We start from the raw sequence: 115,343 nt of genomic DNA, 5'->3' as shown, positions 1-115,343 counted from the left end.
ACAAACCAACATTGTGGCCGCTTCAGGTTCTTCTTCGGCAGGTTGTTTCTGTAGGGCAGTCCGATTTATTTAATTTGAATGACTCTGACCGCCCTTTGCCTCCTGCGATTTCTATCCAAATGGCAACAGTCATTTTGACAGCCCTACCAATTGTGGTTCTATATCCTTTTCTACAAAGATATTTCGTTAAAGGAGTTACCCTTGGCGCGGTGAAAGGATAAAAAATACAATTGCTGCAATCTAAATGGAAGGATAGAAAAGAATATGGACACTGTTCAACCGGAACTTGGTTTGGTTCGAAATGAGCCAAATCGATATGAAAATGCGATGCGGGATATGAATATGAAAATATACAGAAACTGCCTGCTTTACAATGGAGACATTCCCTTTGCGGTTGGTTCCATGGACGGTAAGTACACCCTTTCAGGAAAAGGACAGTGGACAGACGGTTTCTGGCCAGGGTTACAATTGCTGGCATACGCCGGGCTGCAGGATGATCTGCTGTTAGGTGAGTATGAGCGGTATATGCCGTTTCTTATAGAGCGGGTTAATAATGATCCGACAGTCAATAAAGAACGGGGTTATTTGAATCTGGATCATGATGTAGGTTTTATATTTCATCTCACTGCAGTCTATCACTATGCACTAACCGGATCGCTATCTTCAAGGGAAATAGGGCTAAAGGCAGCAGAATCGCTGCTGGGCCGTTTTCAGGAAAAGGGCAGCTACATTCGCGCATGGAATGACTGGGATACAGACACGCCGGAATTCCGGGAAGAGAAGAAGGGGAAGGTCATTATTGACAGCCTTATGAATGTGCCTCTCCTATTCTGGGCTGCCAAGGAAACCGGAGAGTCTCGCTACAAGCATGCTGCGGAGGCTCATATTCGTCAATTGGCATGTAACATCGTTAGAGATGATGGCAGCACCTATCACTCTTATAATTTCAATCCCGATACAGGTATTCCGATTGGCGGGCGTAGTGTGCAAGGTTATTCTCATGCCTCTACTTGGTCCAGGGGGCAAGCGTGGGCAATTTATGGTTTTGCGCTAGCATACCGGTATACGGGCAATGAGGAATTCCTTCAAGCTTCTCAGCGCTGTCTGAATTATTGGAAACATTCGATTCTTCCTGTAGGAGATGCTCCTTGGGATTTTGCAGCACCACGGAATAAATGGCTTCCAGTAGATACTTCCGCTATGACCATTGCAAGTTGCGGCATTCTGGAATTGTATCTGCACGCTCAGGACGATTGGGAGTTGCGAGTGTTGGCGGAACGTATGATTTCCCATTTGCTCCAGACCCATCGCGCCCCGGCCTTTCCCGTGGGTAATGCTTTCCTCTTGCATGGATGCGTGGGGCCTGCTTATAGGGAAGGGAGCATGGATGAGAAAGATCGGAACTATTTCTACTCCAACCAAAGTCTGATATATGGGGATTATTTTCTCTACGAGTCGATCATGAGACTGCAGAGCTGCAATACCCTTCTGCCCTGGGATTTTTAACAATACGGTTACGGAGGTTTGTCATGAACGTGAGTCTTACTGCTATGTTCGAATCTTATATGAAGCGGATAACCTCGGATTTAGAAGCGAGAGAGGTACAATTTCTATGTCAGGACTGGAAGTTTTGTCCGAAAGATATCTCCGATGCTCACCGTGAGGATTTTGATGATTCCTCCTGGCGCACACTGGATATTCCACATGATTTTTCTGTTGAGGGCGAATTTTCTGAAGACCATGAGGCTAATGGCTTTGTACAAAGTGGTGTGCTCTGGTACCGGAAGAACTTGACATTACCCTCTGGAAACAATCATGAAAAGTACTATTTGCTTTTTGACGGTGTTGCCATGCATAGTCAGGTGTGGGTGAATGGACACTATCTAGGGCAACACCCTTACGGATTTACCCCTTTCTGGTATGACATCACTCCTTATGTCCATCAAGAGGAAAGAGCGGTGAATAGGATAGCTGTCAGAGCAGACAGTTCCTTGCAGCCATATTCCCGATTTTATACAGGGGCAGGCTTGTATCGTCAAGTTTGTTTGATTTCCATGAATTCTCTACATATTGAGCAATGGGGGATCAGGACCGATACGGTTAAAATCGATACCGATCTGGCAGAGCTTCAGGTTCACACGAAAGTCCGCGTTGAGCGATATCAGGATACCGTCTGGAACGCCTTCAACTGGCAAGGAACGGGAATGAAAGATAATTGTGAAGTGAAAAAAAGAGCTTTACTGGTTACCTCCCTTATAGATAACAAGGGGAATGTGGTAGCGGAGGCAAGGGATTCGGCTATTCTCCCCCAATTCAGCAGGCATGAGTTCACACAGAAGCTGCGGGTGATCAGCCCCTTACTCTGGAGTCCGGCACATCCGGAACTGTACAGGCTTCAATCCAAACTCTTGGCGGATGGTGAACTCGTGGATGACTGCATTACCCCGTTGGGCATTAGGACGCTCTCTTTTCACCAGGATAGAGGATTTGAGATTAACGGTGATTCCTTGAAGTTGAAGGGTGTCTGTTTGCATCAGGATGTGGGAATATACGGAGGAGCGGTGCCGCCCAAAGCCTGGGTTAAGAGATTGAAGCTACTGAAGGGAGCCGGAGTCAATGCGATTCGTACTGCGCATCATCCGTTTCCCGCTGAGTTTTATCATGCCTGTGATTTCTTGGGTCTTATGGTAATGGATGAAGMGTTCGACGAGTGGCAAGCTGGTTGGACACGGGGGTACAGCGATCAGCCATATGGCAAAAATGTTTATGGGTATTATCTGGATTTTCAGCAATGGCATGATACCGATCTGCGTGCTATGATTCGCAGTGGCCGAAATCATCCAAGTATCATCATGTGGAGTGTAGGGAATGAGATTCCGGAATTGTATTTTAAGGAAGGCGTTGAAATTCTGAAAAAGCTGGTAGGGATCTGCAAAGAAGAAGATATGACCCGACCTATTACGGTTTGCGCAGAGGGCAGCCATATGCTTCCTATCTATGAGGGGATCATGGATCAAGTGGATGTGGCTGGGTTCAATTATGTATCTAACCGGGAAGGAAGTGCCTACTATRCAAACCTGCATCGGTCACACCCCGATTGGATTCTTCTAGGCTCGGAGACAGGCTTTGAGCCCCATCATTGGCAAGCTATCTGCGATCAGGATTATGCAATCGGTCAGTTTCTGTGGGCTGGGTATGACTATATGGGAGAGGGCGTTGATCGATTCGGAGAGGATGCCCATCTCGGGGATACCTTCGATATCTCGCAGTTGGCCAGCTCCCATAAATGTGCAGAGCGGATATTACGCCACGGCTATGCATATGGCATGGTGGACAGCGCTGACACTCCCAATGGGGAATATTTCTACAGAGCCAGTATCTGGTCCGATGCCCCGGTCCTTCATTTGGCTGTAAAAGCGAAAGAAGCAGAGAAATTTAAACATTACCGCTATCTAAAAGCGGATTTGCACTGGAATTTCCAAGATAACGCAGCCATCAAGACGGCTTATTGCTTTACGAATTGTGAGCAGGTGGAGTTGTTTCTCAACGGCAATTCCCTTGGTGTGCGGAAAACCGAACCAAACAATCCCTTTGCCATGGAGTGGGAGCTTGAATATGCCCCTGGAATCCTGCAGGCAGTGGGTTATATAGGAGGCAAGCCTGTCAGCACAAGTGAACTTGTTACCTCAGGCCAAGCTTCGCAGATCCAGTTGTACTGCCAAGATGGCCTTCTTCAGGGAGGAGAACGTGAGGATACAGTCATCGAAATTTCTATCGTGGATGAGAAAGGGGTTCTTGTGCCGGATGCATCCAATCTGGTAACTGTCGGTGTGACAGGCCATGGAAATCTGCTTGGGGTTATCTCCGGGGACTTGACCAGCAATACCAGCTATAGAGCAAGCAGTTGCAAAGCATTTAAAGGCAGGTGCGTGGCTGTTATTCGTGCCGGGATAACACAGGGACCCATAGAGGTTGTGGTGGAAGGGAAAGGTCTGACATCATCAACCATTGTTTTGACAAGCTGTTGATAAGCGTAAATAAATAATCTACATGGAGGATCAAATGTTAACTGAACGTTATGCCAGAAATTTGAATGACTTGCTGCTGCCAGTAGATCGGATGATTCCGCTTGATCGCGTTGCAAGAGCCTTGCCTCAAGCTTTGAAGCAGTACGCGCAAAATCGCGCTGAGAGTTACTTGAATTATGAATGGCCGTGTTTGCCGGCTACATTGTTTATGGAGTTTTCTAGGAGTGGTGATCGGAAACTATACGAATCCCGATATTTTGCCCGCCGACGGGCACTCCAGACTCTGGCTCTGGGGGAGTGGCTAGAGGGAAAAGGGACATTCATGAATGATCTGGTAAACGGCATTTGGGCCATTTGCGAGGAAACAACCTGGGTGCTTCCTGCTCATCTGTATATGACCAGAAGTAAGATGGAACCTATAACTGATATCGATGAACCAGTCATTGATCTATTTGCAAGTGAAACAGGAGCGCTGCTGGCCTGGATTCTGTATATATTGGAACGTCCCCTGGCTAAGGTAAGTCCGCTGTTGGTAAGCCGCATGCACCGAGAATTGAAGCAGCGTATCATCACCCCTTACCTTACGCGTAGCGATTTCTGGTGGATGCTGGAGGTAAATCCCTTCGGCATCAACAACTGGGCACCTTGGTGTACCTCTAATTGTCTGTCGGTTATTCTACTACATGAATCTGACCAGAATAAGCGTTTAACTTGTGTGACCAAAGCAATGCGAACATTGGACTTGTTCCTGGCACACTACCCGAAGGACGGCGGTTGCGATGAGGGCAGTTCGTACTGGTACCGCGCCGGTGGCTCTTTGTTTGAATGTCTGGAACATTTATACGTGGCAAGTGGAGGAAGGATCGATATATTCGATGAGTCTTTGATTCGTGAGATAGGCCGCTTTATGTCCAAGGTGTACATAGCTGACGACTACTTCGTAAACTTTGCTGATGGAGCTGCTCGCAATCTTGGTATTCCCGTATGCCTGTATCGATATGGGGAACGAACTGGAAACAGCAGCTTGTCTGCGATTGGAAGGCATCTCCACAAGCTGGGTCGTCTTCAGGGCAAGTTGCTGCAAGCGGATTCTTTATACCGAGAGCTAACGGAGATCGCCTGTTATGACGGGATTCAGACAGAGGTTGGGGAAGATCAGATATTTCTTTCGGATGCCTGGCTGCCGGACCTTCAGGTCATGACCGCCAGAGAGTTTAGTGGAACGGCTGAAGGCTTCTATATCGCAGCCAAGGGCGGGCACAATGCAGAAAACCATAACCATAACGATATAGGTCAATTCATCGTCTATCTGGATGGCAAACCAGTTCTAGTGGACCCGGGAGTGGGGACGTATACGGCCCAAACCTTCTCCGAAGGGAGGTATGAGATCTGGACCATGCAATCCTCCTATCACAACCTGCCCGCTATAAACGGGTATCAGCAACTCGCAGGCCGTAAATATTCGGCAAAAGCCTGCAAGTATGAGACAAAACTAGATCAGGCCATGATGTCGGTAGATCTGTCTGGGGCATATCCGGATGAAGCGGACATAGCAAAATGGCTGCGTACAATAACGCTTCATCGCTTGCCAGAATCTAAAGTAACCATTGCAGAGGAAGTTGCTCTGCGGGAGGAATACGGAGATGTATGTATGCATCTGATCACTCCTTGTCTGCCCCGGATCGATGAGAATAATGAGATATGGCTTTTTATTGAGAACAAGGAAGTGGTATGTATTTCTATCTCGGGTCCTCAAGTGAAATGCAAGGTAGATATCATCGAATTGACGGATGAAAAGCTCCAAAAGGTTTGGGGAGATCGCTTGTACCGTTTAGTGCTAGAATCTGCTAACAAGGTGAAGACAGCCTCATGGGAACTGACTCTCAAACGGAGTACATGGCCTACGACGATCACAGTAACTCCATCGCTAATGGGATAGATGGTTCCAAATGATGATCTAACGAGGGCACAGCTTACAACTAACTGATTAAATAACACATGTGGAAATAAGGGTTTTTAAACAGATCGTGTGACCCAATGAATTGAATAATAAAAAAATGACCAAAGACAAGAATAAGTCTTGGTCATTTTTTTATTTGTGATTACAATAGTAAACGAAAATAACGAACTTTAATTTCCAACTTTTAAGCGTGTTGGCAGAGGAGAGTTCCCATACTAACGAACTTAATAAGAGTAAAACATTTTTTGGAACCTTGTAATTACTGGGTTTTGGGTAACGAACTTTATTTTACTGGACCAGTCGCTTGACACTGATTTTCTCACATGCTATAAGAGAGTAAATGCCAGAAGTGATGAGGTGTCCCATGCGTAAAGTATCGACTGAACAACAATTTCAAGAACAAATTTCGCAATCCGGTGCGACCATCGCCATTTTCAAAACGACTTGGTGTAAGGATTGCCACTATATTGACCCTTTTATGCCAGCAGTGGAGCAAGCTTATGAAGGCCGTCTCACTTTCATTGAACTGGATCGCGATGAATTCCCGGATTTGTGTGAACAATTGAACATCTTAGGCATCCCGAGTTTCATTGCTTTCCGCAACGGTCAAGAGGTCGTTCGGTTCGTTAGCAAGCTGCGTAAAACCCGTGAGGAAATCGAGCAATTCCTTGATCGTGCAATTGAAGTTTCGAATGCTTTAGCTCCTTAGAAGGAGTAAGGCATAGAGGATAGCAGGAATAGCAACACCGTCGTCGGTTTAATCCGAAGGCGGTTTTTTTTACGTTGATCCCCGACCGACGCCTATTTAGTCCGAAATGACCGAACTAATCTCACTGTCCGCATCATTAAATCCTAATTAGTCCGAAATCGCCGAACTAAATCGCCCCAAACTACCTTCAAGCAAGAAAAATAGGTAAATAGTTCGGCAGAATCGGACTAACGGTCTACCGATGAATGCGATCATCGTTTTAGTTGGGAGAAATCGGACTAACGGCAGTCTTTTTCCATTTCTAATCCCACTTCGGAATAAATGCTTCCATACTACACACACTATAATGTTTTTTCCAAGTGTTGGGCGCATCTCGGTGATAAGCCAACAAACCGATTCCTTGTGGTTTCGGAGCTTTGTAACAATTGCGAATGGAAATGCCTTCATATTACAGATATAATTGAAAGCGGAACTACAGTATTCGACATGATCCTCAGTAGATATGACATAAAGTAGGTGCAATCATGCAAAAATGGATCCAAAGATTAGCTAATTTATCAGCCATCGGCATGTTTCTAATTCTTGCTATGGGAGCCTTAGTAACCAAAGCTGACGCAGGTCGGGGCTGTGGAGACGAGTGGCCGTTGTGTCATGGAAAATTCATTCCAGCACATACCATTTCTTCGTTTATCGAGTACAGCCATCGCTTAGTTGTAGGTATTGTGACCATGATACTTGTTGCAACGTTTTACTTAGTTTTCCGATATGTGAAGCGTAGAGATGCAAAATTCTTTATTACAGCAACAGTGGTCATGACCCTAGTTCAAGCAGCAATGGGCGCGTTGGCCGTTGTTTGGCCGCAATCTTCCCTTGTCCTAGCACTTCATTTCGGATTATCCTTGCTCGCCTTTGCTTTCTCCCTGCTGCTTGCACTCGTGTTTACTCCGTGGGGACAATTTGTACGCACAACGCAGATTCATACTAGCTTTAAAGTGATCGTTTGGTTTACCACGATTTATAGCTACGTCGTTGTTTATTTAGGAGCATTCGTGCGTCATACCGTTTCTTCTGGTGGCTGCTCGGGCTGGCCGTTATGTAATGGCGAAGTGATTCCAGAACTTAGCGGTGCGACAGGAATTGTATTTACACATCGGATTGCTGCTTTGCTGCTTTTTGTTTGTATTTTATTTCTTTACCTGCAAGCGCGACGCTATTATCAAAAGACTGATAAACTTTGGTTCGGGAGCAAATGGGCACTTATACTCGTTTCGCTTCAAGTGATTAGCGGCGCAGTCGTAACCTGGTCCTTAGGGAATGAAGTCGCCTATTTATTCACAGGTATGATTCATGCCATTATTGTGGCTTGTATGTTTGGATTCTTATGTTATTTGTGTGTACTCACGCTATATGATCGCAAAGCCTAGCAGCACCATGCGGCATAGGCACAACAAGGCCTTCTAACGGAAGGCCATTTCCTTTTTCATCTCCAAAGAATGAGTAAACATTACATAGACAAAGGTGGAAGTTCCCATGGTACCAACCAATCTTCGAGCGTTTCTAGAGATTCTACGACGCGAAAATGAATTAATCGAAATCTCGGCTCCCGTGGATCCGAATCTCGAGCTTGCAGAAATCCATCGTCGCGTCATCGACGAGCAAGGGCCAGCTTTACTGTTCACGAATGTAAAAGGCAGCGCATTCCCTGTCGTGACGAACCTCTTCGGCACAACAAGAAGAGTGGATCTGGCTTTCGGTCCGAAGCCGGAGCAATTCATGAAAGCGGTTATCAACGCGACGAACTCGTTGATGCCCCCTACGCCCAAAGCGCTGTGGGGTGAAAGAGGTCTTATCCTTGACCTCATGAAAGTCGGGACGAAGAAGATCCAGCCGAATCAAGCGCCGATTCTCGGCGGCTTGAAGAAGGACAACCCGATGGCAGGACTGCCTGTCCTGACGAGTTGGCAAGAAGACGGCGGCCCGTTCGTCACGCTGCCGCTGGTGTACACCGAGCATCCAGACGGCGGTCATCATAACCTGGGCATGTATCGCATGCAGGTGTATGATGACTTCACCACCGGGATGCACTGGCAAATCCACAAAGGCGGCGGCTTCCACTACCACGAAGCCGAGAAGCGCAATCAAGCGCTGCCCGTCACCGTGTTCCTGGGCGGACCGCCCGCGCTCATCGCTTCGGCGATTGCGCCGGTGCCCGAGCACCTGCCCGAGCTGATGCTCGCTTCGCTCATCCTCGGGCAGAAGCTGCCCATGGTGGAGAATCCCCATGGGGGGCACCGCCTCGTAGCCGAGGCGGAGTTCGCGATATGCGGCTCCGTTCCGCCGCATCTCAGACGCCCCGAAGGACCGTTCGGCGACCACTTCGGGTATTACTCACTCACCCATGATTTCCCCGTTTTCAACGTGAATCATGTGTGGCACCGCAAAGACGCGATCTATCCGGCGACGATCGTCGGCAAGCCCCGCCAAGAGGATTACTTCCTTGGCGAATTCTTGCAAAGATTGCTGGAGCCCGCGTTCCCGATGGCGATGCCAGGGGTGAAAGACCTGTGGACGTATGCCGAGACCGGGTTCCACCCGCTCGCAGCCGCTGTCGTCCGCGAAAGCTACAGCCGTGAGGCGCTCGGCACGGCGTTCCGGATCCTCGGTGAGGGTCAGCTATCCCTCACGAAGTTCTTGATCGTGACGGATCGTCCGACGACCTTAGCGAACTTCTCACAACTGTTAGAAACTGTATTAGAACGTTTCGATCCGGCGCGGGATCTGTTTATATTTAATAAAACATCGCATGATACCTTGGATTATACCGGTGGTCAGCTCAACCACGGCTCGAAGGCCGTCCTGCTCGGCACAGGTGACCCTGTACGCGAGCTGCCAAGGGCATACACAGAGGGCGAACTGCCTGAGATTCATGATATCGCTGTTTATTGCGGCGGCTGTCTGCTCGTTTCTGGCGCTTCCTATGCTGCGGAGCCAGAACTGCCACAGCGTCTGCTTGCGAATGCAGCGGACCGATTGAAGCAATGGCCTATGGTCATCCTCGTGGATGATGCCAGTGACATCGCGAATGACCAAACGAAATTCTTGTGGACGGTGTTCACACGGTTTAACCCTGCAAGTGATATGTACGCGCAATCCAGTGTGAACCGACATCATATTGCATATGAAGTTCCGATTGTTATTGACGCGCGGATGAAACCGGGCTATCCAGATGAACTGTTCCCACGGGAAGATATAGTAGAACTCGTTGACCGTAGATGGAAGGAATATTTCGCGTGATGAGCTCGGGACGATTAAAGGCGATCTATCCACATTTGGGATTTGTATTGGTCTATTTGCTTTGGGGGATCAATTTGGCTTCTCTCAAAATCGGCGGAAGAGAATGGGACAGTCTCGTCTTTAATGGACTGCGCTTCGCAAGTATGATTCCGATCCTGTGGGTCTATACTTACTTCTATTATCGTTCTCGGTCACTTCGTTTCCAAATTGCGGGTCGTGATCTTCTGCTTATTTGTGGGTTAGGGATACTTAATGCCGTAGGGATGGAAGCACTGCTGCAATATGCTTTACAGTTTTCCAACGCTGCGAATGGTGCCGTACTTGGGCGAGGTTTTATGCCAGTAATTACAGTGCTTATTGCCGTCATGGCTAGGCAAGTGAAGATTACATGGCGAATTCTCATCGGAATTCCCTTGGCGCTCGGCAGTGTGATCCTCATTGTCTCGGGGGGAGCCGAAGGCTTTCACTTGGGCAGTGAAACATTTCGCGGTGATATTCTATTGCTAATGCGCAGTTTTATGGGAGCCATTTATCTCATTGGGATGAACCGTTTAGTTGTGAAGTATCCGCTTCCGATTTTAATTTCACTTGAAATGACCGCTGGAGCCTTGTCTTTATTACCGTTCGTGCTAATGCGTGCAGATGGTGCTTACTTCGCCGCGATCTCACAGACAGGTTGGATTAGCTTAATCTATACCTCATTGCTGGCAACAGCGGTAGGTTTCTCCTTACACAATTGGAGTTTAGCCAAACTGGGGCCTTTCAAAGCATCGGCCTATGGGTATTTACTTCCGGTTACAGCTGCACTTGGCGGTTTCTTTTTTCTAGGAGAATCGATCTCGTTAAGTCAGTATCTTGGTGGCGTAGGTGTGTTAGCCGCGATGTTTTTCGTGCAGCGTGATCGTACATCCRGCGTCAAACGGGCACCTGTACCTGCACCAACGACCACGACGTTAACGAAGTAACTGGGCTATGCGAGATCGCTTATTATTTGGATAAAAAGGAGGTGATCTTATGCTTCGTGTGTTATTTAATGAGCCGGAACGTATCGACAGCGGACTCCTGCTGGAAGCTTTCGATGCGGTGAGAGCCTATATGAAACAGATCGAAACGGAACAGAGTCACCTCTCCACGGTGCATTCGATCTTTCATCGGCAAGCGATATGGAGCAAGGGTTTTATTGATGCCTTAGATGAGCTCGAACAGAGCAAATATTGCTGTGAGCGATATGGTGAGCGGATTGTTAAAGGCTATTTGGAAGAAATGACTCCGCAAGAAACAGATGATTATCAACGCTTTGTGTATTTCTACAAAAATGCGTTCATCCGTCTTTTTTCTGTTTTTGATAAACTAGGAACCTTTATGAATGACCTCTTCGCCCTGAAGACCGAAACCGTGAAATCGCGATTTTCGTACTTTACGGTACTCCGCCATATGCATGAGAAGCATCTTCATGGCTCGTTAGAACTGCAGCTTTATACCCTCAAAATGACGTATAAAGTGCCGTTAGAACGACTCCGCAATCTACGTAATATGGAAATGCATTATATTAATGCTGAGATGTTAGACGATCTTATGCAGAAAGAGCCGCTGCTCGGTGAACGCGTTCATATTGAGGATGTGAAGCTGAATTTATCCGATTTGCAGCAGGGATTTGACATGGTATGCCGAACCTTAACAATAGCATTTACTTATATCACGGCATATGTGACAAAGGGGTAGGGGACCATGCCATTAAGAGGTCGAACAGTGCTTGTGACAGGCAGTGCCAAGGGTCTGGGCAAAATGACGGCATTGACCTTAGCCAAGAAGGGCTGCCAGGTTGCTGTGAATTATGTAACAAGTGAGAAGGAAGCTGCAGAACTCGTACATCAATTGAAGGATATGGGCGTTCGCAGCATCGCGGTGCAGGGAGATGTAGCCAAGCGCGAGGACATCTTTCGCATGGTTGAAGAAACGGCCTCACAGTTGGGGCCGATAGATATACTTGTCAATAACGCAGGGCCTTTTGTTCGTGAACGGCGTTTTTTCGCTGATTACAGCATGGACGAAATAGACTATTTAATGCGAGGGAATCTGATCGGCGTAATGGAGTTGGATCATCTTGTGCTGCCTATGATGAGAGAGCGCAGATGGGGGCGTATTATCCATTTCGGCTTTGGGAAAGCGGCTGAAGCGAGAGGTTGGACGCACAGAGCTGCTTATGCGGCTGCCAAAGTAGGGTTAGTTTCCTTTACCAAAACATTAGCCGAAGAAGAAGCCGCGCATGGGATCACGGTGAACATGATTTGTCCGGGCGACATTCGCGGGAAGAACAAAGAACGCACCATGGAAGAAGCTCGCTTAGAAGTTGATGGCGAAACACCTGTTGGCCGACCGGGAACGGGTGAGGATGTAGCGCGTGTCATCGATTTCCTCTGCTCGCCTAACTCGGATTTTATCACAGGCAATATTATGGATATCTCTGGCGCGTTGGATCCTATTCAGCCAATACCCGTGCTCAAACAACGTAAATAGAACGCGGCATAGCAAAAAGAGCTTACCATAGAGGTAAGCTCTTCTTTATGATATAGTCGTAATTAGAATACCTGTACGACTTCTGTTATGCCTTCTACCTCTTCAACCAATGCGCGCTCAATACCAGCTTTCAAAGTGATCGTTGAGCTTGGGCAGCTGCCGCAGGCACCCATAAGTTTAAGTTTTACGATTCCGTCTTCCACATCAACTAGATCGACGTCACCGCCATCACGTTGTAGGAAAGGACGAAGTTTATCTAAAACCTCAAGAACTTCATCGTAAATCGCTTCTTTGGTTTTTTCTGTCATTTGATTCATCTCCTTTCTTTATCTATTATAGTACAATACGCTTTAAATGAAAATGGTTTGAGGCTTGAAACTATCAGCATGGGGTGGAATTTTTAAATGCGACCAATTATAGAATTTTGTGCCAGCAATATGCACACAGGAACAGATAAAGTAATGAAAGACCTTGAACAAAATCCGGAATTTGATGTCATGGAATACGGCTGTCTGGGCAACTGTGGCCAGTGCTACATGGAGCCTTACGCGCTAGTCAACGGAGAAATCATTGCCGCAGAAAGCGCCGAGAGCCTCCATGTTCTTATTTTGGAAAAGATCAAAGAGATAGAGGCCATGTATGATTTGMTTAGTGAATAAGCCGATCTAGCTAACCTAACCGAAGTGGCGTTTGGATTTCCAAAGCACGCCGCTTTTCAACATACGAGCAATTTTCCCTGTCATTAGCGTACGTTTTCCCATGATGCCGAAGCCGCTCTTTTTGCCAAGTGAACCGAGTGTGCCTCGCAGCTTGATTTTACCAAGTTTAGGTGCATCGCCTTTCCAAATCGCTTGGATGACTTCGGCTATTTGTTTACCTTGCGCTTGTGCAGCTTGGGCACTTGGTGAGAACGGTAGGGACGCGCAGTCACCTACGACGTAAACTTCCTCAAAGTTCGGGATTTGGTGGTATTCGTTTAATAGAATACGTCCTTGACGGTCTTTTGGTACATTCAAAGCTTCGACAATAGGCGTTGGTTGTATACCCGCTGTCCAAATTGTCGCATCAGTACGGATAATTTCATCTTGATTGTACAAATCACCGCCATCTAATCGAACAAGCGATACTTGTGTACGCAGCTCAATATGATGTTCGATCATCCATTCACGCACATATTGCTGCAGATTCGTAGGGAAAGCGGAGAGCAGACTAGGACCACGATCAATTAATCGGATGTTCAAGTCAGGGCGGCTTTCACGAAGTTCTGAAGCCATTTCTACACCGCTAAGTCCCCCACCAATGATGGATACTTGTCCGTATGGATTGATGTTGTTTATTTTCTGATACGTTGCCCGCGTTTGAGCCAGTGTCTGGATACTGGACGAAAACTCCTGAGCGCCAGTAATACCATGATAACTGTCAACACAACCAAGTCCAATGACTAGCCAGTCGTAGGAGATGGGTTCTTTGTCGTGGAAGTTGATTTGTTTCGTTTCGAGATTAACATCAGATACTTCTCCGTAAACAAGCTGAAGCCGCGAATCATCGGGATAAGCTACACGAATATGCGTTTCAGCAATGGTACCGGAAGCTAGTGCATAATATTCCGTTTTGAGGCCTTGGAATGGACTGCGATCAATCATAATAAGTTCAGTGTCGTCTGGTAAATCCTTTTCCAGCAAATTCAAAGCTATGGTCAGACCGCCATAGCCTCCTCCGAGAATGACAAACTTTTTCATAGCCAACCAATATCCCTTCTGAACGATGATCTATTCTCTATTATCTCTCATACACTTTGATTTCATTATAAAAGGTGTCTCGCTCAACCGCGACGCGGCCCGCACCTTGAATGAGCCATACAATCTCATCGCGTGTTAAACCTTCTGGTGAAAGAGCGCCAGCAGCATGTGAGATTTTCTCTTTCACGATCGTGCCGTGAGCATCTGAAGCACCGAATGTGAAGGAAAGTTGCGTAAGTTTCGTTCCGATATTGATGAAGTAAGCTTTAATATGTGGGAAATTGTCCAACATTAGGCGGCTAATCGCCATCGTTTTGAGTTCGTCCCAAGCAGGAACGAAACGTTTAAGACTTGCATTTTTGCTCGCTGGCTGAACAGAATTAGGAATGAATACGAGGAAACCGCCTGTTTCGTCTTGCAGCTCGCGCAGCAACATCATATGGCGAATCCGTTCTTCTTTCGTTTCAATGGATCCATATAGCATGGTCGCGTGTGTTTTCATCCCTAGAAGATGAGCTTGACGATGAACGTCTAACCATTCTTCAGTGGAAGCTTTTTCGACCTTCATTTTTGAACGGTAACGTTCCGTAAGAATTTCGGCTCCTCCGCCAGGAAGTGTGGAAAGTCCAGCATCCATTAATGCCTTAAGTACATCTCGATAGCTGAGGCCGCTAATACGCGAGAAGAATTCGATCTCGGCAGCAGTATGAGCTTTAATCGTGACATCCGGGTATGCTTGCTTTAAGCGACGAATGCAATCAACGTAATACTCAAAAGGCAGATGAGGGTTATGCCCCTGACTAATATGGAATTCCTTAATTTCAGGGTTAAAATTCTCAGCGATATAATCTAACATCTGATCTGGTGTTAAGGTATAAGCACCTTCTTGACCTTCGTCGCGGCGGAAATGACAAAATGAACAATGCTCCTCACAGACATTCGTGAAATATAAGCTCATATTTTGTACAAAATACACCTTGTTCCCATTCAATCGTGTATTCACTTTATTCGCTAATTGACCGATGGTTAAAAGATCGTCAGATTCATATAAAAACAGTCCATCTTCCATGGTCAGACGTTCGCCGTTCTCAACTTTGTCAGCAATCTCAGCCATCCGTTTGATCGGGTCTACTGTCGTAATACTCATGCTCCATGCCTCCTATGAAAATAAAATAAACCGCATAATGAAACGACGCAGCCAGCAGTTAGGACTAGGTGCGTTAGGTGGTGTGAGTTGCTCGCGTACCTGTCAACCAGTTCGGTTAAGGAATTCACAACCAGATTTATATCGATACAAGCTATCCATCTCTCTTATTATAAACCTCCTACTTGGGAGGGGCAACATCAGAACGTTGAAGATAAATCGACAATCTTATCCATGACCTATATTTTTTCGATGAAATCGGCGAAATGTTATTCCCAATATTAACAAATTCCTGTATACTATTGCAATGTGATTACGTAAGGGCTAAAGGTGATAATAATCGTGCTACCATTATTCGTGACCGAACCGCAGGAACGACTTCATATTAAAATTGAACAACTTCGAGGCAAAATGGTTAGTTTAGGGACCTCGCATGGTTTCCTTCATCCTGACGTGCAGAAATGTAGTCGAGATCTGGACCAGTTACTATTGCAGTATTATGCCACAAGACGTTCTAAACAGTGAACAGCTGCCCTTGAGCATCGGATGGATTAGGAGTATACTTATAGCAAGCACTTCGTAATACCAATGCCAGTTTTCCTTAATTTACAGGGAAAAACCAAGGAGGGATTTCCATTATGATTAATATAAGTGAATCTGCAAGTGAGAAAATTAAAGAGCTTTTGGCATCGGAAGAATCACCGAATCTTTTCTTACGCCTTGGCGTGAAGGCTGGTGGTTGCAGCGGCTTTTCTTATGGAATGGGCTTCGACGATGATCAAAAGTCTGACGATAAAGAATTTACCATTCACGGCGTGAAGGTTGTCGTGGATGAAGAGAGCGCTAAGTATTTATACGGCGTCCAAATCGACTTCGAAGACAAAGGCATGGGCGGCGGTTTTACCATCAATAACCCTAATGCTGTAGCATCCTGTGGGTGTGGCTCTTCCTTCAAGCCAGCTGATTATGAAGGAACACCTGAGCCTTGTGATGAAAAGGTTGAGGCTTAAGTAAGGGGTTACGGGGGATTTGAGCGGATTTATCGCTTGAATATTACACCTTGTTAATGAGAACAATGAGAGTAAGAGTAGATTAAGGATTGCAAAAGAATTTCAACAATCCGCAATCATTTAATTGAATGTACGCAACCTTCTAAGTTTGTGTGTTGATGTTAAACACATACTTAGGAGGTTTTTTTGTGCTGAAGAAGCCAAGACTATTACAAAGCTAAGTGAAGTTGTTTCCTTAGTTCAGAAGGTTTTTTGTGTTCTGAGAAAGGGAACTAGGATACGCTATTTTCGAATAATTCAACGAAATGAGCATCCAAGGGGAACGACAGTGCCCTATTTTGGCCAGAAACACCAAAGTCCTCGGAAATAAGGGAAATAGCGAATCTTCGTTCCTCTTGGTATATATTTCAAGTGATTTCGGCGAAATAGCGCATCTACGTTCCCTTTTCAAAGTAAACCAACGACACTTACACCGTTAACCACCAAACACCCGCACATTCAGGCAACACACTCAACTGCTCACTAACAACCTTGTTAGCTATCGCGTCGCCAAAGAAAAATCGCGTAAGCATCTCGGCCTCATCTACGCTCTCAAACGTATAATCGGTCCGTATCCACGTATGAGAAAAACCATACTCGGATTCAAGCAGCCTATAATAATTCATCAAGAAGTCAGGCGGATGGGGTGTTTCGGAGCCGGTTCCGAAGTTCTCGATAATAATGACCGTACCGCCTGGCCGCAGAACTCTTCTGATTTCGCCTATAATTTGGTGAATATTGGCTTCCCATTGATCGACATCCGAATTTCCAAGGTAGCAAATACTCCAACCGGATACGATTAAATCTGCACTGTGACTGGCGGCAGGTAAATGCCTATGGTCAGTAACTTGTGTTCGCCAATTGTGCAACTCAGCTTTCCCAAGATGATCTGCGGTAATTCGCAGCATAGATTCAGATTCATCTAAAGCTACAATGGACTTTGCTTGTGGAGCGAGAATACGGGTTAATCTTCCAGCACYGGCTCCCATGTCGATAATGTCTAGACCTTCAACGGGGATGATGGTTTGAATGGTTTCATATAAGCTTGCTTGTTTGGAAACGAGTCGTTCATACATGTCTGCTTGATTGGCATAAATGTCTGCATGATTAGGCATGTGGTAATCTCCTCCTTAGGGGTATGTTAAACAATGTCATCATAATGTGTAACGTAAGGAGAAGGTCAAGACATCGTTTTTTTAGGGTTGAATGGGAACTGCATAGACGATATATAGCAAATCGTTGAGTTTCGTATGTTTGGTAATATAACCATTTTCGTCAAACCAAGTTAGCAGGGAAGAGCAGATGGCATAATGCTGATCTTGCAGGGTTGTGAGTAGATCTGTTCGCCCGCTCGCTGTACATTCGTGCATGTATTGTTCCTTGGCTGATTCATTTTCGAACATTAAATCCGCTATGCAAATTCTGCCGTGAGACTTGAGTACGCGGCGCATTTCATCTAGAGCCAGCAATTGCTGTTCGTTCGTAATATGGTGAAAGGCAAACGATGTAACGACAAAATCGAATTGGTTATCCATGTAGGGAATGGCCAAGAAATTCCCGAGTTTCATATCCATTTGCGGATGTTTACTTTGACATTGCTTGATCATTTCTTTGGACTGGTCTACGCCAGCCATGTGAATGCCCTTTTGCAGAAATCGCCTTGCTAAATTACCTGTGCCTGTCCCAAGATCGAGCCCTTTCTCCCCAACCCTCGGTTTTACCCATTGAAGTGTTAGATCGAGAACTTCCTCGTATCCTTTATACTCGTGGTCATTATGTAAAACCCGTTCATCATGAGTCAAGGCTTGTTGATCAAAGTTCCATGTATCCTTCCAACTTTTGCGCATTTCTCGAAGCCGTTTAGAACCTTCCGCGAGTGTGAAAATATCATCGATCGGAAGTGAGTTGTTCTGTTTCAGAAGATCAATCATGGTATCCGTCGTTTCAATGATTTGCTTGAACTCCAGCCATTTAGCAAAAACAACAGACCGTTGTATTTCTAAATAGTATTGAAGCTGCTCTTTATCATCGGCATCAACTTCTTGTAAGGCTTTTTGAATATCGGCAACAGACATACCGGATTCACGAAGCGAAATAATCGTTTGCAGCCGCCATATTTCTTTTTCTGTAAATGTCCTATATGAATTATTTTCCTGTTTAGACGGTGAAATAAGCCCTTTATCTTCATAAAAGCGGATGGCTCTTGGAGAAATATTCAATTTGTTTGCAACATCTTTAATTTGCATGCTTTCACCCTTTCTCTCACTTTAAATAAACATTAACGTAAGGGAAAAGTAAAGTTGCAAATAGCGTGGACTAGCTAGATAGGAGTCGTCCCTCATTACCAAATTGTGGAATATACTATGATGATAGTACTAGTCTTTGTTTGAAAGGAGGGAGTCAAATGGCAACTAGAAAGGATTTCATCGATCTCGTTGCACCGATTGCTTTGAAGCTTCGTTTAGAAGGCTCGCCAATTTTCCCTTCTGTTCGAATTGCACAAGCAATACTAGAAACTGGGAGTAAAATAAACGCTTGGAATAACTTGGTTGGATATAAAGTTGGAAATGGCGCACTAACGCCTTATTGGCAAGGCGATCGTGTATCTGTAAGCACATGGGAATTCATAAATGAGAATCACGTGTTTGATGTACCGGGGGATTTTCGGGCATACGGCTCCATTGAGGATGGATTTCGGGATCAAGATTTATTATTTCAAGCTGCGCGTTATTCGGCAGTTCGGTCAGCAAGCATTCCACAAACTCAAACAGCTGCACTACAGAAGAGTGGATACGCGACTGACCCTGCCTATCCAAGTAAATTGAATGCAATTATAGCGACGGAAGGGTTAATCTTCTTCGATGAGGAGGTCATACGGATGTTAGAGAACTTACAAGCCCAGATTTCAGAATTAACAAGTAGAGTGCACTCACTCGAAGAACAGGCCGCTTTGACGATCGTGCCAACATGGGCCAAGTCAGCCGTTGATGCGGCAGTTAAGGCTGGCTTGATCGACACACCTGAGAAAGGAAGCTATGATTTCTATCGCTTATTAACTGTGTTACATCGCAAGGGCATTATTTAAATGTGGAAGAAATCATAGGGGCCGAAAGGGGTATTGATGAGGTTAGTAAACCATTCGGCCTTTAATTCTTACGTTTTCACCATATTTGGCTTGCATCAACTTCGTTTGTTCCTGCATATAGGCATAAATTTCTTTCAAACGGTTCTTGCGAGGTTTGATTGTTTCTTTAATTTCTCCATTTAACACGATATCGTAAACGATCATACTCATTCAGCTCCTTAGATTTGTTTGATTTGTTGTTCTACTATCATTGTAGACGATGAATATTAACGGACGATTAAAATTTCTTTTCAATTTTGTGAAATAGATGAAGGTTATGTTAAATAAACGTTAAAAATACCTAAATTAGTGATCATTTTTTTTTATCAGCAATTTACAAGTTTTGGATGTGTATAAGTTTATGCACAGTATCCCCCTATACTTTGATAGCCCTTATGGTACATATTAACAATTTACCCACAGGATATGCACACTTATCTGTGGATAACGGAACGCTTGTTCTATCAAAAACCCCATGATACTATTAGTTTAAATTATAGAATATGGGTGATTTCAGTGAGACAAATTAGCGATGAGACATTGATCGACTCTTATTACAAGGCACTAGATTTACGATTAGAATCGGATTTTCTTGAACTATTGCTCGCGGAAATACAGAGACGCAAATTAAAACTATCCGTGTTGGTTAAGGACGAGGCACCACTTAATTAAAAATTCAACTCAGCACGTATTTGCAAGGTAAAGCTAGAATGACAGTCGGGGCAATTCAAGAGGTGAAGGCAGAGCTCTGGCTCATCGCCTTCCTGGTTAATCAAGGAAGTGTTTATCTCGTAAGGCGAATAAGGACCGAGCAAGTCACTCAGCTTACCATGGTCACACATACGCTGCGAGCACACAGGACAGTAGGTCTGCAATTCTTGCATGCCGTTACAAACTGGACATATAGATGACAAAGGGGTATTCCTCCTTATCCGTAGATTAGGTTAGAATACCCCTTTTCATTTCTAAACATTATAATTTCATGTTCGAACTATGTCCTGGTGAAAGCTTGGCACTTGGGTCAATGTAAACTTTGGCATTGTTAATTGCCGTAGGTGCTTCACCGAACCCAACAGCAATCAATTTCAATTTACCAGGGTATGTCGTAATATCGCCAGCAGCGAAGATACCCGGGATCGTTGTTTCCATACGGGAATCAACAACGATTGAGCCGTTTTCGATGTCAAGACCCCATTCAGAAATCGGTCCAAGAGAGGATACGAAGCCGAAGTTGATAATAACGGCATCGACATCGTGGATGCTTTCTTCGCCGGATTTAATATTTTTAAGTGTAATTTGCTCGATACGATCTGTTCCGTGAAGTTTTGTGATCTCAGTGGGTGTAACAATATTAACCTTCGAATTCATTAAGTTCTCTACATTGTGCTCATGCGCACGGAATTTATCTCGACGGTGGATCAAGGTTACTTGCTCAGCAATCGGCTCAAGCATCAATGCCCAGTCAACTGCGGAATCACCTCCACCGCTAATAAGTACTTTTTGACCGGCAAATGCATACAGGTCACTTACGAAGTAATGTAAATTTTTCTTTTCGAATTGCGCTGCTTCCGGTAATTCAAGACGGCGCGGCTCGAATGCGCCAACACCACCCGAAATGATAACAGCATGGCTTAGGTGTACACCTTTGTCTGTTGTAATTTCAAAAAGACGTTCTTCTTTCTTAACGACATTATGTACTTTTTCTTCCAAACAAATATGAATAGGAAAGTGTTTCATTTGAGCATATAAGTTATTTACAAGCTCTTGAGCTGTAATTTTTGGGAAGCCTGCAACGTCATAAATGTATTTTTCCGGATAAAGAGCTGCAAGTTGACCACCAAGTTGTGGCATGCTTTCAATGATTTTCACAGATGCTTGACGCATCCCTGCATAAAATGATGCGAACATGCCAGCAGGGCCGCCGCCAATTACGATAATATCAACGATGTCTTGACTGGTTTCTCTTTCGTTCATGATAGAACCTCCGATCAAACCCATAGTGTAACACAGTGATAATCATACTAATTATAAACGTCCCTTTTATTGAAGGAAACAGAAAATTATAAATTTCACATATAAATTGCTTATAGATAGGATAAGTAAATGCTTACATGGATTGGATAGGCTAAAACGCCTAGAATACAAGATTTTTTATGCAAAATGACACTTGATATTTACTTATGAAAATTATATCATATCATGAGAATCGGTTTACCATGTTGTGACGAATTTCCACCTGTTTTATCATAATTCACTTCGAAAGCGTGCAAACTAGTAGCAGTATACTACTTTTGAAGCTGTTTGTGTAATTTTTCACAAGATAGAGAGACCATGGGACAAAATACGGATATGGAAGTGAGAGAGACATGAGTAGAATACCAAGAATCGTTATATTAGGAGCCGGTTACGGCGGAATCCTTGCTGCAATTCGGTTGCAGAAGGAATTGAACTACAACGAAGCTGATGTTACGCTTGTTAACAAGCATGACTATCACTACATTACAACACATCTCCACATGCCTGCTGCCGGGACAGATAATCCTGAAAATGCACGCGTGAACATTTTGAAATTGATTGATGAATTTAAAGTTGATTTCGTGAAATCGACAGTTACGCAAATTCGTCCACATGAGAAAAAAGTTATTTTGGAAGACGGAACACTTTCCTACGACTACCTAGTAATCGGACTTGGTGGCGAAGCGGAAACTTTCGGAATTCCTGGTCTGAAAGAAAATGCGCTGAATATTCGCAGTATTAATAGTGTTCGTTTTATTCGTGAGCACATTGAATATCAATTCGCGAAGTTTAAGCGTGAACCAGACCGCAAAGATTACCTAACTTTCGTTATTGGTGGCGCTGGATTTACGGGTATTGAATTCATCGGTGAACTTGCTGATCGTATCCCTCTTCTATGCAAAGAGTTCGATGTGGATCCTTCCMTTGTGAAGATTTATAATATTGAAGCTGCGCCAACAGCATTGCCAGGTTTCGATCCTGAGCTTGTTGAGTACGCGATGAAAGTTCTTACGGACAAAGGTATTACTTTCAAAATTGGTACAGCCATTAAAGAATGTACGCCAGAAGGCGTTCTGATTGCTGGCGATGAGTTCATCAAAGCTGCAACAGTTGTGTGGACAGGCGGTATCCGCGGAAACCATATGCTAGACGAAGCCGGCTTCGAAACGATGCGCGGTAGAATTAAAGTTAACGAGCACCTTCATGCTCCAGGCTTTGATAATATTTATGTTGTGGGTGACTGTTCCATCGTGATGAATGATGAAGGCAGACCATATCCACCAACAGCACAAATTGCGATGCAACAAGGTGAAGCTGTAGCTCACAACTTGATCGCGTCAATTCGCGGATCGCAGATGAAAACTTTCAAATACTCGAACAAAGGTACAGTAGCTTCCCTTGGTAAAGGTCAAGCGATCGGTATCGTAGGTTCCCGTAAATTGAAAGGGAATGTTGCTGCTATGATGAAAAAAGTGGTTGATATGAGATACCTTTACATTATTGGCGGAATTCCACTAGTTATACGTAAAGGCCGTTTCTAGTCAAGGAACGCTAACGGGGGGATTGCCATGCGACACTGTAGTGTCCAAGTAAGAGGACTTCTTACCCGGGATGAACTGGATCGTTACAATGCCTTGATCGAAGTCGGTCACTTCTTAGAGATTGAGAAACGTTACGATCATGTCGCTGTTGTCCAAAAGGAAATTGATATCCTCATTCTTCCTGCGATTGAACGTCTGAAGGAAAAGAGCCGTCAGCGTGACCGTGATACTGAAGCGTATCTAGCACGTAAAACTCAGATGGAAGCTGAATTAGCAGCTGCTCTGCGTGACGACGAGGATGAAGAATAGATACCAAAGAAGCATTGCTCTATATGAGGGCAGTGCTTCTTTTTTCTATGTAAAATCAACAAAAAAGAGCAGAGAACCGAAGTCCTTTGCTCTTAAGTCATTATATTTGAATGAATGACGCGAATTTCTCAGGAAGCATAACGTTCCCAACGTAGAAATCTCCGAACTCACCGAAACGTGCGCTGACTTCGTCAAAACGCATTTCGTACACGAGCTTTTTGAAATGAAGAGGATCATCTGAGAATAGTGTAACGCCCCATTCCCAATCATCCAATCCAACAGAGCCTGTAATGATTTGTTTTACTTTACCAGCGTATGTACGACCGATCATACCATGACTGCGCATCATCGTTTTACGATCTTCTGCAGGAACCATGTACCAGTTGTCATTGCCTTCACGACGCTTGTTCATCGGGTAGAAACAAATATGCTTGGATTTCGGAAGAATCGGCTTCAAACGAGCTTGAAGCTCAGGATCTTGTGCAGGATCAACACCTGGCTTCGCCAGGTAACTGCTCAATTCTACGATGGAGACGTAGGAATAAACGGGTATAGTAAAAGCAGCAAAGCTAGACTTGTTAAAAGCAGTTTCAAGCTCATTCAGCTCTTCCAATGTTTCACGCAGTTGCATGAAAACGAAGTCAGCCTTCTGGCCCACGATGCTATAAACGGCAGTACTGCCTAGTTTATCGTTCTCAATTTGTTGCCACTGGGACAAGAAGGATTGCAGCTCGTCCGCTGCATGCTTACGTTCTTGTGGGGTTGCAGCATGCCATGCATTCCAATCCATTAGACGGAAATCATGGAGCGCATACCAGCCTTCCAGCGTTTGTACGGCTTCACTCATTTTTTTTCCTCCATTCAAGGGCTAATATCCCCTACATTGTATCCAATTCATGGAGAAAGGGCAAATGCATGGAGGGGTGAAGTATAGGAAATGTCCAATTAATTGTTCAATTTGTGTACACTTTACCTGTACCTTTCCGTAGATTACAATAATAAGAGCTATAGAGGCCAAAACTAGGAAGTGCTTCTACATATATAAGGGGGAACTATCGTGCTGCAAATGGTTATCGCCACGGTCTTAATGATGGTGTTATTCTTTGGGATCGGCTTTATTCTGAACATGCTAATGAAAACAACGTGGTTTCCACTTTACGCGTTCATTGCTTTAGTGATTGGGATTATCATCTATGGATACATGGGGAATTCTTCCTTTATGTCAAGTGACGAGAGTTTCACCATTGTTGACGTGATTCCGGCAATCGGCGGCTTAGTCGGTGCAATTTTGAGCGGTTCGGCGATTAAAGCACTGCGTATTCGCGGTTTCAAAATGTTCTAATATTACTGGGGCAATTGGGTCAGGCTAAGAGAAGTTACTTAAAGTCACTTACGGGGGAGACACGATCCGTGCCTTGGGCGAATGTGAATGGAACATCACTGCATTATGAGATAACGGGACCAGAATGGGGCGCACCTATAGTCTTTATTCATCCTCCGCTGCTAACCTTAGAAGCGTTCAGGTATCAGAAAGAACAACTAGGCGCCCATTTCCGAGTCATTACATTTGACATTAGAGGTCATGGCGGAAGTGCGAGTTCGAAGCAGTCACTAAGTTATCAACTGATTTCGCAAGACATGATAGGGCTTCTTGATTTCTTAGGGATCGAGGATGCCTTTCTTTGCGGTTACTCAACGGGAGGAACGGTCGCCTTGGAGGCACTGCTTACGCATCCCCATCGATGGGTGGGGGGGATTGTCGTCAGTGGCATGTCAGAATTGACAGATACGTACAATCGAATCAGAATTTGGCTTGCGATACGAATGGCGAATCCAAGTCGAATTATGAATTTTTTGATTAGAGCGATTACGTATGGCAATGCCGATAAAAAGACAACGTATCAGGCGTTAAAAGACCATGCTTTGCAAGATAAAGCAGACAATGTAAGATCCTATTTCGAGCAATCCTTGCGTTACAACTGTACAAATAGTCTCTCAGAGATTAAGCAGCCCGTCTTATTGATCTATGGTGAAAAAGACGTTGACTTCCATCCCTATGCTCAAATTCTCCATACGGGGATACCGCATAGCTCTCTTTTTTTCATCAAAGATGCGAAGCATCCTGTACCGATTCAAAGCGCTGCACGCATGAATGACATTATTCATCTATGGGTGGACAGCCTCCAGAAGAAGGAACAGAAGGAACGTTGGAAACTCGATCTAACTATCGCACAGAAGCTTAATCCTCAAATGTATGGGAATGTACACGAGTATTCGAGTGATGATGAGTCCCCAGTTTATACGTAAGAATAATGACGCCAAAATGAAGATTCCATTGCTAGTCAAATTGCGATGGAATCTTTTTCTTGCCCGAAAGGTAAAATTATCTTTTCTCTTGTAGATACCAAGATTGTCGATTTTTGTGGTAGACTAATAGAGAGAGACTGAGACATGGGATAGCTAGATTATGAGCGATCTTTCAGTCGAGCTRAGGCAGGATGGTGCTGTAACGGGATGAGAATGACGAATATGCTGCATTTCACCGAGAATCACAGGTTTTGCGTGAACCGTGAATTTTCTTTGAGCAGTTTAGACTATAAAATGCTAGCGATGATGTATCAACCGATGATAGGCGGTTTGGCCATAAGCTTCTATCAAGCACTCTATCAGCAGATGAGTGCAGAGAAAGTGGGCTTTTCGCCGATGGAGCAGCAACGCAAGTTGTTTCTTCTGCTAGATCTCGAACAGAATGAGCGAGGTCGAAAGTATATTATTGAACAATCCTCCAAGCTAGAGGCGATTGGTCTTCTTCAGACGACTCGCAAGTTTGTACCCGAGGAAGAAGACTATGTTTTCGTCTATACGCTGTTCGCGCCTTTAGGGCCGAATGAGTTTTTCCGAAACCAGCATTTAACGCTGCTGCTGCGCGACAAGGTTGGGAAGTTCATGCTGCTTTCGCTGCGTGAAGATCTGCTCTCACCTGAACCAGAGGAGTGTCGTGAGGCGGTCGAGGAGAACTTGTCGGTTCCTTTTTATGAGTTATTCCGCCTGAACACACAGGTTGTGGACTATGAGCTGGAACAAGCCCTCTATGAGGCGTCTGCAAGCAAGCAAGGGGAAGCACGGATGGACGTGACGACCAAAGGCTTCAAGTATGCGGATATCATCATGAGGTTCCCGCGTGGAGCGAGTAACCGCGTGTTCGTTGAAGCGCTGAAGCACAAGCCGGAGCATATGGTTGCCATTAATATTGTGGCGAAGAAGTACAATCTGTCCCTGCAAGAAACGTGCCGCTTGCTTGATGAGGATGGCGTGTTCACCGAAGAAGGTGACCTTGTCATGGATCTCATGCAATATAATGCGAATTTGTTCTACAGACAGAGCAAGAAGCGGGATGAGGAACKGGAACGTACGATTACGAAATCTGAGGATGAAGTGGAAACTTCGGAAGAGCAGTCCGTTGAGATGGCTTATTATTTAGAAGTACCTCAGCAACTGCGCGGCGAATGCACGGATCATCAGTACAACTACATCATGCGAAATGAGCCATACACGGCTGTGTTGAAAATGTTTTTCACACAGGGTTCGATACCTGATGGCGTACTTAATATTTTCGAGAAAATCGATTTGAACTATAAATTAAAAGAAGAAGTTATTAATGTGTTGATTCACTTCTTGCATATTGATCGGCGTTCTTGGGCCAAATCTTCGATTGAGGCTGTAGCATCCGATATGCTAGGCAAGCAGATTAATTCGTATGAGCATGCCGTTGAATATGTACGTGAGAAAATCAATTACAAGCAGAAAGCTGCTTCTAAAGTGGAATCTGCGAAAGCTGGCGGAGGCTCTGCTACGCGTGGACGTCAGGGCAAGACACAGAAGCCTCATATCCCTATTGTATTGCCTGATACGGGGACTACAGCGTCTACTAGGCTGTCTGCAGAGGAGCTAGAGGCGGCAAGACGGATGGCGCAGAAGCTGGATGAGCGTTTTAACCGAAAAAGTTAGTAAGTGGCTTATCTACGGACTGAACGATGGAACTGTTAGGAGGTGCCGAATATGATGGAGTCCTTATCGCATTTACTCAAATCATTGCCGGATACAGAATGGAAAAGAAAAGCTGAATTGAAAATTCAAGGCGTTCTTGCGGATCCTTTGATTGCTAAATTTCGTCAGAAGTATCCTTTTGTGGATGATTATGCGATTAAAATAAATATGAATAAGCTGTATCAGCATGTTTCGGAATTTAAAACTTGCTCAAATTGCCCGGGTCTTGAGAACTGTCCGAATGATATGACAGGACATTATACAATTCTTACAGCCGAATCGGTGGACGGGCAAACGCCTTTTATTCATGAGGAGAAGGTAGCTTGCAAGAAGTTTATTGCCAAAGGCCAGCAGGACGCCATCTCCAGCCGAATCCGCACGTTTCACGTGGACCCACGAATGATTTCGCGTAGTTTCTCCTTTGGAGATATCTTGGAGACGGATCTCGATCGTGCGAAAGCGGTAATGCAAATTAACGACTATGTGAGTTTAACCATTGAAGAAGGTCTTCAGACGCGTGGGCTATATTTATCTGGATCGTTCGGTACAGGGAAAACGTTCTTGATGGGTTACATGCTGCATCAGCTAGCGAAGGTCGGTATGACAGGTGCCATCGTCTATATGCCAGACTTTGCTGAGGACTTGAAAGGGATGTTCCAAGAACCTTATAAGCTCAAGGAGACGATTGACCTTCTCAAGGAAACGGATTTGCTCGTATTTGACGATATTGGGGCAGAGAATTTGAACCCTTGGCTGAGAGATCATGTTATTGGCGCTATCGTGAATCATCGGATGAATCGCAAACCAACGTTCTTTACTTCGAATTATGCGCTATCTGGTTTGGAGAAGCATTTCAGCTTCACGAACAAAGACGGCGACGAGGAGTACAAGGGGCAACGAATCATGGATCGGATACGACCATTCGTTGATGTGGTTGAGGTAACGGGGACGAACAAGCGTGGAAAATAAAGCGAAAGAAAACCTAGCCGAAGATGGCTAGGTTTTTGTGTTACAATTGCGGTTACTTGCTATAAAGCATGCAAGTATCATGTAAGCATGCAAGCGCCACGGATTTGGAGAATAACTGGATTTCCTCCATCTAAATGAGCCCTTGTAGCAGCTTTTGATGGATTAGTTGTATTTCCTACATTTATTTTTCAACATTTTAGTCAATTCTTCAAAAATCCACCAAATTAACTGTAGTTTATACAGCTAATGACTAAGGCAGCGCAAGAAAAAGAAAAAAGCCACTTCGCAATTGCCTGCAAAGCGGCTTTAACTTTTGATGTTTCGTTTACTTCATCACTTGGATGACGGTAGCAATGACTGCAATGACGAACAATGCGCCAAAGAATGCGCCAAAACCTATGCCTACATCCATGAAATCATTACGCGGTTCTTCGTACACGTGATGCTCAGGGTGTTGATTGCTCATGTGGTTACCCCCTAACGTCCGACATTCGTATTTGTAAGCCTAGTATACCCAAATTCGTCGAAAGTTGTAAAGCTAATCAAAGTGACAATTGTGCAAACAATCGCAATATAGAGCGAAATGGGTAAAATACTTCTTGACTCTGACATTAGTGTTATGGTTTACAATAAAGACATCCCTCCAAGCATGTGGGAATAGAAAGAAGTGACGTCCATGCGGATTAGTGAGTTATCCAAGCTTACCGGAGCAAGTATTCGGTCCTTGCGCTACTACGAAGCCAAAGGGCTGATCGCAACACAACGTGAAGAGAATGGCTATCGGGTCTACAATCAAATGGTTGTTGAACGCGTTAAGACCATTCAGTTTTACTTGAGTCTCGGCTTTACGACGGAGCAGATTGAAAGCTTTCTGAACTGTGTGATGAAGAATCAAGAATCACAGTGTGATGATTTGCTGCCTCTGTACACCGAGAAGCTGCAAGAAATCGAGAAACAAATGGAGATGCTGCAACTGCTCCAAGCGAATCTCAAAGACCGTATATCCTATATTGAGGAACAGCGACGCCAAGGGCTGCCTGTTGGATTACCCTCGATATAGACCAAAGGATACCCCGTTTGCTAACTTATGGCTTGGTTGAAAAGGCATATGAGTGTGGTATACTTTGTATGTTGACGTGATGCGAAGCAAGTTAAGTGACGAACTTAATCTTACTTTTCACCTTATAAATCAAATTCATTCTTAGAAGGAGGAACTATCATGGCAATCGTGAATGTTTCTGACAACAGTTTTAAAGCAGAAGTTGAAGGAGAAGGTACAGTACTTGTAGACTTCTGGGCACCTTGGTGCGGACCTTGTAAAATGATCGCTCCTGTATTGGAAGAGCTAGATAAAGAAGTTGAATCTTTGAAAATCGCAAAAGTAAACGTGGATGACAACCCGGAATCCGCTGCTCGCTTTGGCGTTATGAGTATCCCTACGCTAATCGTTTTCAAAGATGGTCAACCCGTTGATAAAGTGGTTGGTTTCCAATCCAAAGACGCGTTGAAAAACGTTGTTTCACGTCATCAATAAGATCTAACCGTTACAAACTAGAAACAATTGTTCGTGAGAAAAAGCTCTTTTTCTGCTATGCTGAGAAAGAGCTTTTTTTTCATTCGCGATGATTTTTTCTGGAAGGAGATTTAGGTATGACTGAGTTTGAGCAAGAGGACGCAGACGTCCGCGAACAGAGCCTAGAAACGATTAGGCACAAGCTATCTTTACTCCCGGATAAGCCGGGCTGTTATATTATGAAGAACCATCAAGGCACAATTATTTATGTAGGCAAGGCTAAAGTGTTGAAAAATCGTGTGCGTTCCTATTTCACGGGGAGTCACAGTGCCAAAACGCAAAAGTTAGTCAGCGAAATTCGCGACTTTGAATATATTATTACTTCCTCTAATATGGAGGCACTTATCCTCGAGTGTAATCTGATTAAGCAGCATCATCCGCGGTATAACGTACTTCTTAAGGATGATAAGACGTTTCCTTATATCAAAATTACACACGAAGAGCAGCCGCGTCTAGAAGTCACGCGGCGGGTGTACAAGGATAAGGGGAAGTATTTCGGCCCTTATCCGAATGCATTCGCGGCCCAGCAGACGAAGAAGCTGCTGGATCGGTTGTATCCACTGCGCAAGTGCAAGACCATGCCCGATAAAGTATGCCTATACTATCATATGGGGCAATGTCTTGCGCCCTGCGCACTAGAGGTATCCGCGGAAACGAATGAGCGGATGGTGCAAGAGATCAGCCGTTTCCTGAACGGGGGACACGACGTCATTAAGGAAGAGCTGACGACCAAGATGTTGGCGGCAGCTGAAGAATTGAACTTCGAGCGCGCGAAGGAGCTGCGCGATCACATCATGAGCATCGACGCGCTCATGGAGAAGCAGAAGATCACGACGGCCGACGCGCTGGACCGCGATGTCTTCGGCTATGCCGTCGACAAGGGCTGGATGGCGGTGCACATCCAGTACATGCGCCAAGGCAAGCTCATCGAACGGCACGTCTCGCTCTTCCCTTACTACGGCGATGAGTACAACGATTTCATGACGTATGTCACACAGGTGTACAGCGACAATCCAGCATTGCCGAAGGAGATCTTCCTGCCCACGATGCCAGAGCCAGAAGCTCAGCAAGAGGCATTGGGGGATGGGGTAAGACGCACCGAGGCTGACGAGAAAGAGATTCGCGAAGCCTTGGAAGGTTGGCTCAAGGTGAAAGTGCACATGCCGCAGCGCGGGCTGAAGAAGCAAATGGTCGATATGGCCAGAGACAACGCGGTGAACGCTTTGGATGAGAAGTTCCGACTTGTTGAACGCGACGAGCGTCGTACAACGAAGGCTGTCGAGAACCTCGGTGAGTGGCTGGGCATTGGCACGATTCGCCGAATTGAGGCATTCGATAACTCGAACATCCAAGGGACGAATCCCGTGTCGGCCATGGTTGTATTCGTGGATGGGAAGCCAGATCGCAAGGAATACCGTAAATATAAAGTGAAGACGGTCGTTGGACCAGATGATTATGAAACGATGCGGGAAGTCATCAGACGGCGCTATGAGCGTGTTCTGAAGGACAATCTCACAATGCCTGATTTGATTGTTGTCGATGGGGGGAAAGGGCAAATCTCAGCTGCCATAGACATTCTGGAGAATGAACTAGGCTTATATATTCCGATTTGCGGGCTTGTGAAGGATGCCAAGCATAAAACAGCCCAGCTGATGATTGGTGATCCTGCCGAAATTGTTCCACTGCCGCGTGACAGCCAAGAGTTTTATTTGCTGCAGCGTATTCAAGACGAAGTCCATCGCTTCGCCATCACGTTTCACCGGGAAACGCGGGCCAAGTCGATGGTCGTCTCACAGCTCGATGCCATTCCAGGCATCGGTGAGAAGCGCCGTAAGGCGCTGCTGAAGCATTTTGGCTCCGTGCGCAAAATAAAAGAGGCCGAAGTCACAGACTTCAAGCCTCTAGGTATTGGTGAAAAATTAGCGAGTGACATTATCAAAGCACTTCAAGGCGAGGCGGCGGCTCCCCAGGAATAGGGGGCTTTCGCCTTTTTCCATGCAGCCAAGCTAAGCCAAGCCCAACGAGTCCAGGGAGTGCAAGATAGAGAATGCCAGCGAGTACATCGCTGATGTGGCCTAAGGAGAAGAGGGACAGCCCCATCAGAATGCTATCCATACAAGCATGGACGAATATCGCGGTGATGAATCCATATTTCAGGAACACATATCCGAGAATGATACCGATAATGGTGACCTCGATTAGTCGGGTGTAGACGGGATAGATCGGATATTGCGTATGACTTGCTGCCCAGATCACACTCGGGAGTAAGATGGCGATGAAATTGTTGCGGAACAGTTTTTTGAAAAGGATAATGCCTAGGAAGCGGAAAGTAGCTTCTTCCGAAATAGCAGCAACCCACGCCATAAGCGGGAATAATTGAGGCTTGAGCATATTGAGTACCGAATCGGCAGGGTCATTGACCGACCACACATCGAATTTCACTTCACCTGTGTAAAATAAGACCTGCTGGATACCTAAGATAAAGAGTGCGAGTAAATAGCCACGACCCATTCCATCGTACACCTCTTGGCCAAACTTGTCTTCTTTCCAGGCAGTCCATTTATTAAGACTAATGGATTTCCACAATCCAATACCGGCGACTAAAGAAAGATAGAGCGATATCCCAAGTAGGATAGTGACGACACTCATGAATACAATGGTAAACCAAACGGCTTCACTACTGTTCGTATCCCCACTCATAACTCGAAAAGCTGGATACATATTCACATTGTTCATGATATAAATCACGAAGAAGATCGTAGTTAATAACAAACCCCTGCTGAATTTGATAAGTTTCCTATATATAATGGCAAAAACAATCGCAGCAAGCGTCATCAACAGCGTGAAGCCCATGGAAATCCAGGTCATGCGTGAAGCGGAATCATCTTGTTGGGTAAGCCAATTCAGGTGAGAATCAGGCAGCCCAAAGCTTACATTGAAACCGGTGAGATTCGTTTGATCGAAGTTTACTTGAACGTTTAGCTTTGCTTCACCGATGGGTTGCGTGCGTTTTTCGTATTGAAGCGTCATTTGCTCTTCAGGATAATCATTACTTGCATGGTCGAGTTGGCTGAAGTCCTCCGGATCAAAGCCCATTTGACGAATCTCCAGCTTCGCTAATGTATCTGCTTTGGTTTTACTCATGAGCGACGTTGACTTCGTTTTCGTCATGGCCAGATTTTCGTGCCAGCCGATGATGCTTGAATTCGTATAATTGACATCAACTTCAAACTGACGTTTGGTAGTGGCATCCTTGACGCTGACTTGATAATAATCAATGGGGAACTTTTCGCCATATTGCTTCGTATAAGCTTCTAGTAAATGTTCCTTTTGAAAGTAGCCGCTTCGTTCTTTTTTAGATTGATAGACGACATAGGTTTGTGGGTTATGCAGCTCATAACGCTGACGAATGAAGGCTGCCGCACTATCGGCTGCTTGCTGCTTCGTGATCGAGGGCATATCCGCTACGGCAGGTTCCTCATCACGCAGTCCATACAACATCGAAACCCCGAGGTAAAGGAACATGCCAATACAAGCCAAGAGGAGCAGGAAACGATTAAATTTCAGCCTTTGCATAGTCAATTCCCTTCTGAATTCACGATTCTCAATCATTTCTTTACGTTATCATAGTTTAAAAAGAAAGCCAATTTGCTGGTAAACATTCGGAAACAATTATATAATACCTTTTGAATTGCTACTTGGTGGAATTTCTACAAATGAACGGGGAACTCTATCGGTATATCCAAATGGAATTTAACTTATTTACTTACATAATGCAGGAGGCGCAATGAATAAAAAACTGAATATTTGGCAGCTTACACCTCCGCAGATCCTAGTTTTAGGTTTCGCTGTTATCATTTTCATAGGAGCGGGACTATTGACGTTGCCACTCTCATCGGCGACAGGACATTCCATACCTTTTATTGATGCCTTTTTTACGGCAGTCTCTGCGACTTGTGTAACAGGGCTTGTTGTTGTGGATACCGGAAGTGCATATACGATGTTTGGGCAGATAGTTATTGTGTCTTTGATTCAAGTTGGCGGGCTTGGATTTATGACAATGGCGACATTAGTCGCTTTTGCTTTTCGTAAAAAAATTACTTTAAAAGAAAGGTTAGTCTTACAAGAAGCTTTCAACCAAGGCAGTATGGAAGGTATTGTCCGTTTGATCCGTAAAGTTATTATCTATTCCCTGTCCATTGAAGCCATTGCTGCTGTTATCTTTACAATTCGGTTTTCTTTCGATTTTGGCTTTACTAGAGGTCTCTATTACGGCATCTGGCATGCTGTCTCCATGTTTAACAATGCGGGCTTTGATTTGTTCGGTACTGTGGATGCACCTTTTGTTTCTCTAACCGGATATGTCGGTGATTTTGTTGTTAATTTTGTTGCAATGATGCTGATTATTCTTGGAGGGATTGGATTTATTGTCATCTCCGATCTAATGGAATTTCGTAATAAGAGAAAGCTTTCTTTGCATTCAAAGGTCGTTCTAAGCATGAGCGGTTTACTCTTGTTAGTAGGTGCAGTTGGTATTTTTATATTCGAGTTTACAAATATCAGAACCCTAGGTTCATTAGATTTTGGCGCAAAAGTATTAGGATCMTTTTTTCAATCTGTAACAGCTCGAACGGCAGGGGCCAACACCGTGGACATTGGTGCGCTTCGTCAAGCTTCCCAATTTCTGCTCATCATTCTTATGTTTATTGGAGCTTCGCCAGGTTCAACTGGTGGTGGGATCAAGACAACTACGTTTACCATTCTGATTAGTGCAATCATCACGATGGTTCGTGGAAAAGAAGATATCGTCATTTATCGCTATCGCTTAGCGAAGGATCGTATTCTCAAAGCAATTACGTTATCCATGATGGCTTTATTCTTAGTCATTATCGTAACAATGATTTTATCCACGACGCAAGATTCATCATTTATCAAAATTTTGTTTGAAGTCACATCCGCATTTGGAACAGTAGGCCTTTCGATGGGATTGACACCAGAATTAACAACGTTTGGGAAAGTGCTTATCTGTATAACGATGTTTGCTGGACGACTTGGTACAATTACACTTGCTTATGCCTTACAGCCAAAGCAGGAAAAAGAATTATTTAGATACCCTGAGGGGAAAATTACGATTGGATAGGTGTAAAACAAGATGAAGAAGAAGCAATACGTTGTGGTAGGATTAGGCAGATTCGGGTCAAGTCTTTCTAGAGAACTTATGAAACTTGGTCATGAAGTTTTGGGGATTGATCTGGACGAGGAAGTCGTGAACGACATGAGTGATGAACTAACACATTCTGTTGTCGCGGACGCAACGGATGAAGATGTACTGAAATCGTTAGGTATTCGAAATTTCGATTGTGCTGTCATCGCCATCGGGGATGATATTCAATCCAGCATTTTGACAGCGATCGTAATGAAAGATTTGGGTGTAAGTCAAGTCGTTGCCAAAGCATTATCCGAGCTTCATGGAAAGGTGCTGACGAAATTAGGTGTCGATCGCGTCGTTTACCMGGAACGGGATATGGGCATTCGCGTGGCGCATCAATTGGTGACCCCTAATCTATTGGATTATATTGAAATTTCCAAAGACTACACAATTGTAGAGCTTTCAGTGCCAAAGCGGTTGTGCGGGTATACGATTCAACAGTTGGATCCACGAGCTAAATATGGCTGCAGTGTTGTGGCGATCAATAAGCAGACAGGGGTTATCATTGCGCCGCAAGCAGGTGATGTTGTGAATGAAAATGATATCATGGTGATCATCGGAACCAACAACCAAATTAATGAGTTTGAAAGTCAAGTTATCGGCTGATCCGAACACATACCAAGTCCTGCAGCAAGGGAATTTTCATATGAAGGTGGACAACGCATGTATAAGGTACTCATGATCGAAGATGATGCGATGATCGGTGATATGGTAACGTTGTATTTGAAGGAAGAGGGCTTCCATGTTATCCGAGAGGAGAATGGGACGAGTGGGATTGCCGCCATACCGCAATTTCAACCTGATCTGATTCTGCTGGATTTGGTGCTGCCAGATATGGACGGGCTAGCGATTTGTCGCCAAGTTCGTGAGACCTCAAGTGTGCCGATCATGATAATTTCTATGAAGAATAAAATCGTTGAACGCGTCAACGCCCTAGGAGCGGGCGCAGATGACTTCATGTGCAAGCCATTTAGTATGCATGAATTGATTGCGAGAGCTCATGCGCTTATTCGCCGCGCTCAGAGATATCCAACCATGAATCAGTTTCCTGTGGCACAGTCGATACAAAAAGTACAGGAAGAAGTAAAACCGGCTAATCCAACTGTACTTGCGGCTATCATGGACAAGCAGGACAAGATAACACTGAATACGAACACACGTTCCATGAGTGTGTATGGTGAGATTGTTGAGACAACGTATTCGGAATTCGAAATTATGAGATGCTTTATTAACAACCCGGGTCGCGTGTACAGTCGTGAAGATCTATTGCAAACCGTGCGTGGATTTGATTCTTTCGTGACTGACAGGGCTATTGATGTACATATTGCAAATCTTCGGAAGAAGATCGAAGACAACCCCAAAGAGCCGAAATGGATTCGAACCGTTTGGGGTGTTGGATATAAATTTGTGCACATGTAAGTGTATGGTTCGGGCTAGCGGTGTTTAGCAAAATAGTTGATTGCCTGGGCGACGAATTTCATGGATTCCGCATTATCTGCCGAGTGATCGGAGTAGATGAGTGAGGTTGTTCGTTTCGTTTGTTCCAATTCTTGGAGTTCTCTTAAAATTAGTTCATTATTCTGAATTAAATCTTCACGTAAATAGGATTTGGGCAATAAGGTTGCCGTCTTACAGGTAGAGACGAGCCGAATGATCGCTTCGAAGGAATCGATCTCCATTTGAACATTAGGGAATATCGTGAAACGATTGAATAGCTCGTCCATCAGAATGCGATACCACGTACCTTTGGAAAAGAGGATCATCGGCAAATCATTCAAATCCTTCATCGTAATCTCCGCACGATCGATCAAGGGATGTCCGGATGGGAGCACCAAGCTGAGATGGTCGTCGAACAAAGGCTCACAGTGTAGGCTTGTCGCATTAATTTGAGAGGCAACGATGCCGATATCTACTTTGTTGTCTTTCACCAGGGAGACAATTTCATGTGTTTTGCCGGTAAGAAGCTTGATATCTGTGAGTGGATAGTCACGTAAATAATCCGTGATGAGATCCGGCAGCGTAGACTGGAGTGTTGTTAGAGAGGCTCCAATGGTAAGTGATGACAGGCTGCCCGCGGCTTTGTAACTATGAAGAGCTTGCTTGAATTTCCGCTCCAGATGGCGTTTCTCTAAGGCATGGTCATAACAAATTTGCCCCGCTTTCGTTAACTCCAGTCTTTTCCCCTTTCGGATAAAAAGCTCCACGCCAAGCTCATCTTCTAGCTTCATAATTTTTCGCGATAGGGCAGGCTGTGAAATGTTTAACAATTGTGACGCTTTATTAAGGCTGACTTGTTCGACTACGATGGCGAAGACTTCTAAAAGCTCCAAACGTTTCCCTCATCTCTATATGTGAAATAGTTATAAGTAGATATAAAAAAACGGCACTTCCATTATAAGCGCGAAAGAGGTACGATGTACATGTCACAAATTATCTATATTTCGTGGACCTTTGTGTATAATCATTGACTGAATTGGCAAAATAGGCGTGGATGATTATGGGTTGACGCTCGTTTGCGGCGAGAGTACAATGATATGTGGCTTGTTTTGTCAAAACTTGTCGGATGTTTATTGAATTTTGTTGAGGGGGGAATTGGTTACATTATGAGTAATTCGTATTACTTTCGAAAGATCCACTCGTTACTAGGTGTCATTCCGGTGGGCTTCTTCCTTATTGAGCATTTGCTCACTAACTATGAAGCTACGAAAGGGCCTGAAGCCTTCGTGGATCAAATTAACTGGTTGAACGGTTTGCCGTTAGTATTGCTCATGGAAATCGTGGGGATCTGGCTTCCGCTTCTTTATCATGCCGTTTATGGACTTTATGTAGCGTACCAATCACGTAATAACGTATCAAGCTACGGGTATTTCCGTAATACGATGTTTATGTTGCAACGTGTGACAGGGGTACTTACTTTCTTGTTCATTGCATGGCATCTATTCGAGACTCGTGTTCAGGTTGCTTTAGGCAATGTGGCACATGAAGAACTTGGTAGAACGATGCATGATATTGCAACGAATCCAGTTATTTTCACGTTATATCTAGTTGGGATTGTTTCTGCAACATTCCATTTCACGAACGGCCTATGGTCATTCCTAGTGAGCTGGGGTATTACAATTGGACCGCGTGCGCAACGCTTTTCGACAATCATTACAATGGGCTTGTTCGTTCTAATGACGGTGATGTTTATCATGTCATTAACTGCGTTTACAGGTACAGAATTTTCAGTTCCAGTAGAAGCGCATACGKGGCATTAAGGGAGGGTGAACAGAAGTGGCTAATTCAAAAATCATCGTCGTCGGCGGAGGCCTTGCGGGACTCATGGCGACAATTAAAGCAGCAGAGGCCGGAGTACATGTACAATTGTTCTCCTTAGTTCCTGTGAAACGTTCCCACTCCGTATGTGCGCAAGGCGGCATTAACGGTGCGGTGAATACGAAGGGTGAAGGTGACTCCACGTGGGAGCACTTTGACGATACAGTATACGGGGGAGATTTCTTAGCGAATCAACCTCCTGTTAAAGCATTATGCGACGCAGCTCCAGGCATTATTCATTTGATGGACCGGATGGGCGTTATGTTTAACCGTACACCAGAAGGTTTGCTTGATTTCCGTCGTTTCGGTGGTACCAAATATCACCGTACAGCGTTCGCAGGAGCAACAACGGGTCAACAATTGCTGTATGCGCTCGACGAACAAGTTCGTCGTTGGGAAACAGCGGGTCTCGTAACGAAATTCGAACACTGGGAATTCCTGGGTTCGGTTATTGATGACGAAGGCGTATGCCGTGGTATCGCAGCACAAGATTTGCGCAGCATGGAAATTCAAACGTTCCCAGCTGATGCGGTTATCTTGGCAACAGGCGGTCCTGGTATCATTTTCGGCAAAACAACGAATTCCGTTATTAACACAGGTACGGCAGCAAGTGCGGTTTACCAACAAGGTGTGAAATACGCGAATGGTGAAATGATTCAAATTCACCCGACGGCGATTCCGGGAGACGACAAGCTGCGCTTGATGTCCGAATCAGCACGTGGTGAGGGTGGACGTATTTGGACTTACAAAGACGGTAAGCCTTGGTACTTCCTTGAAGAGAAATATCCAGCCTACGGTAACCTTGTGCCTCGTGATATTGCAACGCGTGAGATTTTCTCCGTGTGTATGGATCAGAAGCTTGGTATTAATGGCGAGAACATGGTTTACTTGGATCTTTCTCATAAAGACCCGAAAGAGCTTGATATTAAGCTCGGCGGTATTATGGAAATTTACGAGAAGTTCATGGGTGATGACCCGCGTAAAATTCCAATGAAAATTTTCCCAGCGGTTCATTATTCCATGGGCGGCATGTGGGTTGACTATAACATGATGACGAACATTCCAGGCCTATTCGCAGCAGGTGAGTGTGAGTATCAGCATCACGGTGCAAACCGTTTGGGCGCGAACTCTCTCGTTTCCGCGATTTATGACGGCATGGTTTCTGGTCCTAAAGCGGTTGAGTATATTCGCGGCTTATCCAAGCATGCGGATGATACGTCCTCCATCATTTATGATCGTGAGAAGAAACGCCATCAAGATCGTTATGAGAGCTTGCTCAAAATGAACAACGGTACGGAAAATGCGTACGTGCTTCATAAAGAGCTTGGCGACATGATGAATGCTAATATGACGGTTGTTCGTTACAACGATCGTTTGACTGAAACGATTGGCAAGATCAAGGATTTGAAAGAGCGTTACAACAACATCAACATCACAGATACGGCACGTTGGAACAACCAAGGAGTTGCGTTCACGCGCCAACTTTGGAACATGTTCGAGCTTGCAGAAGCGATGACAGTTGGTGCGTTGATGCGTGATGAGAGTCGTGGCGCGCATTACAAGCCTGAATTCCCAGAGCGTGATGATGATAACTTCATGAAAACGACAATCGCAGACTGGACGCCAGATGGTCCTAAGATTTCGTATGATGAAATTGATGTATCGTTGATTAAACCTCGTAAACGTGACTACTCCACGGAGAAGAAAAAGGAGGGATCCTGATCATGGCGGAGACACTAAGCGCAACGAAAACAGTGAAGTTTATCGTGACTCGTCAAGAGAGTCCGGATTCCAAACCGTACACAGAGGAGTTTGAAGTTCCTTACCGCGCGAACATGAACGTGATCAGCGGTTTGATGGAAGTTCAGCGTAATCCTAAGAATGCGAATGGCGACAAAACAACACCAGTTTGTTGGGAATCCAACTGTCTGGAAGAAGTATGTGGCGCTTGTTCCATGGTTATCAATGGGAAGCCGCGTCAAGCTTGTTCCGCGCTTGTAGATAAGCTGGAGCAGCCGATTCGTGTAGCACCAATGAGCACATTCCCTGTTATGCGTGACCTTGTTATCGACCGTGGACGCATGTTCAACGCGTTGAAAAAGGTTAAAGCATGGGTACCAATCGACGGAACCTACGATCTTGGTCCTGGACCGCGTATGGCTGAGTCGAAGCGTCAATGGGCTTATGAGTTGTCCAAATGTATGACATGCGGCGTGTGTCTGGAAGCTTGTCCGAACGTAAACGACAAAAACTCGTTTATCGGGCCTTCCGCACTTTCCCAAGTTCGTCTATTCAATGCTCACCCAACGGGTGAGATGAACAAAGACGAGCGTTTGGATACGCTGATGACAGACGGCGGTATCGAAGGCTGCGGTAACTCGCAGAACTGCGTACGCTCCTGTCCGAAGGGTATTCCGCTTACGACGTCAATCGCAGCTTTGAATGCGGACACGACGAAGCACTTGTTCAAGAAATGGTTAGGCGTGTAAGCGACGCTGACTGATAGAAAGGCCTAGCACCTCTGGTGCTGGGCCTTTTTTTGGTTTTTCGGGAGTACTTCCGATAACTAGAAGTACTGTGCAATTTGTAATTGCATCGTGGAAGAAAAAAGGGAAATACTACTTGCAGGTGAGAGCTATGACAATTTCAAAACATAACCTAGCAAATCCAGAGGAGGAAGGGGTTGGTGGAAATATTTTTTATAAAATATAAAATGGTGAAATTAATTTACAGAATGGCGTTTTTATGATAATGTTGATCTTGCCAAACATTATAAACATTAGGAGGGGAATTCATTGAGATTAGAAAAATTCCATGGAATCATACCAGCATTTTACGCATGCTATGACGATCAAGGTGATATCTCAGAAGCCCGAACCAACGCATTATGTGATTATTTGTATGAAAAAAAAGTCAATGGGGTTTATGTCGGGGGAAGTTCCGGTGAATGTATTTACCAAAACCTTGACGAACGCAAAGCGGTGCTTAGCTATGTGGCAAACCGTTTGAAAGGCAAAATGACGTTGATTGCCCATGTAGGGGCACCTTCTACTAGAGACAGCATTGCATTGGCGAAACATGCAGCTGAATTGGGATATGATGCTCTATCTGCGATCCCGCCTATTTATTTCAAGCTGCCAGATAGTTCTGTTTATAAATATTGGAATGAAATTATCGATGCAACTCCACTAGACTTTATTATATATAACATTCCGCAAACGACAGGTTATACATTAACTCCGGCGCTATTTGAGAAGCTTCTTGCTAACCCGAAAGTAATCGGTGTGAAAAACTCCTCAATGCCAACGATGGATATCGAACGATTCAAAAGAGTCGGCGGAGACAACGTTGTTGTATTCAATGGCCCTGACGAACAGTATGTCGCTGGAAGAATTATGGGAGCTGATGGTGGAATCGGCGGCACTTACGCGGCTATGCCGGAATTATTCTTACAAGCTAATGAACTCTTCCTTCAAGGTAAGTTTGAAGAAGCGAAACGCATCCAAAGCTGTATTAATGACATCATTATCGCGCTTTGCTCACAGAATGGATCCATGTATGCCGTTATTAAAGAAGTACTGAATCGCAGAGGCGTGAACATTGGCAGCGTTAGAGGGCCGTTAGAAGGCATCAGCAATGAAGACTTAGGACGAATAGATAACATTGTGACAATGATCGATGAAGCGATTCAGGAATTTTGTAAACGATGAAAAAAACCATTGTATGCTTTGGGGACTCCAACACATGGGGCTACAATGCAGAAACGGGTTCAAGATTCGATGAGGAGATGAGATGGACGAGCCATCTCGCCTTCACATGTAGGGAGTCGTACACGGTTATAGCAGAGGGGCTCAGTTGCCAAAGTTTATACAAAGTCAGATCGCATCTAGAATAATAGACAAGGGGTAGATTTATGATGAAAATTAAACGCTTTCCAATAGCAGTTTTGGCTCTGACGATGTTGACTTCAATTGTCGCGGGATGCACTAGCAGTAATAAAGAAGCCACTAGTACTAGCAATGCAGGAGAAGCTACTGGGAAAAAGGTAGAGCTTAAAGTTTGGCTGACACCACAGTGGAAAGGTGTTCTGGATTCTACAGAGCCTGGCGCTGATTACGATAGCTTCTTGAAAGCGGCAGCTGATAAATTTACTGCGCAATACAAAAAGTATGATGCGAAAATCAAAGTTGAAGTTATTGCAGGCGACCAACGTGATCAGCTTCTCAATGTCAACTTAAGCAGCGGAACGGCGCCAGATGTATTTTTTGAAAGCGTTTTTGCAATGGGCGATTATGTTCATCGCGGTGCTTTAGTGCCGTTAACTGATATTGTGGATGATGCATCCAAAACCGACATTGCCAAAAACTTTTGGGATGCGGTGACTTTCGGCAAAGATGTTTATTTCTACCCGTTCCAACATAACCCAGGAACCTTGGTCTATAACGCGGATATGTTCAAAGCAGCCGGTCTAGAGAAATACATTGGTGGACCTAATGATATTAAGACGTGGACACTAGCCGAGTATGAGCAAATTCTAAAAGGTCTGAAAGATAACCTGCCGAAAGATAAGTATTCCAATGCTTATCCGATGTCACTTTATGCTGTAAATAATCAAGGGGACACATGGAACCTTGCCTATATGAGAATGTTCGGTAATAAATTCTTTGACGATAAAGGAAATATCGTGCTTGATGATGCGAACGGTGTTAAAGCTGCGACTTGGTTGAAGAAAATCAAGGACGCAGGCTACACGAATCCGGGTCCTGAATCGGTATCGTCCAATGATGCGAACGGCATGTTCCGTAATCAGCAGTTAGCGATCAGCTTTACGAATCCGATCTTGTTCAACAACACCAAAGCGGATATGGCTAGCGGCAAGAGCGCGAAGTTCGATGTACGCCTAGCTAATATTCCGTCTGAAAGCGGAGATCCATTGTCCTTTACGTACGTAGTGGGCGCGAGCGTATTCCAAAATAAAGACAAAGCGAAAGTCGAAGTAGCTAAAGATTTTGTTAAATTCTTCTCCACAGATCCTGAATTGGTGAAGTCTTCGAAGAATGGTATCCCAGTAAGAACTTCAGTATCCAGAGAACTCAAAGATGTGAACCCGCTCTTTGCAGCTTACGATGCAAATTCCAAGTATCTATTTAACTTCAGCGGTAACGTTCCAGGCTATAGCCAATTACGAGAAGTGCTTTACCCTGAGCTTCAAGCCCTATATACAGGTGCCAAAACTCCTGAGCAGGTTGTGAAGGATTATCAGGCCAAAGGTAATAAGGTTATTCAAACGAATAAAGAGAGCTCAGTTATCTATCAAACGAAGTAAATGAATCATCAATAACCGATTAATAGCCTTGGGATCCGAGTGATCCTAAGGCTGCTAATTAGAAAGGAAAACCGATATGAGAATACGCAGTCAATCCCTCAAAGATAGTATCACCGGTTACCTATTTATTTCACCACAGATGCTGATTTTCTTAGTTTTCTTGGTATATCCGATTATTGAAGGTATAAGACTTAGCTTGTATCGGATCAATTATCAATCTGAAAAGTTCGTTGGACTGGATAATTATGTGGCGCTGTTTAACGATCCTGTATTTTTCAAAGCGCTCATAAATACCGTTGTGTTCGTCGTGTTTATCGTTATTCTTACGGTCGGTTTCGCACTGTTTGTAGCTTCCGCTGTATTTGACAAGAATGCCAAGTATGTTTCATTCATTCGAGGTAGCTACTATGTACCGGTAATGGTCTCAATGGTTGTCATGAGTATGGTGTGGAGTTTCTTACTGAATCCTGCGAATGGGTTAATTTCTTATTTCTCTCAGGAAATGGGTTTGGGTAATGTTAATTTATTGGGGAAAACAACAACGGTTATGCCGGTTATTATATTCGTAACATTCGCAACAAATRTGGGACAAGCGATCATTCTTTATATCGCCGCGATGCTGGGCGTATCGAAAGATCTGTTTGAAGCGGCGGAAGTGGACGGGGCGAGCAGATGGCAGGTCATTTTCAAAATATTGATTCCTTCTGTCCAATCCACGACTATTTATATTGTGATCATTAACATCATTGCTGTTTTGAAAATATTCGTAGTCATCCAGCTCTTAACTGGTGGTGGACCGAATAATGCTTCCGTAACACTGATGTACTATCTCTACAATAACGCATTTAAATATAATCAACTTGGTATGGCTTCAGCTGTTGGGGTAATCATGTTCGTGATTACATTATTGTTGTCCGTGCCTCAGTTAAGAAGCTTAGTCAAGGAGAAGTAAAGGGGGTATTCAGCATGTCGAAATCAAACAGCAAGAAGAAAATGGAGCGGATTGATATCATATCTAATGTGATCATTTTCATCTTCGCGATATTTAACTTGTTTCCTTTATATTGGMTCTTTACAAGTTCACTTAAAAATAGCTCGGATGTTGTGAAAATGCCGCCTGACTGGTGGCCAACCACGATTACTTTCTCTAACTATGCGGACGTATTTCAAAGTCAACCAGCTCTGAGATGGGTATTCAATAGTGTGTTCGTTTCTGGTGTCACCACGGTGCTTGTAATCGGTGTTGGGGCTATGGCCGCTTATGCCTTTTCGAAAATTAGGTTCAAAGGCAGTAATATCATCTTCATTATTTTTGTAGCGAGCTTGATGATTCCGAAAGAAATCATGATCGTTCCGCTATTCCGGATCACGCAGCAATTCGGGATGGTGAACAGTTATAACGGCATGATCTGGCCGAACGTTGCCACTGCATTTGGTGTGTTTTTGTTAAAAGGGTTTTTCGATACAGCACCAAATGCTTTAAGAGAAGCGGCGAGAATTGACGGAGCTAGTGAATGGAAGACTTTCATGCAAATTATGCTTCCGATTGTTAAACCTGGTATTGGTGCACTATTTATTTTAAACTTTGTACAAGTATGGAACGATTATTTATGGCAGTCCGTCGTTGGACAAGAGAAAAATATGAAAACACTGATGGTAGGTACGGCAACTTTGATGCAGGATCTTAATCCGAATTTTGCCTATAAAATGGCAGGAGCCACGGTTGCTGCAATTCCAATGCTGTTAATATTCGTTTTGTTCCAACGTTATTTTACCCAAGGCATGACGGCTGGCGCAGTGAAGGAATAAAAATATAGGTGTGGAGTGGGGAACGGATGGATACAAATAAGACAATTCTGGAAATGATTAAAGGGAAATTGGTTGTTTCCTGCCAAGCATTACCTGAAGAACCGTTGCACAGTCCATTTATTATGGGGAGAATGTCCTATGCGGCTTACTTAGGCGGTGCTTCGGGAATTCGAGCAAACAGCGTAGCAGATATTCATGAAATTAAGAAACATGTCGATTTGCCGATTATCGGGATCATCAAGCAAGTGTACGATGGATCGGATGTTTTCATTACGCCTACCATGAAAGAGGTCGATGCGCTTTGTCAGGAAGGTGTAGATATGATAGCAATGGACGCAACCGACCGCATAAGACCGGATGGCTCCACGATTTCAGATTTATTTCCGCAAATTAAAAAGAAATATAAGAATCAGCTCTTTATGGCGGATTGCTCGACGTATGAGGAAGCGGTCACGGCAGTTGAACTGGGTTTTGACAGTGTGGGTACAACATTATGCGGTTATACGGAAGCAACGAAAGGCAAGCCTTTGCCAAATTTCGAATTGGCACAGAAACTCGTTGCGACATTATCCGTCCCCATCATTGCTGAGGGTGGCATCTCGACACCTGAAGAATTGAAGCGATTATTTGATCTAGGTATCTACTCGGCTGTTGTAGGATCTATCATCACGCGACCGATGGAGATTACCAAACGATTCGTTAAGGCGATCCAATAGCTTATGAAAATTTTAGCGGCAGATATTGGTGGTACCAACACGAAGATGGGGATTTGCGATGAACGAGGGAATGTCGATCAATATAAGGAATATCCCACTGAAAGCCTCAAGGGAGGCCCTCATGTCATAGAGAAATTGCTTCTCCAGCTTGCGGTGTATGCGGATTACGATGCTATTGCCATAAGCACAGCTGGACAAGTCAATTCCGAAGAAGGGTATATTGTTTATGCAAATGAGAATATTCCGGATTATACGGGAATGAAAATCAGAGAGATCGTTGAAAATCGATTTAAGAAGCCTGTTAGAGTTGAAAATGATGTCAACGCGGCAGCATTGGGAGAGGCCTATTTCGGCGCAGCGCAATCGTTTCAAGATTTCTTATGTCTTACGTTCGGAACAGGTATCGGCGGAGCGATCGTTATCGATCGTCAGATTTACCGAGGAGCTAAGGGTGTAGCTGCGGAATTCGGTCATATCATTACGCACCCATTACCAGACGCGCGCGGTGGAGAGAGAAAGCCTTATTATGAAAACTATGCCTCAACGACAGCATTAGTTCGAATGGCGCAACAGGTGGATCCGGAATGTGTGGACGGCAAGGTTTTTTTTGGTAAAATAAGATTAGGAAACGAACCATTGCAGAAGGTCTTACTTGCTTGGGCGGCAGAAGTAGCCGTTGGCTTAGCTTCAATTATTCATATTTTTAATCCCTCGGCTATTATTGTAGGGGGCGGTGTGATGGAGCAAGAGGAACTCGTTCGTGCAGTCGAGGCCCAAACGCAAGATTTGATCATGGAAAGTTTTGCAGACGTGAAAATTCTTAAGGCTTCTTTGGGAAATAAGGCTGGTCTATTGGGCGCGGCCTCATTATTCTTACGCTGAAAGAGGCGCATTCGCATCATTGTTGCGCATCATGTCTGAATCTTGAGGCTAAGAGGGTGATCGTGTGCGCACAATCAATATTTTTACAACTATTCATTCTAAATATAACAACCTAACAACGACCGAGAAAAAAGTAGCGGACTATGTCCTGGAGAACATAGACAGAGTTGTCTACATGTCAATTACAGATCTTGCAGATGTTTGCGGGGTTGGCGAATCTAGTATATTCAGGTTCTGCAAGTCCTTGAGCTACAAGGGCTACCAAGATTTCAAAATTGCCCTGGCACATAGCATTACCGTGGAAAATGAAATTCCGCAGCTTACCGAGAAGGTTTTGATGAATGATTCCATCGCACAAGTTGCATCCAAAGTTCTGTCAACCAACATAAGTGCGTTAAACGAAACGTTCAACTTAATTGATAGCTCCAAAATCGATGAAGCCATTAATTACTTACTTCAAGCAGAAAAAGTCATATTTTTCGGTGTAGGCTCATCTTTAATGACAGCCATGGAAGCGAAAATTAAATTCATGCGCATCACCAACAAAACGGAATGCACAATTGATTCACATCTTCAGATGATGTCGGCAGCGTTGATGACCAAACGGGATGTGGCTGTGATCATCTCGTATTCGGGCTCAACCAAGGATACGATTGAGGTGGCCAAAAAGGCGAAGGAATGCGGGGCTACCGTCATTTCGATTACCCGCTTTGTCAAGTCGCCATTAACTTCGTATTCTGATCTTACGCTGTTATGTGGAGCCAATGAAGGCCCTCTGCAGGGAGGTTCCTTGTCGGCGAAAATTTCGCAGCTCTATTTGTTGGATGTCTTATATGTGGAATACTTCAAAAGATCCTACGAGGAATCGATTAGGAACAAGGAACATACAGCGGAGTCCGTGGTCGTGAAATTGCTTTAAAGGATTAAACATGTGCAATGGGGGAACAGTCCATGATTTTAGGTACAATGTCATTGTGGGAAAAACAAAATAAATTTGAGCATACAGTTATCGTAACGGCCTTAGAGGAACTTAATCTACTGCTTAATGGTGACGTGCCTGAAGGTCGAGTAGAGATCAAAGGTGATCAGATGTACGTATCGTTTATGGAATTTGATGCTAAGCCGATGGACGAGCAGCTAGCTGAGAAGCACGAGTCGTATATTGATATCCACTACTTAATCGATGGAGAAGAGACGATCGGTTGGTTTGCGGATCGGGAAGATCTCCGTGTTGTAAAAGCCTATGAAAGTGAACATGATTTTGCATTATATGATCCATCGGCAGACGAGATTTTGCTTCATCTCAAGCCTGGCATGTTCGCCGTCTTTTTCCCTAACGATATTCATAGACCTGGCATGGGGCAATCATCGAAAATCAAAAAAGCGGTAATTAAAGTTCATGTGGGGCTGTTACAGCCTTAGTTCGATACTTGTTTGTTCGTCACTTGTAAAATATAGATAACCGTTAGCTGTCTATAGACAAAGGCCCCATTCGCAGTTTAAGCGAAGGGGCTTTTTGGTCATGGTGACATGAGACTAGGCGGGCTGAACAGGCTGTTTATCTAACATCTGAAGGCGGAAAAGAATTGAATATATCGCGGTGCCCCCGTCAGGACTGTATTTATGTCATGTAACATCACGTAAGTGGCGATTTTGAACTGGTTAAAATTAATTATGTTATATATGTTGACACAAACGACCAATCTAAGTATGATATAAACAAAAGTAAGACAACGAAGTAACAACCGCATAGCAAACTTGTTTTCTAGGGTTCCGCGATAGAATGAAGGCTATCGGTCAGGTCCAAGAGAAGACACACGGTGAGCTTCATCGTGCACACGGAGGGATAAAAGCCCGGGAGGATATCAGGATATGATATCATTCCGGGCTTTTTCCTAATCATTTTATACAGAGAGGGAGTTCGGAGAATGAGACAAAAAACAATATTTCTGATGTTGGCGGTATTATTAACTTTTACAGTAATCAGTGGTTGTGGAAGCAAAGAGGCGAGTACGACAGCAGGAGGCAGCAAAGAGCCAATCAAGTTGGCGCTTAGTCCATGGCCGGGCTGGTTCGTGTGGTACCTTGTGAAGGAGAAGGGCTTTTTCGAGAAAAATGGCGTGAACGTGGATCTGGTCTGGTTCCCTGTGTACAGTGACTCCTTATCCGCACTCGCTTCAGGTAAAGTGGATGCAAATAGTCAAACGTTAAGCGATACACTAGCTCCAGCAAGCAAAGGCATTAAGTTGAAAGCAGTGCTGGTGAATGATAATTCGAATGGCGGCGACGGTGTTGTCGTGAAGCCAAGTATCAATTCTTTGAAAGATTTGAAAGGTAAGAAAGTCGCGACTGAGCTTGGAACCGTCGATCATCTTCTGATGCTGACAGCGCTTGAGAAAGCCGGATTAGCAGAGAAGGATGTCTCTTATACGAATATGACAGTCAACGATGCAGGGCCAGCGTTCATAGCGGGTAATCTAGATGCAGCGGTGCTATGGGAGCCATTCCTAAGTAAAGCCATCCAAGAGGGGAAAGGGAAGTTGCTCTTCTCATCCAAGGATACACCAGGATTGATTCCTGACTTACTCGTATTTAAAGAAGAAATTACGAAGAATCGTCCAGACGATGTGAAAAAAATCATTAACGCTTGGTTCGATGCATTGGACTACTGGAAAGCGAACCCAGAAGAGTCTTTGAAAATTATGGCTAAAGCGGCAGAGACGCCGATTGATGAATACAAAGCTGGCGTGGATAGCGTGAAGATTTTCCAACTGGAGGATAACGTCAAGGCTTTCGCTAAAGGGGATTCCTACGAATCGCTAGCCTTTACTTCTATTAAGACGGCCGAATTCTTAAAAGGCTTAGATATGCTGAGCACAATACCGAAAGCGGAAACCTTCTTGGATGGCCATTTTGTAGAGGAAGTCATGAAGGAACGCAAGAAATAAATTAAAGCAATAAAGGCTGATCAGGAGGGCTGCAGATGGAAACGCTGGTGAAAAAAAGACGCAAGTCCACATTGTTTGCCATACGAGGTGAAATTAGCCGTAAATCATATTTGTCAGGTGTTGTGCTTATCATTGCGGTTCTGTTATTGTTCTGGAGCGTAATGAGCTATGGCAACTTGGTTAATCGTACATTCCTTCCAACACCGGATCAGGTGCTCCGGCAGTTTGGGATTCAATTACAGAACCCCGTGTTCTGGCAAAATGTTTGGATCAGTATTTTCCGAGTGGGCGGTGGATTCTTGCTCGCTTGTATCATCGGGATACCGCTAGGGATCCTGGCAGGTACGTATAAGTTTGCAGAAGCTATCCTAGTACCTCCTACTGAATTTATTCGGTATATGCCTGCGACGGCGTTCATTCCCTTGATCATGGTGTGGGCAGGGATTGGCGAATGGGCGAAGGTCCTCGTCATCTTCCTGGGGTGTTTCTTCCAATTGATGCTGATGGTTGCTGACAATACAAGGTCGGTCTCCAATGATCTACTGCAAACCTCGTATACGTTAGGTGCGAAACGCTGGCAAGTTATCGAAAAGGTGCTGATTCCTGCACTGCTTCCAGATTTGATGAATACGCTCCGCTTAATCATTGGATGGGCATGGACGTATCTGGTTGTAGCTGAGTTGGTTGCGGCTAGCAGTGGTCTTGGATTTTCGATCATGAAGGCGCAGCGGTTCTTGAACACGGATCAAATTTTCGTAGGCATAATTGCGATTGGTTTGCTTGGCTTACTGACGGATCGCACATTTGCTTATTGTCATAAGCGATTTTTCCCATGGTTGGAAGGAGGACGTTAAGATGGAAGCATTAAACTTAGATTATAACAACGTACCTTCTGAGGGGACTATTGCGGGTGCTGCTGTACGAAAAATTGAGGCAGTTGATGTTACGAAGGTGTACAGTACGAAGAAGTCGCAATTCGTAGCTTTGGATCGAGTGTCCTTTCATGTGGATGCGCATGAATTTGTCAGCTTTGTCGGGCCCTCAGGCTGCGGGAAGTCTTCCTTATTGCGGATTATTGCTGGATTAGAGCCCTTGACGATGGGGGATCTGAGTATCAACGGGCATGAGATTGAAGGTCCTGGCGCTGACAGAGGCATGGTCTTCCAGAGCTATACGTTATTCCCCTGGCTATCCGTGAGAGAGAATATTGAGTTCGGATTGACGTTGAAGGGTGTTCCTTTATTTGAAAAGAGAGCCATATCCGATCACTTCATGGAGCTAGTCGGGTTGCATAAGTTCGCGAAATCATTGCCGAAGGAGCTTTCGGGCGGGATGAAGCAGCGGGTGGCGATCGCGCGGGCTTTGGCGAATAATCCGGATGTGCTGCTCATGGATGAACCGTTCGGCGCGCTGGATCCGCAAACGAAAAATGCCATGCAGGAGCTGCTGCTGCGTATTTGGGGAAAGGAGAAAACGACGGTTGTGTTCATCACGCACGATATCGAGGAAGCCATCTTCTTATCGCAGCGGGTGTATGTGATGCAGGCGCATCCAGGCACGATCCGCAGTGAAATTGTCATACCGCGCGGGTTGCGGCAGGTAGAGGATGTGAAGGATTCCGAAGCTTTCGTGAAGCTGAAGAAGCAGATCATTTCGTTGATTGGGCATCACGACGAGTAAAGGTATAGGGGCACCATAGCAGATGATCTGCTAGTGGTGCCTTTTGTGTTTGGTTGTGACTGCATCAAGTAAGCAGCAGATGTGCATTAGGGGAGATGGGTGGTATAGATGAAATAGGTGAGATAGGTGAGATAGGTGGAATAGATGAAATAGATGAAATAACTGGAAAACATCCAGCTATTTCGGGGGAAAGTTCCGTTTTATTGAAGTAACTGGAAAACATCCAGCTATTTTGAGCCATTTTGCTCAAAAACCGCAGAAGTGAGTAAATTAGCTACATGAAATCCATCTAATTCTGATTTTGAATCAAATAGGGAGAATTTAGATGGAGGTTTTCCAGTTAATCATTCAAAACGCCAAAAGAGTAACAGATATCCTATCCCATACCGCTTAGTCAGATTGTGGAGCCGATGCTAAGACGGGGAAAAGCCGCCCCTTAAGGAGTTCACCTTCCTGAAAGCTAGAGCCTTGGGTGAGCTCATGATTGCTTTTGCTATTAAAAGTGGCATTCTCCGGCATATAGACGATGGTCAAGACTCGGCGTGGTTTGTCAGATTTGTTGGCATGCGCATAATGAAAAGTGAGTCCATGATGAAGTGTGAAGCTGCCGCGTTTGAGAGGGACGTTGATAGGTCGGCGGAGGTTTGTACCACTTTCCTTGGTGAGCTCGAGTAAATCGATGGGATGGAGGAAGTCGACATTCGTTAATTTCCCTTCCTTATGAGAGCCTGGGATGAAGGACAAGCACCCATTCACATCATCCACATCATGCATCGGCAGCCATAGGGTTAGGACGTTCGATTCATGCATGGGAAAATAAGTGGCATCCTGATGCCAAGGTGTAGGTTTGGAATCTCCGGGCATTTTCCAGAAGGCTTGATCATGGAATAAGCGGACGCCGGTTGAACCGGAAAATTGCCTGGCAATATCCGCAAGTTTGGGACTTAGCACGTAGAGGGCCATACCGGCAGAATCCCGCCATGTATTCATTTTGCTGTTGAGAATTTTGAAGTAGTCGGAGTCCTGCTCCACACTTTGTGTATGTTCGCCTTCAATCGCCATGACCTCGTCGAGGTAAGCGCTCAGCTCGTTGATTTCCTTTTCCGACAAGACATCCTCTAACTGGACAAAACCATTCTCTTCATAAAATGCGATTTTCTCTGCGGGCACTTGAAACATGGGGGTCACCTCTTTGTTCAAAATGGGTATGGCAAGTGAAGCGGKAGTCTCAATTGAGTTCATCATACTCTGATGCTTATTTTTCTGTAAGTAGTGATGTCTAAGATTTGGTAGAAATGCTAAAGAGCAGAAGCGCTTTTGGATTATTTGCAAAAAAGACAGAGATTTGACGAGCAATCCCCTTCTAGCTACAATGAGTTTAAGCGTTTCAAGAATGAGGGCATAGGATGAAAAAAAACAAACAAGCTACCATCGTCGATGTTGCCTCTGAGGCAGGTGTGTCCATTGCGACGGTGTCGAATGTTATTAACCGAAGGAAGGTTCCGATGTCTCCGGAAACCATCCGCAAAGTAGAAGAAGCGGTTGTCCGACTAGGTTATCGCCGAAATGTCATGGCAACGAATTTAAGTCGGCGACGCTCGAATGAGTTAGGATTGATTCTCCCGCATTTTGGCGGGTATTATGGCAGATTTGCTGAGAAGCTGGAACGTAGGTTTCACAGTTACGGCTATCACTTATCTGTATTCTCAGCGGCAGGCATGGATCCTGAAGTGGAGACGAGGCATATTGAGCATTTGCTGCAACGACGAGTTGATGGATTAGTTTCACATGGCTTGGCGATCAGCATGCATTCCACACAGCAATTAGTCGGTGAAGGAACGCCGCTTGTCATCTTTAACGGGTGGGGATGGCCGAATGAGATTACGAAGCTGGCGGTGAATTTGGATTTTGCCAAGGCCTCGAGCCAGGCCGTTCAGTATTTTCTGTCACATGGCTGCCGAGCTGTTTTCTATGCGGGAAGACGGAAGGGAATGGGCGCGAATGAGCAGCGCATCGAGGGTTTTCGGGCGKGGCTAGGTGACCGAGCGGAGACGATCGTCCATGCGCTTTTGGATGCAGGAGAGCTGGGTGTCGCTGGAACTTTGGAAGAGGCGCTGCGTGTGAGCGGCGGGCTGCGACCTATCGGCATCTACACGTTCAATGATGCGTTAGCGCTGGAGCTGATTGCTGAATGCCATGCACGAGGCATCCGTGTTCCTGAGGAAGTGCAGCTTATAGGAATGGATAATGAGCATTTTGCGAAGGCGAGTACTCCTTCCATTACGAGCTTCGAGATGCCAGTCGAGCTGCAAACGCGTTTAGTTGCGGCTTTCCTGATGCGGCAGATGGGGGAAGAAGTTGACGAGGAAAGCGCGATGCTGCTGGATTCGTATCTGGCTCAGATGAAGGGGCATGAGCTGCTCATCGATATGGAAATGGTTGTGCGTAATTCGACGCATAACGAATAGAACCGTTAGTCACCTCGGAGGTGATTAACGGTTTGTTTGTTTAAAAGTGAAAGGCGGTTTCCTTCAAGTTTGGTAGGTCTATGCTGGAGCGCTAGGCGCTTGTGTGGTTTTGTTGTTTCAGCTGCTTTTGCTGCCGCAGGAAATCTTTCCCGTATTCCCCGTGCGGATTAATGTCCGCGTGTTCGATTTGAATCGTGGCATGCTCGATGCCGTACTTGCTCTTTAACGTCTCATTAATAGCGAGAATGACACAAAAAGGCTGAATGTTAGGACTAATAAACACGTGCGCAGTCAGGGAATAATGGTCGGTCGAAACCGCCCAGAGATGCATTTCGTGGACATCTTCTACGCCTTCAACCTTCGCGATCACAGAGCGGATTTCGTCTAGATTAAACTTTTCAGGGACGGATTCCATCAGGATCATGAAGGATTCACGAATTATTTTGCTGCCACCTGTAAAAATAATGCCCCCAATCACGATCGAAATCAATGGATCGAACCAGAGAAGACCTGAGTAATAAATTACAATGGCCGAAATGATGACACCCACCGAGCTAAGCAAATCTCCGAAAAAGTGCCAGAGCGCGCTTTGCACATTCAGATTGTCTTCCTCCTTGACGCTGTTATGGAGAACCAACGTAAGGACGAGGTTAACGACGAACCCGATCGAGGCAATGCCTAGCATGAGTCCCAATTGTATCGGTTGAGGGTGGAGGACACGTTGGACGGCTTCAATACAAATTCCCAAAGCGATGATGCAAAGCGCTAATCCGTTGAGAAAAGAAGCGACAATTTCAAAGCGCAGGAATCCAAAAGTGAAGCGAGCATTAGGCTGACGCGTAGCTAATTGGAGGGCAACCATACTCAGACCAAGCGCAATGACATCTGAAATCATATGAGCCGAATCGGATAAAAGAGCAAGGGAATTCGATAACACCCCACCGATAATTTCAACAAGCGTGAAAAAGGCCGTTAATATGAGGGTAACCCACAGGGTTTTTCTTGACTTACTTTGTTCTTTCACATGGTGGAGATGATGATAGTCATACTCGACGCTCATAGGGTACCTCCTTATTTATAATTATTCTAATTAGTGTATACTTAGTATATGCCACTTGGGTAAAACGTGCAACAGGAATTGGGGAAGAATTTGAAGGTGAGGTGGGGAGCGGTGCAGTGCGGAGAGCGGAGAACGGAGAACGGAGAACGGAGAACGGAGATAGCAAATTAGAATATAAAGCGTTTTCTAATTTGTAACATAAATGAAATATTCCTGTTATGGTTCCATAATGTTCACTTGGTAATATAATAAACAAGACCCCCTTTTTAATATAAACTTTTAGAACCTGGCCCCGTTGGCTGGGTTCCTTTTTTTATTCAGGGTAAATTACCCTTCTGGCTGCCAAGCCCAAACGAATAAACAGCACCCTCAACTCTACAGTTGAAGGTGCTGTTTCCGTTATCTAGATACTCCCTAACGATCATAATGTCCATCAATGACCGCAAATATATCAATAATCGATACGCACGAAAAGTCGACAGCTTGAAGATATAATTTGTCAGCTTGTGCGCATAGCAAGGTCTTTTGGCGTGTGTTAATTTTAAGTAAGCGCTTTATATTACTTTGTAGCTGGAGAACGGGGGGAAGTTTTTTTGTTTTGAGTTACATGTTAGGGCTATCACGAAATCAATGACCTCTCAGAAGGTCAAGGAGGTAAATGTTGTTGAGAAGAGTACTTTCACTAGGGCTATGCTTCATGCTGCTGATCAGTTTTTGTCTTGCATCCAAACCAACGGAAGCCGCTGCAGTTTCACCTTTGAACTTAGTCAATAATAATTTGACATGGACGCTTGAAAATGATGCGCTTCGTACGAAAATCGAGTACATGGATAATGGCAGTATACGCATGACAAGCTTCTATAATAAAGCAGCGGGTGTCGAGTATATGCCGCAGGTTGCAGCGGACAACGACTCCACATTATTTCATTATAATTATCGTTATTTGGAAAATGGGGAGACGGGGAAAGAAGCAATTGGAACAACGCAAAGTCTAGACGCTAACGACGGCGGATACGTGCTGGGGACTCCTACGGAGCACGCGATCACGATGAAGGCAGCCGATGGACAGATCTCCACCGTTGGAACTCGATTGGAAATACCAGCAACCAAAAATGGGATAACCGTTACGCTTTCTTTTGAACTGTACAAAGGCAGTGCGGGTTTGAAATATCAAGCATATCTCAAAAATAACAGCCCGAATAAAAGGCTTCAAATCACATCTTCAGATGTTATCAAGCTTGACTTTCCGGATCAAGCCCACAATCTGCATTATGCCTATATCACCAAATGGTCCAGTACAACTGGTGGCGTAGATAAAGCAAATGCGGCTAAAGTTAGTGAAGATATTAAAGTTATTATTAATCGTTATGATACCGGTGATGGTTTCTATGTGGGGCCTGAKGTCAATTCCAAAACGGAAATTCTGAAAAGAGATCCAAGCTCGCCAGATACAGGCGCTCCCTATATGGCCAGATCCTTCGCAGGAATTAGTGCCTTTAAAGGGGATATGGTAAAGGTCTCCACGAACCCGGAATCTCTGCAGCTTGTGTTGTTCCCAAATGAGCAATTCCCTTATATTGCAGTTAACTTGGCTGTCTTTAAGGGGGATATTGTAGATGGTAAAATGGCCGTCGAAACGCATTTGAGAGAACGGTTCAAGTATAATCATACCTCAACCATTCTCAATACGAACGATTGGCAATGGGGTACAACTAAACGCAATGAAGCGTACTACCGCTCTGTAGCTGTACCGAAGGCGAAAGCAGCTGGATTTGATATGGTGATGTTTGATGATGGCTGGAACAACGCTGATGATAACGGTACATCAAGAGACGGCACACAAGCACTACCTTCCTATACGGACAACATGATTGGACTGGCCAATTACTATAAGGATCAAGGGCTGATGTTTGGTCTATGGTTTTCCATGACGGGCGGTTATCACAACCGAGGGAATGATTTAGCCGATCCTGCTGTCATTGCTGCTAAGAAAACCAGCATTGAATATATGATCCAGAACTATCATTTGTCCCATCAAATGGTTGATTTAACGGAGTTTTGGCCGAATCAAGCCGTTACGACATATTCACATCCGACGGACAATGTATATCGTAAAAACGTGTTGACGAATCAAGTTCTGAACGATGTTGTGGATGAGTATCCAGATTACAAAGCGAAATATACAACAGAAGTGGATATTTGGCCAACACAGGGGGACCGTTCAAATGAGCTGTTACATGTCATTGATAACGGGTGGACAACATCGTCAACTGAGTACGGAGAAACGTTGGATGTTCCAGTTTTTGCAGGACTGTTTGGGCATTTGCCGCTGAACTCCGTCTATTTCAACAGTGGAGATATGACCAATGGTGATATGTCGATGTATTATAAATACTTATTTGCTAGAAACGTCAAGCATGGAAGTGATCCGAATACGTGGAACCAGAAAAACATTGATCTGATGGCCAAATTCAATATTTGGCGCAAATCCGAGCGAATTCATACGCTAACAGATTCCATCTTGCGCCCCGTTTATAACGGCGTAGGTTGGGATAGTAACGTGGCAGCCGACTGGAATCAGAATGCTGGGCCTTACGTAATGATGCAAGTATCGGACAATAAGAACGAGGCGCTAATGATCGCAACCGGTGGAGGTAAAACAGGACCATCGGCGGTGAATGTTAATCTTCGTTGGTTGGATCCTGCGAAGCAGTACCTGATCGAAGATGTATCGCTCGACGATACAGGGGTGCACACGTATCGCTTTAAAGGACTTTTAACAGGGGATCAGCTGAAGAACTTTGCTATTGATTTAGACGAAAATTCTTCGAAGGGTAGAGCTTACTGGATTAAAGCCTATCAAGGCGATGAGTATCAAGTTCTCTATGCGGATGAATATGTTACGAATGCTATTCTTTCCAAGAATAACGGAAAACTGATTATTCAAGGTACAGGAACAGCGGGAAGTACTGGCAAGGTGATTGTGTATGGCAAGCAGGAGCAAGCCGTCATGATCGTTGATTTACACCTTGATAGTCAGGGTACGGGTCAGTTGTCCATCGATCAGTTCGAAGCGATGGAAGACGTCTTTATTCCGAAACTGCCAACGGCAAGTACTTTTGTCGCTGCGGATTTATTCACGGCCAACAAGACAACGGTTAGCGGCGGTACCGCAACTAAAGTAAGCAGTGGTGCAACGCCGAATGCGTCACCACAAGGCGGTATGAATTTTGCGTCTACACTTACGACAGCGGGTAGTTATATCGAATATAGCATTCCTGTTCCTAAAGCGGGTGTCTACAATGTTCAGGCTGCAGCCAAATTATCGACGTCGCGAGGAAGCGGGCAATGGTTTATTGAGGGAGCAAGTGCCGGCGGTGTGTGGAACCAAAATGGGGCAGATTCCATTAAATTCTTTGACTTGGGAACGGTAACATTCGAATCAGCAGGTGAGAAAAAATTCCGTTTCGTCTTTCAAGGTGGCTCGAACAAAACGATTAACACGGACCGCTTTGTGCTTACACCTGTTGATGTTATGCCAGGAAGTACGAACGATCCAAGTATCGCAATCACGGGGGCTTCTTCAATAAAGAAAGGAGAATCCGTGACAGTAAGCGCACAAGTGAACGGGTTGCACCCATTCTATTCCACAGGGGACTACGTGAGATGGAGTGTTGAGAATCAAACTGCTGTGAACGGCAGCAATAAAGTGGTTTCACTTCAAAACAATGGCTTGGAAACCGTTGTGACAGGTGTTAATCCAGGTACTGCTACCTTGAAATTGATGAGTACGATCAATGCCAAAGCTGTTAGCTATCTGCAAATAACGGTGAATGCGGTGCTTACATCCCTAACACCAGTGTCAGTGACGACAGTGAGCGGCACAGCGCCACAATTACCAACGGTAGTTGAAGCTACCTATAGTGATAACACGACGAAAAGTTTGGCTGTTAGCTGGGATAATATCCTCGCGGGTCAGTATGCATCGGCCGGTACGTTTATCGTATTGGGAGATGTCGCAGGTACGAATTTACGTGCAACGGCGAATGTAACAGTGAATGCGCCAAATGAACCGCAAGCGCTCATTACATCCCTAACACCGGTGTCAGTGACGACAGTAAGCGGCACAGCGCCACAATTACCGACGGTAGTTGAAGCTACCTATAGTGATAACACGAAGAAAAGTTTGGCTGTTAGCTGGGATAATATCCCTGCGGGTCAGTATGCATCGGCCGGTACGTTTATCGTGTTGGGAGATGTCTCAGGTACGAATTTGCGTGCAACGGCGAATGTAACAGTGAATGCGCCAGATGAACCGCAAGCACTCATTATATCCCTAACACCAGTGTCAGTGACGACAGTGAGTGGCACAGCGCCACAATTACCGACGGTAGTTGAAGCTACCTATAGTGATAACACGACGAAGAGCCTGGCTGTTAGCTGGGATAATATCCCCGCGGGTCAGTATGCATCGGCCGGTACGTTTATCGTGTTGGGAGATGTTGCAGGTACGAATTTGCGTGCAACGGCGAATGTCACCGTAACGGCTGCGAATACGCCGGATCCTGGTGAAAGTGGAGGAGTTCCTAACCCAATGACACCATCCCTTCCTGCCCAGCCAACCAAAGAAAACACCATTACAGGCGAGCAGTTGAAGCAGGCGCTCGAGAAGTCAGAGAACCATACGCTGCAATTGGATGTTCCCAAAGGGGAGTCCGCTTCATCCTTAATAGCAACGCTGCCACTTGCGATGCTGCAAGAGATTGGCGCGAAGGGAATCACGCAGCTAGCGTTCAAGTCAGGAGATTTACGTATTTCTTTACCAGTTCAAGCCTTGCGAGCAGATGCAGATGCAGATGCAGAAGCGAAGAACTTAACGATTAACTTCAGTCTGTTGGATGCTAAAGGACTAACAGAGAAAGAAATCCAAGCAGTAGGCCGTGGTTCGCTATATAGACTGGCTATTCAAATGGATGATAAACCAGTGACAACACTTCATGGGTCTTCAGCAAAAATTGAATTCGCGTATAAGCTCCAACCTGGAGAAAAGCCAGAGCAGGTTGTCGTGAGTGGACTAACTAGCGATGGGAAGCTAAAGGTGCTTGTTCATGGCACTTATCGGATAGCAACAGGAGAGATGGTATTTGCTGCAAGTGAGCCTGGTGACTACGTAGTAACATACAACAACGTAACCTTTGACGATTTGAAAGGCGTGTCTTGGGCGGAATCTAGCATTCATGCGCTAGCCGCTCGTGAAATCGTTCATGGTGTTGATAAAGGGAAATTTGATCCGAACAGCTCGGTGACACGCGCTGAATTTCTAGCACTGCTCATGCGGACTTTTGGGTTGGATCAGGGTCAAGACCGATCAAATTTCAACGATATTCATACCACTGACTGGTATTACAGTTCGGTAGCTGCAGCGCAGAAGCTAGGCATTATTAGCGGACGCGAGGATGGCAGCTTTGGAGCAGATGGCAACATCTCACGCCAAGACATGGCTGTCATGATGTATCGCACGTTACAGTTGCTTAAGATGAGTCTGAGCACAAATGGACAACAGACGAGCTTCAACGATGCCTCACAGATCGCAAGCTATGCACAAGATGCGATTACAGCCTTGCAGAGCTCAGGCATGATTGAAGGCAGTGGGGGCAGCTTTATGCCGAATGATGCTGCATCAAGAGCAGAAGCGGCGGTCATTATTCAACGCTTGTTACAGCAAAGCCAATAAGGAAGAAGGAGCTGCTGTTACCTTGTTGTAAATAACAGGGAATGGCAGTTCCTTTAACTAGACCTCTATCACTTTATGAGGATAAAATATCAATAATTGACTATGCTGAGAAGGTTGTACAATGAAGATAGTTTTTATCAAGTCGGAAGCGTATTCACGCATTTATCGGGATGGTACATTAATTAAGGGGAAAGAAAACGCTTTATATTTTATAACTGGAGGCAAGTTACAATGAAAATGATATCCGGAAAGATGATCGGAATGGCTTGTTTGGTAGCCATTAGCACTTCACTAGCAGGGTGTGGCGACAATAATTCAACTTCTACAGGAACGACTCCTGCAGCTTCATCGAGTCAGACGACTAAGCCTGCTGATGCCAAACCGGTAACACTGCGCTTCTCCTGGTGGGGATCGGATGCTAGACATAAAGCAACTTTAGCGGCGATTGATGCTTATACGAAATTGAATCCGAATGTGAAAATTGAAGGCGAATATCAAGGTTATGATGGTTACCAACAAAAAATCATGACGCAAATCGCAGGTGGCTCTGCACCGGATATTATGCAGCTTGACTACCCATGGCTTCCCGATTTGTCTGCACAAGGCGATATATTCGTTGATTTGGGTAAAGAACCTGGCGTTGATTTAACCCAATTCTCTAAGAAAATTTTAGATGAGTATGACTCTATCAAAGGCAAATTAGTTTCCCTGCCAATGGGAACCAACGGCTTCGGAACGATGATTAATAAAGCATTCTTCGATAAGAATGGTCTAGATACGAAAACACAATGGACATGGGAAAGTCTCATCGAAGAAGGTGGGAAAATCAATAAAACGAACAAAGGACAATACTTGTTTGCCATTGAGCCAGGAACGACAACGGGGGGACTCGGTGAATTCGTACTTAGTGAGTATTTGTACTCCAAGAATGGTACGTACTGGGTATCCAACGATCGTACATTCAAAGCAACCAAAGAAGATATTACACAAGGCATAACGGTTATGAAAAAATTGTTTGACAGCGGAGCAGCACAACCGCTAGGCGACGCAGCACTATTCAGCAGTAAAATGGAACAAAATCCGAAATGGGTTAACGCTGAAATAGGAATGACGCTGGATTGGTCATCAACGGTCGGGAAATATAAAGCCGCTGCAGGCGAAGGGAAATTTGCGGTGGGAATGCCGATTTTTGCCAAAGACGGTAAAGTACAAGCGGTGAAAACGAAGCCTTCCATGATCGTTTCAGTGAATAAAAAATCTGCTAGTACGCAAGAAGCCACCAAGTTTGTGAACTGGCTGTTGAATAGCAAAGAAGCATCCCTAATTTTACTTGACACACGCTCCATTCCAACTTCTGAAAGTGCGAAGAAAGCGCTTGTTGAAGCTAATAAAATTGACCCAGATATCGCTAAGATGGTTGATAACGCATTGAAAAGCCCTGCATCACCACCCCCAACTGTACAAAATAATCCTGAAGTCGCGGATATTATCCGAGATATTTGTGAAAAGGTTATCTTCGGCAACCTCACTCCAGAGAAGGCTACAGAGCAGTTGATGCAACGCGTTCAGGATAAATTTAAAGATTTGAAGTAAGGTAAGGTGAAGCAATGAATGTCAGTTTAAGTAAAATAGCGAAGCGAAACGTTGGGCTATTGTATATTATGCCATGGTTGGTAGGGTTTCTCGTCTTTCAGTTATATCCATTCGGGGCCTCACTGATGTATTCGTTCACGAATTACAGTATAACGAATATCCCTAAGTTCGTCGGATTAGACAATTATGTCACGATGTTCACGCAAGATAACAATTTTTATAAATCTCTATCTACTACGCTAGCTTATGTGTTTATTTCCGTCCCGATGAAACTCATATTCGCCCTGATGGTTGCTTTATTGTTAAATGTGAAGATGAAAATGGTAAACCTGTACCGCACTCTCTTTTATCTGCCTTCGATCTTGGGGGGCAGCGTGGCGGTGTCGATTCTATGGCGCTTCCTATTTATGAAAGAGGGCATGGTGAATCGTTTCCTTGATCTGCTTCATCTTCCAGCCATTAATTGGCTGGGCAGTCCTCATGTTGCCTTGTTTACACTAAGTCTGCTATCCGTTTGGCAGTTCGGGTCTTCCATGGTCCTGTTCCTTGCGGGATTGAAGCAAGTGCCTGCAGAACTGTATGAAGCGGGTCGCGTAGATGGTGCGTCCAAATTTCGAATGTTTTTCACGATAACTTTACCCTTGATTACGCCGATCGTATTTTTCAATATCATCATGCAATTGGTGAATGCATTTCAGGATTTTACAGGTGCATTCGTCGTAACGAACGGTGGGCCGATGAATTCAACGTATTTATTCGCGCTTAAGCTCTATGATGAAGGATTCAAATTTTATAAAATGGGTTATGCTTCCGCCTTGTCGTGGGTTCTGTTCCTGCTCATTCTTTTAGTAACGGCAATCATCTTTAAAACGTCGAAGTATTGGACCTACTATGAAGATGGAGGTGGATCCAAATGAGGCTTCACCAAGCTCAGCTTCGAATGGGGTTTACCATTGCGTTCTTAACGATATCGGCGCTAATCATGGTATATCCGCTCATTTGGCTTTTCTTCGCTTCCTTTAAGCCGAATAATGAGATTTTCGGGTCGCTGCAACTGCTGCCTAAGCAATTTGTATGGAACTCGTATACCAATGGCTGGAAAGGAAGCGGCCAATTTACGTTTGGTGTGTTTTTGCTTAACACAATCAAGATGGTTGTGCCCGTCGTTGCTTTCACTGTAATCTCCAGTACGATAGTGGCATATGGCTTTGCCAGATTTCAATTTGCTTTGAAGAATGTGTTCTTCGCCATTATGATTTCGACGCTGATGCTGCCCAACGCGGTAATCATCATTCCTAGATTCATACTGTTCAAAGAGTTCGGATGGTTGAATAGCTATCTGCCATTCACAATGCCGGCCTTGTTCGCTTGTTATCCATTCTTCATTTTTATGATGGTTCAATTCTTTCGCGGATTGCCACGAGAGTTGGATGAGTCAGCTACAATTGATGGCTGCAATTCCTTTGGGATCTTAACGAAAATATTGATGCCTTTGTGTAAACCCGCTATTTTCTCATCAGCAATCTTTCAGTTTATCTGGACATGGAATGATTTCTTCAATTCATTGATCTACATCAATAGTGTCAAAAAGTTTACACTTGCTCTTGGGCTTCGCATGTCGCTGGATGTGAGTTCGGCGGCGAAATGGAACGAAGTCATGGCGATGTCAATGGTTGCCATTATTCCATGCGTTATCATTTTCTTCTTTTCTCAAAAATACTTCGTTGAAGGTATTGCAACAACTGGATTAAAAGGGTAATCCAGCACCTAGATCAGCTGCTTCGAGTAGAAAGCTTACTTGAAGCAGCTGATCTTTTAGCTTAGGTCCATTAAAAAGCTGCTGAACTCACGCAACAGCATTGCGGATTCAACAGCTTGTTCGATTAGTTACCTTGTAACTTCATGTATTCAATCCCACATAGAAGTATAATGCCAATACCATGTGTGTCATTCAGGATCCAATTCAATTCATCTTTGTAGTAAAGTGGCGTAAATGAATAACCTGAGCCTCGGCAAACGCCATACACATTGCCTGATTGATCAATTGCAAGCTTCGTTAAACCTTCCCAAGCACGCTGGACAGCTTCCTTATAGGGAGCAGGTTGATCTAACCAACCGTAGCGGATGCCTCGGCAGAAGGCATAGGTGAACATTGCTGTGCAGGATGTCTCTTCATAAGAAGTGCGATCCGTCAGCACTTGATGCCATAATCCGTTCGTGCCTTGTAGTTTGGCATAACCTGCAGCTAACGTTCGGAAGAAGTCAATGAGCTCATCTCGCAGCTCATGAGACTCAGGTAAGACTGCAAGCAGCTCGGACAAGGAGAAGAGCACCCATCCATTGCCTCTTCCCCAAGGAATGTAAGTCGATGTCTCGTACTTGAAATCGTACACATGAGCCATGATCTTATGCTCAGGGATGAACAAGTATTTTTTAAATAAAAGAAATTGTTTGGCAGCATCGGTAATGTACGTGAGATCACCGGTTAACTGATAATATCTGCATAGAAACGGAGTGCTCATATATAAATCATCGGCCCAGAGGGTGTTCTCTTGATATTCACCGGTACGTTGCCGATAGAAGGCGCCGTCAGATTTACGCTCATGTCCATGTTGAATATAAGCTGCCACGATATGCGCAATTTCTCGCATGGTAGCGTGATCTGCTTCGCGATTCACCTCCAGCATGGCGGAGCCAAATGAACCGCAATCATCCAACATATTGAGTTCAACAAGTTGATGATTAATGGCTGGGCTGCCATAGCGTTCTTTATCCCACAGTGAATAGGTATAGAGATCCGTGCAGGTTTGAATATGATCAACTACATAAGAGACGATATCGCATCTGTTTAGCGCTCTGCCTGCTTGTAAAAGCCCATAGAGTGTTACACCCAGCGGGTAGTTCCATTTGGCATGCAGTTCATTTTCCAAATAGGGACGCACAAAGATGTCTTTATCACCCGTTCGCCAATATTGTGAAGAAGCATGGCTGGATAAGGCTCCAGCAGGGGTTGTGAAAAGCTGATGAAGCGTACGGATGCGCTCAGGTGTTTGTAAGCGTTCACTGAAAGGGCCTAGATATAACCAGCGTGTAGCAGTGCCCTGCACATGTGCAGGAATAAGGAATGGCACAACCTTTCCTGCATGGGAAATCTCCACATCGAAGTGCCATGAGTTCAAGCCACGCATGCATTCAACAAGAAGGTTGTGCCTACCGTTAGGCAGTGATAGCTGGAACGACGTGGAGCTTGAGTCAATCTCTGCTGCAAGTGTGTTATCTACCCAAACCCGCAGCTTACTTGCTGACGCAACATGGAAGTTATGGGGAGTTTCACCGAGGTTGCTAACTTGAAAGGAGCTCCATGCGTATGCAACATTACCAGATTCGCCTTGGAATAGAGTGTGCAGCTCATGAACCCCGTGCTCAGTTAATGTTGTCGAAGGAACAACAGGTAGCCAGCTTACCTGTTCAAGAGTCTGAATGGTTGCTTCATCGGTGTCGAAGCTAGGGAGAGAGCCCTCCTCAGGGAATACGTCAATGGAGACAGGTGTGCTGTATATCCAACCACCCATGCCGCTGCGCCCAGTAAAAGGGGCCAAAAAATGCAATGGAAACCACTTTCCATTCGCAGAGCCAAATTGACAGCCGAAACCAGAAGCGGTTTTAAGCAGCTTTATAAAAAAGGGGTTCCAGCCTTTTCGCAATGAAGCTTGAATTGTTTTCCGTCTCCGAATATTGACATCATCATCCATTGTGGATTTATAGAGTAGGCTGCTGTGTAGATAGATGCGAACAGGGCCGTAGCAGCTTAAGGATAATTCGATGTCACAATCTGCCTCACAATAAATGCCGGCAAATGCGTATCCATAACTTCCTAGGGGAGATTCCGGAAATTTGGCTTGAAGATTAATATCATATCGCCCATCCTCTACCTGCTTAAAACTTTCTTGATGAAAACTTCTGAAAGTAAAACCGTTGCTTGGATTAGAGCCTATATACCTATTGGCAATTGTAGCAATAGTTTGCTCAGGCTTGTGACCCAGTTTAAAGAATATGCTCTCTTCTGGAGCGAAATAAGATGACACGGAGATCAACCCTTCCTAACGTAATCTAATAGAAACTGGACGTTATGTAATCATCGTATCAGTGGCATATTCGAGATGTAACGAATCCAGATTGAGATAAACTATCTTAAAAATAGGGAATTTAATGAGTTGTCGATTAATGATATAAATGCGTCAAATGAAGATAGGAAAGCATGTTTACGACCTTGACGAATATTAAAAAATTACTGTATAGTTTGTGTACTAGAATCGTGCGGAAGAGCTTGAACACCACGCTTGACTAGCCTATTCATCATATTTGGAAGCGATTACATTATTAGCATCAGTAAGAAAATAACGGATGGTGATCAGGATGTATAACCTGCTTATTGCAGATGATGATTATGAAATTCGGAATGGATTGTGCAAATACTTTCCTTGGGATGTTGTCGGCTTTCATGTCGTAGGCAGCGTCGAGAATGGGAAAGAAGCGTTAGAATTCATTAAGCGGCATGAAGTTGATGTGATACTATGTGATATCAAAATGCCGATTATGTCTGGCATCGATTTGGCATCAGAATTAAGCAGTCTTAACTCCAAAGTGAATATTATTTTCTTCAGTGCTTACAAAGATTTTCTATTTGCACAGAAAGCATTAGAAAACGGCGTGCGCAGGTATATTTTGAAGTCAACCAACTATCAGGAACTCATTCAAGCTTTTACCAATATTAAAGAAGAATTAGATCAACAATTACTCTCAAGCACCAAGCAAGGGCAGGACTTTTCTAAGAAGATTATTGGCACAATTAAGGAATATGTAGAAGTGCATTATCGGGATGCTACCCTCGAAGATCTCGCAAGGCTGGTACATATGAATCCAGACTATTTAAGTAAGTTTTTCAAGAAAAATGCAGGCATGCTCTTCTCCGAGTATTTAATGCAGATCAGGATGGAGAATGCTGCTCAATTCTTAGGTGATATCCAATATAAAACGTATGAAATTAGTGACAAAATTGGGTACAGCAACTCGTTTAATTTTACAAGAGCTTTCAAAAATTACTTTGGCATGACACCGCGTGATTTTCGGAATCAGAGGTCCTCAGACATTGAACGTCTGGAGAATTCGTTCGAATGAGGCAAACTTTTTTTATTCGATCCTTGGTTAGACTAATGCTGCCCTTGCTAATTCCACTGCTATTATTGGGCAGTTTTGCCATCTTGATTACACAGAATTACATTAAAAAGGAAATTAACACGAGCAATGGAAAGATGCTGGAGCAGACGAAAAGCACCATTGAATCCATCTTTCAGGTGAGTGATCCGATTTATTTTACGTTAAATTTAAATTCACGTTTGATCTCTAGCCTTAAGCTTATCCTGAGGGGACCAAGCATCCAGCCGACTGATAGTGATAACTATGCCACATTCATGAATTTGTTAAATCCGCCTGCAAACATTAAGCCTGCTGTGCATTCTATCTATATTTATCTATTTAATGAAGGAGGTAAGTTTCTAGCTTCAAATGAAGGGCTAACGTCACTGGATCAATACTATGATACATCTTGGTTTCATGTGCTTTCCCGAATATCTAGTGAAACAAATTTATTTATTGAGAATCGTGACGTTCGTCGGTTCGGTACCCAAGATACGTCATTAGTTACCGTATTCCGTAAATTTAGTTCACCTGGATCAAGCAAACCAGAAGGCTATATCATCATGAACTTGAAAAAAGATGCTATAGCGAGGATGCTCAATGAGCAGCTATATTTCCCGCATCAATCGCTGTTTCTGCTTCAGCAGGACGGTCGTAAGGTTGCCAGTTCCACTGCCGAACAAATCGAAGAAGACGCGATCGCAATTAAAGAAAGCAGCGAGGGTTCGTCCGCCTTTACTATTTCTGCTGCAGATAAGTCTTATATCGTTACAAGTATTCGGTCTGAAATTTATGGAATTACGTATGTCTCAGCAACACCTCAGCGCTACTTCTATCAATTGCCGATAAAACTAGGTTATTTGACCGCTGGATTATTACTGATTTCGTTCATACTTGGCGTCATGCTTGTCTATTATTTGTCCAAACGCAACTACCGGAGCATTATAACGATTATTCGTACGATTGAGAACGGCGAAAGGGGGTTGCCGATACCTGCGTTGCCAGAACGTGTAACCGATGAATACAGCTATATCATGCAGCGTACTGTGAAAAGATTTGTCGAGCAACGCTATTTGCAAGTTCAGTTGTCGGAAAAGAAGTATAAGCTGAAGGCGATGGAAATGATGGCGCTTCAGTCGAATATTAATCCGCACTTCTTGGCGAATACGTTGAGGACTATTTTCTGGAAATCGATGGACCTTACCGGAGGGCATAACGCGGTGAGCGGGATGATCGATCATTTATCTGAGGTTGTCCAGTATTCCATCAGTGATGCGGATAAAACCGTCTCGCTGAAAGAGGAAATATTTCATACCAATCATTACATTCAAATTCTGAATGCACGATACAAGGATAAATTTCAATTTGCATGGGACTATGAAGAAAGCTTGTTGGAAATAAATGTTATGAAAATGCTCTTTCAACCCTTAATTGAGAATGCCATCTACCATGGAATTAAAGAAAGTAACCGATTTGGCTACATTAAAGTAAGAATTAGGTTGATCGGGGAGCTGCTGCACATTGTCATTGTTGACACGGGCATGGGGATGAAAAAAGATCGTCTAGTGCAAGTACGCATGGGGCTGCTTCGCGAGGAATCAGGTGGTCATATCGGGATTTATAACACCTATAAAAGGCTGCAATTAACACATTCTGATTTATTTACATTCGAAATTGATAGTAAGTACGGATGGGGAACGGTGATTCGAATCCAATTGCCTGTTATGGTTCCATAATGTTAATATAAACTTTTAGAACCCGGCACCGTTGGCTTGGTTCCTTTTTTTGTAACGACAACCTCACAATCACACCCAACAATGGATTGAATTCGCATATATTTTACAATTTCTTATTGCCAAGATAACACTTCACAAACACTCAATGGCTAGAATGAGTATAGGACAACTGAACAGGCAAGGGTAGGAGACGCGGAGAAAACCCTTCATGGCAGCAAATGAACGGCTAGTGGAAGCTAGCTGAGGTCATTTGTATGCGTGAAGGGTTTTTTGTGTTCTCCAAAACAGATAGGAGGATTTGAAGACGATCGAAAGTAGGTTCATCTGTTTTTTAACGAGTATATAACATGCATTCATCCATTTTCCAAGAAAGGGTTGATTCTATGAAACGATATAAAAAGGTTTTGAATAGTCTACTAGTCGCTACACTAGTTACTAGCTTAGCACCTATTGGTCTAATGAATGTCCAAGAGGCTCATGCTGCGGAAGAGGTAAGAAATTCTCTCGATGTGAGGAAGACGGTTAATGCACCGGTGATTGATGGGGATTTGGACGAGTCACTTTGGTCAATTAACCAGAGGTTAACGAAACAAACAGGCAATGGAACGTTTAAAGATAGTAAATTCGGAATGCTCTGGGACAATAAGTACCTGTACATTGGGGTTAAGGCAGATGATGAGAGCCTGACGGCAGCAGGATCGKGGAATTGGTTTGAACAGGATAACATTAATTTCTTTCTAGATCCAACGATGCACCAATCTGCGCCTTATGCTGCAGATGATATGCAACTCGGATTTGTGTATCAATCGGATTCTACATCTCCTGAATTTCACTTCGGGGCTGCGACAAATGGACAAAGCAGCAAGGATTCGAATAAGATTTTGCGGGCCATAAAGAAAACCGCAACGGGCTGGTCTTTAGAAACAGCGGTACCATGGGATATGTTGAAGATGGATCCTGTGCTCACGAAGAAGCTGGGCTTGGAAATTGGCGTAACAGACCGCTATGGGGCGGACGCTGCGCAGCAAAGAAATAGCTATTGGAGTGCGTACCAATCGAGCTCATTTTGGAATGACACCTCTGGTTTTGGTGTGATCAACCTCGTGGACAGCAATCCCGTGACAGATCCGGTGAATCCCGTACTGTTGCAGGAAAATTTCGATGCGAATCCGACAGGTACGATTCCTTACGGATGGATTTCTGATGTGAACGCGGGAAGCCCGCCGTTTACAGTTGTGCAGGATACATATGGCAATGGACGAATGACTTTTGATGGAAAGGCTTCGGGTAAGCAGGGTCGAATTGTTGCTCCGGTACAGTGGGATAACTACACGGTTGAAGCGGATGTACGATTCGAAACTGTGCTGGATGCAGGAAGATGGGCAGCATTGATGTTCAGAGTACCTTCTACGGGGAAAGTGCCTTACAATCAAATGGCTATCCGTCAAAATGGTACCTATGAGTTCGCCTATCGCAAAGCGGACAGCAACTGGTATTCACCAACACCGATTTCGGGTTCTTGGAGAGCATTGGCTTTGAACTCTGATTACACAATGAAGGTTCGGGTTTTTGGTAATAACGTCAAGGAATATATGAAAGCAAAGTCAGATCCGACCTACACGATGGTGACAGACACAACGTTGCCAGCGACAGTCATGATGGAGAAAGGGAAAGTAGGGCTGCAAGCGGATCAAAGTAAGGTTTCATTCGATAACCTGAAGGTAACGCGAATAACGGCAGATCGGCTTGACCTCGTTGTACCTAACACGATGGAAGCGTTGAGCGGACCGATAAGCGTGACCGGCAGTGTGTATTACTCGGATGGTATTAGTGAAGCTATTGCAACCAAACCAGTCAAGTACTATTCCTCGGATGAGTCGATCATCAAGGTTTTGAATAATGCGCTATATCCAATTAAGGCGGGTAGAGCAACGGTTAGGGTGATCTATGATACGGCTGAGTATTTGCAAGAAGTAACCGTAACACCGAGTACGGTGCCAGCAAAAGTTAATTCCCTCAAGCACGATGACGGTTACTTTTTGACTACAGTGAGTCAACCGGTACCCTTAAATTCAATCGTATTTAAAGCAAATTTTAGTGATTTTACGTCAGGTACAGTGACAGGCAGCGATTTGACATGGACAACTAGCAGCCCTTCCGTTGTTGTGAACAGTACCAGCCTGAGCGTTCTCCAAAAAGGTGTGTACAGCCTAACTGCTCAAAAAGACGGTGTTTCCATTTCAATACTTGTTGTAGCAAAAGAAGCAACGGATAGTGAGTATGTGCTCTATGAAGAAAATTTTGATCAGCTAACGGAAGGAACGCTTCCCGCGGGCTGGACACGCAAAGAAGGAACGACAGCGAGCAAAGCTGTTGTTAAAGCGGGAGGATTTGAATTGGATGCGGCTGCATCACCAGATAATCCGTCGCGAGTACTTTTGCCAGACTTCCTAGGGGCATTTGGTAATTATAAAATTGAAGCTGATGTGACGCATTTGCAAGCGAACGATAATGCGAGATGGCATTCTATCATGTATCGCATTCAAAACAATGATTATCCGTATTATCAAATGGCGGTCAGAAAAGATGCTAAAGCTGCCAATGGTGTGGAATTTGCTGAAAGAACTACATCGAATGCTTGGAATGTCATGGATACAGGTGCTTTTACGGAAGCCATAGACCCTAACAAACTGTACCATTATACGGTCAAGGCATTTGACAATCGTGTGATGGAGATCATAAACGACAAGGTTGTCGTGGATACGGACAATGCAGGTTTGTATGCAAAAGGAAGAATTGGTTTACAATCCAACGGCAGCAAAATGAGGGTAGACAATATCCGCATTACATTACAACGGGATGCGCTGCCTTTATCCGCGACTCAGAAGTATGTAAGTGTGACGGAGCCTACTACGAAAATTGCGATGGCTTCCACCGTTGTGACGGAGATTGCAACAGCCAACGATTTATCGAAACTGACAGGTACTTCCTTACCTGCTACCGCCATCTTGCATGTCAACAAGGATCTTAAAGTGACTGATGCTAGCAGTCAAACCGTGATTGGGGATTTGGATTCGATCCTAAATACGCTCGGAACTTCAACGATGGCTGCCTTCTATGTCAAGGATGAGCAGACGGTAGATGCCTTGGTGCCGTATTTGAAAGCGAATAGTATTGAGGATGTATTTGTGATATCAAGCAATGGCGATTTGGTTAAAAAGGCCAGACAAGCGTATCCGATCATACGCGGAATCGTGGATTTTACCAGTAAATCGATTGAGAACAACGATCAGCTGCTGGAAATTCGTCAGATCACCAATACAAGCCTCGCACATATTGCGGTGCTTCCACAGCAGGCTGCTACAAGAGAAAATACGAACTATCTGCAAATGAGAACGATCATGGTATGGGCAAAAAATGCTTCGACAGCTAATGGGGATAATCTTGCCTTGCATACGCTGATTACAGCGGGAGTTAACGGGATTGTGACGAGCACGCCAAGTGCGGCTTTCAATGCATTAAGTGTGTACAACAATAACACGACTTTGATACGCAAACCGTATATTATTGGACATCGCGGATTGCCGACGGCTGCGCCAGAGAATACGATTGAGAGTAATATTTTGGCGCTGGATAATGGGGCAGATTTTATTGAAAATGACGTTTATATTTCCAAGGATGGCTACCTCGTCATTCACCATGATGGTGAATTATCAGGAACGACGAATGGCACGGGCAACATTGAGAATTATACATTGGCTGAAATCAAGGCGCTCAATGCCAATAAGCCACATCCGACTGACTTTCCAAATGTGAAAATTCCGACATTGGAAGAACAAATTGACCTCGTTCAGCAACGGGGCAAAATGATCATGAACGAGATTAAGACGTCCACACCATCCGCGATTGATGCTTTCGTTCAGTTGGTCAAGGCTAAAAATGCCGAAGCTGATATCGACAACATGTCGTTCGTTGCTAATCAGATCTCGCGTATGAACAGTTTGATGCCGACGATGCCTTCAGGCTTGTTATCAAGTTTGTCCGGCGGGAACAACGTGAAAGGAATGCTGCGTACGGTACTTAGCTCCATACAGCCTTTGAATGCTACGTTCAATAATGGTTACGGCGGTATCTCGCAAAACTTTATGGAGGCTGCTAAGCATCGTGGCATCTTGATTTCACCTTGGACACTCAATGATCGTACAGCGTTTAATCGATTCTTCATAAATGGAGCTTGGGGCTTAACGACCGACTATGCCAACTGGGCTGCAAATATGGCGGCAGCGATTAAACCTGAGAAATCGGAGTTTACGCTGGAGAAGAATGAAACGATTCCGATTCAAGCCAGCGTGACAACTTACAAAGGGGATACAACAAGTATCGCACCTGAGATTGTTATGTTGGATGGGCAAAATTCTTTTGAAGTAAACGGCAATGAGGTTACAGCGAATGGTAAGGGTTCAGGTATAGCGCATGCGTTGTTAAGATACGCCTACACGATGAATGATGGCAATAAGTATGACTTGTACACACAGCCAATCACGCTGAATGGACCAAGTGAGCCAAGTGAGCCAAGTGAGCCAAGTGAGCCAAGTGTACCAGATGACAGTGAGCAAAATGGTGGCAGCGTAGGTGGAGGTACGGAAATTAAGGATCCTGCGTTCAAAGTGACAGATGCGTTGATCCAAGCGGCCATTCAACAATCGGGAACGGACAAAAAGCTGATTGTTACCGTGCCATTGAATGAGAAGAAGGATCAAGCTGTTGCCACTCTGGCACCAGCTGCTATTCAAGCCGTGTTGTCGGCTGCAAGCAATCATACCGTAATCATTCAAACTGAACTTGGATCCTATGAGCTGAATCTGTCAGCTGTAAATTTGCAAGCTTGGGCAGAGAAGCTCGGAACATCACAAGATAAGCTAAACTTGACCATTCAAATTAAATTGAATGAAAAGGCTGCTGCAGAGGCAATTGCAACTGGGAAAGATGTCAAGAAAGCCATCGACTTTACGCTTACAGTGGGAACTGAAGAAGGCAAGAGCGAAGAAATATCCAACTTCCATCAGTTTATTGCTAGATCCATCAAGCTGGATGCTGTAACGGATATTAAGGCATTGGCTGCTGTGCGTGTAGAACAAGATGCGAAAGGCAATACCGTGTATCATCCAGTTCCATTCTCGATTCAAGGTAATGCTGTTCTCATCTACAKCCGCACGAACAGCACGTATCTACTGATGGCAAACCCAGTGACTTTCAGCGATTTAGAGCATCATTGGTCGAAACAGACCGTGGAATCAATGGCAAATAAAATGATTGTTCAGGGTGTAGGGGCATCGAGCTTTGCACCTGATCGCCAAGTAACACGTGCAGAGTTTGCCGCTTTACTGGTGAGATCGTTTGGCTTATCTTCCTCACAATCGTCTGCTACAAGCTTTAAGGATGTTAAAGCTGCGGATTGGTTTGCGACGGCAGTTAGCCTTGCGGCAGATGCTGGACTCGTAAGTGGTTATGAAGACCACACATTCCGACCAGATGCACCGATCTCCCGCCAAGAAATGGCGGTCATGATTGACCGAGCACTGCAATTCGCAGGCTTTAACGCAGAATTGAAATCAACCAGCACGGTCACGTTCAGTGACGCAGCGAATATCGCCGAGTGGGCCAAGGATGCGATCCGAGCAGCGTCTGCATTGAAGATTATTAACGGCAGGGATGGCAATGTCTTTTCTCCACTAAGTACCGGTACTCGTGCAGAAAGCGCAGTGATGCTAAGCCGCATGCTGCAAGCTCTAAACTTTTCTAACTAATGGCATGGTTGGCATTCCCTCTAAGAAAGGAATAGCGGAGGGGATGTTAATCCTGAGCAAACAAATATTTGTTATGGTTAAAGTGGGGGTGGGGGAGCATGTTGAAGAAGTACCCAATTATAGCATCGGTGACCAAAGACGATCAGCTTGCGAAAGTACTTGAAAGTGATGTGACCCGAGTTAATCTAATGACAGGTCATATTGGCAATTTGGAATCCATTATGGGACAGCTTCACCAAGCAGGCAAACAAGTGTATGTCCATCTTGAAATGGTAGGCGGCCTTGGCAGGGATGCACATGCGGTAGGGTATTTAGCCGAAAAGTTTAAAGTGGACGGTATTGTTACGACCAAGTCCAATGCAGTTGCGGCAGCTAGACAAGCCGGTATCAAAAGCATACAGCGTATTTTTATTATTGATACGGCTGCTCTACAAACGGCAGTCCGGATGATCAACAGCACACAGCCGGACGAAGTTGAGCTCATGCCAGGCTTAATGCCGAGAGTGATCAAAGAATTGAAAAACACCATCAAACAACCGTTGATTGTCGGAGGTCTTATTCGATACGAAAAAGAAATTGTAGAAGCGCTAGATAGTGGTGCAGATTACATTTCCATTGGAGATCCGAGTATGTGGAACGGACACTAAGTTTACAAAATGACCAAATTACGATAATTTTCCGCTTACAATTATCCTTTATAGTAAAGCTATGAATATCACACGAACTGAAACATCGGTCGAGACCAGGAGAAAACCCTTGTCCAGGAAAATGTGAAAATAAGCAGGAGCATGCTTGTCATACTCTGAATTAGCTTGTTTTCGTGTTTTTTGGATAAGGGTTATTTTTATTGAAAGTGAGGCAGTACTGTGGCAGATACATCTAGATTTCCTGAACGTGGAATCGATGACAAGATTACTACTCAGCATTTTCAGCGAACACATTCAAGGAAAAGCAGTAAGGAGTTGCATTCATTCAAAGGCTATTTATTCGATTTGGACGGTACCATTTATTCGGGCAGTAAGCTTTTGCCGGGGGTATTGAGCACCGTGAACTGGCTGCGTGAGCAAGACAAATCGGTGATGTTCGTTACGAATACGACGATTCGGACCAAGGAAAGCGTGCATCAGCGGCTTAGCGAATTAGGCGTTCCCTGCGAGGTGGATGAAGTACTCACGGCCTTATGTGTAGCCGGGAAATTTTTTCAAGAGCTTGAGCCGAATGCCACTGTATTGATGATCGGTGAAGCGGCCATGGAGCTAGAATTGGCGCGTAATCAAGTAAAGACGACAGAGAATCCGCTGCTCGCAACACATGTGCTTGTCGGATTAGACAGGCAGTTTACATTTGAAAAGCTAACGGCGGGCGTGAATGCCCTGCGAAATGGGGCTAAGCTGATCGCTGCAAATCCGGATCCCTTCTGTCCAATCGACGATGGTGTGATCCCGGATACATGGTCACTCGTCAAAGCATTGGAAACAGCCAGCCTTCAGAAAACCGTCCATGTGATCGGCAAGCCGTCCGCTTACTATGCGCAAAAGGCCTTCGACCAACTGCATATTTTGCCATCTCAATGCTTAATGGTTGGCGATCGGTTATCCACCGATATTCAATTCGGGAATTCGAACGATATGTACACGGCGCTAGTGTTGACTGGTGCTGACGCTAAGAACGACATCGTAAGGACAGGCATTGAACCTGATTATATTTTGCATGAGCTCAGTGAAATTACATTTAATCAACTTTAGGAGGAAAAACAATGAAAAAAGCACTCGTATCATTACTGATGGTAACCCTGGTAGCAACAGCTTGCGCGAAGGGTGAGAGCAACACGGATACCAAGACAGCTGCAGCATCGACATCCCCGACGGCAAGCGCGGGAGCAACAGCGAACACGAAGCCAGTTGAACTGCAATTTTACTTTCCAGTAGCGGTAGGTGGTCCGATTACGAAGCTGATTGATCAGCTTGCTGATGATTTCCACAAAGAGAATCCAACCATTACGGTAAAACCCGTATATGGCGGCAGCTATCAAGATACGATGACCAAGGTTGCAACAGCTGTACAGGGGGGCAACTCGCCAGACGTAGCCGTGCTGCTTTCGACCGATTTGTATAGCTTGATTTCCATGAAAGCCATTGAAGATCTGACACCGCGCTTCTCCAAGGAGTATTTTAGCGGCTTCTATGAAGCATTTATGGGGAACACCAAGTCTGGCGATACGGTATGGAGCGTACCGTTCCAACGTAGTACGATCGTGCTGTACTACAACAAGGATTTATTTAAAAAAGCAGGTCTTGATCCGGAGAAGGCGCCTAAGAATTGGACGGAACTGAAAGAATATGCAGCTAAGCTCACGACCAGTGACAAATCGCAATGGGGGCTTGAAATCCCGAGCACGGGTTATCAGTATTGGATGACGCAAGCATTATCCCTTCAAACAGGCACCAATATTGTTTCAGCTGACGGCAAGCAAGTATTCTTCAATAAGCCGGAAGTGCAGGAAGCTCTGCAATTTTACACGGATTTAGGTCGCAAGGATAAAGTTATGCCAGAAGGTACACTGGAGTGGGCAACCGTGCCTTCCGATTTCATTAGCGGGAAAACGGCTATGATGTATCATACAACAGGAAATCTGACCAAAGTCAAAACCGATGCGAAATTCAACTTTGGTGTAGCGTTCCTGCCAGCCAACAAAAAATATGGTTCACCGACAGGCGGCGGCAATCTGTATGTATTCAAAAATATTCCAGATGACCGGAAAGCTGCATCCGTTAAATTCATTCAGTTCTTGACACAGCCAGATCGTGTAGCGCAATGGTCAATCGATACTGGTTATGTAGGCACGACGAAAGCTGCTTATGAGACAGACAAGCTGAAAAACTACATTAAGGATTTCCCGCAAGCGGCTGTTGCTAGAGATCAACTCCAATATGCGGACAGCGAGCTTTCGACATACCAAAACGGTCAAGTAACGAAACTATTTAACGATAACATCCAAGCAGCTTTGCTAGGAACGATGACGCCGAAAGAAGCTTTGGATAAATCCCAACAGCAAGCGGATGACATTTTGAAAGCTTTCAAAAATAGCAGCAAGTAAACGTACAAACGGCAGGGAAGCGTTCGGCTAACGGAGATTAACTCCATGTTAGTGGCCTGCGCTTCCCTGCCTCAGGCTTTCACGACTTGTGAGAAAGAGGGAATTTCCTTGATGCAACCGTCACTTCGAACAAAAAGGAAGATCAACTGGAGAGAAAATAGTTTCGCCTATGCATTGCTCATACCCTCACTCTTATTTTTAGGCTTATTTACGTTTTACCCCATCTTAAAATCGATCTATTGGAGCTTCTACAGCTCCGATTTCACCGACAAAACGTTTGTCGGGTTGGATCAATATGTGCATGTCTTTCAAGACGATATTTTTTTGAAAGTGTTAAGAAATAATGTGCTGCTTGCGATCGGCACGGTTCCGGTGAGTATYTTACTAGCCATGTATGTAGCCGTATGGGTCAATAATAAACTCAGAGGCACAGGTTTGCTGCGTGCACTCTTTTTCTATCCAACGGTCATTCCGATGATTGCTATCGCCAATATATGGCTGTTTATTTATACACCCAGCTATGGCTTGCTCGATAAGTTTTTAAGTGTGTTTGGCATACCGACTCAGCATTGGCTAGGAGATCCGCATTGGGTTCTCATTTCGATGATGCTGATGGTGATATGGAAAGAAACTGGATTTTTTATGATTTTTTATTTAGCTGGCTTGCAAAATTTACCGAAAGAAGTGTACGAAGCTGCGGAAATGGAGGGCGCACGCCCCTTTCAAACTTTCCGTAAGCTGACGTTTCCACTCTTAATGCCGACAACGCTATTCGTGATGGTGATCGCGACGACGAATTCGTTTAAATTGGTAGATCACCTGTACATTATGACCAAAGGTGGTCCGAATAACGCAAGTAATTTGCTGTTATATCATATTTATGAGACGGCTTTCAGCTTTTGGGATATGGGAAAAGCATCGGTCCTTACCGTCGTGCTGCTCGTTATCTTACTTAGTATTTCCATCTTTAATTATGCATTTCTGGATAAACGGATCCATTACTAGAAAGGAGTCAGCATCATGGTCGTAAGGGTCACTAATCGTTTGGTCATCGCGCTGCTGGCGATCGCTTTTGCTGTACCGCTCGTATGGGCTGTCTTTACTTCATTTACGCCGTCGAGTGAAGTCATTACCCGAGTAAACCCCTTTGCGGTTCATCATCCCACCTTCCAAAACTACAAGATAGCTTGGGAAACCATCACCTTTCTTCGCTACTATTCCAATACGATCATCATTGTACTTGGTGTGCTGGCTGCACAACTGATTACCGCTACGCTTGCGGCGTATGCTTTTGCCAGATTAAATTTCGTAGGTCGAGGCGTTATGTTCATGCTCTTTCTTGTCCAAATCATGATACCGCCTGACATTCTCATTTTTCCGAATTACACGATCATGAAAGAGTTGGGCCTGGTTGATACGAAGTTGGCGATCATGCTGCCGTATTGGGCGTCTTCGTTCAGTGTTTTCTTGCTTAGGCAAACGTTTAAGCAAATCCCAATGGATTTAGACGAAGCTGCAAGAATGGACGGCTGTCGTTGGTGGCAAACGCTTTGGCACGTGTATCTGCCTTCAGCCAAATCGACCTATATCGCGTTTGGTTTAATCTCCGTCAGCGCGCACTGGAACGATTTCATGTGGCCGCTGATCATCACGAACTCTATCGAAACGAGACCGCTCACGGTCGGGATTGCGATTTTTGCCCAATCGTTTGAGACAGGCGCGCAATGGGGGACGGTAACAGCGGCTACCGTGTTGGTCATCCTGCCGTTATTAACCGCATTTTTCGTCTTTCAGCGTCAATTTGTAGAAAGTTTTATGCATTCGGGTATTAAATAATGAGGAGGGGCCCTGTTGGCTGGGTTCCTTTTTTTGTTCTGATCCCCCGAGGACGGTCTTAATTAATCTTAAGAATTGTGTTAAAATTTGTATAAAATTCAGCTAGGTTAGCTTATATGGAGGGCTCATGGCAAATGAAAAGGAAGCACCGATTTCAAGCCCTCACTTGACAACAATGAGTATGATCGATGAGCGCCAGGATCAGTTTATTGCAGGTCGGAGTGAGCAGCTGGAGCATTTTAGACGCAATCTCACAGAGGGTGCCTTAGAAGGTAAAACCATCTGGAACCTGTATGGTACAGCTGGTGTCGGAAAAAGTTTTCTACTCGATTCGTTTCGCAGGCAGGCACTGCGGGCAGGGGTCATCATGCTGTATTTGGATAGYCGTGACTTTAATCATAAGGGTGATTTGTTGTGTCGTGAGCTGCTTGTGCAGCTGACACCGGGTGGGAGGGTACTGCATCGGGATCCGCTGGAAGCCTGCTTGATCAAGCTGAAACAGTTAGCTTCAGAAGCAAAGATAGTCCTAGCGTTAGACACCTATGAGGAAATGGGTGAGTTGGACGGCTGGCTTCGGGATCATTTTATTAAATGGCTGCCAGACAACATGCTGCTGCTGATCGCTGGCCGTTATAAGCTGAAGGGGACATGGACCGTTTCCCCCGCCCTCCGGGAACGAATACGATTTATGCCGCTCGGAAATTTGACTCATGCGGAAAGTGCGGCCTATTTGCAACAATGCGGGATTACCGATGGCCAACAAATCGAACGAATCTTGTTTAAAACAGGCGGTCATCCGCTGGCTCTTTCGCTGGCTGCTGATGTTAATCCCAATGTGGACTGGATGCATACGTCAACAGATGAAACAGGATGGTTTGATCATCTAGCCAAGGCGTGGCTGCGCGAGGTGCCTGATGCTCATCTACGCAAAGTGGTAGAAGCGGCGGCGGTCCTGCTTCGTATCAATCGCGAAGTATTGCAGGTTAGTATGGACCAGGAAATTGATGACGAGACCTTCGGTCACTTGATCTCGTTGTCTTTTGTTCGCAAGACAGAACGCGGCTGGATGCTGCACGACTTAATGCGGCTCGCGATGCGCAAGCAGCTGGAAGAGCGAACCCCCGCTTATTTTGAACGGTTAAGGGGACGGGCAGCGCAATATTATGCAGCACGGATTCGACATTCCGCACCCTATCGAAGAACCGATTGGGAAGTGGGAGAGCTTTTTTATTATACGGGCATACCGCTCATTCGAGCACTTATTCAATCTTATTCCAGAGGCCAGTACACATGGGAGCCATTGACGCTAGCTAATCTGCACGAAGGCGAAGCTTATATGCGTTTAAGGCTGGATGAAGCGACTCCGCTAACACTGGCGGGTATGGATCCGGAGACGGATGAGTTCTACGATGAGTTCGTCGGGAAGGAGGATATGACGCTGACGATCAAGCATTTGGATTTGCACACGTGGGTCCAGCTTGACCAACAGGCGGCCATGCTCCTTCGCTCCGCAGATGGAAGAGTGGCAGGTCTCGCTGTAATCGTTCCTATAGACAAGTCGACGTTGCCTGTTCTGATGGATGATCCGTTCGCGAAACCCTATTTATCCTCCCTGTCGCAAGATGAAATCAAACTTCTGGAGGGTGAACCTCCTGACAAGGCTGGATGGTTTATACGGACCATTGATTACGTAGATTGGCAAAATCCAGATATGGTCATTGAGACGATGTATTTGATGTTTTCGTATATGTGTTCAGGCGGTATATTCATTACGTCCCCGCCCCCCCTGGGATTTTTTTATGAAGCGCATTTGAATCTCGGTTTTCAATTGGCACCGGGAATTATTCATCAGAACTATGATGACAAGACACCTACCCCGACCTTTGTGCTGGATACCCGCGGAGATAAGCTGGAGGCATTTCTACGATTTTTATTAAAAAGAGGCGGATTCCCGGATGAGCTGCACGTATCCAGTGGACAGGATTTGCAGCTGACGAAGCGGGAACGGGAGGTTGTTGCGCTTGTTCTCGATGGGTTGACCAATTTGGAAATTGCCAGATCCCTGTATGTCAGTGAAATTACTGTTAAGAAGCATGTTAGTTCTATCTACAGCAAGCTCTCTGTAAAGGGAAGGACGCAATTGATCAAGCTGCTTGCCAGTAATCCGCTGATAAGCTGATCTCAGAACCTCCTTTTTCAAGGATGGAACAAACCGTTTCTAAGCATGAATACCTGATTCATGAAGCTCACACCCGTTCGGGGTGTGGGCTTTTTGGGTTCTGCAACTGCTGGCTTCAGCCAAGTATAGGTCGGATATTATACGATCGTATAATTTAGAAATAAAAATGGCCGTGTTAAATTATTTGTTAAGTAAGCCGACTGGCTTAGGTGGTTGAACGAAAGGAGGAATGGCTTGATTGCCTACAACCAACCAGAAGCTTGTTTGCGAGTATAGGAAAGATGGGGGAAGATCACATGAAATGGCTTGTATTAATTCATATCGTGTCAGCAATTGTTGGCATTGGACCAACTTACTTTGGTCATATTTTGCTCAGAAGGAGCCAGAACGATGAACAGCTACGGCAATCTCTGGCGCTTTTTCAGAAACTCAACTATTTCCCGAAAATTGGCGGTTCCATTGCTGTCGTTACAGGTGTGGCGCTCGTCGCCTTGGCAGGGTGGAAATTCTCGGATTTATGGATTCTGATTTCCCTAGTGCTATACGTGCTTATTCAGTTTGTTGCGGTAGGCGTGCTGACACCTGTCATGAGTCAATTGAATCAATTGCTGAGCGAAGAAGATACCAAGTCTCTTGATCCAGAAAAGCATACGAACAAAAGCTTTCTGCTTACTAAAGCCAATAGGCTTTACAACACGGCATCTATCTTAGGTATTGTATTAATCATTCTAATGATTACCAAACCCATGTGAACGATCCACATTGATCTAGGAAGAACAACACATTTCATAATAGGAGGTCATTTCAATGACAAATTTAGTTGGAAAAGTAGCATTCGTATCCGGAGGGGCTCGAGGAATCGGAGCGGCTGCAGCTCTTATGCTAGCTAAGCAGGGGGCTAAGGTTGCCGTAAATTATATTCAACAAGAGGCGGCTGCCCAGGCAATCGTAGATCAGATTCGCAACGCTGGCGGGGAAGCCATGCTGGCTAGGGCAGATGTGCGCGATGCAGAACAGGTGAATGAGGTTGTAACTCGCATTCAATCAACACTTGGAGACATCGATATTCTGGTTAGCAATGCCCATATGAGCTTCGTAATGAAACCGCTGATCGGAATGCTTTGGGAGGAGTTCGCCCAGAAGCTCAATGATGAGATGAAGGCGAATTTTACATTAACACAAGCAATTGTGCCTGGGATGGCTGCTAGAAAATATGGGAGAATTATCTATATTTCCAGTGATGCAGCGGATGGGCCGCTGCCTTATATGGGGGCGCATGGTACGGCAAAATCAGCATTAAATGCGTTTGCCAAATACGTAGCTTTGGAGAATGCGCCCTATGGAATTACGGCCAATGTGGTCTCGCCTGGACTCGTCCAAACGGATGCATCAAGTGTTACGCCAGAATCGGTTAAACAGCAGCTCGCTGCCATGACACCGCTTCAGAGGGTAGCTGTTCCAGATGATGTGGCAGGTGTGATTGCTTTCTTAGCTAGTGAGGAAAGTCGATTCCTTACAGGTACATGTACGAGTGTGAACGGTGGCATCAAAATGGGGTAAGTCCGAAAGAGATCACAACTAAAAAGGGTGGATGAATATGGCAAGGAGAATGATAGTCTGGTCTACATTATATTTTGTTATTGGCGTGGTTATGGGAATGGCTATGTCGATATCCAAAGTTTACACGTTTTCCCCCGTGCATGCGCACATTAACTTATTGGGATGGGTGTCCATGGCGCTTGGCGGTATTCTGTATCACCTGTTTCCTGCTGCAGGGAATTCCTTGCTAGGTAAGACGCATTATTGGCTGCATATGAGCGGTATTCCGCTCATGATGGCCGGACTCGCCGGGCTACTCTATACGGAAAACCCAGGATTCATCATCGCAACGTCCCTGGGTGGCACTTTCGTTGTGGTTGGAGCCATTCTATTGTTTATTAATGCGATACGTAATATGAGATAGGCCCAGAATGACGCTAGTGAGGTGGTGTTTAAATGAGTTTGTTGAATAAACGAATGACGAAAAAGCTGAGTGCCATACTGCTTACCTTGTCCGTATGCCTTCAGGTATTTCTTCCTTACGGAGTTGAGCAGGTCATGGCCGGTGATGACGGTTTAAGTATACAAAAGCCGGAGGAACATATGCCCGAGTGGGCGAAGGAATCGGTCGCCGAGATGACAAAGCTCGGTGTTATCCAAGGATACGAGGATGGCACATTTCGAGCTGAACGTACGGTTACACGGGCGGAAATCGCCGTAATGCTGCTTCGTTTCGTGCAGTCAACTTCCATGAAACTGCCGGATACGCAAGCTCCAGTTTTCCAAGACGTTGGGCAAGAGTGGTTTGCGGAGGAAGTTCGCCGGGCAGCACGTCTAGGTATTGTTCAAGGTAATGAAGCAGGCCAATTCAGACCAGAAKCCGAAGTTACCCGCCAAGAGTCAGCGGTGATGCTGAACCGGGTGGTACAACAGCCAGTGGCCGGATCGTTGACCTTACGTGACAAGAGCTTGATTCCTGTATGGGCTCTGACATCCGTTGCTGCCTTGGTTGAAGCAGGCGTCATGCAGGGTTATGAGGATAACACCTTCCAGGGCCAGCGAAACATCACGAGGGCGGAAGTGGCTGTTATTCTTCATCGGGCTAAGAAGCTTGCGAGCTTAGGTGATGATGTAGCGTCTGCACCGCTCACGATTAAGGTCAGCCAAACGGATGGATCGCTATTGCAAGGTGCGGATGTGTTCATTCACGAGAAAGGGAAGCGGATGTACAAGGCTTGGGGACGTACGAATGATCAGGGTGCTTGGGCGGCTTCGATTCCTTATGGAAATTACGATGTACATGTCGTGAAAGAAGGATATGCAGGTTATCAGTCTGTCGTGTATGAGAAGGGACGAACGGATCTGGCACTTACAGCTCAGCCATCCGCGCAAATCGAAGGAACCGTCCTGGGTGAGGACGGCAAGCCGGCGGTTGGCGCTTTCCTATCGTTTACGACGAACCCAACGTTCTATGCAGTCACGGGTTTGGATGGTACGTTCCGCGCCAATGTGCTGCCAGATAAGACGTATCGGTTGACGCTTGTTGAGGATGCGAGCTTGTCGCGAACCGCTGCAGAAGGCGGGGGAACCGCGGTTATTTATGGAGCGAGCCCTTCAACGTTTCCAGGTTTGTCGCTGCTGGATTCGGAGCAATCTCAGTTAACAGACTGCAGCTGTCATAAATATGACGCCCTTCAGACGTTTACATCATTAGGTGCAAGACAATCGTTAACGATAGGTCATGTTTCAATTGATGGCGCACGGCCTGTTATCGCTGGAGGAAGCAGTGGGGGTGGCGGAGGATCAGGCTCGGGAAATAACAATGGGAACCGTGATACCACTCCGCCGAACGCTCCTGTCGCTTTGACCAGCACGGCTGGCGATAGTGTGGTGAGTTTAAGCTGGGCGGCGAACACGGAGAGCGATTTGATGGGGTATAAGGTGTATGTGTCGACCGACAATGGTGCAACTTGGACCTCAAGAGCCAACGTAGCTGGCGGAAGCGCGACAACGTATTCTGTGAGTGGACTCACGAACGGGGTGACCTATCTATTCGCGATCACAGCGGTGGATACTTCAGGTAACGAGTCAGTGAAGTCTGTCGAGGTGAGCGCGACACCGCAAGCTCCTCAAGTAGGAACAAAACCTGCTGCACCTTCAGGCCTAACAGGTAAGGCTGGTAATACGCTGGTTACGTTACAATGGTTGGCGAACAGCGAGGCTAACCTAGCGGGTTATGAGGTTCACTATTCCTCAGACAACGGTGTTTCCTGGATGAACGGCCCCCAATTGGGGAAAGTGACGGAAGCTTCTGTTACAGGCTTGAGTAATGGCACGGCATATAGCTTCACCGTGACAGCGATGGATTCAGTCGGCCAACGCTCGGACCGATCCGTCCCGATCACGCTTACGCCGAAAGAATCAAGTGGTACGCCGGATCCTGTTGAGGTAGCTACGCAAATACCGACGACCGCGCTGCCAACATTCCATTCTACAGTTGAGTTTCTGTATGCGGGAAGTGAGCCTGTGCAGACGGGGGTCGCTGAAGGAGCTATAGAAGCTAGTCTCGTTTCTGTTGTCCGTGGCCAAGTGCTGGATACGGTCCACCAGCCATTGGCAGGCGTTCTTATTAGCATTCTCGACCATAATGAGTTGGGTGTAACGAKGAGCCGTGCCGACGGGATGTTCGATCTAGCGGTAAATGGAGGCGGCGTCCTGACGATTGAATTAACCAAAGAGGGATACATGCCTGTTCAGCGTAAAGTAACCGTAATTGCCGGGAGATACGAGACACTGCCGGATGTGGTGCTGAACCTATACGACACCAAGGTAACTGTTGTTGATTTGAATACGGCTGGGCATGTTCAAGCGGCCCAAGGTTCCCAAGTAACTGATGCAGATGGCACTAGGCAGCCTACGGTAATTTTTCCAGAGGGGACGTCTGCAACTATGATGTTGCCGGATGGATCGAGCGTGCCGCTGGCTGAAATCCACCTTCGTGCGACGGAATACACTGTCGGGGAGAATGGGATGAGGGCAATGCCAGGTGACCTTCCTGATTTTGTTGGCTACACCCATGCCGTCGAACTTTCTGCTGATGAGGCTGTGCAAGCGGGAGCGACTGAGGTTCGTTTTAATCAACCCTTATATTATTATGTGGAAAATTACCTGAAATTCCCTGTCGGTGAGGCTGTACCCATGGGTTATTACGACCGTGAAGCTGGACGTTGGGTTGCGTCGGACAACGGAAAGGTCATCCGCATCCTAAGTGTTGACGAGGGAATTGCCGCCATCGATTCGGATGGGGATGGAGCAATTGACAGTGCAGATAAGCTGGGAGCCCTTGGCTTTACGGATAAGGAAAGACAGCAGTTAGCAGGTATGTACACAGCTGGTCAAAGCTTGTGGCGCGTGCCAATTGAACATTTCACCCCTTGGGATTGTAATTGGCCATATGGTCCACCTCCTGATGCAGAGCCTCCTGTTGACAAAGACCCGAACAGTGAGGATAAGGAGTTAGACCCTTGTGAACAAACGGGATCCATTATTGGCTGCCAGAATCAAAGCTTAGGGCAAGCGATTCCAATTGAAGGCACAGGAATGAACCTGAATTATAGCAGTACGAGAACCCCGGGGTACAAGAGTAGGTCAAAGCTTACGATACCAGTTAGCGGAGAATCCGTTCCTAGTTCGCTGCGTTCCATGACGGTCACAGTCGAAATCGGAGGTAAATCGTTCAGGAAAATCTTCAATCCGGCTCCTAATGTCACCCATACGTTCCAGTGGGATGGTATAGATGCTTACACGCGGAAGCTGATCGGCTCACATCCTTATAAGATTACTGTATCTAATAACTACAATCTTCAATATTATGCAGCATCGAGTGATTTCCAACAGAGCTTTGGACGGCTTAGCGGCTCAGGAGTCATAATCGGAGGGGTGAGAGAGACAACAACAATACCCATTTCACGTGTCTGGTACGGCTCCTTGGAAAGTCCAAACAATCCGTTTGAGCAGGTGGGAATCGCTGGGTGGAGTTTGGACGCTCATCATATGCTCAGTTTCGAAGAGAATACCCTGTATGAAGGAAACCGAAACAAGAAAACTGTGTCTCATTTAAGCTTGAATAAGCTGGATCTATCTAGTCTTGGAGATGTCTACCGTCCCGATGGTCAAATCATTACTCCTGGACCTGGAAATTCCGTATATTTTACAGCAACCGGAGGCCTTAAGAATGGCTGGTATCCTCAAATCGTTGCACGTCTAAATCACGATGGAAGCTTTCAAAAGAGTGAAGAATTTCCAGCTGAAAGTTACATGTTGGTAAGTTCAGACTCTCTCGGGAACGTGTATCGGTTCTCACCAACGAAGAAGCAGATCTACCTCAAAAAATCAGACGAGACGAATTGGTCGGTTTTTGCGGGAACAGGTAACACTGTCAACAGCGATATTATCGATGGGGCTAAAGCCGTAGAATCGGATTTGTATACGGTCTTCAGCATGGCTGCAGCGTCCGATGGAACCTTATATGTGTCAGGGAACAACCCTATTTCTCGGCAAAATATTTTCTATCGGATTGGCGCTGACGGCCGCGTTCAGTTCATGGGCAGCGGTGAAGGGGCGGACAACGGAAAGGCCAATAAGGAAACAATTGGGGAAGTGGCATCGGTCCTAGCAGGACCGGATGGTTCTGTTTATATTCATGATCGCATTTATGATAACTTTAATCACATGCAGTATGCTTCAAGAATAAGAAAAATAAATGCGAATGGTGTAATAACCAAGATAGCGGGGAAATCACCAAATACGTATACTGGCAGTTATGAGATTAGTCACGGTTTGGCTGCTAATAAGGCGTTATTTTACATGCTGAAGATGTACATTGATGGAGAAGGCAACATGATGTTCACAGCATTGAAGAACAGCTGGGAACAAGAAAAGCTATACAAGGTGAAGGATGGCCTTGTAGAGGAAGTTAGCCTCGAGCATGTTAGAGCAACGTCTAAAGCTTATCTTTCATTAGCAGCGATTGACTATAACGGCGGTTATCTATATACGGATTATGGTAGTATCTACCGGGTTAATAAGTCTAAGCTCCAGCAGGCTGAAATTCCAGAGGAGGATGGCTTGTCAGTTAATGTTTTTGATTTTACAACCGGCAAGATCCTGCATAATGAAAGTGCCTTGTCCGGAGCTATGCTGAAATCATTCTCCTATGATAATGACGGACGCCTCCTGTCGATATCGGATCGCAGTGGAAATCTGACACGCATAGAGCGTGACACGCAAGGTAAGCCGACAGCAATTATCGCGCCAGGTGGACAACGAACGACATTGGAGGTGGATAGCAGCGGGGAACTTAGCTCTATTACGAACCCGGCAGGAGAGACTTATCGAATGCAATATGAAGGAGGACTGCTCACCGAGTATACCGATCCAGTACAAGGTGTAAGCCAGTACGACTACGATGACAGCGGGCTGCTGGTGAAGGCGACCAATCCAGAGGGCGGTGTCAAAACATTGCACAAATCGATCATCAACAATGGTTCTCGTGTTATCTTTACGGATCCTAGCAATCGTACTACGACGTATGAGACCGTGATGGCGGACGGTAAAACACTGTATACGTTGACTGATTCGAACGGGGCCAGAACGATCACAGAGAAGATTGATGAGCAGAGTGAAATGGCAACACTACCGGACGGTACTAAGATCAGTAAGAAGTTCGGGACGGATTCAAGGTTTGGCAAAAATGCGCCATTCGTTTCGGAACTGACTTACACTTCACCTGACGGCAATGTAACTACACTTAAGGAAGAACGATCCGCAGTAATCAATAATAACAACGAGTTGGTATCGTATACTGTCAAGCATACATTGAACGGTGATGTTTTCACGATCCAATACGACGGGGCAAATCGTAAATTCACGGAAATTACAGCAGAAGGCACGAAAACGGAAACCTATCTCGATGACAAAGACAGGATTAAGAAAGTGGCATGGCCGGGGACAGACCTCTTCCCAATTGAATCCTTCTACGATACTGCGGGTCGGATGGAGCGGGTCCAACAAGGTGAGAAATGGGTTAGTTACACGTATAATGCTCAAAACTTAGTTGAGAAGGAGTCCGACGCCTTCGGTAGCGTAAAGACCTATGAATATGACGCTGCTGGACGGATCGTCTCTGTCACAACGCCAGGCAATAAAGTGTATCGCAAAGGATACGATGATCTTGGCAGTTTAATAGGAATCACGTTGCCGGACGGTTCAAAGTATGAGCAGCAATACAATAAGCTGGGTCAATTCGATGGCTTCGGTCCTGAAGATTCTGGGCTGTGGTACAATCCTCAGTATGATAACGGTCGTAATCTGGTGAATACGACGATGGGCAGCGGTCGAGTAATTGACCATGTGTTAGAATCAAACGGAGGCAAGCGGCCTGTTGGTATCAACGATGGGGATATACAGCGAACGTTTACTTACGTGGGTCAGTCGGATTTGGCCCAAACAATTGAAAGTGCGATGCCTTCGGATAGCGCGAGACAACAAAAGATTGCCTATGATTATACGGGCGAGAACATCAAATCGATGGTGCTGACGGGCAAAACCAACGCTTCGTTTAGTTATGTCTATGATAATTTCTTCAACATGACGAATATGGCCATGACGGTCGGTGGCGTGGTGTATAACACACCATTCCAATACGATAACGAAGATAATCTTACGAAGTTTGGCGCTTTCCAATTCAATCGTGGGGGTCCATTGAAGGCAGTCAGCACGATAGCTGATGGCAAGATGGACATTCAAGTGGCTTACGACAGGTATGGCAAAATCGACAGTATCACCTATGTGTTGAAGGGAATTCAAATATACAAGGCAGGCTACACGTATGATAAGAGAGGTTTCGTGACAGACATTGTCGTCGATTTAGCGAAAGGCAGAGAGAGCACTCATTATGAATACGATCTGGATGGACAGCAGATAGGCATGACTCAGACAGAGCCGGGAGGCATAACGGCTACGGAAGCGTACAGCTATGATGCTAATAAAAATCGGATCACAAGTCAGGTAAATGGCGCTGCACAAATGGTTAGTGCTTATGGAGAGCACGATGTGTTGGAGCGTGTGGGAGCACTTGCCTACACCTTCAATGTAGACGGTTTTCTCACGCAAAGGGGCTCGGATGCGTTCACCTACGGTGTACGAGGTGAGTTGCTGGAAGCAACTGTGACGAGCGCTGTTTATATGAACGCTATGACGAATGGCACGTATAAGTACACATATGACGGCCTGGGCCGCAGAGTAGCGAAGGAAGACAGCATGGGACGCAAGACACAATTTGTATATGGAAATCCTCAATCCCTGCAATTAATGACGGCATCCATTGATTCAAGCGGACAGCCGACGATCTATTCCTACAATGAGATGGGGCTGCTTATCGCGCTAGAACGTGGCGGGAAGCGCTACTACGTAGTGACTGACGCTGTAGGCACTCCGCAATTGGTTATGGATGAGAACGGTGCAGTGGTGAAGGAACTACGTTATGACAGCTATGGTGTGTTGCAAACCGATTCCGATTCTGGATTTGAACTGTTAATTGGTTATGCCGGCGGTTTGGAAGACCGGGATACGGGACTTGTACGCTTTGGATTCCGTGACTATGATCCTCTTTCGGGCCGATGGACAGCACGTGATCCCCTACTTCTAGAAAGCGGACAAACGAATATGTATGCCTATGTCAATAACAACCCGATTATGTTCCGGGATCCTTGCGGACAATTCTGTGTGGGAGCATCTGTGTATGCCGTTGTCGGAATTGGTGGTAAAGTGTGCGTCACCGAAGAAGGCGTATCTTCCTGCGGGKACACTGGGTTTGGTGTAGGGCTTGGACTTGAAATCTCTCCATTCGAGGATATTGCCAAGAATGAGCTCTCCCTGGAGGCAATGGCCAAACTTACGGCTGGGATCGGAAATTTACAGGCCGGGTACAAATGGGGCCAGGATCTAGATACCAAGTGCCGAACGGATGGAGCTATTTTGAGGGCGGAAGCGGGACCTTTCCGTGTTGATTTACTTAAGCCTAAGAAGTCGGCAGTGAAGGGCAAAGAAGCTGATTTGCAGAAGAAAATCAAAGATTTGTTTAAGAAAAGCGGTATGAAAGCAGAAGCTTCCATTAAGACGAAATTGTGCAGCAGTCTCCGTTGGTAGGCATAATAAAAAGCCATGAGGATGATTCATCCCTCCCTAGATTGGTTAAATCTTCTTATAAAGATCAAATTTAGGAGGGATGAAGTTTGAGTAAAAAACTCTCAAAGCGCAGACGTTCACCTCTGGCTCTATACCTTGCAGCACTTACGATAACGGTAGCGATTAGCAACATAGAACAAGCGAAGTAGCTTGTAGCCTATTATTTATATGAAATGAAAAAAAGCCCATTGATGGGCTTTTTTTGCTATAAGCGGGTTCGTGCAATAGGGAGAACTGGTTGTATACTGTTACTTTGTGAGTATACTTCATTTCAATCAAATCGAACTTCCTGGTCCAAAATGATCTCTTTAGGCGGAGACTCCAGTGGGCTGGCATATGGAATTAGGGCAAAATGCAAGCCCTCTAAGTTGTCAGGTAAACGCGGTGAAATAAGGAAGGTGATTTGGGTTTGACCTCCGCCGCCACTAGCACCATTTCTCATGACACGATAGTGTTGCTCAGTGCCTGTGATATCGAGCTGGAGTTGTGGCCGGAAGTTACCATAATGCCCGTCGCGTTGAATGAGCTTGATTTCACAGTAGACAATACTACTATGCTGGTGCTGCATGGCATGTGTCAATGTATATGCAAAGTCACCGATGACGTTCTTCTTCATGAGGGGCATGACATGCTCTAGATCACCTGGTTCGTTCGGCCTGACAGGATAATTCTCATTCAGACTGTTAAGCAGCCAGTTGATTTGTGGAATTTCAATACCGAATCGCGTTGACCATTCTTGGAGGACTTCCCTTTGTGGGTAAAATCGTCTGCCTTTCGCAAGAGATTTGCGCTCTGTTAGCAGTTGTAGAAGCGATTCATCAATCCGTTTCATTTCATCATTGTATTCATTAGGCACCATTTGTAATTCGGACCAACCCATCGTCAAGTACCTCCATTTTCCATTTGTATCCATCTAGTATAACGGCTAATGAGTCGTAGGAAAAGTTTCGTGATTAGTCCTACTGCTTTTCTGGACGATTCCCCATGTTTTCGGGACGGAAGCCCAAGCAACATAGGTGCGATTGATGCTACTCTTTAGGTAATCTTTTTATAAAAAGGAGCTGCCTAAACACAATGAATTCAACATATGCAAATCACGCACATCAGATATGGCAAGCAATGATAAGGGACCATTCGGGCGAATGGGGAATGGACATTCATCACTGGGACTGGGTGCCTGGTGTTGGCGTCATTGCCATGCTTGAGTACTATGAAGCCACTCGCAATCCTGAGGTATTAGCCTATCTACAGGAATGGGTGAAGCAGAATTGCGAGAAAGCGAAAGGCACGAAGGTGATCAATTCAATCGCTCCTTATGCGATTTTCCCAGCTTTATATCGGTTAACGGATGACACTTGGTTCCTAGATGAAGCCGTTCGGATAGCGGAGTGGCTGATTAAGGACACACCGCGAACGCGAGAGAATGCCTTTGAGCATACAGTCACGGAAAATGTAGCATTCCCTGAGCAGGTATGGGCGGATACGATTTATATGGCTGTGTTGTTCCTAGCACGCACAGCGTCGTTAGTGGGCAGTACGGTGTACGCGGAGGAAGCGTTGAAACAAGTGCTAATCCATCTTCGTCTGTTGCAGGATGAGGAGACGAATGTGCTATTCCACGGTTGGAATTGCGGTTCGGGTGATCATATGTCAGCGGCGCGATGGACGAGAGCGAATGCCTGGATTGCTGCTGGGATTCCGATGATCGTGAAGGAAATTGATCAGCTTGTTGCCATCCCGGATGAGCTTAAGGAACGATATGGACGCTTAATGTCAGGACTGCTTACGTACCAGCAGGAAGACGGACTTTGGAGTACGGTTATGGATCAACCACATTTTTATCGGGAAGTGTCGGGCAGTGCGGGAATTGCTTATGGCCTTATGAAAGGCATGGAGCTGGGATTAATCCCTCGTCTTGAAGAGACAGCCGCCTCCGTGGAGCTMGTATTTACTTCGATTGTGCCGTATATTACGGAGGATGGTATCGTGAAGGGGGTATCCGGGGGGACGCCAGTGATTCCAACGATTCAGGCCTACCAAGATGATATTCCAACGTATCCAACGTTATATGGACAAGGCCTTGTGTTAATGCTCTTGGCTGAGGCATTGCGAGAGGAGAAGTAAGTAATGAGTAGTGAGCAACTTTTGGAGGCAATTATGATCTTTTACGCTATGGCGGTCAGGCCAATATTCAACGATCAGCGGATATCCTTGAAGTTGTGATGGAGCGGCAGGATAAGGATTCATCGCGAGCCACATATGGCATTTGGCCCTACAATTATGAAGAATCACTGGATGAAATGGATCGACCGGACTGGAATATGGCGGATTTTCAAGGGAAGAAATTAGTTCTTATCTTGAGAAATTATGCGGAGTCTCTTCCTGTGGCACTAGTCGAACTGATCCGTGAAGCTATTTATCACGCCTGCCAAGCGATTATCCAGCGAAATGTGGGACCGCATTATACGAACATTACGATTATGGGCGCTTGGCGAGGTTGATGGCACGCTATTGGCGGCTGATGTTCAGCTTGGGGCGAATTCTGTGATAGCTACAATAGGTGCTCAGGAGGAGCAGATGTCGATCATGGTGCCGATAGCGCCAGGAAAGACGTGGGACTTCTACCGAAATAATCGCGTACAGTTATCTCAGAATTTACTTGAAAGCGTATAGTAAGCAAGGTGTTAAAGAGGTGCAGGAATGCTTTCCTGCGCTTCTTTTTGCGCGTTCGCCATTTTAACTGGAAAATAGGCTGTTAATTTCGCCGAAGTTGCCATTAATTTCAATTTAGATGGATTATATGTAGCTAATCTAGCCGAATCAGGCGATATTGAACTATTTGGCCGAATTTAGCTGCAGGAAATCCAGTTATTTCCTAATTCGAGCGGAATCGGGCCAATTTAGCTGCATAAATCCAGTTATTTGGCAGCAGAGGTGGTCATAACTGGCAGCAAGCGTTTGGTACTAGTTAGATTTAATGTTTCGTTTAAAAGCCTCACCCCTGTACTGCTTCGGCGTCAAGCCGGTTTCCTTTTTGAACACGTGGAAGAAATGCGACATGTCGCCAAACCCGACGGCAGCTGAGACTTCCGAGATAGCTAAATCGGTCTCCATCAACAATCGCTTCGCTTTATTCAGCCGATATTCAATCAGGAACTGTTTAATCGTCGTTCCGGTTGTCTCTTTAAACAACGTAAAGAGTTGCGAACGTGAGACCGGGAAATGTGTCACAAGATCTTCAATGTGTAAGGGCTCCTGATAATGTGCAATCAAATAGGAAAGCACATCACGGGCGAGATACTGGTCACCTGTAGTTAGCGTTGTCGTGTACTCATTTTGTAATCCAAAAGAAAAAAGGAAAAAGTCGGCGATGCATCGCAGCACAGCTAGCTCATAGCCCATCTCCTGCCTAACTAGTGCCTGTGCCAGTTCAGCAAGTAGGGTCTGGACACGATCTAACTGCGGGGCGCTTAGGAAAAAATGACTAGAATCCGGATGGCGCTCGGCAAGTAATCGAGGAATGGAGAGATCAGACAGTTTACAAATGGTGTGCAGTTGATCTAAATAGGATTCATCTATGGAAAAGACATAACGATGAAATTCTTTGCTATGTCCGTGGAATGGCCGATGAATGACATTCGGATGAATGATCGTAAGGCTGCCTGCATGAAGCGGATACAAACGATCACCAACGATATAAGTGCCTGTACCTTGTAAAACCAGATAGATCTCATATCCGTTATGCGAATGCAGTAACTGGTGCTCCTGATCAAGCGGAATCGTCCGAAATTCACAGTATATGGGATAAGTAGCCAGAAAATGATTCGTATAATCATCGATAGCGAAGTTAACCGGTTCATTTCCCATCCTCATTTAAACCAGCCCTTCTTCTGGAACCACGCAAACATACCGATGCCAATGCCAACCATGATGGCGAGTATGGCGAAATACCCCCAATGCCATTCTAGTTCAGGCATGTAAGCAAAATTCATCCCATACAACCCAGCGATAAACGTTAGTGGCATGAAAATCGTCGTAATGACCGTCAATGTTTTCATAATCGTATTCATTCGATTCGAGTTGAGCGAGATATAGCTATCCCGAATATCCGCTGTAATCTCACGGTTGGAGTCCACCATTTCAGAGAGCTTGAGTAGATGATCGTGAATATCCGTGAAAAAAACGAGATGCTCACGCACCTGTTCAATGCGATCTGTACTGATAATGCGATACAGCAGGTCACGCATTGGGACGATGGTACGACGTAATTTCAACAGCTGGGAACGAATTTCAAAAACCTGGTTCATCAACGCATCGATTGCTTCAGCATTCATTTTATTCTCCATATCATCGAGCAGATCTTCAATTTGATAGACACTAGGGAAATATTGATCGACAAGATTATCTAGAATTAAATACGCTGCATGGATTTGCCCCTGATTTCGCAGATTTTCTTGCTGGGACACCCGGGCCCAAGCATCTTCTATTTCTCTGGATTCATGCAAATGGAAGGTGACAATATAGTTGCTGCCGAGATACAGATCCACTTCTTCCGCATCCAGTGTCTTCGGATCGATGGCGTGCATGACGAAGAAATGAACGTCTTGATAGTGATCTACTTTCGGTCGTTGCATGAAATGAAAACAGTCCTCGATGGTGAGGGGATGAAAGTGGAAATGATCCTTCAAATTTAAGGCTTCTTTGTCATCTGGATTATAGAAATCAACCCAGTACCACCGAATTGTGGGGGAGGATAATTCCTCAAGAGGGAGATCGTGGATCACAGCATAATCGGTTGTGACGGCAAGCGTTCTTATCATATAGGACTCCTAGCAAATCATTTTATCGTAGGCATTTGCTTCATTTTACCATACAATGGAGAAAGATTAGAATGGAAAGAGGGATTGGGATGAAGCTCTCCGTTTGTATGGATGCGCTCTATAAAGGGCGTGATTTTCGGGAAAGTGTGAATGAACTGAAGGAGATCGGTTACGATACAATTGAGTTCTGGTCTTGGTGGCAAAAGGATATTGACGTTGTCGCGGCCGCTGTGACGGAAGCGGGAGTTTCGATTTCGACATTTTGCACGAAGTTCACGAGTTTGGTTGATCCAACTCAGCGTAGTGTCTATCTCGAAGGGCTCGTCGAATCGATCGCCGTCGCGAAGCGCTTGAATTGCACCAAGCTCATTTCGCAAGTAGGACAAGCACTCGAAGGCGTGTCGCGAGAAGCTCAGACGCAATCGCTAATTGAGGGGCTGCGGGCGTGTGTGCCTATTTTGGAAAAAGAGGGCGTAACACTGATGATTGAACCGCTGAATACGCGTGTTAATCATCAAGGGTATTTCTTAGCTTCATCGGAAGAAGCTTTCCATATCATCAACGAAGTAGGCAGCCCTTATGTGAAGATCTTGTTTGATATCTACCATCAACAAATCACGGAAGGCAATGTGATCGCTAACATTCGAGAGAATATCGGATTGATCGGCCATTTCCATGCGGCTGGCAACCCTGGTAGACATGAACTGGACAATGGTGAGCTTAATTATGAACAGATTTTCAAAGCCATTGATGATACCGGTTTTGATGGGCATATGGGGCTGGAATATTTCCCATTGGAGGAACCGCAGGTAGGGCTTCGAAAGCTGCTGAAGTGAGAATTATAGGGCGCGCGGCTTTCAGGTTGGAAACGAGAAAAATTTGTAACACAATTGGAACATTCCTGTTACAGTCCTCTAACATAGAAAGGGTATTATAATAAACAAGACCCCCTTTTTTAATATAAACTTTGGACCTGGCCCCGTTGGCTAGGTCCCTTTTTTTTATTCTCAAGAAATTGGACGTTTTGTGATTACTGATGCCAGATACGGTACAAGATGACGGCAGCCTAAGCTGCTCCTTCATTACCTATGATTGAATGCGAAAACGTTGCAGCAACAAATACCCACTTATGCTAGTGGTTCTTTTTTGATAGACGATTTTGAAATCGTCCAATAAGCAACCTAATGCCGTACTAAGCAAGCCATTTCTTACCAATGTTGCCCGGCAGGGTTGCGAACTACCAATGACACGAACCGAAGTAATTCTCCGCGGGGAACCTGCAACAAGAGGGTTTCTAGACCAACTGATCAAAACTAAGTCAGGTTGATGAACAGCTTTAACTTTTACACAAGCCATTCCAATCACCTCGTTTCTAGTTAGCATCTGTAACCCTATATAGAATGCATGCTAGATTAACTGTGTGCTGGACAAGGGCGGAAATAGAAACCATAGATAATTCCCTATATTCTTGGATAATATAACCAAATAGATAGGTGTAGTCCTGAAGGAGGATTCATAGTGAGTGAAATAACGTTATACGATAAGCTTGGCGGAGAAGGGGCGATCACGGCAGTGGTGGACTACTTCTATGAGCTGGTTTTGGCGGATGAAACCGTCAATCACTTTTTTAACAATACGGATATGGAGAAGCAGCGTAAGCATCAGGCGAAATTTTTTAGTTTTGCGTTAGGGGGGCCGAATCAATATACCGGGGCATCTATGGCCAAGGCGCATGCAGGGATGAATCTGCAAGAAGAGCATTTCAAAGCGATTGCGACTCATCTTCATGATGCGCTTGCTCATTTTAAGGTGGGAGCAGACGAGATCAATCAAGTGTTGGCGAAGGTGTCTACATTGAAGGACGATATTCTACATAAATGAGTGTTTGTTAAAAAGGAGGGATTCCCAATGGCTATCTATGTGGCGGGGGATCCTTTTTTTGCGAGTTAATGGACTTGGAGGAAGTCCGTTTGGTGAATACAGCAGTGGAAGATGCAGAAAGGCATCCTTTTTCTTCGAATTAACCTCTTTAGATGAAATACGTGCGAAAGTGCAACTATTTTTGCGGGCATTCCTACTATTGTCCTCTTTCGGCCCAAAAGGTTGCCTTTTTGCACGTATTCCTCCTGTTGAGCTGTTTTCCCCGAAAATAAGTGTATATTTGCATCTTTGACCGTAGGAGTGGCGTACACGAGGTCATTATATACGCAAATAAAGGGACCCAGCCACCAAGGCTGAGTCCCTTTCCTTTCCCTTTACCGCCTTACCGTTCCGAGCGATAAATCTCCTTCACTAAGCGATAGGCCAATTTCGGCTTGCGATACTCACTAAGCAATCCTTTATTATTGAAGCTCCGCGCGCGATCGCGGAAGTAAGGTCGGTCACTCCGCACATCGACACGAATGTCGGCGAAGTGCCAAATGAGCGTCCCGACGATGCGAGGGTCGTCGCGGAAGATTTTCAAAGCACGTGTGACGACATCCGCTTGGTAGTCTTCACTGAACAGGCGTGGCTCCCAGCCAGCATCGCCAAAAATCCCCGCCGCGCCGAACTCGCTCATGATCACAGGCTTGCCAGCAGCGCCTTGCTTCTCCGCATTGATGAAGTAGTCCTCCAGCATAGTACTAAATCCATCCACGCTGCCTTCATACCAGCCGTAATATTTGTTAATCCCGATGACATCAAAGTAGGAGAGCACGATATCTTCCACAGGTTGCATAGTGGCATAAGTGACGAGCCTGCTAGAGTCCATGCTGCGGATTTTGCTCACGAAAGCTTTCGTAAGCTCTAGTGCTTCTTGGGTACGCGTATCGATTTCGTTGTGCGCTCCCCAGAAAATGATGGACGGATGATGGTAGTCGCGGCTAATCATTTCGCCCAGCATATGAACGCCGCGCTCTCTGAAGATCGGACTTGCCAACGTTTCCACACTCATGAAACAGCCCCACATCGGAATCTCACTCCAGAGGAGCATCCCGTGCTCATCCAGCAGATCGATCCAGAACTGGCTTTGCGGATAATGGGAGCCCCGAACGATATTGCAGCCCATATCGGTCAAAATGTCCAAATCTTTCAGCATCAGCTTCGGCGGGAATGCAAATCCCCATTCCGGATGCTCCTCATGGCGATTTACGCCTTGGAGGTACAGCTTTTTACCATTCAGCAGGATATCACTGCCCTGAACTTCAACCGTACGGAAGCCAGTCCGATCGATAAGATCATCTTTACCAGCTTGGACAGTGAAGGTATAGAGCGCAGGTTGGCCGACATCCCAACGCTTAATATTTGCCAGACTGCCACTTAGGGTGAGGCTAGTCGTTTGACCCGCAGCAACCACGACATGATCAGCCGAGAGGGAAAGTCCTTCCGTACGAGCACTTACCTCAATCTGACAGTCTTCTTGGCTTAACGAACTGACTTGAATTTGCAGCTGAACATCCGCTGTATCGTCCTTCAATTGATAATCAATTTTCATGGAGTCGATGTAGACATCTGGCAGCTCCTGAAGTTCAACAGAACGAATGATGCCCCCGTAGGAGTGCCAATCGGCAATATCTGTCGGTAAAGTCTGCCAATCAACCGTATTATCAACGCGAATCACGAGTTCATGCTTGCCTGCACTTAGGTGGGGGAGAATCATAGAGAACTGTGTAAACCCGCCAAAATGGTAGCCAATATGCTGGCCATCCACGTACACATCAGCATGGTGAAGAATGCCTTCAAACACCAGTCGAATATTCGCGTCTTGCAGCGTATCAAAATAGGTGCGATACCAAGCGGCACCAATATAATCGTAAATACCTAATTCGTTATTCCAACAAGAAKGGACGACGGACTTTTTTGACCCGGCAGGGAAGGTTGACGCCCACCCCTCAGAAACACCTTTATTGTCAGGATCCGTGATGAAATCCCATAATCCGTCCAAAATTCGAGTAGGTCGTAAGTTATGCTGCTGAAAAGTACGTATCACGAGCATTAAGCCCCTTTCATGTATGTTTCGTAAAGCGTATCATAGAAGAAGAGTCCATTTGAATGGATAAACCTCATCTCTATTTGTCAAAATCGCTACAGGGTTGGTGAACAAAACCATTGAATAACCACCGTATTTATCATCATCGGCTTTCGTATGAGAAGCCACCCGATCCTGGTTGGAAAGATATTCGAAATACAACAGATGTGCACTCACTGTATTGGATTCGGAGTGGTGAAGGGGAATTTCACCATGAGATGAATGAAGTTCCGCTGCATGTACAAGCCGGGAGTTTGTTTTATTTGAAGCCTGGGTTTAAACTGAACATGACTTCGTCTACAGACAATCCGTTATGTATTAGGATGCTCCTTTTTGATGCGTTTGATATCCCATATGAGCATCTCAATTGGCTGAAGCCAGTTCCTGTGGAGGAACTGCGAATTCCCTTTTATAAACCGTACACGTTAGAGCAGTCAGATTGGCTGGAAGCGCAGTTTACTCGCTTGTGGTCAATGAGGGGAACCGACCCGCATGAACGCCAAGCGGAATTCCAATATGTATTATCACGATTAATCCAATTTATGAAGGATACGGATACGTCTAGCGATCCCTACATGAAAGCCTTTCAGCAAGCGAAGCTGTGGTTGGAAACCTGTTATCATCAGCCTATTCGGTTGGAAGAACTGGCGAAAGCCTACCATATCTCCGTGTCGCAATTACGCAAAATGTTTATGAAGTATGTGGGCATCTCGCCCAAAGCGTATTTAAATCAGATTCGGAATGAGCAGGCGAAGACGATGCTTTTACTGACAGATGAGCCCATGAAGGCGATCGCGGATGCTTGTGGATTTGCAGATGAGTTTCATTTTGGTAAAATGTTTCGAGTATGGAACGAGATTTCACCGGTTCGTTTTCGAACAATGAACAAATAGAGAGGGGCTAACCGACTTATGGGTGCCGAAATTGAAAGAAAGTATTTATTGCCCGCATTTCCTGCGGCTGAACTAGCAAATAATGAGTTGACGCAAGTGTCTAAACAATATATTTATCAGACGTATTTGGCTTTCTCGGACGATCAGGAAATTCGCGTACGCCAGCTAGTGGATAGTTCAGGAGAATCACACTTTACGCATACGTTCAAGTCGGGACATGGGATGGTTCGAGAAGAAGTCGAATACAGCATCACGGAGCCTATCTACAAACAGCTGCTTGAGCGCACAGGATTAATTCCATTAGAGAAGATTCGTACGACCCTCGAAGCAGATGGGGTTACTTATGAAATCGATGAGTATAAACAAATTGACCTGCTTGTCGTTGAAGTGGAGTTTCCTGATTTGCAGACTGCGCAGCAGTTTGTACCGCCGAGCTGGTTCGGAAGAGAACTTGGTTCAGAGGAAGAGTTCCGTAATAAGTCGATGTGGGTTGCTTTACAGAAACGCTAATTCCTCTCCCAGATTCATTAGCGAAGTATGAGTAAAAAACATGCTTCCCTAAAAGTCTAGATAGAAGTTTTACAACATTTACTAGGTATCATCTAAGTATTGTAAGAACTTCTAAAGGGATTGCGAGGGGCTATTCATGAATTTAATCCACTATTACCGTCAACAGTTTGTCGAGTTAACAGCCCAGTTTGAGAAAGTGTGGKAGGAAGATTCGCATTATAAATTTGGTTTTCTTTGGCGTTCACATGTGAGTTCCTTGTATAAAGAAATGTTCCAAATGACACAAACGAGACAGGAACCGCTTTATTTGATGTATGCCATGGAGCTTCCTGAGTCTTATAAAAGAACGAACATTAGCGAGGTTATCAAAAATGTTGCTTCTGCTTACGAACTGTCCATGTATGTGTTCTCAAGTAAAATTATGTTGACATCATGTGTTTCCATTGAAAATTTACAGCAAACGTCATTAGGCTTTATTCACCAAGCACGTGCCGAGATGATTGATTTAGTCTTCTCTGCGATTAAACAAGTCGATTATGAAACCGTGTAGACCTTACACAATTCGACATCTATAATAGATGTAGATGGACGAGATTGCAATCCGATGGGGTGAGTACGATGTTGAGAGACTTATTAAACAATTTCTCGCTTGTTGCCGTATTTGTTTTTATATCGCTTCAAATTTTTTACTCCCCCAAATTACAAAAGGCAGCCCGATGGAAATTTCAGATTTGGGCAGGCATAACACACGGACTATTCGGAGTTATGCTTGCTTATACTGGAGTCCATGTGAGTGAACGGCACATTCTAGATTTGAAAGCGGTTGCAATTCTGATGGCTACTTTCATCGGTGGCGGTGTTTCTGGTTTTATAACGACGGTAGTCATCATTATTGGCCGGACGATGATCGATCCAGCAGTTTTGTTTCGTGTATCGCTGATAGGATTTATTATTTATGCGGGTGGTTTACTTATTCATTCTTACATCCGCGACTATTGGAAGAAATGGATGCTGCTCGTATTATGTCCTGTCATTGTGTTATTTGTTGATATGGTCCTTATTTATAAAGTTCCTGCTATGGAGCTTGTCATTCCGAATTTACTTTTGCATTTAGGGGCCGGCATGTTCGTTGCAGGACTTATTCGCTATTTCTTGCGCTCCGAGGAGCTTAAAAGGCAAGTACGACAGGTACAGCAAGAGCTTTCTGATATTTTGCGTTTTCAACCAGGGCTTATGTTTAAGCTCAAAAAAATACAGAATTCCATGGTGTATACGATCATTGATGGTCAATTATTGCATCAGCTCGGCATTAAACCGGATGACTTTTTCTACAAGAATGTGCATGCGATTCCATCGTATTCGGAAGACATTGCGCAATTTTTGCAATCCAAATATGAAGAAGCCTACCGAGGGAATCAAGTCGCCTATGAAATGGATGTACGTGGAAAAATCATTTTCACGACGTTACAGCCTGTTTTTGATGGCACCGAAGTGGTTGAAGTCATAGGTTCGGCGACGGATGTTACGGAGAAGAGTCTGGCAGAACGTCGGATTCAGGAAAGTGAAGAGCGGAATCGGATTCTCGTAGAGAACTCGCAGGAGGGCATTCTGGGTTTCACAACAGAAGGCGAAATTACGTCAGTGAATCAAGCGGCATGTCACCTATCACAAACCAGAGCTGAGGACATGCTGGGTCTTACAATGACTGCTTTTTTACCCGTATCCGAGCAGGAGCTTTGGGAGCAGCACTTTCAAGAAGTGCTAAGGAGTGGTGATAATGTGAGATTCGAAATCGCGATTCCGTCGTCGGAGGGGCCAAGAAGAGACTATCGGGTAACACTTTCAGCTTATCATCATGCCTCTGGTGAAGTGAAAGGGATTATGGGTACGATTCACGATTTTACCGAAGCTTCTATGCGTCATGCAGCTGATCAAGCCAATCAAGCGAAGAGTCATTTTATTGCCAAAATGAGTCATGAAATTCGAACGCCTTTGAATGGGATTATCGGGCTGTCTCAACTGTTAGGGAAGACACCGCTCTCCGAGCACCAGAAGGATTACTTAACGAATATTACCTCTTCTTCGCATACGTTGTTAGGTATTATTAATGATGTGTTKGATTTTTCAAAGGTTGAAGCAGGTAAATTAGAGGTGGAACGAACGAGCTTTAATCTGGACGAGCTGTTGAAGGAACTTTCCAGTATTTGCAGTGTACTATCGAAGAGCCAGCCCATAGAGATTATTTTTAGTACACCTGCTGAGCTGCCTAGGCGACTTCTCGGAGATCCGCTTCGGTTGAAGCAAGTTTTACTGAACCTCTGCAGCAATGCCATTAAATTTACGCGTGCAGGTTATGTGAGGCTTCACATTGAGCTAGGCCCACAGACATCCAGTGAGGAAATGATGCTGCGATTTAGCGTCGAAGACTCGGGGATTGGCATTTCGGCTGATCGGCTTTCTTACATTTTCGAGCCTTTTTCTCAAGCGGATGGATCAACGAGCCGTGAGTATGGAGGAACTGGTCTGGGACTGCCGATCAGCCAACATTTGATCACGTTAATGGGCGGTGTGCTCCAAGCAGAAAGTATAATGGGAAGCGGGAGCCGTTTCACTTTTGCCTTACCTTTTCAAATCATTGAGCAAGACGATCCTGATGAGTGGGATATTGGAGAGGGAAATGATCCTTATCATGTGTTGGTTGTTGAAGATCATCCCCTTATGAGAAACAGCTTACAGGATACCTTAGAATCGTTTGCACTCATCGCAACGACGGTTCCTTCTTGGGATTCGTTGTTCAAACGGCTAGGCGGGAAAAAAAACGGGGCAGATGACTTCCATTGTCTCCTCCTGGATATGGAAAGCGATGATATGTATGGCCTAGAAACATGGGATGCTCTTCTCGCTTTGATTCAAAGAGATCGAACGCGCTTAATTTGTCTGACATCCTCAATGGGGAAGGAAGAGCTGCTTACACTCCCTGAGGAGATAAGGCCTGATGCGGTACTTGTTAAACCGATTAGTCGACTAGAGCTGTATCAGACGTTGGAATACTTGTTCCATCCTAAGCATGAGTCGCGGGTCGTGGAGCATGGATCGGTTTTGAATCCTTCTGCTAAAGTGGAAGAATGGGGGCACATTCTACTCGTTGAGGACAATGAAATTAATCAACAAGTGGCTATGGAGCTGCTTGAGGAGCGGGGCTACAGAGTCACGTTAGCGACAAATGGTCGAGAAGCGCTCGACAAGTTGGAAAAAGGCGAATTTGCCTTGGTCCTCATGGATATCCACATTCCAGTTATGGATGGTGTCGAGGCTACAAGACTTCTACGACTGAACCCTAGATTTCGTGAAATACCGATCATCGGGCTTACGGCTAATGTCGTTAAACAAGATCAAGAAGCATACGTCCGAATGGGTATGAACGATGTGATAAGCAAACCGCTGGATGTGAAGTTGCTGTTTCGAGTGATTCACAAATGGCTGGAACCCGAGAAGAGGAAGGAACGGGAGCGAAGCTTCAATGATCCTCAACCGGTTGATGGAGAAGAGACACCTTATTATCAAGGTATCGCCGCGATAGACTGGAAGGGAGCTTTGGCCCGAGTGGAGGGTAAAGAGAGTATTCTTCTCGTCATGCTGCAGCTGTTCAAGAAGAATTATAGTGACTTCGCAGATCTGCTCCGGATCAATCACCGTGAAGGGGATTGGGTCGCTGCCAAACGGGCTGCGCATACGCTAATCGGTGTAGCAGGCAGCCTATCGGCAGAAGCGCTGCATGCGGGAGCTGTAAAGCTCCAAACAACAATTCTCCTGAATGAGAATTATGAGGACCAGATTGCCGAGATTGCAGCAGAAATTGAACGCATTATCGTTTGTATTCCGGATGAAGCGTAAGCGTTGATGAAGGAGTAGACTCATCGTGATCCTAGACGGATTTCCACTCTATAGCGTACGCTGTGCCCGTTAGCCGTTTCCCACATGTGTAGCCCGCCAGCCCATCACGCTAACGGCCACCACGGCCGTTATTTAGCTGAATCTAGCGGCCATCCTTGCTAACGGCCACCACGGCCGTTATTTAGCCAAATCCAGCACCCATCCTACGCTAACGGCCACTACAGCCGCTATTTCATCCAAAACACCTGATCTTAGCCCGATTTCCACTCCCTAGCGTACGCTGTGTCCGTTAGCGAAGCAGGAGCATCGAATTCAGCCAAATAGCGTCGCCTATGTCCGTTAGCCCGGCCACTCCCCACCCCGCTGCGCCACTCCAACAATCATAGCCTCAACCGAACAGGGGGAGGGGGAGCGAGCACATAGAACTAAGAGCACAAAGGATCAGCGGAGCGAGCACATAGGACTAAGAGCACAAAGGATCAGAGGAGCGAGCATGAACGATCAAGAGTAGCTACTCATCACACTAACGGCCACCATGGCCGTTATTTAGCACAATCCAGCGCCCATCCTACGCTAACGGCCACTACAGCCGCTATTTCGCCCCCAAACCCTGATTCTAGCCCGATTCCCACCCCATAGCGTACACTGTGTCCGTTAGCGAAGCAGGAGCATCGAATTCTGCCAAATAGCGTCGCCTGTGTCCGTTAGCCGGGCCACTCCCCGCCCCGCCGCGTCCCGCCCCACCGCGTCCCGCCCCGCCCCGCCCCACCGCGTCCCGCCGTGTCCCGCCCCACCGCGTCCCGCCCCACCGCGTCCCGCCCCACCGCGTCCCGCCGTGTCCCGCCGCGCCACAGCCAACAGTCACAATTTCAACTGAAATGTACGGTATCGCTGACGTCCTCCGACGACAGTCAAGAGTTGCTTCTCAACTAGTTGATGCAGCACTCGTCTTACGTGGCGGTCGGAGAGCCGAAGGTGTTCAGTAATTTCTATAGGCGTAATTGGCCGAAGCAAGCGACGTGCATAACGCACAACTTCTGCCTCTGCCCAATCCAAGCCAGCTGACACATCGGCTGAAAGGAACTTTCCGACGAATGACAAGATAAGTTGTTGGCATTGCTTCGGATCTTCTTTGATGGACAAGTAAGCAATTGGCATAAAAGTCCACCCATCAAGGGTTAGCAAGCTATGTCGCATGCATAAATCTTTAAATCGTCTAACATCAAGATCTCTGGCATGTGATCCAAATCCTTGTATTTCGATTCCTCCTTTTACGCCGCCAGGCATATAGGCAAGATCGAGATAGCGGTAGCCATTATTGAAATCACGTACCTCCCACTCGGGGTATAAGTGATTGAAATTACCGATGGCAGGAAACCAAATGCAACGTAAAAACTCAATTGTTCCGTGGCCCAACCCTTTCTCTAACAATTCGATCCTTCGATGATTTACGGTCCCAGTCTTAGCGTGCGCGATCATTGCCTGCATCCATTCGTTATATTTTTCCTCAAATGACATTCATCCCAGCCTCCTATTCATTGTAAATAAACAAACAAAAACCGTTCCACAGCATAGCTCATAATGAGCGTTATGCAATGAAACGGCGTGTGCTTCACTCCGTCTACCTTATTAGAATGAGTATAAAAGAAAAAGGCTCGGATTACTACACTTACTAGCGTAATTAAACTAAACGCCCGAATAAGCCATAAATCCGCCATCCACCGGAATCGTCGTACCTGTAACGAAGCGGGACATGTCGGAATCCGCCAGCCACAGCAACGTGCCTAGTAAATCCTCAGGCTTGCCGAATCGGCGCATCGGGGTATGGGCAATGATTTTATGGGAACGATCCGTCAGCGAACCGTCCTCTTTCATCAACAACTTGGCATTCTGCTCCGTCAAAAAGAACCCAGGTGCGATGGCATTTACACGAATGCCACTTTCCGCTAAATGAACAGCTAGCCATTTCGTAAAGTTATCGATAGCCGCTTTGGCTGCGCTGTAGGCAGGAACTTTCGTCATGGGCGAAGGTGCACTCATGGAAGAGATATTGATCACAGTTGCACCGGTTTTGCCATGCATATGCTTAGTGAATACTTGCGTAGGAATTAAGGTGCCAACGAAATTAAGATCCAGCACGTTGCGGAAACCAGTGATACTTAGATCATAGAAGGATTGCACATCCGGATTCGCCACGTCTTCCATTTTGAAAATCTCATTCGTCGTATTCGCGCTAGCATGATTACCACCCGCGCCATTAATTAGAATATCGCAGGTACCTAACTGTTCCGTCACGGAGGCCGCAGCCTGTTCTACACTTTCCGTTACAGTTACATCGCAAGCAACAGCAACGGCCACACCACCAGCTGCTTGAATTTCGTTTACGACGGCTAACCCTTTCTCATGCGTACGATTCAGAATAGCAATGTGTGCGCCTTGTCTAGCTAATTCTAATGCCATAACGCGGCACAGAACGCCAGCGCCTCCTGTAATCACAACGACCTTCCCTTGCAGGGACGGGAATTTAGTTAATCCGCTCATATTCAGTGCCAGCTCCTTCTTGTAATTTACCACCTTGGCGACACAGCATGTCCCAAAGTCCCCATAGATACATGATACCTAATGCCCGATCGTACAACCCGTATCCAGGTCGGCAACGCTCATCCCAAATATGTCGACCATGATCCGGACGGCAAAATCCTTCGAAATTGTTCGCATGCAGCGCCTGTACAATGCCAGACATATCCACCGTGCCATCCTGCGTACGATGAGAGGTCTCGATGAAATCACCATTCTCAAACACGCGAACATTGCGCAGATGGGCAAAAGGAACCCGATCCGCGAATTCATGCACGATCGAGACAATATCATTGCTCGGATTCGCACCGAGTGAGCCACTGCACATCGTAAGCCCGTTATATGGGCTGTCATGTAAGGCTAAGAAACGGCGAATATTTGCTTGGCTCGTCATTAATCTTGGTAATCCGAAGACGGACCAAGGCGGGTCGTCCGGGTGAATTGCCATGCGAATGCCGTGCTCGGCGGCCACGGGAATAACTTCATCCAAGAAATACTTGAGGTTTGCCCAGAGCTGCTCTTCGGTGACTTCCTTATAGGCGTCGAATAGCTCCGTCAAATGAGCGAGTCGTTCAGGCTCCCAGCCTGGCATACTGAAATCGGGGTTGGCATTAATCCGTCCAACATGCTCAGTGAGGTCGAGGTTGGCAATTTTACTCCTTTCATAAAATAGTGCCGTCGAACCGTCTTCTAGCTCCTTATGTAAATCTGTCCGTACCCAATCGAACACAGGCATGAAATTGTAGCAAATGACTTTGACACCAACTTGCGCTAACGTGGCGATCGTTTTCTTATAATTAGCGATGTACGTATCGCGACTTGGCAGTCCTAATTTAATATCCTCATGAATGTTGACGCTCTCCACGACCTGCATATGCAGCCCCGCACGATCAGCCTCGGCTTTGATTATCTGAATCTTATCCATCGGCCATTCTTCACCAGCAGGTACATCATGCAGTGCCCAGACGATACCTTCAACACCGGGAATTTGTTTAATTTGCTTTAGGGTGACGGTATCGTTGCCCTCTCCAAACCAGCGGAATACCATTTTCATAGATGAACATTCGCCTCCAATATAATCAACCTATTTGAAATACGTAGGAAACTTCTCTTTTAATAATGCTTGATCAGCAATACCAACTTGAAGATGCGCGCGTATCAATTGTTCTGCCTTATCTGGCTGCTGCTCTTGGATGGCATCCACAATCTGCCCATGCTGCGCATAGAGCTCATCCCAATGATGATCAGTCGCTAAGCGAAGCATACGGGTGCGGTTCAAATGCACATTAATTTGCCCAATGACTGCCCAGGTGTTCATTTTCTTGCAGCCTTCGAAGATCGTCCGATGAAACTCCTCATCAAGCTCAAACATTTTCTTGAAGTCTTGTTCATCCATACACACTTTCTGCGAGGCTAAATTCATTTGAAGCAAGCGCAGGGACTCTTCCGGAAAAGAGAGACAGGCCAAGCGAATGACGGCGCTTTCCAGATGCTCGCGGATGAAGCGAGCTTCATCCACCAGCTCTAGATCAATGCGAGAGACAACCGTGCCGCGTTGCGGATAAATATCCAACAAGCCTTCCTGTGCTAATTGCACGAAGCTTTCCCGAACAGGTGTCCGACTCACATTGAAGCTTAGCGACATTTCTTTCTCCGAAATGGTTGCACCTGGAAGCAGGGCAAGACTCAGAATTTGAGCCTTTAGCGTGTGGTAAACGGCATCACGTGTCGAACTAATCAGTGGTTTTTTGAAATAATCCATAGGGATCTCCTTTGCAAAATGAATCCTAAACCCATACTACCATACTTGTATGGTAGTATGGAAGTGGATAATGAATAATGAATCTTCGTAGATTCGGAACGCCGCCTACCGTTTTGAACAAAATAAAAACACCGCATGCAGCTCGTGCTTTCCTCACTAGGAGTAACACGAATCACATGCGGTGTAGGTTAGTTTTAACGAGAGACAGCGAAGCTTTGTACCGTTCTCCAAGCTTCTAATTGCTTCTCTAATTGTTCCACTAACGTCGAGACGTCTTGGGAGAATTGCTCTCTTTGTTGCTCATTCATTCCAATCTGTTCCTGCTGCAGCTCGCTAGAAGTAGGTGGAGTGGGAATCGTTTGAAGCAATTGCTGTAGTCTAGCTTGTAACAGCGATCCAGCAGCAACAGTTACATCAGCTTGCGATATAGCAGGATTAGCTTCTACTGGCAGCTCCACGTTGTTATCATCAATCCCCAGCGCAGCAGGTACGGCAACTTCTTGAACCTCAACTTTGATCTTCTCTGCTTTCGCAGGTGCCTTGGCAGCGATCGGCTTCGCGCGTTCAGCCCGATTGTTCTGGAAGGTAGACCAGGTTTCGATTAATTCAGGTCCTGATTTATAAAGCAGCTGCCCCTTGATTCTGTCAGAGATATCTTTATCCTTAAACATCTTGGCAATTTTCTTCACATCACTGACTGGCATTTCATCACGTGCCATGATCAGGGCTAAGGGATCACGATGTTCCAATGGGAGATCCTTCAACGGCAGCAATTGATCTTCCGTAAGCTTATCTTTACGAATCTCCGTGCCGCCTACGATGAGCTTCTTTACGGAATTCCCAAACTTAAGCAGCTCACACTTRTTTTTGATATACGTTTCAGGTTTGCCAAGCTTACCAGAAAGATATTTAATAGATGAGCTAAATTTCGCATCATGCATGAGCTTATGGAAGGCTTCGGCTTCCTCAATGGGAGAGAAGCCTTCCCGTGTTAGATTTTCAGCAATCTGCTCCAAATAGATTTCCATCTCATCCGTTACCGTGGACACGATACATGAAATGGTTGGAAGCCCGAGCATTTTGGTAGCTTTATATCTGCGATTGCCATAAATGATCTTATATCGGTTGTTGGCGGTTGTACGCACTTTGATCGGAGAGAGTAAGCCAATTTCCCCAATACTTTTCATTAATTCTTGCAGTGCTTCTTCATCGAACTGGTAGCGGGGCTGGTCCGTGTCCTCATCAATGAGATGCATAGAAATGTTATGTATGTCCATCTTCATGTCTCCATTCGTCAGGGTCATCTAGTCTAATTATATATCAAGGAAGGAAGTGTGGGAACGTCAATTCGCTAGAAAGGATTTGGTAGGGGGATTAGGGACCATGCGTTATGGCATAGTGCTATTTACACGAGTAGTCTTTATGGCGAGACTTAAGTCCCAGAAAGACCAGGCGTTACCACGAAGTGCATAACTCATGTATAAACAAGCCCGGAGGCAAATAAATGTATTGCCAGTAAGGGAGAAGAGATGAAATAATAGAGAAAGTTGTCGAATTATGTTCCTGCTTCAAGTCAAATTTGGGAGGAAAGACCTATGAACAGAATGCAGTACTTCTTCTTATCCCTCATCTTTGTCCTTCTGTTTACCTCAACTGAATCGGTGCTCACTACCTATAAAAAATCGCTTCTGAATGAACTGCAAAGTACGGAGGCTGCCCAATTATCTGCCAAAGCTGTTGCCTTACAGTCTGTCATTAATCGTAATTTTAATTTGATGGTAAGTTTAGAGGCCTTTGTCAGCGCCGGCTATTTGAAAGACAAAAGTGATCAAGAGATTCATGCGTATATTGAAGCGTTATATGCAGGTTCACAAGCGTCTGCCTTTAATGTTGTCATAGCACCACATGGGGTTATGAAGTTCGTTTATCCTTTGAAAGGGAATGAGGATATTATGGATTGGGATCTCCTGAAGGATCCTCGAGAGAATGTTCAGACGCAAGTCAATCAATCTCTGCAAACGAAAAAAATGACGACCGACGGTCCTTTTATGCTGCTTCAAGGTGTGCAAGGTTTGGTAGCTCGTAAAGCACTTTTTCAAGATGGCGTTTTCTGGGGCTTCGTCTCCGTTGCCATTAACATGGACAAGTTGCTTATTGAAGCAGGGATTGAAGACGATGCTGATGAAGGGCTGAGGATGGCCATTCGAAGTCCAGGCATGCCAGCATTTTACGGGGGAAATACAACGTTCTTGCAGTCCCCTTTGATCTCTGTGATCGATCTTCAGGATACGAAATGGGAACTAGCAGCTACCCCTCCCGTTAGCGCGGTAAAAACGATCAATATTCAAATGCTCATCATCCGCTTTTCCATACTTCTCGTTTTATTTCTAGGCTTATTCTTCATTATCTATATCATTCGACAACGTGATCGGCTCAGTGAAGCTGTGAACGAGAGGACACAGGAGCTGCAGATCGCGAATGAAGATTTGACAGCGGCCAATGAAGAGTTGATTGCGGGTCAGCAGGAACTTCAGGAGTCTACGAAGCGGATGCAGGAATCGGAGCAAATGTTGTCCTATATGGCCTACCACGATGTACTGACAGGCATACATAACCGTGCTCATTTTCAGATGATGTTGAAAGAACAAATTACTTACAATCAGGTGAGGGGGACCTCACTCGTCGTCCTATTCTTTGATCTTGATAATTTTAAAATGGTCAACGATTCACATGGGCATCATATGGGGGACTATATGCTACAAAAGGTTGTTCAACGGATCCAGCAATCTCATTTGGTTTTCCATACTTTTGCTAGATTTGGTGGAGATGAATTTGCGATTTTATTGGAGAATTGCTCTAGCCAGCAGGAAATTCAAGCTTTCTGCGAACAACTTATTGCTGTCTTGAAACCTCCTTGTATATTGGCGAATCGTTCCTTCTTTATAAATGCGAGTATTGGCATTGTACAGTATCCATATGGCGGTGAAACGTGGGAAGCGCTGCTGAAAAATGCGGATATTGCGATGTATATGGCTAAAAAAGAAAGCGGCAGCTCCTATAGCTTCTTCAATCAACACATGGAGATGTTGTCCATTTCTAAGTTGGAAATGGAGAATCATCTCCGTCAATCATTGGATCGAAATGAGCTTGAGATTGTATATCAACCCCAGGTGGATTGCATGAAGGGGGCAATTACAGGCGTTGAAGCACTTTTACGTTGGAATCATACGACGAAAGGCTACATTTCGCCGTCCGATTTTATTCCAGTAGCGGAGGAAATAGGACTAATTGATGTAATTGGTGAATGGGTGCTCCGCGGCGCGTGCAGTCAGATGAAAGCTTGGCATCGTCAACCCGATGAACCGCTGAGGATATCTGTTAATATATCTGTCAAACAACTGCATGATGAACGCTTTGTGGATAAGGTTATTGCTATTCTAGAAGAAACCGGGCTGGAAGCACGATACTTGGAGATGGAAATCACGGAAAATGTAGCGATGCAGGACGAACAGATGGGCGTTTTGAATAGACTTCGCCAATTAGGAATCTCTATCTCCGTGGATGATTTCGGTACGCATTATTCATCCTTAAGCTATCTGAAAAGGTTTCCGGTCACGAAGATTAAACTGGACCAGTCCTTTGTTCGCGGTGTTCAAACCGATGACAAGGATCGCGCCATGATCAAAGCAATCATTTCTGTAGCGAAAGCTTTTGGGCTGCAAATGATTGCAGAGGGAGTAGAGACGGAAGAACAGGCGGACTTCTTGGTGGCGAATGGCTGCCATCACATCCAAGGCTATTATTTCTATAAGCCGATGAAACCCGCACAGTTGCAAGCGATTCTGAATGATCAACTCCATGATAAATTGGCATTCTTAGGAGCAAATTCTGTTCATAAATATGATATATAAATACCAAAGAGGTGCCCCTTCACTAGGGCACCTCTTTGGTATGGAATATGAAAAAGTCCGCTACAGCGCGACAATTTGCTTCTGTTTATTTTCGAAATAGACCCAATGCTGGAAGCCAATTTCCTTCAAAGTTTTCTGAACTTCTTCCCAATCGTCAGCAACGCGACTAGGGACATGGGCGTCAGAACCGAAAGTAACCTCGACGCCATAATGCAGCGCACGCTCTAGAATCTCATGCGAGGGGTACCAGCCGCCAACATCTTTCGTTTTGCCTGACGTATTAATTTCAATCGCAACGCCGGATTCTCCGATGATTTTCAAAGTCTCATCGACCTTTGGTGTCGCGATATCGGAAAAGGCAGGGTAGAACCCTTTCATCGCATCGATATGTCCTAGAATTTGGAACATTCCGGATTGAGCGGATTCAGCAATCAGACGATAATACTCTTCCTTGTGCTGAACTTTCTCAGCGTCATTCAACTTCTTCCATCGGTTACGATTGAAGATACTCACACCTCCGGATAGATGGACGGAGCCAATGATGTAATCGAACGGATACTTTGCGTATTCC

General features: G+C 45.3%; 94 protein-coding genes and 1 riboswitch (1 of these 95 running past the window's edge). Of the genes, 70 read left to right on the top strand and 24 right to left on the bottom strand.

Annotated elements, in window-relative coordinates:
- The 10 genes from AC1DLM_RS14130 to AC1DLM_RS14085 form a co-directional block, all read left to right on the top strand.
- On the top strand, positions 1–221 hold the end of the coding sequence (locus AC1DLM_RS14130) for a carbohydrate ABC transporter permease (RefSeq protein WP_441988645.1). Its footprint begins 649 nt before the window's first position; the window shows 221 of its 870 coding nt (coding positions 650–870); its start codon lies off the left edge, out of view; its stop codon occupies positions 219–221.
- Between the two features lie 43 nt (positions 222–264).
- Positions 265–1,506: a glycoside hydrolase family 88 protein gene (locus AC1DLM_RS14125; protein ID WP_441988646.1), complete on the top strand. Its 1,242-nt coding sequence runs from the start codon at positions 265–267 to the stop codon at positions 1,504–1,506.
- A 23-nt stretch (positions 1,507–1,529) separates the two neighbouring features.
- Complete coding sequence (locus AC1DLM_RS14120; RefSeq protein ID WP_477570320.1) at positions 1,530–4,028, top strand: glycoside hydrolase family 2 TIM barrel-domain containing protein; 2,499 nt, start codon at positions 1,530–1,532, stop codon at positions 4,026–4,028.
- Between the two features lie 34 nt (positions 4,029–4,062).
- Positions 4,063–5,967 (top strand): heparinase II/III domain-containing protein, encoded by a 1,905-nt coding sequence (locus AC1DLM_RS14115; RefSeq protein ID WP_441988648.1) that lies wholly within the window; start codon positions 4,063–4,065, stop codon positions 5,965–5,967.
- 385 nt (positions 5,968–6,352) lie between these two features.
- Positions 6,353–6,697, top strand: coding sequence for a thioredoxin family protein (locus tag AC1DLM_RS14110; RefSeq protein WP_441988649.1), 345 nt, complete (start codon positions 6,353–6,355; stop codon positions 6,695–6,697).
- Between the two features lie 524 nt (positions 6,698–7,221).
- Positions 7,222–8,121, top strand: a complete 900-nt coding sequence (locus tag AC1DLM_RS14105; RefSeq protein WP_477570319.1) for a COX15/CtaA family protein — start codon at positions 7,222–7,224, stop codon at positions 8,119–8,121.
- 106 nt (positions 8,122–8,227) lie between these two features.
- Positions 8,228–9,991, top strand: a complete 1,764-nt coding sequence (locus AC1DLM_RS14100) for a UbiD family decarboxylase (protein ID WP_171631954.1) — start codon at positions 8,228–8,230, stop codon at positions 9,989–9,991.
- Positions 9,991–10,956 carry a DMT family transporter gene (locus AC1DLM_RS14095; protein ID WP_477570318.1) on the top strand — a complete coding sequence of 322 codons (966 nt, stop codon included), beginning with the start codon at positions 9,991–9,993 and terminating at the stop codon, positions 10,954–10,956. Before AC1DLM_RS14100 ends, AC1DLM_RS14095 begins: the two co-directional genes overlap by 1 nt.
- Positions 10,957–11,005: 49 nt before the next feature.
- Positions 11,006–11,713: a Cthe_2314 family HEPN domain-containing protein gene (locus tag AC1DLM_RS14090; RefSeq protein WP_171631951.1), complete on the top strand. Its 708-nt coding sequence runs from the start codon at positions 11,006–11,008 to the stop codon at positions 11,711–11,713.
- A gap of 6 nt (positions 11,714–11,719) precedes the next feature.
- Positions 11,720–12,508 carry an SDR family oxidoreductase gene (locus AC1DLM_RS14085; RefSeq protein WP_441988653.1) on the top strand — a complete coding sequence of 263 codons (789 nt, stop codon included), beginning with the start codon at positions 11,720–11,722 and terminating at the stop codon, positions 12,506–12,508.
- A 62-nt stretch (positions 12,509–12,570) separates the two neighbouring features.
- Here AC1DLM_RS14085 and AC1DLM_RS14080 read toward each other — a convergent pair whose 3' ends face one another.
- Positions 12,571–12,816: a NifU family protein gene (locus AC1DLM_RS14080; RefSeq protein WP_028558591.1), complete on the bottom strand. Its 246-nt coding sequence runs from the start codon at positions 12,814–12,816 to the stop codon at positions 12,571–12,573.
- A 96-nt stretch (positions 12,817–12,912) separates the two neighbouring features.
- Here AC1DLM_RS14080 and AC1DLM_RS14075 point away from each other — a divergent pair, with 96 nt between their 5' ends.
- Complete coding sequence (locus tag AC1DLM_RS14075; RefSeq protein ID WP_477570317.1) at positions 12,913–13,167, top strand: YuzB family protein; 255 nt, start codon at positions 12,913–12,915, stop codon at positions 13,165–13,167.
- A gap of 15 nt (positions 13,168–13,182) precedes the next feature.
- On the opposite strand, the gene AC1DLM_RS14070 is transcribed toward AC1DLM_RS14075, so the two are convergent.
- Complete coding sequence (locus tag AC1DLM_RS14070; RefSeq protein ID WP_441988736.1) at positions 13,183–14,247, bottom strand: NAD(P)/FAD-dependent oxidoreductase; 1,065 nt, start codon at positions 14,245–14,247, stop codon at positions 13,183–13,185.
- 40 nt (positions 14,248–14,287) lie between these two features.
- Positions 14,288–15,394, bottom strand: a complete 1,107-nt coding sequence (mqnE, locus tag AC1DLM_RS14065) for an aminofutalosine synthase MqnE (protein ID WP_441988654.1) — start codon at positions 15,392–15,394, stop codon at positions 14,288–14,290.
- Positions 15,395–15,721: 327 nt separating this feature from the next.
- Here mqnE and AC1DLM_RS14060 point away from each other — a divergent pair, with 327 nt between their 5' ends.
- Together AC1DLM_RS14060 and AC1DLM_RS14055 are read left to right on the top strand one after the other, a co-directional pair.
- The gene (locus tag AC1DLM_RS14060) at positions 15,722–15,916 is read left to right on the top strand and encodes an aspartyl-phosphate phosphatase Spo0E family protein (RefSeq protein WP_477570316.1); all 195 of its coding nucleotides are present in this window, start codon (positions 15,722–15,724) and stop codon (positions 15,914–15,916) included.
- 113 nt (positions 15,917–16,029) lie between these two features.
- Complete coding sequence (locus AC1DLM_RS14055; protein ID WP_441988655.1) at positions 16,030–16,401, top strand: HesB/IscA family protein; 372 nt, start codon at positions 16,030–16,032, stop codon at positions 16,399–16,401.
- A 467-nt stretch (positions 16,402–16,868) separates the two neighbouring features.
- Here AC1DLM_RS14055 and AC1DLM_RS14050 read toward each other — a convergent pair whose 3' ends face one another.
- Positions 16,869–17,555, bottom strand: coding sequence for a class I SAM-dependent methyltransferase (locus tag AC1DLM_RS14050; protein WP_477570315.1), 687 nt, complete (start codon positions 17,553–17,555; stop codon positions 16,869–16,871).
- 81 nt (positions 17,556–17,636) lie between these two features.
- Positions 17,637–18,686, bottom strand: a complete 1,050-nt coding sequence (locus tag AC1DLM_RS14045) for a MerR family transcriptional regulator (RefSeq protein WP_477570314.1) — start codon at positions 18,684–18,686, stop codon at positions 17,637–17,639.
- Positions 18,687–18,844: 158 nt separating this feature from the next.
- Here AC1DLM_RS14045 and AC1DLM_RS14040 point away from each other — a divergent pair, with 158 nt between their 5' ends.
- Positions 18,845–19,525: a glycoside hydrolase family 73 protein gene (locus AC1DLM_RS14040; protein WP_441988658.1), complete on the top strand. Its 681-nt coding sequence runs from the start codon at positions 18,845–18,847 to the stop codon at positions 19,523–19,525.
- A gap of 42 nt (positions 19,526–19,567) precedes the next feature.
- Here the strand turns inward: AC1DLM_RS14040 and AC1DLM_RS14035 are convergent, their stop codons facing one another.
- Positions 19,568–19,729, bottom strand: a complete 162-nt coding sequence (locus tag AC1DLM_RS14035; protein WP_068664416.1) for a mechanosensitive ion channel protein MscL — start codon at positions 19,727–19,729, stop codon at positions 19,568–19,570.
- A 261-nt stretch (positions 19,730–19,990) separates the two neighbouring features.
- Between AC1DLM_RS14035 and sda the strand changes: the two genes are divergently transcribed.
- Together sda and AC1DLM_RS14025 are read left to right on the top strand one after the other, a co-directional pair.
- On the top strand, positions 19,991–20,236 hold the full coding sequence (gene sda / locus AC1DLM_RS14030) for a sporulation histidine kinase inhibitor Sda (RefSeq protein WP_216855846.1): 246 nt from the start codon (positions 19,991–19,993) through the stop codon (positions 20,234–20,236).
- A 38-nt stretch (positions 20,237–20,274) separates the two neighbouring features.
- Positions 20,275–20,475, top strand: a complete 201-nt coding sequence (locus tag AC1DLM_RS14025) for a hypothetical protein (RefSeq protein WP_441988660.1) — start codon at positions 20,275–20,277, stop codon at positions 20,473–20,475.
- A 61-nt stretch (positions 20,476–20,536) separates the two neighbouring features.
- Here the strand turns inward: AC1DLM_RS14025 and AC1DLM_RS14020 are convergent, their stop codons facing one another.
- Positions 20,537–21,538 carry an NAD(P)/FAD-dependent oxidoreductase gene (locus AC1DLM_RS14020; RefSeq protein ID WP_441988661.1) on the bottom strand — a complete coding sequence of 334 codons (1,002 nt, stop codon included), beginning with the start codon at positions 21,536–21,538 and terminating at the stop codon, positions 20,537–20,539.
- 392 nt (positions 21,539–21,930) lie between these two features.
- On the opposite strand from AC1DLM_RS14020, the gene AC1DLM_RS14015 reads away from it, so the two are divergent.
- Positions 21,931–23,121: an NAD(P)/FAD-dependent oxidoreductase gene (locus AC1DLM_RS14015; RefSeq protein ID WP_477570313.1), complete on the top strand. Its 1,191-nt coding sequence runs from the start codon at positions 21,931–21,933 to the stop codon at positions 23,119–23,121.
- A gap of 27 nt (positions 23,122–23,148) precedes the next feature.
- Positions 23,149–23,430, top strand: coding sequence for a hypothetical protein (locus tag AC1DLM_RS14010; RefSeq protein ID WP_441988662.1), 282 nt, complete (start codon positions 23,149–23,151; stop codon positions 23,428–23,430).
- Between the two features lie 100 nt (positions 23,431–23,530).
- Here AC1DLM_RS14010 and hemQ read toward each other — a convergent pair whose 3' ends face one another.
- A complete protein-coding gene (gene hemQ / locus AC1DLM_RS14005; protein WP_441988663.1) occupies positions 23,531–24,277 on the bottom strand; it encodes a hydrogen peroxide-dependent heme synthase in 747 nt (248 codons plus the stop codon).
- 210 nt (positions 24,278–24,487) lie between these two features.
- On the opposite strand from hemQ, the gene AC1DLM_RS14000 reads away from it, so the two are divergent.
- From AC1DLM_RS14000 to dnaI, 4 genes are all read left to right on the top strand, one after another.
- Positions 24,488–24,772 carry a YuiB family protein gene (locus AC1DLM_RS14000; protein ID WP_056613601.1) on the top strand — a complete coding sequence of 95 codons (285 nt, stop codon included), beginning with the start codon at positions 24,488–24,490 and terminating at the stop codon, positions 24,770–24,772.
- A gap of 68 nt (positions 24,773–24,840) precedes the next feature.
- Positions 24,841–25,737 carry an alpha/beta fold hydrolase gene (locus AC1DLM_RS13995; protein WP_441988664.1) on the top strand — a complete coding sequence of 299 codons (897 nt, stop codon included), beginning with the start codon at positions 24,841–24,843 and terminating at the stop codon, positions 25,735–25,737.
- Between the two features lie 207 nt (positions 25,738–25,944).
- Positions 25,945–27,438, top strand: a complete 1,494-nt coding sequence (locus AC1DLM_RS13990) for a replication initiation and membrane attachment family protein (protein ID WP_477570312.1) — start codon at positions 25,945–25,947, stop codon at positions 27,436–27,438.
- A 54-nt stretch (positions 27,439–27,492) separates the two neighbouring features.
- Entirely contained in the window at positions 27,493–28,446 is a 954-nt protein-coding gene (gene dnaI, locus AC1DLM_RS13985; protein WP_441988738.1) for a primosomal protein DnaI, read from the top strand.
- A 325-nt stretch (positions 28,447–28,771) separates the two neighbouring features.
- Here dnaI and AC1DLM_RS13980 read toward each other — a convergent pair whose 3' ends face one another.
- A complete protein-coding gene (locus AC1DLM_RS13980) occupies positions 28,772–28,912 on the bottom strand; it encodes a YqzM family protein (protein ID WP_171631927.1) in 141 nt (46 codons plus the stop codon).
- Positions 28,913–29,122: 210 nt separating this feature from the next.
- Between AC1DLM_RS13980 and AC1DLM_RS13975 the strand changes: the two genes are divergently transcribed.
- The 3 genes from AC1DLM_RS13975 to uvrC all read left to right on the top strand — a co-directional run bounded on the left by AC1DLM_RS13975 (position 29,123) and on the right by uvrC (position 31,995).
- Positions 29,123–29,506: a MerR family transcriptional regulator gene (locus tag AC1DLM_RS13975; RefSeq protein WP_056613610.1), complete on the top strand. Its 384-nt coding sequence runs from the start codon at positions 29,123–29,125 to the stop codon at positions 29,504–29,506.
- 159 nt (positions 29,507–29,665) lie between these two features.
- Positions 29,666–29,980 carry a thioredoxin gene (trxA, locus tag AC1DLM_RS13970; protein WP_056613612.1) on the top strand — a complete coding sequence of 105 codons (315 nt, stop codon included), beginning with the start codon at positions 29,666–29,668 and terminating at the stop codon, positions 29,978–29,980.
- Between the two features lie 116 nt (positions 29,981–30,096).
- Positions 30,097–31,995 carry an excinuclease ABC subunit UvrC gene (gene uvrC, locus AC1DLM_RS13965; RefSeq protein WP_441988666.1) on the top strand — a complete coding sequence of 633 codons (1,899 nt, stop codon included), beginning with the start codon at positions 30,097–30,099 and terminating at the stop codon, positions 31,993–31,995.
- Here uvrC and AC1DLM_RS13960 read toward each other — a convergent pair.
- Positions 31,955–33,595 (bottom strand): CPBP family intramembrane glutamic endopeptidase, encoded by a 1,641-nt coding sequence (locus AC1DLM_RS13960; protein ID WP_441988667.1) that lies wholly within the window; start codon positions 33,593–33,595, stop codon positions 31,955–31,957. The genes uvrC and AC1DLM_RS13960 overlap by 41 nt on opposite strands.
- Positions 33,596–33,806: 211 nt before the next feature.
- Here AC1DLM_RS13960 and AC1DLM_RS13955 point away from each other — a divergent pair, with 211 nt between their 5' ends.
- From AC1DLM_RS13955 to AC1DLM_RS13945, 3 genes are read left to right on the top strand one after another with little or no spacing between them, the layout of a single operon-like run.
- Positions 33,807–35,159: a TrkH family potassium uptake protein gene (locus tag AC1DLM_RS13955; protein ID WP_441988668.1), complete on the top strand. Its 1,353-nt coding sequence runs from the start codon at positions 33,807–33,809 to the stop codon at positions 35,157–35,159.
- Between the two features lie 12 nt (positions 35,160–35,171).
- The gene (locus tag AC1DLM_RS13950) at positions 35,172–35,834 is read left to right on the top strand and encodes a potassium channel family protein (protein ID WP_477570311.1); all 663 of its coding nucleotides are present in this window, start codon (positions 35,172–35,174) and stop codon (positions 35,832–35,834) included.
- 57 nt (positions 35,835–35,891) lie between these two features.
- On the top strand, positions 35,892–36,647 hold the full coding sequence (locus AC1DLM_RS13945; protein ID WP_441988670.1) for a response regulator transcription factor: 756 nt from the start codon (positions 35,892–35,894) through the stop codon (positions 36,645–36,647).
- Positions 36,648–36,661: 14 nt separating this feature from the next.
- Here AC1DLM_RS13945 and AC1DLM_RS13940 read toward each other — a convergent pair whose 3' ends face one another.
- On the bottom strand, positions 36,662–37,558 hold the full coding sequence (locus AC1DLM_RS13940; RefSeq protein WP_441988671.1) for a LysR family transcriptional regulator: 897 nt from the start codon (positions 37,556–37,558) through the stop codon (positions 36,662–36,664).
- 270 nt (positions 37,559–37,828) lie between these two features.
- Here AC1DLM_RS13940 and AC1DLM_RS13935 point away from each other — a divergent pair, with 270 nt between their 5' ends.
- From AC1DLM_RS13935 to AC1DLM_RS13870, 14 genes are all read left to right on the top strand, one after another.
- Positions 37,829–38,485, top strand: a complete 657-nt coding sequence (locus AC1DLM_RS13935; RefSeq protein ID WP_477570400.1) for a succinate dehydrogenase cytochrome b558 subunit — start codon at positions 37,829–37,831, stop codon at positions 38,483–38,485.
- Positions 38,486–38,501: 16 nt separating this feature from the next.
- Positions 38,502–40,265: a succinate dehydrogenase flavoprotein subunit gene (sdhA, locus tag AC1DLM_RS13930; protein ID WP_441988672.1), complete on the top strand. Its 1,764-nt coding sequence runs from the start codon at positions 38,502–38,504 to the stop codon at positions 40,263–40,265.
- A gap of 2 nt (positions 40,266–40,267) precedes the next feature.
- On the top strand, positions 40,268–41,032 hold the full coding sequence (gene sdhB, locus AC1DLM_RS13925) for a succinate dehydrogenase iron-sulfur subunit (protein ID WP_056613628.1): 765 nt from the start codon (positions 40,268–40,270) through the stop codon (positions 41,030–41,032).
- A 306-nt stretch (positions 41,033–41,338) separates the two neighbouring features.
- Positions 41,339–42,253 carry a dihydrodipicolinate synthase family protein gene (locus AC1DLM_RS13920; protein WP_441988673.1) on the top strand — a complete coding sequence of 305 codons (915 nt, stop codon included), beginning with the start codon at positions 41,339–41,341 and terminating at the stop codon, positions 42,251–42,253.
- A gap of 203 nt (positions 42,254–42,456) precedes the next feature.
- Entirely contained in the window at positions 42,457–43,869 is a 1,413-nt protein-coding gene (locus AC1DLM_RS13915) for an ABC transporter substrate-binding protein (protein WP_441988674.1), read from the top strand.
- Between the two features lie 76 nt (positions 43,870–43,945).
- Positions 43,946–44,821 carry a carbohydrate ABC transporter permease gene (locus tag AC1DLM_RS13910; protein WP_477570310.1) on the top strand — a complete coding sequence of 292 codons (876 nt, stop codon included), beginning with the start codon at positions 43,946–43,948 and terminating at the stop codon, positions 44,819–44,821.
- Between the two features lie 14 nt (positions 44,822–44,835).
- Entirely contained in the window at positions 44,836–45,678 is an 843-nt protein-coding gene (locus AC1DLM_RS13905; protein WP_477570309.1) for a carbohydrate ABC transporter permease, read from the top strand.
- Between the two features lie 26 nt (positions 45,679–45,704).
- Positions 45,705–46,394: an N-acetylmannosamine-6-phosphate 2-epimerase gene (locus AC1DLM_RS13900; RefSeq protein ID WP_441988677.1), complete on the top strand. Its 690-nt coding sequence runs from the start codon at positions 45,705–45,707 to the stop codon at positions 46,392–46,394.
- A gap of 3 nt (positions 46,395–46,397) precedes the next feature.
- Positions 46,398–47,276 carry an ROK family protein gene (locus AC1DLM_RS13895; RefSeq protein ID WP_477570308.1) on the top strand — a complete coding sequence of 293 codons (879 nt, stop codon included), beginning with the start codon at positions 46,398–46,400 and terminating at the stop codon, positions 47,274–47,276.
- A gap of 64 nt (positions 47,277–47,340) precedes the next feature.
- Positions 47,341–48,195, top strand: a complete 855-nt coding sequence (locus AC1DLM_RS13890; protein WP_441988679.1) for a MurR/RpiR family transcriptional regulator — start codon at positions 47,341–47,343, stop codon at positions 48,193–48,195.
- A 32-nt stretch (positions 48,196–48,227) separates the two neighbouring features.
- Entirely contained in the window at positions 48,228–48,698 is a 471-nt protein-coding gene (locus tag AC1DLM_RS13885) for a NanQ anomerase/TabA/YiaL family protein (RefSeq protein WP_477570307.1), read from the top strand.
- A 332-nt stretch (positions 48,699–49,030) separates the two neighbouring features.
- A riboswitch (guanidine-I (ykkC/yxkD leader) is annotated at positions 49,031–49,139 on the top strand.
- 65 nt (positions 49,140–49,204) lie between these two features.
- Positions 49,205–50,224, top strand: coding sequence for an ABC transporter substrate-binding protein (locus AC1DLM_RS13880; protein ID WP_477570306.1), 1,020 nt, complete (start codon positions 49,205–49,207; stop codon positions 50,222–50,224).
- 35 nt (positions 50,225–50,259) lie between these two features.
- The gene (locus AC1DLM_RS13875) at positions 50,260–51,078 is read left to right on the top strand and encodes an ABC transporter permease (RefSeq protein WP_477570305.1); all 819 of its coding nucleotides are present in this window, start codon (positions 50,260–50,262) and stop codon (positions 51,076–51,078) included.
- 1 nt (position 51,079) lies between these two features.
- Complete coding sequence (locus AC1DLM_RS13870) at positions 51,080–51,904, top strand: ABC transporter ATP-binding protein (RefSeq protein WP_477570304.1); 825 nt, start codon at positions 51,080–51,082, stop codon at positions 51,902–51,904.
- 390 nt (positions 51,905–52,294) lie between these two features.
- Here AC1DLM_RS13870 and AC1DLM_RS13865 read toward each other — a convergent pair whose 3' ends face one another.
- Entirely contained in the window at positions 52,295–53,083 is a 789-nt protein-coding gene (locus tag AC1DLM_RS13865) for a phytanoyl-CoA dioxygenase family protein (RefSeq protein WP_477570303.1), read from the bottom strand.
- A 227-nt stretch (positions 53,084–53,310) separates the two neighbouring features.
- Between AC1DLM_RS13865 and AC1DLM_RS13860 the strand changes: the two genes are divergently transcribed.
- Entirely contained in the window at positions 53,311–54,372 is a 1,062-nt protein-coding gene (locus AC1DLM_RS13860; RefSeq protein ID WP_477570302.1) for a LacI family DNA-binding transcriptional regulator, read from the top strand.
- A 91-nt stretch (positions 54,373–54,463) separates the two neighbouring features.
- Here AC1DLM_RS13860 and AC1DLM_RS13855 read toward each other — a convergent pair whose 3' ends face one another.
- Positions 54,464–55,432 (bottom strand): cation diffusion facilitator family transporter, encoded by a 969-nt coding sequence (locus AC1DLM_RS13855; RefSeq protein ID WP_477570301.1) that lies wholly within the window; start codon positions 55,430–55,432, stop codon positions 54,464–54,466.
- A 664-nt stretch (positions 55,433–56,096) separates the two neighbouring features.
- Here AC1DLM_RS13855 and AC1DLM_RS13850 point away from each other — a divergent pair.
- The 4 genes from AC1DLM_RS13850 to AC1DLM_RS13835 all read left to right on the top strand — a co-directional run bounded on the left by AC1DLM_RS13850 (position 56,097) and on the right by AC1DLM_RS13835 (position 64,518).
- The gene (locus AC1DLM_RS13850) at positions 56,097–61,166 is read left to right on the top strand and encodes an Ig-like domain-containing protein (RefSeq protein WP_477570300.1); all 5,070 of its coding nucleotides are present in this window, start codon (positions 56,097–56,099) and stop codon (positions 61,164–61,166) included.
- A gap of 231 nt (positions 61,167–61,397) precedes the next feature.
- Complete coding sequence (locus AC1DLM_RS13845; protein WP_477570299.1) at positions 61,398–62,759, top strand: ABC transporter substrate-binding protein; 1,362 nt, start codon at positions 61,398–61,400, stop codon at positions 62,757–62,759.
- 14 nt (positions 62,760–62,773) lie between these two features.
- Positions 62,774–63,676 carry a carbohydrate ABC transporter permease gene (locus tag AC1DLM_RS13840; protein ID WP_477570298.1) on the top strand — a complete coding sequence of 301 codons (903 nt, stop codon included), beginning with the start codon at positions 62,774–62,776 and terminating at the stop codon, positions 63,674–63,676.
- Positions 63,673–64,518 (top strand): carbohydrate ABC transporter permease, encoded by an 846-nt coding sequence (locus AC1DLM_RS13835; RefSeq protein ID WP_477570297.1) that lies wholly within the window; start codon positions 63,673–63,675, stop codon positions 64,516–64,518. The genes AC1DLM_RS13840 and AC1DLM_RS13835 overlap by 4 nt, the downstream gene beginning before the upstream one ends.
- Positions 64,519–64,642: 124 nt before the next feature.
- On the opposite strand, the gene AC1DLM_RS13830 is transcribed toward AC1DLM_RS13835, so the two are convergent.
- Complete coding sequence (locus AC1DLM_RS13830; protein ID WP_477570296.1) at positions 64,643–66,844, bottom strand: glycoside hydrolase family 88/105 protein; 2,202 nt, start codon at positions 66,842–66,844, stop codon at positions 64,643–64,645.
- Between the two features lie 331 nt (positions 66,845–67,175).
- Between AC1DLM_RS13830 and AC1DLM_RS13825 the strand changes: the two genes are divergently transcribed.
- The 13 genes from AC1DLM_RS13825 to AC1DLM_RS13765 all read left to right on the top strand — a co-directional run bounded on the left by AC1DLM_RS13825 (position 67,176) and on the right by AC1DLM_RS13765 (position 92,357).
- Positions 67,176–67,937 (top strand): response regulator transcription factor, encoded by a 762-nt coding sequence (locus tag AC1DLM_RS13825; RefSeq protein WP_477570295.1) that lies wholly within the window; start codon positions 67,176–67,178, stop codon positions 67,935–67,937.
- Positions 67,934–69,691: a sensor histidine kinase gene (locus tag AC1DLM_RS13820; protein WP_477570294.1), complete on the top strand. Its 1,758-nt coding sequence runs from the start codon at positions 67,934–67,936 to the stop codon at positions 69,689–69,691. Before AC1DLM_RS13825 ends, AC1DLM_RS13820 begins: the two co-directional genes overlap by 4 nt.
- Before the next feature lie 383 nt (positions 69,692–70,074).
- Complete coding sequence (locus AC1DLM_RS13815) at positions 70,075–75,498, top strand: S-layer homology domain-containing protein (protein ID WP_477570293.1); 5,424 nt, start codon at positions 70,075–70,077, stop codon at positions 75,496–75,498.
- Between the two features lie 98 nt (positions 75,499–75,596).
- Positions 75,597–76,145 carry a glycerol-3-phosphate responsive antiterminator gene (locus tag AC1DLM_RS13810; protein WP_477570292.1) on the top strand — a complete coding sequence of 183 codons (549 nt, stop codon included), beginning with the start codon at positions 75,597–75,599 and terminating at the stop codon, positions 76,143–76,145.
- Between the two features lie 219 nt (positions 76,146–76,364).
- Positions 76,365–77,243, top strand: coding sequence for an HAD-IIA family hydrolase (locus AC1DLM_RS13805; protein ID WP_477570291.1), 879 nt, complete (start codon positions 76,365–76,367; stop codon positions 77,241–77,243).
- Between the two features lie 11 nt (positions 77,244–77,254).
- The gene (locus AC1DLM_RS13800) at positions 77,255–78,595 is read left to right on the top strand and encodes an ABC transporter substrate-binding protein (protein ID WP_477570290.1); all 1,341 of its coding nucleotides are present in this window, start codon (positions 77,255–77,257) and stop codon (positions 78,593–78,595) included.
- Positions 78,596–78,706: 111 nt separating this feature from the next.
- On the top strand, positions 78,707–79,600 hold the full coding sequence (locus AC1DLM_RS13795; protein WP_236289052.1) for a carbohydrate ABC transporter permease: 894 nt from the start codon (positions 78,707–78,709) through the stop codon (positions 79,598–79,600).
- A 15-nt stretch (positions 79,601–79,615) separates the two neighbouring features.
- Positions 79,616–80,431, top strand: coding sequence for a carbohydrate ABC transporter permease (locus AC1DLM_RS13790; RefSeq protein WP_477570289.1), 816 nt, complete (start codon positions 79,616–79,618; stop codon positions 80,429–80,431).
- 127 nt (positions 80,432–80,558) lie between these two features.
- The gene (locus AC1DLM_RS13785; RefSeq protein ID WP_477570288.1) at positions 80,559–82,610 is read left to right on the top strand and encodes a LuxR C-terminal-related transcriptional regulator; all 2,052 of its coding nucleotides are present in this window, start codon (positions 80,559–80,561) and stop codon (positions 82,608–82,610) included.
- Positions 82,611–82,906: 296 nt separating this feature from the next.
- Entirely contained in the window at positions 82,907–83,362 is a 456-nt protein-coding gene (locus tag AC1DLM_RS13780; protein ID WP_477570287.1) for a DUF2269 family protein, read from the top strand.
- Positions 83,363–83,417: 55 nt separating this feature from the next.
- Complete coding sequence (locus AC1DLM_RS13775; RefSeq protein ID WP_477570286.1) at positions 83,418–84,170, top strand: SDR family oxidoreductase; 753 nt, start codon at positions 83,418–83,420, stop codon at positions 84,168–84,170.
- 37 nt (positions 84,171–84,207) lie between these two features.
- Positions 84,208–84,573 (top strand): cytochrome-c oxidase, encoded by a 366-nt coding sequence (locus AC1DLM_RS13770; protein WP_477570285.1) that lies wholly within the window; start codon positions 84,208–84,210, stop codon positions 84,571–84,573.
- Positions 84,574–84,605: 32 nt separating this feature from the next.
- Positions 84,606–92,357, top strand: a complete 7,752-nt coding sequence (locus AC1DLM_RS13765) for an S-layer homology domain-containing protein (protein ID WP_477570284.1) — start codon at positions 84,606–84,608, stop codon at positions 92,355–92,357.
- 310 nt (positions 92,358–92,667) lie between these two features.
- Here the strand turns inward: AC1DLM_RS13765 and AC1DLM_RS13760 are convergent, their stop codons facing one another.
- Positions 92,668–93,276 carry a hypothetical protein gene (locus AC1DLM_RS13760; protein ID WP_477570283.1) on the bottom strand — a complete coding sequence of 203 codons (609 nt, stop codon included), beginning with the start codon at positions 93,274–93,276 and terminating at the stop codon, positions 92,668–92,670.
- 194 nt (positions 93,277–93,470) lie between these two features.
- Between AC1DLM_RS13760 and AC1DLM_RS13755 the strand changes: the two genes are divergently transcribed.
- From AC1DLM_RS13755 to AC1DLM_RS13745, 3 genes are all read left to right on the top strand, one after another.
- Positions 93,471–94,520 carry a glycoside hydrolase family 88/105 protein gene (locus AC1DLM_RS13755; protein WP_477570282.1) on the top strand — a complete coding sequence of 350 codons (1,050 nt, stop codon included), beginning with the start codon at positions 93,471–93,473 and terminating at the stop codon, positions 94,518–94,520.
- 95 nt (positions 94,521–94,615) lie between these two features.
- Positions 94,616–94,897 (top strand): hypothetical protein, encoded by a 282-nt coding sequence (locus AC1DLM_RS13750; RefSeq protein WP_477570281.1) that lies wholly within the window; start codon positions 94,616–94,618, stop codon positions 94,895–94,897.
- A gap of 43 nt (positions 94,898–94,940) precedes the next feature.
- The gene (locus AC1DLM_RS13745; protein WP_477570280.1) at positions 94,941–95,069 is read left to right on the top strand and encodes a hypothetical protein; all 129 of its coding nucleotides are present in this window, start codon (positions 94,941–94,943) and stop codon (positions 95,067–95,069) included.
- Between the two features lie 291 nt (positions 95,070–95,360).
- Here AC1DLM_RS13745 and AC1DLM_RS13740 read toward each other — a convergent pair whose 3' ends face one another.
- A complete protein-coding gene (locus tag AC1DLM_RS13740; protein ID WP_441988695.1) occupies positions 95,361–96,269 on the bottom strand; it encodes a helix-turn-helix domain-containing protein in 909 nt (302 codons plus the stop codon).
- Complete coding sequence (gene corA / locus AC1DLM_RS13735) at positions 96,266–97,216, bottom strand: magnesium/cobalt transporter CorA (RefSeq protein WP_441988696.1); 951 nt, start codon at positions 97,214–97,216, stop codon at positions 96,266–96,268. Before corA ends, AC1DLM_RS13740 begins: the two co-directional genes overlap by 4 nt.
- Positions 97,217–97,287: 71 nt before the next feature.
- Between corA and AC1DLM_RS13730 the strand changes: the two genes are divergently transcribed.
- Positions 97,288–98,052, top strand: a complete 765-nt coding sequence (locus AC1DLM_RS13730; protein WP_441988697.1) for a hydroxypyruvate isomerase family protein — start codon at positions 97,288–97,290, stop codon at positions 98,050–98,052.
- A 682-nt stretch (positions 98,053–98,734) separates the two neighbouring features.
- On the top strand, positions 98,735–99,097 hold the full coding sequence (locus AC1DLM_RS13725; protein ID WP_441988698.1) for a group I truncated hemoglobin: 363 nt from the start codon (positions 98,735–98,737) through the stop codon (positions 99,095–99,097).
- 382 nt (positions 99,098–99,479) lie between these two features.
- Here the strand turns inward: AC1DLM_RS13725 and AC1DLM_RS13720 are convergent, their stop codons facing one another.
- The gene (locus AC1DLM_RS13720) at positions 99,480–101,186 is read right to left on the bottom strand and encodes a glycoside hydrolase family 2 protein (protein WP_477570279.1); all 1,707 of its coding nucleotides are present in this window, start codon (positions 101,184–101,186) and stop codon (positions 99,480–99,482) included.
- Between the two features lie 119 nt (positions 101,187–101,305).
- On the opposite strand from AC1DLM_RS13720, the gene AC1DLM_RS13715 reads away from it, so the two are divergent.
- The 4 genes from AC1DLM_RS13715 (at position 101,306) to AC1DLM_RS13700 (ending at position 106,522) form a co-directional block, all read left to right on the top strand.
- Positions 101,306–102,118 carry a helix-turn-helix transcriptional regulator gene (locus tag AC1DLM_RS13715; protein WP_441988700.1) on the top strand — a complete coding sequence of 271 codons (813 nt, stop codon included), beginning with the start codon at positions 101,306–101,308 and terminating at the stop codon, positions 102,116–102,118.
- An 18-nt stretch (positions 102,119–102,136) separates the two neighbouring features.
- Positions 102,137–102,628, top strand: coding sequence for a CYTH domain-containing protein (locus tag AC1DLM_RS13710; RefSeq protein WP_477570278.1), 492 nt, complete (start codon positions 102,137–102,139; stop codon positions 102,626–102,628).
- A 136-nt stretch (positions 102,629–102,764) separates the two neighbouring features.
- Positions 102,765–103,178 carry a hypothetical protein gene (locus AC1DLM_RS13705; RefSeq protein ID WP_477570277.1) on the top strand — a complete coding sequence of 138 codons (414 nt, stop codon included), beginning with the start codon at positions 102,765–102,767 and terminating at the stop codon, positions 103,176–103,178.
- 68 nt (positions 103,179–103,246) lie between these two features.
- A complete protein-coding gene (locus AC1DLM_RS13700; protein WP_477570276.1) occupies positions 103,247–106,522 on the top strand; it encodes a response regulator in 3,276 nt (1,091 codons plus the stop codon).
- A gap of 861 nt (positions 106,523–107,383) precedes the next feature.
- Here AC1DLM_RS13700 and AC1DLM_RS13695 read toward each other — a convergent pair.
- The 5 genes from AC1DLM_RS13695 to AC1DLM_RS13675 form a co-directional block, all read right to left on the bottom strand.
- Positions 107,384–108,040 (bottom strand): transcriptional regulator, encoded by a 657-nt coding sequence (locus AC1DLM_RS13695; RefSeq protein ID WP_441988704.1) that lies wholly within the window; start codon positions 108,038–108,040, stop codon positions 107,384–107,386.
- A gap of 168 nt (positions 108,041–108,208) precedes the next feature.
- Complete coding sequence (locus AC1DLM_RS13690; RefSeq protein WP_477570275.1) at positions 108,209–109,063, bottom strand: SDR family oxidoreductase; 855 nt, start codon at positions 109,061–109,063, stop codon at positions 108,209–108,211.
- A complete protein-coding gene (uxuA, locus tag AC1DLM_RS13685) occupies positions 109,047–110,153 on the bottom strand; it encodes a mannonate dehydratase (protein ID WP_477570274.1) in 1,107 nt (368 codons plus the stop codon). The genes AC1DLM_RS13690 and uxuA overlap by 17 nt, the downstream gene beginning before the upstream one ends.
- A 30-nt stretch (positions 110,154–110,183) precedes the next feature.
- Complete coding sequence (locus AC1DLM_RS13680; protein WP_477570273.1) at positions 110,184–110,861, bottom strand: GntR family transcriptional regulator; 678 nt, start codon at positions 110,859–110,861, stop codon at positions 110,184–110,186.
- 194 nt (positions 110,862–111,055) lie between these two features.
- On the bottom strand, positions 111,056–112,138 hold the full coding sequence (locus AC1DLM_RS13675) for a ParB/RepB/Spo0J family partition protein (protein WP_477570272.1): 1,083 nt from the start codon (positions 112,136–112,138) through the stop codon (positions 111,056–111,058).
- Positions 112,139–112,456: 318 nt separating this feature from the next.
- Between AC1DLM_RS13675 and AC1DLM_RS13670 the strand changes: the two genes are divergently transcribed.
- Positions 112,457–114,772: a bifunctional diguanylate cyclase/phosphodiesterase gene (locus tag AC1DLM_RS13670; RefSeq protein WP_477570271.1), complete on the top strand. Its 2,316-nt coding sequence runs from the start codon at positions 112,457–112,459 to the stop codon at positions 114,770–114,772.
- Positions 114,773–114,832: 60 nt separating this feature from the next.
- Here the strand turns inward: AC1DLM_RS13670 and AC1DLM_RS13665 are convergent.
- The coding region (locus AC1DLM_RS13665) for a PHP domain-containing protein (RefSeq protein WP_477570270.1) at positions 114,833–115,343 on the bottom strand (511 nt) is incomplete at its 5' end.

The sequence above is a fragment of the Paenibacillus sp. 01T442 genome (assembly GCF_056398345.1).
The sequence above is the reverse complement of the archived record's forward strand: the minus strand, read 5'-3'. Positions and strand labels throughout refer to the sequence as shown.

Bases quoted from the DNA above. Each gene is read 5' to 3' on its own strand.
- AC1DLM_RS14125 (WP_441988646.1), top strand. From the start codon at position 265: ATGGACACTGTTCAACCGGAACTTGGTTTGGTTCGAAATGAGCCAAAT.
- AC1DLM_RS14115 (WP_441988648.1), top strand. From the start codon at position 4,063: ATGTTAACTGAACGTTATGCCAGAAATTTGAATGACTTGCTGCTGCCA.
- AC1DLM_RS14110 (WP_441988649.1), top strand. From the start codon at position 6,353: ATGCGTAAAGTATCGACTGAACAACAATTTCAAGAACAAATTTCGCAA.
- AC1DLM_RS14105 (WP_477570319.1), top strand. From the start codon at position 7,222: ATGCAAAAATGGATCCAAAGATTAGCTAATTTATCAGCCATCGGCATG.
- AC1DLM_RS14100 (WP_171631954.1), top strand. From the start codon at position 8,228: ATGGTACCAACCAATCTTCGAGCGTTTCTAGAGATTCTACGACGCGAA.
- AC1DLM_RS14090 (WP_171631951.1), top strand. From the start codon at position 11,006: ATGCTTCGTGTGTTATTTAATGAGCCGGAACGTATCGACAGCGGACTC.
- AC1DLM_RS14085 (WP_441988653.1), top strand. From the start codon at position 11,720: ATGCCATTAAGAGGTCGAACAGTGCTTGTGACAGGCAGTGCCAAGGGT.
- AC1DLM_RS14080 (WP_028558591.1), bottom strand. From the start codon at position 12,816: ATGACAGAAAAAACCAAAGAAGCGATTTACGATGAAGTTCTTGAGGTT.
- AC1DLM_RS14070 (WP_441988736.1), bottom strand. From the start codon at position 14,247: ATGAAAAAGTTTGTCATTCTCGGAGGAGGCTATGGCGGTCTGACCATA.
- mqnE (WP_441988654.1), bottom strand. From the start codon at position 15,394: ATGAGTATTACGACAGTAGACCCGATCAAACGGATGGCTGAGATTGCT.
- AC1DLM_RS14055 (WP_441988655.1), top strand. From the start codon at position 16,030: ATGATTAATATAAGTGAATCTGCAAGTGAGAAAATTAAAGAGCTTTTG.
- AC1DLM_RS14045 (WP_477570314.1), bottom strand. From the start codon at position 18,686: ATGCAAATTAAAGATGTTGCAAACAAATTGAATATTTCTCCAAGAGCC.
- AC1DLM_RS14040 (WP_441988658.1), top strand. From the start codon at position 18,845: ATGGCAACTAGAAAGGATTTCATCGATCTCGTTGCACCGATTGCTTTG.
- AC1DLM_RS14035 (WP_068664416.1), bottom strand. From the start codon at position 19,729: ATGATCGTTTACGATATCGTGTTAAATGGAGAAATTAAAGAAACAATC.
- sda (WP_216855846.1), top strand. From the start codon at position 19,991: ATGCACACTTATCTGTGGATAACGGAACGCTTGTTCTATCAAAAACCC.
- AC1DLM_RS14025 (WP_441988660.1), top strand. From the start codon at position 20,275: ATGACAGTCGGGGCAATTCAAGAGGTGAAGGCAGAGCTCTGGCTCATC.
- AC1DLM_RS14020 (WP_441988661.1), bottom strand. From the start codon at position 21,538: ATGAACGAAAGAGAAACCAGTCAAGACATCGTTGATATTATCGTAATT.
- AC1DLM_RS14010 (WP_441988662.1), top strand. From the start codon at position 23,149: ATGCGACACTGTAGTGTCCAAGTAAGAGGACTTCTTACCCGGGATGAA.
- hemQ (WP_441988663.1), bottom strand. From the start codon at position 24,277: ATGAGTGAAGCCGTACAAACGCTGGAAGGCTGGTATGCGCTCCATGAT.
- dnaI (WP_441988738.1), top strand. From the start codon at position 27,493: ATGGAGTCCTTATCGCATTTACTCAAATCATTGCCGGATACAGAATGG.
- AC1DLM_RS13980 (WP_171631927.1), bottom strand. From the start codon at position 28,912: ATGAGCAATCAACACCCTGAGCATCACGTGTACGAAGAACCGCGTAAT.
- AC1DLM_RS13975 (WP_056613610.1), top strand. From the start codon at position 29,123: ATGCGGATTAGTGAGTTATCCAAGCTTACCGGAGCAAGTATTCGGTCC.
- trxA (WP_056613612.1), top strand. From the start codon at position 29,666: ATGGCAATCGTGAATGTTTCTGACAACAGTTTTAAAGCAGAAGTTGAA.
- uvrC (WP_441988666.1), top strand. From the start codon at position 30,097: ATGACTGAGTTTGAGCAAGAGGACGCAGACGTCCGCGAACAGAGCCTA.
- AC1DLM_RS13960 (WP_441988667.1), bottom strand. From the start codon at position 33,595: ATGCAAAGGCTGAAATTTAATCGTTTCCTGCTCCTCTTGGCTTGTATT.
- AC1DLM_RS13945 (WP_441988670.1), top strand. From the start codon at position 35,892: ATGTATAAGGTACTCATGATCGAAGATGATGCGATGATCGGTGATATG.
- sdhB (WP_056613628.1), top strand. From the start codon at position 40,268: ATGGCGGAGACACTAAGCGCAACGAAAACAGTGAAGTTTATCGTGACT.
- AC1DLM_RS13915 (WP_441988674.1), top strand. From the start codon at position 42,457: ATGATGAAAATTAAACGCTTTCCAATAGCAGTTTTGGCTCTGACGATG.
- AC1DLM_RS13900 (WP_441988677.1), top strand. From the start codon at position 45,705: ATGGATACAAATAAGACAATTCTGGAAATGATTAAAGGGAAATTGGTT.
- AC1DLM_RS13895 (WP_477570308.1), top strand. From the start codon at position 46,398: ATGAAAATTTTAGCGGCAGATATTGGTGGTACCAACACGAAGATGGGG.
- AC1DLM_RS13885 (WP_477570307.1), top strand. From the start codon at position 48,228: ATGATTTTAGGTACAATGTCATTGTGGGAAAAACAAAATAAATTTGAG.
- AC1DLM_RS13880 (WP_477570306.1), top strand. From the start codon at position 49,205: ATGAGACAAAAAACAATATTTCTGATGTTGGCGGTATTATTAACTTTT.
- AC1DLM_RS13875 (WP_477570305.1), top strand. From the start codon at position 50,260: ATGGAAACGCTGGTGAAAAAAAGACGCAAGTCCACATTGTTTGCCATA.
- AC1DLM_RS13870 (WP_477570304.1), top strand. From the start codon at position 51,080: ATGGAAGCATTAAACTTAGATTATAACAACGTACCTTCTGAGGGGACT.
- AC1DLM_RS13865 (WP_477570303.1), bottom strand. From the start codon at position 53,083: ATGTTTCAAGTGCCCGCAGAGAAAATCGCATTTTATGAAGAGAATGGT.
- AC1DLM_RS13855 (WP_477570301.1), bottom strand. From the start codon at position 55,432: ATGAGCGTCGAGTATGACTATCATCATCTCCACCATGTGAAAGAACAA.
- AC1DLM_RS13845 (WP_477570299.1), top strand. From the start codon at position 61,398: ATGAAAATGATATCCGGAAAGATGATCGGAATGGCTTGTTTGGTAGCC.
- AC1DLM_RS13840 (WP_477570298.1), top strand. From the start codon at position 62,774: ATGAATGTCAGTTTAAGTAAAATAGCGAAGCGAAACGTTGGGCTATTG.
- AC1DLM_RS13835 (WP_477570297.1), top strand. From the start codon at position 63,673: ATGAGGCTTCACCAAGCTCAGCTTCGAATGGGGTTTACCATTGCGTTC.
- AC1DLM_RS13825 (WP_477570295.1), top strand. From the start codon at position 67,176: ATGTATAACCTGCTTATTGCAGATGATGATTATGAAATTCGGAATGGA.
- AC1DLM_RS13820 (WP_477570294.1), top strand. From the start codon at position 67,934: ATGAGGCAAACTTTTTTTATTCGATCCTTGGTTAGACTAATGCTGCCC.
- AC1DLM_RS13810 (WP_477570292.1), top strand. From the start codon at position 75,597: ATGTTGAAGAAGTACCCAATTATAGCATCGGTGACCAAAGACGATCAG.
- AC1DLM_RS13800 (WP_477570290.1), top strand. From the start codon at position 77,255: ATGAAAAAAGCACTCGTATCATTACTGATGGTAACCCTGGTAGCAACA.
- AC1DLM_RS13790 (WP_477570289.1), top strand. From the start codon at position 79,616: ATGGTCGTAAGGGTCACTAATCGTTTGGTCATCGCGCTGCTGGCGATC.
- AC1DLM_RS13780 (WP_477570287.1), top strand. From the start codon at position 82,907: ATGAAATGGCTTGTATTAATTCATATCGTGTCAGCAATTGTTGGCATT.
- AC1DLM_RS13775 (WP_477570286.1), top strand. From the start codon at position 83,418: ATGACAAATTTAGTTGGAAAAGTAGCATTCGTATCCGGAGGGGCTCGA.
- AC1DLM_RS13770 (WP_477570285.1), top strand. From the start codon at position 84,208: ATGGCAAGGAGAATGATAGTCTGGTCTACATTATATTTTGTTATTGGC.
- AC1DLM_RS13760 (WP_477570283.1), bottom strand. From the start codon at position 93,276: ATGGGTTGGTCCGAATTACAAATGGTGCCTAATGAATACAATGATGAA.
- AC1DLM_RS13740 (WP_441988695.1), bottom strand. From the start codon at position 96,269: ATGAGGATGGGAAATGAACCGGTTAACTTCGCTATCGATGATTATACG.
- corA (WP_441988696.1), bottom strand. From the start codon at position 97,216: ATGATAAGAACGCTTGCCGTCACAACCGATTATGCTGTGATCCACGAT.
- AC1DLM_RS13730 (WP_441988697.1), top strand. From the start codon at position 97,288: ATGGAAAGAGGGATTGGGATGAAGCTCTCCGTTTGTATGGATGCGCTC.
- AC1DLM_RS13710 (WP_477570278.1), top strand. From the start codon at position 102,137: ATGGGTGCCGAAATTGAAAGAAAGTATTTATTGCCCGCATTTCCTGCG.
- AC1DLM_RS13695 (WP_441988704.1), bottom strand. From the start codon at position 108,040: ATGTCATTTGAGGAAAAATATAACGAATGGATGCAGGCAATGATCGCG.
- AC1DLM_RS13690 (WP_477570275.1), bottom strand. From the start codon at position 109,063: ATGAGCGGATTAACTAAATTCCCGTCCCTGCAAGGGAAGGTCGTTGTG.
- uxuA (WP_477570274.1), bottom strand. From the start codon at position 110,153: ATGAAAATGGTATTCCGCTGGTTTGGAGAGGGCAACGATACCGTCACC.
- AC1DLM_RS13680 (WP_477570273.1), bottom strand. From the start codon at position 110,861: ATGGATTATTTCAAAAAACCACTGATTAGTTCGACACGTGATGCCGTT.
- AC1DLM_RS13670 (WP_477570271.1), top strand. From the start codon at position 112,457: ATGAACAGAATGCAGTACTTCTTCTTATCCCTCATCTTTGTCCTTCTG.